This is a genomic window from Burkholderia sp. LMU1-1-1.1 (assembly GCF_040675865.1).
Taxonomy (GTDB): domain Bacteria; phylum Pseudomonadota; class Gammaproteobacteria; order Burkholderiales; family Burkholderiaceae_D; genus Rugamonas.
On sequence record NZ_JBEGHG010000086.1, the window covers coordinates 1 to 115,343 of the forward strand.

General features: G+C 64.9%; 92 protein-coding genes and 1 tRNA gene. 69 read left to right on the forward strand and 24 right to left on the reverse strand.

Features of this window, described 5'->3' with window-relative positions:
* Positions 1–130: 130 nt before the first annotated feature.
* The 4 genes from MRBLMU1_RS31330 to lptM form a co-directional block, all read right to left on the reverse strand.
* Entirely contained in the window at positions 131–1,699 is a 1,569-nt protein-coding gene (locus MRBLMU1_RS31330; RefSeq protein WP_363510274.1) for a GH39 family glycosyl hydrolase, read from the reverse strand.
* A 173-nt stretch (positions 1,700–1,872) separates the two neighbouring features.
* Positions 1,873–3,027, reverse strand: coding sequence for a helix-turn-helix domain-containing protein (locus MRBLMU1_RS31335; RefSeq protein ID WP_363510276.1), 1,155 nt, complete (start codon positions 3,025–3,027; stop codon positions 1,873–1,875).
* Between the two features lie 98 nt (positions 3,028–3,125).
* Complete coding sequence (gene lysA / locus MRBLMU1_RS31340; protein WP_363510278.1) at positions 3,126–4,403, reverse strand: diaminopimelate decarboxylase; 1,278 nt, start codon at positions 4,401–4,403, stop codon at positions 3,126–3,128.
* Positions 4,404–4,408: 5 nt separating this feature from the next.
* Positions 4,409–4,675, reverse strand: a complete 267-nt coding sequence (gene lptM / locus MRBLMU1_RS31345; RefSeq protein ID WP_363510280.1) for an LPS translocon maturation chaperone LptM — start codon at positions 4,673–4,675, stop codon at positions 4,409–4,411.
* 40 nt (positions 4,676–4,715) lie between these two features.
* Between lptM and cyaY the strand changes: the two genes are divergently transcribed.
* Complete coding sequence (gene cyaY / locus MRBLMU1_RS31350) at positions 4,716–5,054, forward strand: iron donor protein CyaY (protein WP_363510282.1); 339 nt, start codon at positions 4,716–4,718, stop codon at positions 5,052–5,054.
* A 19-nt stretch (positions 5,055–5,073) separates the two neighbouring features.
* Here cyaY and MRBLMU1_RS31355 read toward each other — a convergent pair whose 3' ends face one another.
* Positions 5,074–7,449 (reverse strand): penicillin-binding protein 1A, encoded by a 2,376-nt coding sequence (locus MRBLMU1_RS31355; RefSeq protein ID WP_414646140.1) that lies wholly within the window; start codon positions 7,447–7,449, stop codon positions 5,074–5,076.
* A 309-nt stretch (positions 7,450–7,758) separates the two neighbouring features.
* Here MRBLMU1_RS31355 and MRBLMU1_RS31360 point away from each other — a divergent pair, with 309 nt between their 5' ends.
* From MRBLMU1_RS31360 to MRBLMU1_RS31405, 10 genes are read left to right on the forward strand one after another with little or no spacing between them, the layout of a single operon-like run.
* A complete protein-coding gene (locus tag MRBLMU1_RS31360) occupies positions 7,759–8,835 on the forward strand; it encodes a pilus assembly protein PilM (protein ID WP_363510284.1) in 1,077 nt (358 codons plus the stop codon).
* Positions 8,835–9,527 (forward strand): PilN domain-containing protein, encoded by a 693-nt coding sequence (locus MRBLMU1_RS31365; protein WP_363510286.1) that lies wholly within the window; start codon positions 8,835–8,837, stop codon positions 9,525–9,527. The genes MRBLMU1_RS31360 and MRBLMU1_RS31365 overlap by 1 nt, the downstream gene beginning before the upstream one ends.
* A gap of 11 nt (positions 9,528–9,538) precedes the next feature.
* Entirely contained in the window at positions 9,539–10,222 is a 684-nt protein-coding gene (locus tag MRBLMU1_RS31370; protein WP_363510287.1) for a type 4a pilus biogenesis protein PilO, read from the forward strand.
* Complete coding sequence (locus tag MRBLMU1_RS31375; RefSeq protein WP_363510289.1) at positions 10,219–10,770, forward strand: pilus assembly protein PilP; 552 nt, start codon at positions 10,219–10,221, stop codon at positions 10,768–10,770. Before MRBLMU1_RS31370 ends, MRBLMU1_RS31375 begins: the two co-directional genes overlap by 4 nt.
* Positions 10,767–12,962, forward strand: coding sequence for a type IV pilus secretin PilQ (gene pilQ / locus MRBLMU1_RS31380; protein WP_363510291.1), 2,196 nt, complete (start codon positions 10,767–10,769; stop codon positions 12,960–12,962). Before MRBLMU1_RS31375 ends, pilQ begins: the two co-directional genes overlap by 4 nt.
* A gap of 58 nt (positions 12,963–13,020) precedes the next feature.
* Complete coding sequence (locus tag MRBLMU1_RS31385; RefSeq protein ID WP_363510293.1) at positions 13,021–15,201, forward strand: beta strand repeat-containing protein; 2,181 nt, start codon at positions 13,021–13,023, stop codon at positions 15,199–15,201.
* Positions 15,202–15,252: 51 nt separating this feature from the next.
* The gene (aroKB, locus tag MRBLMU1_RS31390) at positions 15,253–16,896 is read left to right on the forward strand and encodes a bifunctional shikimate kinase/3-dehydroquinate synthase AroKB (RefSeq protein ID WP_363510295.1); all 1,644 of its coding nucleotides are present in this window, start codon (positions 15,253–15,255) and stop codon (positions 16,894–16,896) included.
* A 10-nt stretch (positions 16,897–16,906) separates the two neighbouring features.
* On the forward strand, positions 16,907–18,043 hold the full coding sequence (locus tag MRBLMU1_RS31395; RefSeq protein ID WP_363510297.1) for a deoxyguanosinetriphosphate triphosphohydrolase: 1,137 nt from the start codon (positions 16,907–16,909) through the stop codon (positions 18,041–18,043).
* Positions 18,044–18,097: 54 nt separating this feature from the next.
* On the forward strand, positions 18,098–18,382 hold the full coding sequence (locus MRBLMU1_RS31400; protein ID WP_363510299.1) for a hypothetical protein: 285 nt from the start codon (positions 18,098–18,100) through the stop codon (positions 18,380–18,382).
* Positions 18,383–18,389: 7 nt separating this feature from the next.
* Positions 18,390–18,692 carry a hypothetical protein gene (locus MRBLMU1_RS31405; protein WP_363510301.1) on the forward strand — a complete coding sequence of 101 codons (303 nt, stop codon included), beginning with the start codon at positions 18,390–18,392 and terminating at the stop codon, positions 18,690–18,692.
* On the opposite strand, the gene mutY is transcribed toward MRBLMU1_RS31405, so the two are convergent.
* From mutY to mutM, 3 genes are read right to left on the reverse strand one after another with little or no spacing between them, the layout of a single operon-like run.
* Positions 18,689–19,819, reverse strand: a complete 1,131-nt coding sequence (gene mutY / locus MRBLMU1_RS31410; RefSeq protein ID WP_363510303.1) for an A/G-specific adenine glycosylase — start codon at positions 19,817–19,819, stop codon at positions 18,689–18,691. The two genes, MRBLMU1_RS31405 and mutY, sit on opposite strands and share 4 nt — an antisense overlap.
* A gap of 18 nt (positions 19,820–19,837) precedes the next feature.
* Complete coding sequence (locus MRBLMU1_RS31415) at positions 19,838–21,766, reverse strand: dynamin family protein (RefSeq protein WP_363510956.1); 1,929 nt, start codon at positions 21,764–21,766, stop codon at positions 19,838–19,840.
* Positions 21,767–21,792: 26 nt separating this feature from the next.
* On the reverse strand, positions 21,793–22,626 hold the full coding sequence (gene mutM / locus MRBLMU1_RS31420) for a bifunctional DNA-formamidopyrimidine glycosylase/DNA-(apurinic or apyrimidinic site) lyase (protein ID WP_363510305.1): 834 nt from the start codon (positions 22,624–22,626) through the stop codon (positions 21,793–21,795).
* 154 nt (positions 22,627–22,780) lie between these two features.
* Here mutM and MRBLMU1_RS31425 point away from each other — a divergent pair, with 154 nt between their 5' ends.
* The 8 genes from MRBLMU1_RS31425 to MRBLMU1_RS31460 all read left to right on the forward strand — a co-directional run bounded on the left by MRBLMU1_RS31425 (position 22,781) and on the right by MRBLMU1_RS31460 (position 30,221).
* Positions 22,781–24,559 carry a tetratricopeptide repeat protein gene (locus tag MRBLMU1_RS31425; protein WP_363510308.1) on the forward strand — a complete coding sequence of 593 codons (1,779 nt, stop codon included), beginning with the start codon at positions 22,781–22,783 and terminating at the stop codon, positions 24,557–24,559.
* A gap of 19 nt (positions 24,560–24,578) precedes the next feature.
* Positions 24,579–25,199 (forward strand): outer membrane lipoprotein LolB, encoded by a 621-nt coding sequence (locus tag MRBLMU1_RS31430; RefSeq protein WP_363510310.1) that lies wholly within the window; start codon positions 24,579–24,581, stop codon positions 25,197–25,199.
* A gap of 17 nt (positions 25,200–25,216) precedes the next feature.
* Complete coding sequence (gene ispE, locus MRBLMU1_RS31435) at positions 25,217–26,095, forward strand: 4-(cytidine 5'-diphospho)-2-C-methyl-D-erythritol kinase (protein ID WP_363510313.1); 879 nt, start codon at positions 25,217–25,219, stop codon at positions 26,093–26,095.
* A gap of 79 nt (positions 26,096–26,174) precedes the next feature.
* Positions 26,175–26,251 (forward strand) — tRNA-Gln (locus MRBLMU1_RS31440).
* A gap of 148 nt (positions 26,252–26,399) precedes the next feature.
* The gene (locus MRBLMU1_RS31445) at positions 26,400–27,350 is read left to right on the forward strand and encodes a ribose-phosphate pyrophosphokinase (RefSeq protein WP_090326037.1); all 951 of its coding nucleotides are present in this window, start codon (positions 26,400–26,402) and stop codon (positions 27,348–27,350) included.
* A 175-nt stretch (positions 27,351–27,525) separates the two neighbouring features.
* Positions 27,526–28,161 carry a 50S ribosomal protein L25/general stress protein Ctc gene (locus MRBLMU1_RS31450; RefSeq protein ID WP_090326040.1) on the forward strand — a complete coding sequence of 212 codons (636 nt, stop codon included), beginning with the start codon at positions 27,526–27,528 and terminating at the stop codon, positions 28,159–28,161.
* Positions 28,162–28,272: 111 nt separating this feature from the next.
* Entirely contained in the window at positions 28,273–28,854 is a 582-nt protein-coding gene (gene pth, locus MRBLMU1_RS31455; protein ID WP_363510317.1) for an aminoacyl-tRNA hydrolase, read from the forward strand.
* 59 nt (positions 28,855–28,913) lie between these two features.
* Positions 28,914–30,221 carry an amidohydrolase gene (locus tag MRBLMU1_RS31460; protein ID WP_363510320.1) on the forward strand — a complete coding sequence of 436 codons (1,308 nt, stop codon included), beginning with the start codon at positions 28,914–28,916 and terminating at the stop codon, positions 30,219–30,221.
* 16 nt (positions 30,222–30,237) lie between these two features.
* On the opposite strand, the gene MRBLMU1_RS31465 is transcribed toward MRBLMU1_RS31460, so the two are convergent.
* Entirely contained in the window at positions 30,238–32,067 is a 1,830-nt protein-coding gene (locus tag MRBLMU1_RS31465; protein ID WP_363510323.1) for a DUF885 domain-containing protein, read from the reverse strand.
* Between the two features lie 121 nt (positions 32,068–32,188).
* Positions 32,189–32,836: a glycine zipper 2TM domain-containing protein gene (locus MRBLMU1_RS31470; protein ID WP_363510326.1), complete on the reverse strand. Its 648-nt coding sequence runs from the start codon at positions 32,834–32,836 to the stop codon at positions 32,189–32,191.
* Between the two features lie 276 nt (positions 32,837–33,112).
* On the opposite strand from MRBLMU1_RS31470, the gene ychF reads away from it, so the two are divergent.
* Entirely contained in the window at positions 33,113–34,204 is a 1,092-nt protein-coding gene (gene ychF, locus MRBLMU1_RS31475; protein ID WP_363510329.1) for a redox-regulated ATPase YchF, read from the forward strand.
* Positions 34,205–34,497: 293 nt separating this feature from the next.
* Positions 34,498–43,296, forward strand: coding sequence for a DUF4214 domain-containing protein (locus tag MRBLMU1_RS31480; protein ID WP_363510332.1), 8,799 nt, complete (start codon positions 34,498–34,500; stop codon positions 43,294–43,296).
* A 181-nt stretch (positions 43,297–43,477) separates the two neighbouring features.
* Here MRBLMU1_RS31480 and MRBLMU1_RS31485 read toward each other — a convergent pair whose 3' ends face one another.
* On the reverse strand, positions 43,478–44,707 hold the full coding sequence (locus MRBLMU1_RS31485; protein WP_363510335.1) for a glycosyltransferase: 1,230 nt from the start codon (positions 44,705–44,707) through the stop codon (positions 43,478–43,480).
* Positions 44,708–44,913: 206 nt separating this feature from the next.
* On the opposite strand from MRBLMU1_RS31485, the gene MRBLMU1_RS31490 reads away from it, so the two are divergent.
* From MRBLMU1_RS31490 to MRBLMU1_RS31510, 5 genes are all read left to right on the forward strand, one after another.
* The gene (locus tag MRBLMU1_RS31490; protein ID WP_363510337.1) at positions 44,914–46,518 is read left to right on the forward strand and encodes an NYN domain-containing protein; all 1,605 of its coding nucleotides are present in this window, start codon (positions 44,914–44,916) and stop codon (positions 46,516–46,518) included.
* A 101-nt stretch (positions 46,519–46,619) separates the two neighbouring features.
* A complete protein-coding gene (locus MRBLMU1_RS31495) occupies positions 46,620–47,471 on the forward strand; it encodes an MOSC domain-containing protein (protein ID WP_363510340.1) in 852 nt (283 codons plus the stop codon).
* Between the two features lie 90 nt (positions 47,472–47,561).
* Positions 47,562–48,752, forward strand: coding sequence for a GGDEF domain-containing protein (locus MRBLMU1_RS31500; protein ID WP_363510343.1), 1,191 nt, complete (start codon positions 47,562–47,564; stop codon positions 48,750–48,752).
* A 134-nt stretch (positions 48,753–48,886) separates the two neighbouring features.
* A complete protein-coding gene (locus tag MRBLMU1_RS31505; RefSeq protein ID WP_363510346.1) occupies positions 48,887–50,758 on the forward strand; it encodes a DUF6055 domain-containing protein in 1,872 nt (623 codons plus the stop codon).
* A gap of 80 nt (positions 50,759–50,838) precedes the next feature.
* Positions 50,839–51,399: a hypothetical protein gene (locus tag MRBLMU1_RS31510; protein ID WP_363510348.1), complete on the forward strand. Its 561-nt coding sequence runs from the start codon at positions 50,839–50,841 to the stop codon at positions 51,397–51,399.
* A 28-nt stretch (positions 51,400–51,427) separates the two neighbouring features.
* On the opposite strand, the gene MRBLMU1_RS31515 is transcribed toward MRBLMU1_RS31510, so the two are convergent.
* The gene (locus MRBLMU1_RS31515; RefSeq protein WP_363510350.1) at positions 51,428–53,410 is read right to left on the reverse strand and encodes a cation:proton antiporter; all 1,983 of its coding nucleotides are present in this window, start codon (positions 53,408–53,410) and stop codon (positions 51,428–51,430) included.
* Positions 53,411–53,538: 128 nt separating this feature from the next.
* Between MRBLMU1_RS31515 and MRBLMU1_RS31520 the strand changes: the two genes are divergently transcribed.
* The 8 genes from MRBLMU1_RS31520 (at position 53,539) to MRBLMU1_RS31555 (ending at position 60,213) form a co-directional block, all read left to right on the forward strand.
* Positions 53,539–54,537 (forward strand): KpsF/GutQ family sugar-phosphate isomerase, encoded by a 999-nt coding sequence (locus tag MRBLMU1_RS31520; RefSeq protein WP_363510353.1) that lies wholly within the window; start codon positions 53,539–53,541, stop codon positions 54,535–54,537.
* On the forward strand, positions 54,537–55,067 hold the full coding sequence (locus tag MRBLMU1_RS31525) for a KdsC family phosphatase (protein ID WP_363510356.1): 531 nt from the start codon (positions 54,537–54,539) through the stop codon (positions 55,065–55,067). The genes MRBLMU1_RS31520 and MRBLMU1_RS31525 overlap by 1 nt, the downstream gene beginning before the upstream one ends.
* 12 nt (positions 55,068–55,079) lie before the next feature.
* On the forward strand, positions 55,080–55,673 hold the full coding sequence (gene lptC / locus MRBLMU1_RS31530; protein WP_363510359.1) for an LPS export ABC transporter periplasmic protein LptC: 594 nt from the start codon (positions 55,080–55,082) through the stop codon (positions 55,671–55,673).
* A 31-nt stretch (positions 55,674–55,704) separates the two neighbouring features.
* Positions 55,705–56,283, forward strand: a complete 579-nt coding sequence (lptA, locus tag MRBLMU1_RS31535) for a lipopolysaccharide transport periplasmic protein LptA (protein ID WP_363510959.1) — start codon at positions 55,705–55,707, stop codon at positions 56,281–56,283.
* A gap of 2 nt (positions 56,284–56,285) precedes the next feature.
* Entirely contained in the window at positions 56,286–57,038 is a 753-nt protein-coding gene (lptB, locus tag MRBLMU1_RS31540) for an LPS export ABC transporter ATP-binding protein (protein WP_315219209.1), read from the forward strand.
* A gap of 9 nt (positions 57,039–57,047) precedes the next feature.
* Positions 57,048–58,529, forward strand: a complete 1,482-nt coding sequence (locus tag MRBLMU1_RS31545; protein WP_363510362.1) for an RNA polymerase factor sigma-54 — start codon at positions 57,048–57,050, stop codon at positions 58,527–58,529.
* A 75-nt stretch (positions 58,530–58,604) separates the two neighbouring features.
* A complete protein-coding gene (hpf, locus tag MRBLMU1_RS31550; RefSeq protein ID WP_209723440.1) occupies positions 58,605–58,964 on the forward strand; it encodes a ribosome hibernation-promoting factor, HPF/YfiA family in 360 nt (119 codons plus the stop codon).
* Between the two features lie 166 nt (positions 58,965–59,130).
* On the forward strand, positions 59,131–60,213 hold the full coding sequence (locus tag MRBLMU1_RS31555) for an enoyl-CoA hydratase/isomerase family protein (protein ID WP_363510365.1): 1,083 nt from the start codon (positions 59,131–59,133) through the stop codon (positions 60,211–60,213).
* A 70-nt stretch (positions 60,214–60,283) separates the two neighbouring features.
* On the opposite strand, the gene rapZ is transcribed toward MRBLMU1_RS31555, so the two are convergent.
* The 5 genes from rapZ to ilvA form a co-directional block, all read right to left on the reverse strand.
* Positions 60,284–61,144: an RNase adapter RapZ gene (gene rapZ / locus MRBLMU1_RS31560; RefSeq protein WP_363510368.1), complete on the reverse strand. Its 861-nt coding sequence runs from the start codon at positions 61,142–61,144 to the stop codon at positions 60,284–60,286.
* Position 61,145: 1 nt separating this feature from the next.
* On the reverse strand, positions 61,146–62,081 hold the full coding sequence (gene hprK, locus MRBLMU1_RS31565; protein WP_090326229.1) for an HPr(Ser) kinase/phosphatase: 936 nt from the start codon (positions 62,079–62,081) through the stop codon (positions 61,146–61,148).
* 108 nt (positions 62,082–62,189) lie between these two features.
* Positions 62,190–62,672, reverse strand: coding sequence for a PTS sugar transporter subunit IIA (locus MRBLMU1_RS31570; protein WP_090326235.1), 483 nt, complete (start codon positions 62,670–62,672; stop codon positions 62,190–62,192).
* Positions 62,673–62,977: 305 nt separating this feature from the next.
* Positions 62,978–63,811, reverse strand: coding sequence for an NADPH-dependent 7-cyano-7-deazaguanine reductase QueF (gene queF / locus MRBLMU1_RS31575; protein WP_363510372.1), 834 nt, complete (start codon positions 63,809–63,811; stop codon positions 62,978–62,980).
* Between the two features lie 196 nt (positions 63,812–64,007).
* Positions 64,008–65,543 carry a threonine ammonia-lyase, biosynthetic gene (gene ilvA, locus MRBLMU1_RS31580; protein WP_363510962.1) on the reverse strand — a complete coding sequence of 512 codons (1,536 nt, stop codon included), beginning with the start codon at positions 65,541–65,543 and terminating at the stop codon, positions 64,008–64,010.
* Between the two features lie 291 nt (positions 65,544–65,834).
* Between ilvA and MRBLMU1_RS31585 the strand changes: the two genes are divergently transcribed.
* The 4 genes from MRBLMU1_RS31585 (at position 65,835) to MRBLMU1_RS31600 (ending at position 71,430) form a co-directional block, all read left to right on the forward strand.
* Positions 65,835–66,326, forward strand: coding sequence for a YqaA family protein (locus MRBLMU1_RS31585; RefSeq protein ID WP_363510375.1), 492 nt, complete (start codon positions 65,835–65,837; stop codon positions 66,324–66,326).
* A gap of 225 nt (positions 66,327–66,551) precedes the next feature.
* On the forward strand, positions 66,552–70,565 hold the full coding sequence (locus tag MRBLMU1_RS31590; RefSeq protein WP_363510378.1) for an FAD/FMN-binding oxidoreductase: 4,014 nt from the start codon (positions 66,552–66,554) through the stop codon (positions 70,563–70,565).
* The gene (locus MRBLMU1_RS31595) at positions 70,565–70,999 is read left to right on the forward strand and encodes an HIT family protein (protein ID WP_363510381.1); all 435 of its coding nucleotides are present in this window, start codon (positions 70,565–70,567) and stop codon (positions 70,997–70,999) included. The genes MRBLMU1_RS31590 and MRBLMU1_RS31595 overlap by 1 nt, the downstream gene beginning before the upstream one ends.
* Positions 71,000–71,001: 2 nt before the next feature.
* The gene (locus MRBLMU1_RS31600) at positions 71,002–71,430 is read left to right on the forward strand and encodes a DUF971 domain-containing protein (protein WP_363510383.1); all 429 of its coding nucleotides are present in this window, start codon (positions 71,002–71,004) and stop codon (positions 71,428–71,430) included.
* A 125-nt stretch (positions 71,431–71,555) separates the two neighbouring features.
* On the opposite strand, the gene MRBLMU1_RS31605 is transcribed toward MRBLMU1_RS31600, so the two are convergent.
* Together MRBLMU1_RS31605 and MRBLMU1_RS31610 are read right to left on the reverse strand one after the other, a co-directional pair.
* Positions 71,556–72,485 (reverse strand): sulfonate ABC transporter substrate-binding protein, encoded by a 930-nt coding sequence (locus MRBLMU1_RS31605; protein ID WP_363510386.1) that lies wholly within the window; start codon positions 72,483–72,485, stop codon positions 71,556–71,558.
* Between the two features lie 9 nt (positions 72,486–72,494).
* Entirely contained in the window at positions 72,495–73,550 is a 1,056-nt protein-coding gene (locus MRBLMU1_RS31610) for a LacI family DNA-binding transcriptional regulator (RefSeq protein ID WP_363510389.1), read from the reverse strand.
* 210 nt (positions 73,551–73,760) lie between these two features.
* Between MRBLMU1_RS31610 and MRBLMU1_RS31615 the strand changes: the two genes are divergently transcribed.
* The 25 genes from MRBLMU1_RS31615 to MRBLMU1_RS31735 all read left to right on the forward strand — a co-directional run bounded on the left by MRBLMU1_RS31615 (position 73,761) and on the right by MRBLMU1_RS31735 (position 99,493).
* A complete protein-coding gene (locus MRBLMU1_RS31615) occupies positions 73,761–76,004 on the forward strand; it encodes a TonB-dependent receptor (protein ID WP_363510391.1) in 2,244 nt (747 codons plus the stop codon).
* Positions 76,004–77,320 (forward strand): LLM class flavin-dependent oxidoreductase, encoded by a 1,317-nt coding sequence (locus tag MRBLMU1_RS31620; RefSeq protein ID WP_363510394.1) that lies wholly within the window; start codon positions 76,004–76,006, stop codon positions 77,318–77,320. Before MRBLMU1_RS31615 ends, MRBLMU1_RS31620 begins: the two co-directional genes overlap by 1 nt.
* A gap of 120 nt (positions 77,321–77,440) precedes the next feature.
* The gene (locus MRBLMU1_RS31625) at positions 77,441–78,724 is read left to right on the forward strand and encodes an alpha/beta hydrolase family protein (RefSeq protein ID WP_363510396.1); all 1,284 of its coding nucleotides are present in this window, start codon (positions 77,441–77,443) and stop codon (positions 78,722–78,724) included.
* Between the two features lie 83 nt (positions 78,725–78,807).
* The gene (ubiE, locus tag MRBLMU1_RS31630) at positions 78,808–79,542 is read left to right on the forward strand and encodes a bifunctional demethylmenaquinone methyltransferase/2-methoxy-6-polyprenyl-1,4-benzoquinol methylase UbiE (protein ID WP_363510399.1); all 735 of its coding nucleotides are present in this window, start codon (positions 78,808–78,810) and stop codon (positions 79,540–79,542) included.
* A gap of 17 nt (positions 79,543–79,559) precedes the next feature.
* Positions 79,560–80,522 (forward strand): Tim44 domain-containing protein, encoded by a 963-nt coding sequence (locus tag MRBLMU1_RS31635; RefSeq protein WP_363510402.1) that lies wholly within the window; start codon positions 79,560–79,562, stop codon positions 80,520–80,522.
* 102 nt (positions 80,523–80,624) lie between these two features.
* Positions 80,625–81,248: a ubiquinone biosynthesis accessory factor UbiJ gene (locus MRBLMU1_RS31640; RefSeq protein WP_363510405.1), complete on the forward strand. Its 624-nt coding sequence runs from the start codon at positions 80,625–80,627 to the stop codon at positions 81,246–81,248.
* On the forward strand, positions 81,245–82,813 hold the full coding sequence (gene ubiB, locus MRBLMU1_RS31645; RefSeq protein WP_363510408.1) for a ubiquinone biosynthesis regulatory protein kinase UbiB: 1,569 nt from the start codon (positions 81,245–81,247) through the stop codon (positions 82,811–82,813). The genes MRBLMU1_RS31640 and ubiB overlap by 4 nt, the downstream gene beginning before the upstream one ends.
* Positions 82,814–82,815: 2 nt before the next feature.
* Positions 82,816–83,412 carry an SAM-dependent methyltransferase gene (locus MRBLMU1_RS31650; protein WP_363510411.1) on the forward strand — a complete coding sequence of 199 codons (597 nt, stop codon included), beginning with the start codon at positions 82,816–82,818 and terminating at the stop codon, positions 83,410–83,412.
* A gap of 73 nt (positions 83,413–83,485) precedes the next feature.
* Positions 83,486–83,791 (forward strand): FmdB family zinc ribbon protein, encoded by a 306-nt coding sequence (locus tag MRBLMU1_RS31655; protein WP_315215700.1) that lies wholly within the window; start codon positions 83,486–83,488, stop codon positions 83,789–83,791.
* A gap of 69 nt (positions 83,792–83,860) precedes the next feature.
* Complete coding sequence (locus MRBLMU1_RS31660) at positions 83,861–84,481, forward strand: DUF502 domain-containing protein (protein WP_315215699.1); 621 nt, start codon at positions 83,861–83,863, stop codon at positions 84,479–84,481.
* A gap of 66 nt (positions 84,482–84,547) precedes the next feature.
* The gene (gene aspS / locus MRBLMU1_RS31665; RefSeq protein WP_363510965.1) at positions 84,548–86,347 is read left to right on the forward strand and encodes an aspartate--tRNA ligase; all 1,800 of its coding nucleotides are present in this window, start codon (positions 84,548–84,550) and stop codon (positions 86,345–86,347) included.
* A gap of 65 nt (positions 86,348–86,412) precedes the next feature.
* Positions 86,413–86,874: a dihydroneopterin triphosphate diphosphatase gene (gene nudB, locus MRBLMU1_RS31670; protein ID WP_363510415.1), complete on the forward strand. Its 462-nt coding sequence runs from the start codon at positions 86,413–86,415 to the stop codon at positions 86,872–86,874.
* 73 nt (positions 86,875–86,947) lie between these two features.
* Entirely contained in the window at positions 86,948–87,187 is a 240-nt protein-coding gene (locus MRBLMU1_RS31675) for a DUF4160 domain-containing protein (RefSeq protein ID WP_363510418.1), read from the forward strand.
* Entirely contained in the window at positions 87,165–87,443 is a 279-nt protein-coding gene (locus MRBLMU1_RS31680; RefSeq protein ID WP_363510421.1) for a DUF2442 domain-containing protein, read from the forward strand. Before MRBLMU1_RS31675 ends, MRBLMU1_RS31680 begins: the two co-directional genes overlap by 23 nt.
* 75 nt (positions 87,444–87,518) lie before the next feature.
* A complete protein-coding gene (locus MRBLMU1_RS31685; protein WP_363510424.1) occupies positions 87,519–87,764 on the forward strand; it encodes a DUF4160 domain-containing protein in 246 nt (81 codons plus the stop codon).
* On the forward strand, positions 87,757–88,026 hold the full coding sequence (locus MRBLMU1_RS31690; protein ID WP_363510427.1) for a DUF2442 domain-containing protein: 270 nt from the start codon (positions 87,757–87,759) through the stop codon (positions 88,024–88,026). The genes MRBLMU1_RS31685 and MRBLMU1_RS31690 overlap by 8 nt, the downstream gene beginning before the upstream one ends.
* 73 nt (positions 88,027–88,099) lie before the next feature.
* A complete protein-coding gene (locus MRBLMU1_RS31695) occupies positions 88,100–88,927 on the forward strand; it encodes an endonuclease/exonuclease/phosphatase family protein (RefSeq protein WP_363510430.1) in 828 nt (275 codons plus the stop codon).
* Between the two features lie 8 nt (positions 88,928–88,935).
* The gene (gene clsB / locus MRBLMU1_RS31700) at positions 88,936–90,099 is read left to right on the forward strand and encodes a cardiolipin synthase ClsB (protein ID WP_363510433.1); all 1,164 of its coding nucleotides are present in this window, start codon (positions 88,936–88,938) and stop codon (positions 90,097–90,099) included.
* The gene (locus MRBLMU1_RS31705; RefSeq protein WP_363510436.1) at positions 90,096–90,479 is read left to right on the forward strand and encodes an RNA-binding S4 domain-containing protein; all 384 of its coding nucleotides are present in this window, start codon (positions 90,096–90,098) and stop codon (positions 90,477–90,479) included. Before clsB ends, MRBLMU1_RS31705 begins: the two co-directional genes overlap by 4 nt.
* A 300-nt stretch (positions 90,480–90,779) precedes the next feature.
* On the forward strand, positions 90,780–91,382 hold the full coding sequence (locus MRBLMU1_RS31710; protein ID WP_363510439.1) for a TetR/AcrR family transcriptional regulator: 603 nt from the start codon (positions 90,780–90,782) through the stop codon (positions 91,380–91,382).
* A gap of 33 nt (positions 91,383–91,415) precedes the next feature.
* Positions 91,416–93,206, forward strand: coding sequence for an acyl-CoA dehydrogenase C-terminal domain-containing protein (locus tag MRBLMU1_RS31715; RefSeq protein WP_363510442.1), 1,791 nt, complete (start codon positions 91,416–91,418; stop codon positions 93,204–93,206).
* An 18-nt stretch (positions 93,207–93,224) separates the two neighbouring features.
* Positions 93,225–95,624, forward strand: a complete 2,400-nt coding sequence (locus MRBLMU1_RS31720; protein WP_363510445.1) for a 3-hydroxyacyl-CoA dehydrogenase/enoyl-CoA hydratase family protein — start codon at positions 93,225–93,227, stop codon at positions 95,622–95,624.
* 30 nt (positions 95,625–95,654) lie between these two features.
* Positions 95,655–96,851, forward strand: coding sequence for an acetyl-CoA C-acyltransferase (locus MRBLMU1_RS31725; protein WP_330922344.1), 1,197 nt, complete (start codon positions 95,655–95,657; stop codon positions 96,849–96,851).
* A 128-nt stretch (positions 96,852–96,979) separates the two neighbouring features.
* Positions 96,980–97,753 (forward strand): enoyl-CoA hydratase, encoded by a 774-nt coding sequence (locus MRBLMU1_RS31730; protein WP_363510449.1) that lies wholly within the window; start codon positions 96,980–96,982, stop codon positions 97,751–97,753.
* Between the two features lie 132 nt (positions 97,754–97,885).
* Entirely contained in the window at positions 97,886–99,493 is a 1,608-nt protein-coding gene (locus MRBLMU1_RS31735) for an alkaline phosphatase D family protein (RefSeq protein WP_363510452.1), read from the forward strand.
* A 41-nt stretch (positions 99,494–99,534) separates the two neighbouring features.
* Here the strand turns inward: MRBLMU1_RS31735 and MRBLMU1_RS31740 are convergent, their stop codons facing one another.
* Positions 99,535–100,419, reverse strand: coding sequence for an AraC family transcriptional regulator (locus MRBLMU1_RS31740; protein ID WP_363510455.1), 885 nt, complete (start codon positions 100,417–100,419; stop codon positions 99,535–99,537).
* A gap of 114 nt (positions 100,420–100,533) precedes the next feature.
* Here MRBLMU1_RS31740 and MRBLMU1_RS31745 point away from each other — a divergent pair, with 114 nt between their 5' ends.
* The 6 genes from MRBLMU1_RS31745 to MRBLMU1_RS31770 all read left to right on the forward strand — a co-directional run bounded on the left by MRBLMU1_RS31745 (position 100,534) and on the right by MRBLMU1_RS31770 (position 110,317).
* Complete coding sequence (locus tag MRBLMU1_RS31745; protein ID WP_363510458.1) at positions 100,534–101,271, forward strand: SDR family oxidoreductase; 738 nt, start codon at positions 100,534–100,536, stop codon at positions 101,269–101,271.
* A gap of 286 nt (positions 101,272–101,557) precedes the next feature.
* The gene (locus MRBLMU1_RS31750; RefSeq protein WP_363510461.1) at positions 101,558–104,914 is read left to right on the forward strand and encodes a DUF2126 domain-containing protein; all 3,357 of its coding nucleotides are present in this window, start codon (positions 101,558–101,560) and stop codon (positions 104,912–104,914) included.
* A 32-nt stretch (positions 104,915–104,946) separates the two neighbouring features.
* Positions 104,947–107,655, forward strand: a complete 2,709-nt coding sequence (locus tag MRBLMU1_RS31755) for a circularly permuted type 2 ATP-grasp protein (protein WP_363510464.1) — start codon at positions 104,947–104,949, stop codon at positions 107,653–107,655.
* Entirely contained in the window at positions 107,652–108,623 is a 972-nt protein-coding gene (locus tag MRBLMU1_RS31760) for a transglutaminase family protein (RefSeq protein WP_363510466.1), read from the forward strand. Before MRBLMU1_RS31755 ends, MRBLMU1_RS31760 begins: the two co-directional genes overlap by 4 nt.
* Before the next feature lie 37 nt (positions 108,624–108,660).
* Positions 108,661–109,017, forward strand: a complete 357-nt coding sequence (locus tag MRBLMU1_RS31765; protein ID WP_363510469.1) for a hypothetical protein — start codon at positions 108,661–108,663, stop codon at positions 109,015–109,017.
* Positions 109,018–109,153: 136 nt separating this feature from the next.
* On the forward strand, positions 109,154–110,317 hold the full coding sequence (locus MRBLMU1_RS31770; protein WP_363510472.1) for a zinc-binding metallopeptidase family protein: 1,164 nt from the start codon (positions 109,154–109,156) through the stop codon (positions 110,315–110,317).
* Positions 110,318–110,332: 15 nt separating this feature from the next.
* Here the strand turns inward: MRBLMU1_RS31770 and MRBLMU1_RS31775 are convergent, their stop codons facing one another.
* From MRBLMU1_RS31775 to MRBLMU1_RS31790, 4 genes are all read right to left on the reverse strand, one after another.
* Positions 110,333–111,067 carry a substrate-binding periplasmic protein gene (locus MRBLMU1_RS31775; RefSeq protein ID WP_363510475.1) on the reverse strand — a complete coding sequence of 245 codons (735 nt, stop codon included), beginning with the start codon at positions 111,065–111,067 and terminating at the stop codon, positions 110,333–110,335.
* A 206-nt stretch (positions 111,068–111,273) separates the two neighbouring features.
* A complete protein-coding gene (adhP, locus tag MRBLMU1_RS31780) occupies positions 111,274–112,302 on the reverse strand; it encodes an alcohol dehydrogenase AdhP (RefSeq protein WP_363510478.1) in 1,029 nt (342 codons plus the stop codon).
* 24 nt (positions 112,303–112,326) lie between these two features.
* Complete coding sequence (locus tag MRBLMU1_RS31785) at positions 112,327–113,718, reverse strand: NAD-dependent succinate-semialdehyde dehydrogenase (RefSeq protein ID WP_363510481.1); 1,392 nt, start codon at positions 113,716–113,718, stop codon at positions 112,327–112,329.
* A gap of 113 nt (positions 113,719–113,831) precedes the next feature.
* Entirely contained in the window at positions 113,832–115,187 is a 1,356-nt protein-coding gene (locus MRBLMU1_RS31790) for a S41 family peptidase (protein ID WP_363510483.1), read from the reverse strand.
* Positions 115,188–115,343: the final 156 nt, after the last annotated feature.

Here is a 115,343-nt window from a genome sequence, read left to right on the forward strand (position 1 = left end):
TGGAAGGTCTATAGCGAGGGAAATGGCATCTGATAGCATCGTGCCGGCAAGTTAACACTTCCGGCCGCCGTTTACAACAAAAATGCCGCTAAAAGCTTAAGTTAGCGGCATTAGGACCTGACCCCGGAGTTTATTTGCCGGCGGTTAGCTTGAGCAGGTAGACGTCGTTTTCGCGCAGCGGCAGCGACACGCTGGCGCGGCCGTCGGCGCCGACCCGCACCGTGCGCCGCTCCGATGGCTTGCCGGTGGCTTCGGACTTCAACGCTTCCACTTGCGGCCGGGTCAGCTGCTTGGGCGAACCCATGCCGATGAAGGCGGTGTAGGCGTCGTTTTTCCGGTAGCCGACTTGCGCGATGCTGACGTTGTAGACGCCTTTTTTCAAGCCTTGCAGTTTGACTTCGACTTTGCCCTTGTCCTTCGGCGGCAGGTCCTTGATGAAGTATTGCTGGTTGTTGATGTTGTCCGGCAGCGTGTGCGTGTAGTCCCACAGCAGCACCTGGACGCCGCCCTTGGCGTCGACCGTCGCCAGCGAGTGGGCGTCTTTGTTCTTCAGCTCGGTGTCGGCCAGTTGGTTGAGGAACTGGTAGGCGAAATACGCCGGCTTTTTGATGCCTTGCGTGTTCATCAAGCCGAAACCGCCGTGGAAGGCTTCGAAGCGCGGACCTGGCTCTTCGAAGATGTCGGTGAAGACCCAGTACGACATCGATTGCGCGGCGTTGCCGACCTGCTTGAGCTTTTGCAGGATGTAGGCGGCCTGGTGGTAGCTGTCGTGCGTCGGATCGGACGGCGTGTAGGAGGAGCTCCATTCGGTGTAGTGCAGTTCCAGCTTAGGCATCGCGGACGCGCCGATTTCCTTGCGGTTGCGCAGCACGTCGCCGCTGATCGCCGCCTCGTCCTTGCTGAGCACGGTGCCCTTGGTGCCGAATTCGTCCAGATAACCCTCGCCGACGCCGTAGGTGTGGGTGCTGACGAAGTCGAGCGGGACGTTGTTTTCTTTGCAGTAGGCGATCATTTCCGGGATCCAGGCCGCGCCGGCCGTGGCCGGACCGCCGACCTTGTAGCTCGGATCGACGCTTTTGACCCCGCGCGCGGCGTGGGCGTACAGCTTGAAATACTCGGCTTGCGTGCCGGCCCAGAAACCGTCGAGGTTGGGCTCGTTCCATACCTCGAAGTACCAGCTGGCCACCTCTGCGCGGCCGTAGCGTTCGGTCCAGTGTTTGGTCAGCGCCTGCACCAGCTTTTCCCAGCGCTCGTAGCTGCGCGGCGGCGTGACGTTGCCTTTCCACCAGAAGATGGTTTTGTCGCGGCTGGCCATGGCCGACGGCATGAAGCCCAGCTCGACAAACGGTTTGACGTCGATGCTCAGCAGATAATCGAACAGCGCGTCGATATATTGGAAGTTATATTCGTCATTGCCTTTGGCGTCGGTTTTATAGACGCCCATGTCGTCGGTCAGCAAACCGTGCATGCGGATATATTTAAAGCCGGCGTCGCGTTTTATTTCTGCCAGTTGTTGTTGCCAATCCGCCCGCAGACCCTCGTTGGCGCGGCCGGCGCCGATCGTGAAATTAAAGGTTTTATTTAGTTTCCCCTGGACCTGGGTGACATTCAGATCGACGGTGCGATCTTGCGCGTTTCCGTGCAGCGGCAATGTCAGGGCTGCGCTGAGCAGCATCGTGGCGAGTGGCTTAAAACTCATTCGTGTCGGCTTTCTAAAGGTGGACGGACACCGCGGCGTCGGCATCGCGGCAGGACTCCCCAGCGTAGCGCCGGCGCGCGCGACGCGCCAGCTCCCTTTGGTGAATTGGCTATGAGAATGCAGATTTTGCTACGAATTTCAGAGCTGGTGTTAGCGCTACCGGCGCTGGCCGGCTACTCCCCGGGCGGCCGGGCGCACACCGTCCTGAAGGCTTTCGGCGTGCATCCGTATTCCTCTTTGAACAGCTTGTTGAAATACGAAACGTTGCGATAGCCGACCGAATAGGCGATTTCGGCCACCGCCGCCGTTTCTTTTTCCGCCAGCAGGCGGGCCGCCTCGGTGAGCCGCAATTTATTTAAATAACCGCTGAAGGTGTGGCCGAATTCGGATTTGAGAATATCGTTGATTTTATTTCGATTAACACCGGTTTCGGTCACGATGTGTTCCAGATCGAGTTCCGCATTCGCGTAGCCGTTGGCGATATAACGCAGGATCGTCGCCTTTTCCTTGTCCCGGTGCGGTTCGATCGATAATTGTTGATACGCGACCAGCGGCAAATCCTTGCGCAGTTTTTCCTGGACGTCGGCGATCAGCGCGCGCGTGTGCCGGCGGAATGTCCACAGGCCGAAGCCGGCCCAGGAAACGCCCAGCAGCATCGCCAGCGCCGCCAGGTAGCGGTAGTCCCTGCCGGTGAGCACCAGACTGCCGATCTCGACCCGGGATTCGACGTTTTTCGGGCTCTGGAAGGTGCTGCCGATGGAGATCTTCGGCACCTGGTCGAGCTTGTACGCCTGGTGCGACAGGTCCAGCTTGAACATGTCGAACCACCATTGCGGTGTTTCCAGGCGCGTCAGGTCGAGTTCGACGGACGAGCTGGTTTGGCCGCAGGAGAAAAACGCCGACGGCGCGCGGTAGGTCAGCCAGTCGCCGCGCCGGGAGACTTTTTTCTCGAGGGTCGAGGCGGTCAGGCTCAAGGTGTTGGCCGGCGCGCACTTCGCCACCAGCGTCACCGACGTGTAGCGCGACAAATCCACGTGCGCCGGCGTGCCGTCGCGGTTGGTGAAGAACAGGCCGACGGCGGCGAACGGATAGGCGCTGCCCGGCGAGAGCTTGAAATTGAAGCCCAGCCGCTCACTGTCCGCGTCGACGCGGGCCAGCGACTGCGGCAGGTCGGAGTCGGGTTTGATGCGCCAGGGCAGGGCGCTGTCCCGCAGCGGCAGCAGCGGCGCGCTCAGATAGCTCAGGTTCAGGCAAACGTAGCCGGCCAGCGCGCTCGCCGCGAGCAGCGCGAGGAAACCGTACAGCGTCTTTTTATAGAATTCCTGCATCGATGGCCGGGCGCGGAGGTAAGGGCGGATTCTTTGGCGGATTCATCGGCAAGAAGCCGCCGGCCTCGCGGCGGGCGGCTTCCGCTGGGCACGTCGGCTTACTTGATCAGCGATTCAAGCGCGAACAGGTCGGCCGCTTGTTCGCGCCGGCGCACCTCGTGGCAGACGGTGCCGTCGACGATGATCTCGGCGGCCCGGCCGCGCGTGTTGTAGTTCGACGCCATCGTCATGCCGTAGGCGCCGGCCGTGTGCATCACCAGCAGGTCGCCGGCGGCCACCGCCAGCTCGCGGTCGCGCGCCAGCCAGTCGCCCGATTCGCAGATCGGGCCGACCACGTCGTAGGTCAGCGCGTCGGCGCCGCCGCGCGTGACCGGCTGCATGTCCATCCAGGCCTGGTACAGCGCCGGACGCGCCATGTCGTTCATGGCGGCGTCGACCACGCAGAAGTTCTTCTCTTCGCCGTGCTTGAGGAATTCGATCCGGGTCAGCAGCACGCCGGTGTCGCCGACGATGGAGCGGCCCGGTTCGAAGATCACTTTGATCGGCCGTCCGTCGTGGCGCGCGGCGCGCCAGGCGTCGATCTTGGCGAACAGGCGGCCCAGGTAGTCGCCCACCGGCACCGGCGCGGCCTCGCCCGCTTCGCGGTAGTCGATGCCGATGCCGCCGCCGATGTCGACGTGGTGCAGCACGATGCCCTCGTCGCCCAGTTGATCGATCAGCTCGATCAAGCGGTCGAGCGCCTCCAGCAGCGGCGCGTCGTCCAGCAGCTGCGAGCCGATGTGGCAGTCGATGCCGGCCACTTCCAGGTGCGGCAGGGTGGCGGCGGTGCGGTAGGTGGCCAGCGCGTCGTCGAAGGCGACGCCGAACTTGCTCGCCTTGAGGCCGGTGGCGATGTACGGATGGGTCTTGGCGTCGACGTTGGGGTTCACGCGCAGCGACACGCGCGCGGTCTTGCCCAGCGCGCCGGCCACCTCGTTGAGGCGGTGCAGCTCGGGAATCGATTCGACGTTGAAGCACAGGATGTCGTGCGACAGCGCCAGGCGCATCTCGGCGGCGCTCTTGCCCACGCCCGAGAAGATCACCTTGCGCGGGTCGCCGCCGGCGGCCAGCACGCGCAGCAGCTCGCCGCCGGAGACGATGTCGAAGCCGGCGCCCTGGCGCGCCAGCAGGTCCAGGATGGCCAGGTTGGAATTGGCTTTCATGGCGTAGCAGACCAGCGCGTCGCGGCCAGCGCAGGCGTCGGCATAGGAGGCGAAGTTGGCCAGCAGCGCGGCCTTCGAGTACACATAGGTCGGCGTGCCGAACTGTTCGGCGATGGCGCTGAGCGCGACGCCTTCGGCGTGCAACACGCCGTCTTGATACGTAAATTGCGACATAGTAATTATTGTTGGGGTGCTGGGAGGGTGGACGGAACCGGGGACGGCGTCACGGGAACCGGCGTGGCGGGCGCGCCGGGCGTAGGGTCGGCCGGCGCGGCCGGAGTGACTGCCGCCGGGGTGCCGGCGGGCGTTACCTTGGCGTCGCCGCTCTTGGCTGGCTTGGCGGTCGGTTTGGGCAGGTACAGCGGGCCGGTTTGGCCGCAGCCGCTCAATAACACGGTTAGCGCCAGGGTAATGGTGCCGATAAACAAACGAAAAGAGGACTTCACGATAAAATCATGGATTGACTATAGATTATTGGAGTGTAGCATGGGCGAATCAGAATTCCTGGCGCAGGCCGAAGCCACCCTCGACGCGATCGAGGCGGCCTTGGACCAATTGAACGACGACGACATGGTCGACGTCGAATGCAGCCGCAGTGGCAATGTGCTGGAAATCGAGTTCATCGACAACGGTTCCAAGGTCATCGTCAACAGCCAGGCGGCGATGCAGGAGTTGTGGGTGGCGGCCCGCTCGGGCGGTTTCCACTACCGCCAGAAGGACGGCAAGTGGCTCAACACCCGCGACAGCTCCGAGCTGTTCGCGGCGCTGTCGGAAATCGTCACCGCCCAGGGCGGCGCCCCGGTGGTGGTGGCGCCGAAGGCGTAAGCGCCCGCCGCCAGCGCCGTCAGAACAACTCGTTCTTGACGGCGTCCTTGGCCTTTTCCTCGGCCGGCGTGCCCTGCGCCGCGCCGTCGATGTTGTGCACGCCTGTCCCCGGCGGATTCTCCGCGTAGTAGTACTCGTCGCCCACCAGCATCACCCCTTCCGGCACGGCCCGTTCCTCGATCGGGATGTTCTTCAGCGCCTTCTGCATGAAATTGATCCAGATCGGCAGCGCCAGGCCGCCGCCGGTTTCGCGGTTGCCCAGGTTTTTCGGCTGGTCGTAGCCGATCCAGGCGATGCCTACCAGCTTGGGCTGGTAGCCGGCGAACCAGGCGTCGATCGAGTCGTTGGTGGTGCCGGTCTTGCCGGAGATGTCGGGCCGCTTGAGCGACAGCGCCTTGGCCGCCGTGCCGTAGCGCACCACGTCCTTGAGCATGCTGTCCATCAGGAAGGCGTTGCGCTCGTCGATGACGCGGTTCTTCTCGTCGCCGGCCTTGTCCGGATTGGCCTGCGACAGGATCTTGCCGTCGGCGTCGGTCACCTTGGAGATCAAATACGGGCTGACCTTGTAGCCGCCGTTGGCGAACACCGAGTAGGCGCCGGCCATCTGCAGCGGCGTGACGTTGCCCGCGCCCAGCGCCAGGGTCAGATACGGCGGGTTCTTGTCGGCGTCGAAGCCGAAGCGGGTGGTGTATTCCTGGCCATACTTGGCGCCGATCTTGTGCAGGATGCGGATCGAGATCATGTTCTTGGACTTGGTCAGGCCGCGGCGCATCGTCATCGGGCCCTCGTACTTGCCGTCGTAGTTCTTCGGCTCCCAGGCCTGGCCGCCGGTCTGGCCGGCGTCGAACGAGATCGGCGCGTCGTTGATGATGGTCGACGGCGACAGGCCGCGCTCGAGCGAGGCCGAGTAGATGAACGGTTTGAACGACGAGCCCGGCTGGCGCCACGCCTGGGTGACGTGGTTGAATTTGTTGCGGTTGTAGTCGAAGCCGCCGACCATGGCCTTGATGGCGCCGTCCTCGGTGCTGGCGGCAACGAACGCCGACTCGATCTGCGGCATCTGCGTCACTTCCCAGTCCTTGCCTTCTTGCATGACGCGGATCACCGCGCCACGGCGGATGCGCTTGTTCGGCGGCGCCTTCTCGGACAGCCACGAGCGGCCCATCTCCAGGCCGGCGCCGGCGATCTTGATCTCCTCGCCGGAGGCGGTGACGGCGACGATCTGCTGCGGCGTCGCCTTGAGCACCATGGCGGCGACGATGTCGTCGCTGTCCGGGTGGTCGGCCAGCTCGGTCTCGATGACGTCGTCGGCCTCCTCCTTGTTGGCCGGGATGTCGACGTACGCCTCCGGGCCGCGGTAGGCGTGGCGGCGCTCGTAGTCCATGACGCCCTTGCGCAGCGCCAGGTAGGCGGCGTCCTGGTCGGCCTTGGTGATGGTGGTGAACACGTTCAGGCCGCGCGTGTAGGTGTCCTCCTTGAACTGTTCGTAGACCAGTTGGCGTGCCATTTCGGCAACGTATTCGGCGTGCACGCCGAACTCGCTGCTGTCGGTCTTGACCTTCAGCGGCTCGGCCTTGGCGGTCTCGAACTGCGTGTCCGTGATGTAGCCCAGCGCGTGCATGCGCTGCAGGATGTACTGCTGGCGGGTTTTGGCGCGCTTCGGGTTGACCACCGGGTTGTAGGCCGACGGCGCCTTCGGCAGGCCGGCCAGCATCGCGGCCTCGGCTACGGTGATGTCGCGCAGGTTCTTGCCGAAATAGATCTGCGCGGCCGACGAGAAGCCGTAGGCGCGCTGGCCCAGGTAGATCTGGTTCATATAGACCTCGAGGATCTGGTCCTTGGTCAGGTTCTTTTCGATCTTCCACGCCAGCAGCACCTCGTAGGCCTTGCGCTTGAGCGTCTGCTCGCTCGACAGGAAGAAGTTGCGGGCCACCTGCTGCGTGATGGTCGAGGCGCCCTGCTTGGCGCCGCCGGTGGCGTTGTGCACGGCCGCGCGCAGGATGCCGGTGTAGTCGATGCCGCCGTGCTGGTAGAAGCGGTCGTCCTCGATCGCCAGCACGGCCTTTTTCATCACGTCCGGGATGTCCTTGATGCGCACCAGGTTGCGGCGCTCCTCGCCGAACTCGCCGATCAGCACGTTGTCGGCCGAGAAGATGCGCAGCGGCATTTTGGGGCGGTAATCGGTCAGCGTGTCCAGTTCCGGCAGGTTGGGGTAGGCCATCGCCAGGCCGAACACGACCAGCAGCACGGCCCCCACGCCCAGGCCGAGCACCGACAGGCCGGCCATCAGCAGGAAGCGCGATGGCGACTTGCCGGTTTTTTTCGCGGCGTTTTTACCCGAGCCTTTGGCGGACTTGTCGGAGGAGGGGGGCGGTGCCGAATTGGAGGAAGCCATGCGGTTCGATCTTTCTGGTAATAAGTGCGAAGCATTATAAGCGAGCGCCCACCCCGGCGGCGCGCCGTGCCTGGCGACAGAAATACTTTCCGATGATCAACAAAACAACGGAGTTGTTTTTGCTGCCACGCGGTCAATAATAAGTGTGGCGAAACCCTCACACTGTAACAATCGTGCACAGTAGAAATATCTTTACACTTATATAGGCACGATTTAAGGTGGGAGCTCGCTTGAGCCGGACTTAGGCGTGATTCAGCTTTTAGCTCAGCCATGTAGCGCAGCCGATATCCTGGCGCCGGAGACACTCGCATGATCGATTTCAAGATGCTGTTGGGGCAGGGCAGTCCGCCGCTGATGGGCCTGGACATCAGCACCTCCAGCGTGCGCGTGGTGGAGCTGGCCCTGGGCGCCAAGGGCGAGGTCCGGCTCGAGCGCTACGCCGCCGAGCCGCTGCCGCGCGGCGCCGTCGTCGACGGCAACATCGAGAACATGGACCAGGTGGTCGAGGTGGTGCGGCGCGTCTGGAAGAAAAGCGGCAGCCGCGCCAAGCTGGCCGCGCTGGGCATGCCGCCGGCGTCGGTCATCACCAAGAAGATCATCTTGCCGGCCGGCCTGTCGGAGGACCAGCTCGAGGTGCAGGTCGAATCCGAGGCCAGCCAGTACATCCCGTTCGCGCTCGACGAGGTCAGCCTGGACTTCGACGTCATCGGCGCGGCCGCCAACTCGCCCGAGGACATCGAGGTCATGCTGGCCGCCTCGCGCCGCGAAAAGGTCGAGGACCGGGTCGCCATCGCCGAGGCCTCCGGCCTGAAGGCGACCGTGATGGACATCGAATCGTACGCCGCCCGCGCCGCGCTCGACCGCATCACCGCGCAACTGCCCGAGGCCGGCGCGGGCCAGGTGGTGGCGCTGTTCCAGATCGGCGCCCAGGTCACCCATATCTCCGTCATGCTCGACGGCGCCACCGTCTACGAGCGCGAGCAGCCCTTCGGCGGCAACTCGCTGACCCAGGACATCGTGCGCGCCTACGGCATGGCTTTCGACGAGGCCGAGGCGCGCAAGAAAAGCGGCGACCTGCCCGACAACTACGTGCCCGAGCTGCTCACGCCCTTCCTCGAGAGCGCGGCGATGGAGGTCACGCGCGCGATCCAGTTCTTCTACACGTCCACCCCCTACACCCGGGTCGACCAGCTGTTCCTGGCCGGCGGCTGCGCCGTCATCCCCGGCCTGCTCGAGCTGGTCGCCGGCCGCACCCGGATCGCCAGCGCCGTGATCTCGCCGTTCAAGGGCATGCAGCTGGGGGCGTCGGTGCGCGAGGCGCAGCTGCGCGCCGACGCGCCGGCCTACCTGGTCGCCTGCGGCCTGGCGCTGCGGAGGTTCGGCTGATGATACGCATCAACCTGCTGCCCCACCGCGAGGAAAAGCGCAAGCAGAAGAAGTCCGCCTTCTTCGCGCTGCTGGCGCTGGGCGGTGTCATCGGCGTCGGCGTGGTGCTGCTGGTGGGCGGCTACAACGCCCGCGCGATCTCCATCCAGGGCGAGCGCAACGAGGTGTTGAAGACCGCCATTAGCGGACTCGACAAGAAAATCGCCGAGATCGCCACGCTGAAGCAGGAGATCGAGGCGCTCAAGGCGCGCCAGCAGGCGGTCGAGGATTTGCAGGGCGACCGCAACCAGCCGGTCTACCTGCTCGACGAGCTGGTCAGGCAGACCCCGCCCGGCGTCTATCTGAAGAGTTTCAAGCAGGAGGGGCAGAAGGTGTCGGTGCTGGGCTACGCGCAGTCGCAGGAGCGCGTGTCCGAACTGCTGCGCAACCTGGCGGGCGTGTCGCCGTGGCTGGAGCGCCCGGATTTGATCGAAGTCAAATCGACCGCCCTTGGCCAGGGCAAGACCAGCAAGAAAGTGGTGGAATTCAACTTGATGGTCTTTATCAAGCGTCCGCGCGACAAGGACGGGCCGTCCGGCGACAAGGGCGGCGCCAAGCCCGCCGGCCCGTCCGCCGGCGCGACCGCCACGACGGCGGCCTTGTCCGTTGCGCCGGCCAGTCCAACCGTCGGCCTGCCGCCGGCCCGGCCCTAGGAGCGATGGCGATGCCGACAGCGATGACGACGAACCTCGACCTGAGCCAGCTGGGCGCGCGGCTGGCCGGCCAGTTCCGCAATCTCAACGACCGCCATCCCGGCCAGTGGCCGCTGGCGCCGCGCCTGCTGTGCGCGGCCGGCGTGGCGGCGGCGGTGATGGCGGCCGGCTACTTCGGCTACTGGAGCTCGCAGTTCGAGGAGCAGGAGGCGGGCGCCCAGGCCGAGCTCAAGCTGCGCGACGAATACCGCTTCAAGACCGGCCAGGCGATCAACCTCGAGGCGCTGCGGGCCCAGAAGGTGCAGGTCGACCAGTATGTCGAACGGCTGCAGAAGCAGCTGCCCAGCAAGGCCGAGATGGCCGCGCTGCTGACCGACATCAACCAGGCCGGCTCCGGCCGGGGCCTGCAGTTCGAGCTGTTCAAGCCGGCCCAGGTGGTGGTCAAGGATTACTACGCCGAGTTGCCGATCGATATCAAGGTCACCGGCAGCTACCACGACATCGGCGCCTTCGCCGGCGACATGGCCAATCTGTCGCGCATCGTCACGCTCAACAACATGGCGCTGAGCACCGGCAAGGACGGCGTGCTGACCTTGGAGGCGGTGGCCAAGACCTTCCGCTACCTCGATCCGGAAGAGGTGCAGGCGCAGCGCAAGGCGGCGGCCGACAAGAAAAAGGCGGCGAAAAAATCATGAGCACGTTGAAATCGCTCCCATTCTGGCTGATGACGGCGGCGCTGCCGCTGCTGTCGGCCTGCGGCGACGACGACGCCCAGCAGGTGCGCGCGTGGATGCGCGAGGTCGACGCCCAGACCCGGGTGAAAGTGCCGCCGCTGGCCGAGCCGAAGACGTTCATCCCGTTCGCCTACGCCCAGAAGGACGCGGTCGACCCGTTCAATCCGAACAAGTTGCTGGCCGAGCTGGCCAAGCTGGACGCGCGCGCCGGCGGCGGCCTGCGCCCGGACGTCGAGCGGCGCAAGGAGTTGCTGGAGAGCTATCCGCTCGACACCGTCAAAATGGTCGGCACCATCGAGAAGAACGGCGTGATCCACGCGGTGCTGCAGATCGACCGTTCGGTGCACCAGGTCGTCAAGGGCCAGCACATCGGACAGAACTATGGCCGGATCACCGGCATCACCGAGGACGCGGTCAGCATCAGGGAAATCGTCCAGGACGCGACCGGCGACTGGGTCGAACGCATGTCGAAGCTGGAACTGCAGGAAAGCAAGGAGAATATCAAATGACCGCTCGAACCACGGCCCGCCCCGCGCCGGCCGCCTGCCGGGCGCCGCTATGGGCCCTGCTGCTCACCCTGACCCTGGCATTGGCGCCGCAGCCGCAAGGCGCCAGCGCCCAGCCCGCAGCCACCGCCGCCGCCAACGCCAACGCCATCGAATCGATCAGCGCCAACCAGCAGGGCGCCAACGTCATCGTCAAGATCGCGCTGAAAAACCCGCCCGACAAGCTCCCCATCGGCTTCGCCATCACCAATCCGCCGCGCATCGCGCTCGATCTGGGCGCCACCGTCAACGGCACCGGCCAGACCACGCAGGAATTCAACGTGGGCGACCTGCGCAGCGTCAACGTGGTGCAGGCGGGCGAGCGTTCGCGCCTGGTGTTCAACCTCAAACGCAGCCTGAACTACGCCACCGCCATCGACGGCAAGGCCATCATCCTGACCATCGACGGTTCCGGCGGCGTGGCCACGGCGGTCGACGCCCGCGGCCTGCCGGTCGCCGCGGCGGCCGCGCCGCCGGCCCGTCAAATGCTGCGCGACCTCGATTTCCGCCGCGGCGCCAACGGCGAGGGTCGGGTGGTGGTCGACCTGCCCAACAACCAGGTGGCCGTCGACGTGCGCCAGACGCCGACCGGGGTGGTGGTCGACTTCCTCAAGACGGGGCTGCCGGAGACGCTGCGCCGCCGGCTCGACGTCGGCGACTTCGGCACGCCGGTGGCGCTGGTCACCAGCGTGCCCTATGGCGACAACACGCGCCTGACGGTCGAGGCGCGCGGGCTGTGGGAGCAGACCGTGTACCAGAGCGACACCCAGCTGGTGATCGACATCAAGCCGATCAAGGAGGACCCGAACAAGCTGACCCAGGGCTCGCAGGGCTACCGCGGCGAGAAGCTCTCGTTCAACTTCCAGAACGTCGAGGTGCGCGCGGCGCTGCAGGCGATCGCCGACATCTCCGGCCTGAACATCATCACCAGCGACAGCGTCAGCGGCAACCTGACGTTGCGCCTGAAGGAGGTGCCGTGGGACCAGGCGCTCGACGTGGTGCTGCAGGCCAAGGGCCTGGACATGCGCAAGAACGGCAACGTGCTGTGGATCGCGCCCAAGGAGGAGTTGCTGACCAAGGAGAAGCTGGAACTGGAGCAACGGGCCCAGATCGCCGACCTCGAGCCGCTCAAGTCGGAGATCTTCCAGCTCAACTACCAGAAGGCCGAGGCCTTCAAGACCGTCTTCGGGCTCGAGGGCGGCGACGCCAAGAACCGCATCCTGTCCAAGCGCGGCAGCGCCATCATCGAGCCGCGCACCAACCAGCTGTTCGTCACCGACATCGCCTCCAAGCTCGAGGACGTGCGCCGCCTGATCGCCAAGACCGACATCGCCACCAAGCAGGTGCTGATCGAGGCGCGCATCGTCGAGGCCAGCGACACCTTCACGCGCAACCTCGGCGCCAAGCTCGGCTTCGCCGACATGCGCACCATCCGCGGCGGCGACGCCGGCTACCAGATCGGCAACGGCAACACCCGCATCGGCATCGGCGGCAACATGAACGGCGTCGGCCAGACCACCGGCCAGGTGTCGATCACCGAGGGCACGTTCGACAACACCCAGTTCGTCAACCTGCCGGCGGGCAACATCAACGGCGTGCCGGCCGGCAGCCTGGCGATCAGCCTGTTCTCGTCGGCGGCCAACCGCTTCCTCAACCTGGAACTGTCGGCGCTGGAGGCCGACGGCACCGGCAAGATCATCTCCAGCCCGCGCGTGATCACCGCCGACAAGGCCATCGCGCTGATCGAGCAGGGCATCGAGCTGCCCTACCAGGTCGCCACCAGCAGCGGCGCGACCTCGATCCAGTTCCGCAAGGCCAATTTACGGCTGGAGGTGACGCCGCAGATCACGCCGGACGGCAACGTCGTCATCGACGTCGACGTCAACAAGGACAGCGTGGGCCAGGAGACGCGCGCCGGCTTCGCCATCGACACCAAGCACGTCAAGACGCAGGTGATGGTCGAGAACGGCGGCACCGTGGTGCTGGGCGGCATTTACCAGCAAACCGAGCGCAACACCACCAGCAAGGTGCCGCTGCTGGGCGACGTGCCGGTGCTCGGCTATTTGTTCCGCACCAATTCGCGCACCAACGACAAGACGGAGTTGCTGGTGTTTATCACGCCGAAGATCGTCGCCGAGCGGCTGTCGACGCGCTGACGGCTTGGCCCGCAGGTAACGATTCATTCAATTCAGGTAAACGATAGGAAGCACGTTCATGAAAAAATTCACGGGATGGCTGGTGATGGTGGTGTGTGCCGGGGTGCTGTCGGCCTGCGGCGGCGGTGGCGGCTCGCCGGGCGCCAACAGCAACGGCGTGGCGCCGTCGAAGGCGGCCAGCGTGGTGCTTACCGCCAGCGCGGCGACCATCGCCTCGTCCGGCCTGGACGGCACCGAGGTGACCTTGACGGCCATCGTCAAGGACGGCGGCGGCAACGCGCTGGCCGGCGAAACCGTCAGTTTTTCCACCAGCTCGGGCACGGTGACGAGCACCAACCGCTTGAGCAACGCCGCCGGCGAGGTGGTCGAAAAGCTCAGCGTCAAGGGCGATAGCTCGCTGCGCAAGATCACCGTGACGGCCAGCGCCGGCGGCCGGACCTCGAGCCCGGTCACGATCGATGTCGTCAACGCCGTGCCGTCCCTGTCGCTGACCACGGACTCCGGCACCTTGGCGTCGGCCGGTACCGCCGGCAACGAGGTCAACATCGTGGCCCTGGTGCGTGACTCCAACAATACCGTCATGCCGGGCGTGGCGGTCGACCTGAAGGCCGATTCGGGCAGCCTGACCTTGACCACCCGTACCACCAACGCCCAAGGCGTGGTCACCGAAAAACTCGGCACCGGCGGCGACCCGACCTCGCGCACCATCAAGGTCACCGCCACGGTGGCCGGGGCAGCCCCGGTCACGGCGCAGGTCGACGTCACCGGCAACCGCCTGACCATCAACGCCGCGCCGACCATCAACGTCGGCGCCGGCGCCGACGTCAACGTCAAGCTGGTGGACTCGGCCGGCAACGCGCTGGTCGGCAAGCCGGTGTTGTTCGGCTCGAACGCCAACGCGCTCACCGTCAAGGGCGGCGGCGCGGCCGTCACCAACTCGGCCGGCCAGTTGATCCTGAGCTACGCGGCCAGCGGCGGCGGCGCCGACGTCATCACGGTGCGCTCGATGGGCGAGATCGCCTCCACCGGCATCGTCGTCAATTCGTCGGCCTTCGCCGTGCGCGTGCTCGACGCCGCCGGCAACCTGGCCAGCGTGGTGGCCATCGGCGGCTGCCAGCGGGTCGCCGTCACCGGCGGGCCGGCCGGCGGCAGCGTCATCATCGGCACCTCGCGCGGCACCGTTTACAGCGACGCCGGCTGCGCCACGCCGTTGGCCGCGGCGCTGCCGTTGTCGGGCGGCGCCGCCACCGCCTATGTCAACGCCAGCGGCCCCGGCCTGGCGACGCTGACGGCCAAGGCGGGCGAACTGACCACCCAGACCGCGCTGGAGTTCATCGCGCCGCTCACCAGCGGCTCGACCATCCTGCTGCAGGCCGACCCCGCCGTGATCGGCGTCAACACGCCCGGCAGCACCACCCAGCAGGCCACCTTGCGCGCGGTGGTGCTCGACGGTCCGGCGCAGAACAATCCGGTCAAAAACGCCGTTGTGTCGTTCTCCATCCTGTCCGACGTCAGCGGCGGCAGCCTGACCCAGCCGGTCGATGTCAGCACCGGCGCCGACGGCTCGGCCACCACCAGCTTCATCGCCGGCACCACGGCCACGCCGACCAACGGCGTAGTGATCCAGGCCCGGCTCAACGGCGGCTCGGGCGCCACCGCCCAGGTGCGGCTGACCGTGGCGCAAAAGTCCCTGTTCATCAGCGCCGGCACCGGCAACCGCGTGGCCGTGCCGAACTCGTCGCTCTACCAGCAGGACTTCGCCGTCATCGTCACCGACGCCGCCGGCAACGCCGTGCCGGGCGTCCGGCTGACCGCGTCGGTCCTGCCGACCAAGTACTTCAAGGGCTTCCTGACCTACGCGCCGCCGCAGGGGCCGTGGCGGCCGCAGGTGCGGGTCGAATGCGCCAACGAGGACGTCAACAACAACGGCATCCTCGAGGCCGGCGAAGATATCAACGGCAACAACCGGCTCGATCCGGGCATCCCGGTCACCGTCACGCCCTCCACCGTCACCGACGCCGGCGGCCGCGCCACCGTGTCGCTGGTGTATCCGCAGGACCGGGTGTTTTGGCTCGATGTCAACCTGACCCTGCGCGGGCAGGCGCAAGGCACCGAGTCCATCTACACCTCTCTGGTACACTTACTGGGCTTGTCCACCGATTATGGTGATCAAACCGTCTCGCCACCGGGCGAGTTCAGCCCTTACGGGGTGGCGACATCGTGCAGTGACCGCAACTAGGCAAGGTGCGGGCCGGCCGGTGCCGGCGCCCGCAATTTAGTTGGATCGTGCATGCAAAATGTGTTTCTAGTCGGCCTGATGGGGGCGGGGAAAACCACCATCGGCCGCATTCTGGCCCGCAAACTGGGTCTGCGGTTCATGGATTCGGACCACGAGATCGAGGCCCGCACCGGCGCCTCCATCCCGTGGATCTTCGAAATCGAGGGTGAACCGAGTTTTCGCCGGCGCGAGGCGGAGGTCATCCGCGAGCTCAGCGGCCAGCAGGACCTGGTGCTGGCCACCGGCGGCGGCGCCGTGCTCGATCCGGACAGCCGCGCCTTCCTCAAGGCGCGCGGCACCGTCATCTACCTGCGCACGACCGTGCACAGCATCCTGCAGCGCACCGCGCACGACAAGAACCGGCCGCTGCTGCAGACGGCCGACCCGCGCAAAAAGCTCGAGGAATTGATGGCCGTGCGCGATCCGCTGTACATGGAGATCGCCGACATGGTGATCGATACCGGCCGACCTAACGTACAATCGATGGTCCAATCCATTTTGACCCAGTTGGAGAGGCTGGCCTGCGAGGCCGCGCCCAACTGCGTCACCCAAGCGGAACCATCGATGAACGAAGAATCCACCATCCTGTTGAATGTCGAGCTGGGCGAGCGCAGCTACCCGATCTCGATCGGCCCGGCGCTGCTCGCCGACGGCGCGCTGCTGGCGCGCCACGTCCACGGCGGCAAGGTCGCCATCGTCACCAATACCACCGTCGCGCCGCTGTACCTGGAGCGCGTCGAGGCCGGTCTGCGTAGTGCCGGCAAGCAAGTCATGACCGTCGTGCTGCCCGACGGCGAGGAGTACAAGACCTGGGACAGCCTGATGCGGATCTTCGATGCGCTGCTGGCCAACAAGGCCGACCGCAAGACCACCCTGATCGCCCTCGGCGGCGGCGTCATCGGCGACCTGACCGGCTACGCGGCCGCCAGCTACATGCGCGGCGTCGACTTCATCCAGGTGCCGACCACCCTGCTGTCGCAGGTCGACTCGTCGGTCGGCGGCAAGACCGGCATCAACCATCCGCTGGGCAAGAACATGATCGGCGCGTTCTACCAGCCGCGCGCGGTGATCGCCGACACCTCGACCCTGGAAACCTTGCCGGCGCGCGAGCTGTCGGCCGGCCTGGCCGAGGTCATCAAGCACGGCGCCATCATCGACGCCGCCTTCTTCGACTGGATCGAGGCCAACATCGGCAAGCTGATGGCGCGCGACAAGGGCGCGCTGGCCTACGCCATCGCCCGCTCGTGCGAGATCAAGGCCGACGTGGTGCGCCAGGACGAGCGCGAGGGCGGCCTGCGCGCCATCCTCAACTTCGGCCACACCTTCGGCCACGCGATCGAAAACGGCCTGGGCTACGGCCAATGGCTGCACGGCGAGGCGGTCGGCTGCGGCATGGTGATGGCGGCCGACCTGTCGCACCGCATGGGGCTGGTCGACGAGGCCACCGTGGCACGGGTGCGCGCGCTGGTGGCGGCGGCCGGCCTTCCGGTCAAGGCGCCGGACCTGGGCGCCGGGCGCTGGCTGGAGTTGATGGAGGTCGACAAGAAGAACGAGGGCGGCGCCATCAAGTTCATCCTGCTCAAGCCGCTGGGCGCGCCGAGCATCACCAACGCGCCGCGCGAGCTGCTGCTGGCCACCCTGGCCGCCTGCGTTTAAGGTGCGCCCGATGCTGCCCGAAGAGTACCTGGCCCCGTACGCCGCCCATTCGGCCGGCGGCGCCGGCCGCCGCTATCCGGAGGCGGCGCATTCGTCGCGCAGCCAGTTCCAGCGCGACCGCGACCGCATCATCCATTCGTCGGCGTTCCGCCGGCTGGAATACAAGACCCAGGTCTTCCTCAACCACGAGGGCGACCTGTTCCGCACCCGGCTGACGCACAGCCTGGAGGTGGCGCAGGTGGGCCGCTCGCTGGCGCGCAACCTGCGGCTGAACGAGGACCTGGTCGAGGCGATCTCGCTGGCGCACGACCTCGGCCACACGCCGTTCGGCCACGTCGGCCAGGACGTGCTCAACGAGTGCATGAAGGCGCACGGCGGCTTCGAGCACAACCTGCAAAGCCTGCGCGTGGTCGACGAGCTGGAGGAGCATTACGGCGCCTACGACGGCCTGAACCTGATGTTCGAGACGCGCGAGGGCATCCTCAAGCACTGCTCGCTGACCAACGCCCGCCTGCTCGGGCCGGTGGCGGTGCGTTTCATCGACCGCACGCAGCCGTCCTTGGAGGCGCAGCTGACCAACCTGGCCGACGAGATCGCCTACAACAGCCACGACATCGACGACGGCCTGCGTTCCGGCCTGATCACCATCGAGCAGCTGGAGCAGGTCGATTTCTTCGCGCGGCTGTGGCGCGACGTGCAGCACACCTTCCCGGGCCTGTCGGGCCGGCGCGCGATCTATGAAACGTTGCGGCGGCTGATCACGGCGCTGGCCGACGACCTGATCGTCACCTCCGGCGCCTTGCTGGCCGACGCCGCGCCCAAGCACATCGACGACGTGCGCGCGGCGCCGCCGCTGATCCGCTTCTCCGATCCGATGCGCAAGGACGCGACCGAGCTCAAGCGCTTCCTGCGCGAGAACCTGTACCGGCACTACAAGGTCAACCGCATGCGCGTGAAGGCCAGCCGCATCGTGCGCGAACTGTATCAATCGTTCATGGCCGAGCCCGTCTTGCTGCCGCCGGATTACCAGGACAAATCGGGCGACCCCGGCAAGCAGGCGCGCAAGATCGCCGACTACATCGCAGGCATGACCGACCGCTACGCCATCCGCGAACACCGCCGTCTTTTCTCGCTCGACGAGCTTTGAGGCGGCTCAAACGTGCACCCTTGATCGTCCGCGCCGTTGGTATGATCATGGGGGATGGACGAGCAAATCAAACAACTCGATACACGCCTGAGCTCGGTGGAGAGGGACTTGGCCGTGTTGACTGCGCAGGCCGAACATGTGCAGCTGCACTACGCGACGAAAGAAGTCGTGGCGGAGTTGCGCACAGAAATTGTCGCATCCGAGCTAAGGCTGAGTAAGCAAATAGCCTCTTTGGAAGAAAAAATTCTCGACCTGGAAAACCGGCATTTGCGCTGGACCGTCGGAGCCATAGTCGCCGTCGCAGGCATCGTGCTAGCCATCGTTCGAACATTCCCGTGAGGTGGCTATGGATGAGCAAATCGTTGAAATCGATAAGCGGCTGACCGCCGTGGAAAAAGACGTTGCCACGTTGAAGGCCGAGGCGGCTTTTGCGCGAGAGCACTTTGTGACTAATCAAGACTTTGCCAGACTCGAAGAACGCGTCGCATCCATCCAGGCCAACTACGCGACAAAAGATGCCCTGACGGCGTTGGAAGCCAACATACTGTGCAAACTTTCGCAAAGCGAAACCCGCATGGTGCGCTGGTGTGTCGGCAGCATGATCACGCTGACCGGCGTGTTCATGGCCTTCGTCAGGTTCGCCCTTTAAAACATCCGCGCCTGCGCGTCACGCGCGTCGCCCATCAACTCCATTAATAGCTTCTTGATCGGCGCCGGCAGCGCCGCGTCGGCGAGTTTGGCCGCGTCGTACCAGACGTGGCCGGCCTCGGCCGCCATCGGCACGCGCCGCGCCAACGTCACGCGGTACGGCGCGATGTGCAGCTTGTAGTGCGTGAAAACGTGCGTGACCGTCGACAGCCGCTCGTGCGATTCCATTTCGCCGAACCTGCCGACCGCCAGTATCAGCGCGTCGTCGCCGGCCGCCGGGATGTCGTCGTCCTCGGCCAGCACATGGCCGTCGAGCTCCGGCAGCGACAGCAAGCCGCCCCAGATGCCGGTGGGCGGCCGCTGCTCCAGCAGCACCTGGCCGTTGTCGATGATCGCCAGCATCACCGAATGCTTCTCCGGCGACGTCTTCTTCGGCTTGCGCACCGGCAGGTCCTTGGTGCGGTTGGTGGCGAAGGCCACGCAGCGCGGCCGCATCGGGCAGCGCTCGCACGACGGGCTGCTGCGCGTGCACAGGGTCGCACCCATGTCCATCAAGCCCTGCGTGTACGACTCGATGCCGTGCTCCGGCAACAGCGCCTCGGCGCGGCGCCACATCATCTCCTCGGTCCGGCGCTCGCCCGGATAGGCGTCGATGCCGAACACGCGCGCGAACACCCGCTTGACGTTGCCGTCCATGATGGCCGCGCGCGTGCCGCTGGAAAACGCCGAGATCGCCGCCGCCGTCGAACGGCCGATGCCGGGCAGCTCGGCCAGCAGCGCCGGGTCGGACGGGAACACGCCGTCGTACTCGGCCACCACGCGCTGCGCGCACTTGTGCAGGTTGCGCGCGCGGGTGTAGTAGCCCAGGCCGCTCCACTGCGCCATGACGTCCTCGACCGGCGCCGCCGCCAGGTCGCGCAAGGTCGGAAAGCGTTCCAGGAAGCGCGCGTAATAGCCCAGCACCGCCGACACCTGCGTCTGCTGCAGCATGATTTCGGACAGCCAGATCAGGTACGCGTCGGTGGTGTTCTGCCAGGGCAGCGCGTGGCGCCCGTGCTGTTTCTGCCAGTCGATCAGGTCCGATGAAAAACTCGGATCGGCGAAATTCTCTACAACTTCAACCTTCATTCTTTTCCCAAAATATACTTATGCGGCGGCGTCGAGCGCCTCGAATTCCGCGTTGATGGCGGTGCCGATGGCGGCCGCCAGTTCCGTCAGACGCAGCTTCTGCGCCTCCAGCTGCTGCTGGCTGCTTTCGAACGCGTCGATCTTCTGCTCCAGGCTGTCGGTGGCGTCGTGGATGCGCTGGATCGACGCCAGACGGTGCTTGAGCTGGTCCTTGTGCTGGCGGATCTGCGCCTCCAGCGGCGCCATGATCACCTTCAGCCACGCCTCGGCGTCGTTGTTGGCCGATTTGAAGCAGCCGCGCACGCGCGAGGCGATGGTGTCGAAAAACTTCTCCATCAACACCACGCGGCTGGTCGTGATCAGCGTCGCGGTGCCGAACTGTTTGTAGTAGATCGCCTCGATCGACGCGATCTCGTCGCGGTATGGTCCCAGCGAAAACGGCATCGGCAGCGCCAAGGTCAAGCCGTGCTCGCTGGCGAAGCGGCGGTACATCACGCCCATCATCTCGCTGATCTCGACGGTCTTGCGCTCGGAGGCGTCGAGGTTGGCGCGGATGCGTTCGAAATAATTGCGCACCGCCTCGCGCACGCCGGTGAAGAAGCGGCTGCGCTGCATCTGCTCGCGCACCAGGTCGATGTCGTCGCGCACGATGTCCATGCCGATGCTTGTGTAGAGCTCGGTCGACAGCCGCGTGAACACCGCGCGCGTGGCCTGCAGCTTGAACAGGCTGGCGTCGAATTCCTTCTTCTCGACATCGATGCGGCGCATCATGTGGGCGATCACCGTCTGGTTCTTGCCGCGCAGGCTCTTGAGTTCGTGCAATTGCTCGACGATGCCGCGCGAGCGCGCGTTGACCAGGGCCATCTGCGCCACGCTCAGCGCCCGCAGTTCCTCGCTCAGCTGCTTGCGCACGATGTCCTTCTTGGCCGGGATCAGCTCGTCGAACAGCGCCCCCTCGAGCGCCTGCAGGCGGCTGCGGGCGAGCAGGGCCTTGTCCTGCGTGATCTTGCCCACCAGCGCCTTTTGCGCCGACACCGGAAACACCTGGCGCGGTTCGAGCGCCAGCACATGGGCGACGTTGGCCTGCTGGCGCTCGATCTCGACGTCGACCTCGGCCTCGCTGCGCAGCTCGTCCCACATGCTGTCGATCTTGTTGAGCACGACGAGGCGGCCGGCGCCGGCGCCGATGTGGTTGCGCCAGACCTCGATATCGCTCTTGGTCACGCCGGTGTCGGCGGCCAGGATGAACAGCACCGCGTGCGCGTTCGGGATCAGGTTCAACGTCAGCTCCGGCTCGGTGCCGATGGCGTTCAGGCCGGGCGTGTCCAGGATCACCAGCCCCTGCTTGAGCAGCGGGTGCGGGAAGTTGATGATGGCGTGGCGCCACAGCGAAATCTCGACCTTGCCGTCCTCGCTCAAGGTGACCGGCATGTCGGGATCGTCCTCGTCGTACAGGCCGTAGCGCTTGGCCTCCTCGACCGGCACGTGGCGCGTCATGCTGACCTGTTTGAAGACCTCGTGCATGTCGGCGCCGACCTCGAGGTTCAGCGGCAGCACGGTCCAGGCCGATGGCTGCTCGCGGTAGTCGCTGGTCGACAGGTTGTCGGCCCGCGTCTCGATCGGCAGCAGGCGGATCGATGGCGCGAAGCTGGGGTCGTACATCAGCTCGGTCGGACACATGGTGGTGCGGCCGGCGGCCGACGGCAGGATGCGCTGGCCGTAGTCGGCGAAGAAGATGGCGTTGATCAGTTCCGATTTGCCGCGCGAGAACTCGGCGACGAAGGCCACCGACAGTTTATCGTCGGCCAGCCGCGCCAGGGTGCGGGCGATGCGCTGGTCGGTGGCTGCGTCGGTCAGCGACGCGGCCGCCACCCAGGACTGGTAGTTTTTCAGCGCCGTCACCACGCCTTGCCGCCAGGCGCTGTAATGCTCGAAATCCCTGGCCATCATGCTTTCCGCCCTTGTTTTAAAGTTCACTTCTGACAATTCACACAGTAAAAAGTGGACCGCTGCCCTTGCTTGATCTGCCGCACCGGCGCCGCGCACACCTTGCAGGGCACGCCAGCACGATCATAGACGAAATACGTCTGCTGGAAATAACCCGACTGGCCGTTGACGCTAATAAAATCGCGCAAGGTGCTGCCGCCCTGGACGATGGCCTCGGCCAGGATCTCGCGGATCGCCTGCGCCAGTTTCTCGTAGCGCGCCAGGCTGATGCGCTTGGCCGGCGTCTTCGGATTGATGCCCGCGCGGAATAAACTTTCCGAGGCGTAAATATTGCCGACGCCGACCACGATATCGCCGGCCAGCAGCACCTGCTTGACGGGTGCGCTGCGCTGGCGGGTCTGATCGTACAACAATTTGCCGGTAAAGCCCGTTTCCAGCGGCTCCACGCCCAGTTCGCGCAGCAGCACGTGGTGTTCCAGCAGGCCGTCGGCGTCGTCATGCCACAGCACGGCGCCGAAGCGGCGCGGATCCTTCATGCGCAGCACCTGTCTGCCTTGCGGACCCTCGACCACCAGATCGAAATGGTCGTGCTTTTCCGGCTCGATGCCCGGCGCCATCACCCGCAGGTGGCCCGACATGCCCAGGTGGATGATCAGGGTGCCGTGCTCGAAGTGGACCAGCAGGTATTTTCCGCGCCGCCCGGTGCGCACCACCAGGCGTCCGGCCAGCAGTTGTTGCAGCTGGGCGGGAAACGGCCAGCGCAGGCCTGCGCGGCGCAGCACCACGTCGTGCACGGTGCGGCCTTCGATATGGGGCGCGACACCGCGCCGCGTCACTTCAACTTCTGGTAATTCTGGCATGTGGATGGCAAATGAGGGCTAATCGTCGGATATCGGGGCGCTGGAAGCCGTCGCAACCTGGCCGGGGCAAAATATTTGGTTACACTAGTCAAAACACACAACCGATGCGTTGCGCGTAAAATCACCGCGTACCTCGCCGACCCAGGATCTTCCCTTGAAAAACGCTTTCGCCATTGTAACCCTCTCCGCCTTGCTGTCGGCGTGCGCCCTGGCGCCGCAAAAACAGGCCGAGTCCACCCCCGCGCCGGAGCCTGCCGCCCCCGACAGCGCCACCGCCGTGGTGGAGGCGCCAGCGCCCGTGCCGGAAGTGCTGCCCAATAATGCCCTGACCGGCGACATGCTGTTCCGCATCACCAAGGCCGAGCTCGAATTCAAGCAGGGGCAGTGGCAGGGCGCCTACATCACGATGCTGGCGCTGGCCCAGCAGACCCGCGATCCGCGCCTGGCCCGCCGCGCCGCCGAGATGGCGCTGGCCGCCAAGCAGGGCCAGGAGGCGCTGGCGGCGATCCGCCTGTGGCGCGAACTGGCGCCCGATTCGGACGAGGCGACCCAGTATTTCCTCGGCTTTGCCGTCGTCAACGAAGACTTGAGCGAGGCGGAGGCGATTTTCGCCCAGCGCCTGAAGGCGGCCCCGGCGGCCCAGCGCGGCATGGCGATGATGCAGATGCAGCAATTCATGCTGCGGGCCAAGGATAAGGCGGCCGCGTTCGCGCTGCAGGAGCGCGTGCTGGCGCCCTACGACGACATGCTCGAAAGCCACCTGATCCTGGCGCAGGGCGCCTTCGCCGTCAACGACGCCGAGCGCGCCCGCGCCGAGGCGCAAAAAGCCCAGGCCATCAAGCCAGATTCCGAGCTGGCGGTGCTGACCATGGCGCAGGTCTCCGGCGACATCGACGCCGCCGGCAAGGTGCTGACCGATTTCCTGGAGAAATATCCGAAGGCGCGCGAGGTGCGCGCCGCCTACGCCCGCATCCTGGTCGATTCCAAGCAGCTCGAACCGGCCCGCCAGCAATTCCTGACCTTGCTGAAGGACCAGCCCGACAACATCGCCACCTTGTACGCGTTGGGCGTGATGGCGATGCAGACCAACGATTTGCCCGAGGCGGAGAAATATTTCACGCGTTTCATCACCGTCATGGACGACCATCCGGACGACGAGCGCGACCCGTCCAAGGTGCTGATGATCCTGTCGCAGATCGCAGAGCAGCGCGGCGACGTCGACGGCGCCTACAAGTGGCTGGAGAAAATCGAAGGCGACGACCCCAAGCTGTACCTGGCCGCGCGCATGAAAATGGCGACGCTGACGGCGCGCAAGGGCGATGTCGACGGCGCGCGCAAGCAGCTGGCCACCTTGACGCCGGCCGACCCCGCCGACCAGGCGCAGATCTTCCAGACCGACGCCCAGTTGCTGCGCGACGCCGGCGACACCCGCGCCGCCTACACGGTGCTGGAGAACGCCATCAAGCGCTATCCGGACAATCCAGACCTGCTGTACGACTTCGCGCTGGTGGCGGAAAAACTGGGCAACGTGGAGCTGATGGAAAAAGCGCTGCGCCAGGTGATGATCGCCGCGCCCGACAACCAGCACGCCTACAACGCGCTGGGCTACTCGCTGGCCGAGCGCAACGAGCGCCTGCCGGAAGCCTACGCGCTGATCGACCAGGCGATGAAGATGGCGCCGGGCGATCCGTTCATCATGGACAGCATGGGCTGGGTACAATTCCGCATGGGGAACCTGGACGAGGCGGAATCGCTGCTGCGCCGCGCCTACGCGCTGCGCGCCGATCCGGAGATCGCCGTGCATCTGGGCGAGGTGTTGTTCGTCAAGGGCGACGTCACCGGCGCGCAAAAGATGTGGCAGGAAGCCAAAAGCAAAGATCCCAAGAACGACGCGCTCAAGAATACGCTGGCGCGCCTGAATCAAAACCTGTAACCGATAGCAATCACCACTGATGACGATTTCCATTTCCCGCCGCGCGGCAAGCACGCTGGCGCTGGCCGGCGCGCTTGCGGTGCTGGCCGGCTGCGCCACCACCTCCGCGCCACGCTCGACCACCGCCGTCGCGCCGTACCGCGACACACTCGACCTGGCCGGACGCATCGCCATCAATTACAGCCGGGACGGCAAGCAGGAGTCGCTGAGCGGCAAATTCACCTGGCGGCAAACGGCGGCCAACACCGACGTCACCTTGATCTCGCCGACCGGGCAGACGGTCGCCATCATCAATGTCACGCCGACTGCGGCCACGTTGAAGCGCAGCGGCGAGCCGACCCGCACCGCGTCCGACCTGGATAGCCTGACCCGCCAGACCCTGGGCTGGACCTTGCCGGTCTCCGGCCTGCGCGACTGGCTGCAGGGGTACGCGGTGGCCGCCGACGGCGGCCGCTTCAGCGCCTCGCCGGCCAGCGACACCGTGGTCACCCGCGACGGCTGGAAGCTCGACTACGTGTCGTGGCAGGATGAGTCGGCGGCCGCGCCGCAACCGAAACGCATCGACGTCACCCGCATCGCGCTGGGCCAGCAAGTCGACGACATGTCGATCCGCATCGTGATCGACCCCGCCGCACAATAAAACCATCCTTCACTTCGATGACCAGCCTGAAGAATTGCCCGGCCCCGGCCAAACTGAACCTTTTCCTGCACGTCAACGGCCGCCGTGCCGACGGCTACCACCTGCTGCAAACCGTCTTCCAACTGGTCGACCACGGCGACACCTTGCATTTCACCTTGCGTGACGACGACGCGCTGCGCCGCGTGACGGCGATCGAAGGGGTGCCGGAGGAGGGCGACCTGATCATCCGCGCCGCCAGGCTGTTGCAGGCCGAGGTGCTGCGCCGTACCGGCGCTTTGCCGCGCGGCGTCGATATCGCCATCGACAAGATCCTGCCGATGGGCGGCGGCCTGGGCGGCGGCTCGTCGGACGCGGCCACCACCTTGATGGTATTGAACCATTTGTGGCGCGCCGGTCTAACGAAGGAGGAGTTGATGGCGCTGGGCCTGCCACTGGGCGCGGACATCCCGTTCTTCATCTTCGGCGAAACCGCGTTCGCCGAGGGCGTGGGCGAGGCGCTGCAAGCGGTGAAAGCGCCCGATTGTTGGTATGTCGTCATCGAACCCGGGGTGGCGGTGCCGACTGCGGCAATTTTTTGCTCGGAACATTTGACAAGGAACACACCGCCCGTCATAATAACGGACTTTTCCAGCTACCACGAAAATCAAACTGATTTGAAGGGGTACGGAAGGAACGATTTACAGCAAGTGGCAACGAGTTTGTTCCCGCCGGTAGCAGAGGCGATAGAATGGCTCGGTGCTCACGGTGATGCCAGGATGACTGGTTCCGGTGCTTGTGTATTTTGTGCAGTGGCAACCCAGGCCGACGCCGACGCGGTACTTCAACAAGTGCCGGCCAGGTGGAAAGCATGGAAAGCCCAGGCGCTGACACGGCATCCGCTCACTAAAATGTTGTAGACGGGTAAAAAAAGATTTGGCTTGGCGTGAAATTGGCGATAAAATACTCGCCGTTGTAGCGACAAGCAGTCAGTTGCGTAGGGGAATCGCCAAGCTGGTTAAGGCACTGGATTTTGATTCCAGCATACCAAGGTTCGAATCCTTGTTCCCCTGCCATTCGTTTTCCTTGTGTCACCGTCGAGGCATTAGTCTCCGGCCAAGGCAAGCATCAATGTCCGCGCCCGGCGCGGATCATTCTGAGTACAGCGCCACGCGGCTTCCGCTGGCGACATCAAAAATTTCATCGACTATCTCTGGGACTCCCATGGCTTACGAAAACCTGATGGTTTTTACCGGCAACGCTAATCCTGCGTTGGCAGAAGGAGTCGCAAAAAATCTCGGCATTCCACTCGGCAAGGCAAACGTTTCGAAATTCTCGGACGGCGAAGTGATGGTCGAGATTAACGAGAACGTTCGCGGTAAAGACGTTTTCGTTCTGCAATCGACTTGCGCACCAACCAACGACAGCCTGATGGAGTTGATCCTGATGGTCGACGCGTTGAAACGCGCCTCGGCCGGCCGCATCACCGCCGCCATCCCTTACTTCGGTTACGCCCGCCAGGACCGCCGCCCGCGCTCGGCGCGTGTCGCGATCTCGGCCAAAGTCGTGGCCAACATGCTGGAAAGCGCCGGCGTCGAGCGCGTCCTGATCATGGACCTGCACGCGGACCAGATCCAGGGCTTCTTCGATATCCCGGTCGATAATATTTATGCTTCGCCAATTCTGCTGAGCGATCTGCAGAAGAAGAACTACCAGGACCTGCTGGTGGTGTCGCCGGACGTCGGCGGTGTGGTACGCGCGCGCGCCCTGGCCAAACGCCTGGGCTGCGACCTGGCCATCATCGACAAGCGCCGTCCGAAAGCCAACGTCTCCGAAGTGATGAACATCATCGGCGAAGTCGAAGGCCGCAACTGCGTCATCATGGATGACATGGTCGATACCGCCGGTACCTTGGTCAAGGCGGCGGAAGTGCTGAAAGAGCGCGGCGCCACCAAGGTCGTCGCGTATTGCACCCACGCGGTTCTGTCGGGTCCTGCGATCGAGCGCATCGCCAATTCGTCGCTGGACGAGCTGGTCGTGACCGACACGATTCCGCTGTCCGACGCGGCCCGTGCCTGCGGCAAGATCCGCCAGCTGACCTGCGCGCCGCTGTTGGCCGAGACGTTCAAACGCATCATCAAGGGCGATTCCGTGATCTCCCTGTTTATCGACTGATCGATAAGTAAGCGATAAACGACGCTACTGTTTTTTAGCGGCGCGCGTGGCAAATTTGCCCCGCGCGCCGTTGTACTTCCCGGTTTCATGAGCGCAGTCAGCTCATTTTCGAAGCACCCTGGTCGCGGGGGCTTCATAACACGAGGCGCGAGCCTTGTTATTTTTGGAGTTACACATGAAAGTTGTTGCATTCAAACGCGAATTGCAAGGTTCCGGAGCGAGCCGCCGCCTGCGCAATTCGGGCCAAACCCCAGGCATCATCTACGGCGGTACCGAAGCGCCAGTGACCATCTCGCTGGACCACAACGCGCTGTACCACGCGCTGAAAAAAGAAGCCTTCCACTCGTCGATCCTGGATCTGGAAATCGACGGCAAGACCCAGCAAGTGCTGCTGCGCGACTTCCAAGTCCACGCGTTCAAGCAACTGGTTCTGCACGCTGACTTCCAGCGTGTCGACGCCGGCAAGAAAGTGCACATGAAAGTCGCTCTGCACTTCGCCAACGCCGAAGTGTCGCCAGCGGTCAAGCTGCACGGCGCCACCATCAGCCACGTCGCCAACGAAATCGAAGTGTCGTGCCTGCCGAAAGACCTGCCAGAGTTCATCACCGTCGACCTGACCAACATCGACGTCGGCAACTCGCTGCACATCGACGAACTGACCTTGCCAGCTGGTGTTACCGCTGTTGCCGCCGGCACCAACCTGACCATCGCCACCGCTTCGGTGCCGCCAGGCCACGTGTCGGCCGAAGCCGACGCCGCTGAAGCCGCTCCAGCAGCCGATGCCAAGCCAGCCGCTAAAGCCAAGAAGTAATATTGAACGCCGCAGCGATGCGGCGGCAATGAAGGACCCCCGCTAGCCCAAGGCCGTCGGGGGTTTTTTTTCGTTTGACCGATAATATCGTTTTCCTTGATTGAGCATCCCATGCCCATACGCCTCATCGTCGGCCTCGGCAATCCCGGCGCCGAATACGAACAAACCCGCCACAATGCCGGCTTCTGGCTGGTCGACAACCTCGCCAACGACGTCGGCGCGCGCCTGCAGCGCGAGACCAAATACAACGCGCTGGCCGCCAAGAGCCAGATCGCCGGCCAGGAAGTGTGGCTGCTGGAACCGCAGACGTATATGAACCGCTCCGGACAATCGGTCGGCGGCCTGTGCCGTTTCTTCAAGATCAACCCGGACGAGGTGCTGGTGGTGCACGACGAGCTCGATTTGATGCCGGGTGTCGCGCGCCTGAAGAAGGGCGGCTCGTCGGGGGGCCACAACGGCCTCAAGGACATCACCGCCGCGCTCGGCACGCAGGACTACTGGCGGCTGCGCCTGGGCATCGGCCATCCGCGCACGCTCAGCCTGCAACAGCAGGTGGCCGACTTCGTGCTGCACCGGCCGCGCCGCGAAGACCAGGACCTGATCGAGCAGGCCATCGAAAAATCGCTGCAGGTCATGCCGCTGATCGTCGACGGCAAGTTCGAGGCGGCGACGATGAAACTGCACACAGTCTAAAGCCGGCGCGACGATGGTATGCTGAGGGAATTCTTTCCCTCAGACTAAGGACACCATCAATGAAGCGCTTGCCGATCGCCGCACTCGTAACATCTTTATTGTTGGCCGCCTCCGCGCACGCGCAGGCCCCGGATAGCGGCGCCGTCGCCAAACAGATCGACGGCATGTATCCCAAGCTCGACGTCATCTACAAGGATTTGCACGCGCATCCGGAAGTCGCCTTCCAGGAAGTGCGCACGGCCGCCAAGCTGGCCGCCGAGATGCGCGCCATCGGCTTCGACGTCACCGAGAAAGTCGGCAAGACCGGCATCGTCGCCATCTACAAGAACGGCGCCGGCCCGACGGTGCTGGTGCGCACCGAGATGGACGGCCTGCCGATGGAGGAAAAATCCGGCTTCGCCTATTCCAGCAAGGCCCACGCCACGCTCGACGGCAAGGACACGATGGTCGCCCACAGCTGCGGCCACGACGTCCACATGACGGCCTGGCTGGGCGCCGCGCGCACCCTGGTGGCGATGAAATCGCAATGGAAGGGCACGTTGATGTTCATCGGCCAGCCGGCCGAGGAAATCGTCGCCGGCGCCAAGGCCATGCTCGACGACGGCCTGTTCAAGCGCTTCCCGAAACCGGACTACGCGTTCGCGCTGCACTCGTGGCCGCTGGCCTACGGCACCATCGGCTACAACAGCGGCCCGGTGTCGTCGAACTCGGACGCGATCGAAATCACCTTCAAGGGGCGCGGCGGCCACGGCTCGGCGCCGGACAAGGCGCTCGACCCGATCACCATCGCCGCCCGCTTCGTGGTCGACGTGCAAACGGTCATCAGCCGCGAAAAGGATCCGAAGGAATTCGGCGTGGTGACGATAGGCGCGATCAACGGCGGCAGCGTCGGCAACATCATCCCGGACTCGGTCAAGGTGCGCGGCACCATCCGCACCTACAACCCGCAAGTGCGCGCGAAGATCCTGGCCGGCGTGCGGCGCGTCGCCAACGCCTCGGCCGCGATGGCCGATGCGCCGGCGCCGGACGTGGAGCTGATCACCGGCGGCGCGGCCATCGTCAACAACGATGCGCTGGTCACGCGCACCGAGGGCGTGCTCAAGCAAGCCTTCGGCGACGCCAACGTCGCGCGCATGCCGGCCATGACGGCCAGCGAGGACTTCTCGGTCTACGCCAACGAAGGCATCCCGTCGATGTTCTTCTTCACCGGCGTCTACGATCCGAAGGCGGTGGCCGAGGCGGACAAGCCGGGCGGCAAGCCGATCGCCTTCAACCACTCGCCGTACTACGCGCCGGTGCCGGAGCCGTCGATCAAGACGGCGGCGCAGGCGATGACGTTGGCGGTGCTGAACGTGATGTCCAAATAAATCCTAACCCGCGTGTTTATTTGCTGGCGGCGATCCATTTGTCCACGCGCGCCTCCAGGATCGGCAACGGCAGCGTGCCGTCGCCGATCACCACCTGGTGGAATTTCTGGTAGCTGAATTTGTCGCCCAGCGCCTCCCGCGCCCGCGCGCGCAGCTCCAGGATTTTCAGCGAGCCGATCTTGTAGCTCAGCGCCTGCGCCGGCCACACCATATAGCGCTCGATCTGGTTCCTGGCGCGCGCCTCGCTCCAGCCCAGCGTGTCGGCCAGATAGGCGATCGCCTGCTCGCGGCTCCAGCCCTTGGCGTGCATGCCGGTGTCGACCACCAGGCGCGCCGCGCGCAGCATCTCCGCGTTCAGATGGCCGTAGTAGGCCACCGGATCGTCGTACAGGCCCAGCTCGCGGCCCAGCGTCTCCGAATACAAGGCCCAGCCCTCGGTGTAGGCCGCGCTGTTCGGATTTTCGGTGCTGAACTTGCGGAAGTCCGGCAGGTCCAACTCCTTGAGCAGCGCGCCGTGCAGGTGGTGGCCCGGCACGCCCTCGTGCAGGAACAGGCTGACCATGTCGACCCGGCTGTACTGTTTCGGATCGTTGACCACCGGCCAGAACACGCCGGGGTGCGAGCCGTCCGCCGCCGGCGGCGTGTAGTGGTCGGAGGCGGTCGCGCGCGTCAGCTCCGGTTCCAGATGCAGCTCCATCTGCGCCTTCGGGATCAGGCTGAAGTAGGTCGGCAGCTTGGCCTGCACCGTCGCGTAGAGCGCCCGGTAGGCGTCGAGCACCTGCTCGTCGGTGGTGAAGATCTTGAACTTCTGCTGCGCGGCCATCCACTGCGGCAGCTGCTTTTCCGGGCCGTCGTAGCCCAGCTTGGGCCCCAGCGCCGTCAACTGCTGCTGGATGCGCGCCACTTCCTTCAGGCCCAGCGCGTGCACCGCGTCCGGCGCCAGCGGCAGGTTGGTGCTGTCCTTGATGCGGGCGGCGTACCAGGCGGCGCCGTTCGGCAGCGCGCTCCAGCCGGTGCTGGCGCGGCTGGCCGGCAGGTATTCGTTTTGCAGGAAGTCCACCAGGCGGGTCAGCGCCGGGGCGATCTTGGTGTCGACCGTGTTCAGGTAGGCCGCCGCCAGCCTTTGCTTGTCGGCGGCGGAGAACTGCGCCGGCATGCGCGTGATCGGCGAATAGTAGACGCTCGTCTCCGGCGTGGCCGCGCGCAGGTTCTGGAACTGCGGCAGCATCGCCACCGTGATCGCCTTCGGTTGCACGACGCCGGCGCGGATGCCTTGCTTCATGTTGGCGATGGCCTGGTCTATCCAGGCCGGCAACTGCTTCAGCCGGCCCAGGTAGGCCTGATATTGCGCGACGGTGCCCAGCGGCTGCGAGCCGGTGCCGTCGGCGTAATTGGCCAGGGTGCTGGGGACGTTGTCGAACTGGTTGAGCGGCAGCAGATGCTCCGGGAAGGACTCCAGCTGCATCGCGTTATTGAGTTCGTAGGACAGCAGATCGTAGGTCAACTGGTCTTGCTCGCCGAGCTGGTCGCGCCGCACGGCCATCAACTGCTTTTGCATCTGGCGGTACTGCGTGAACTGGGCGGCGCGCACCGAAGGGGAGATGCTCAGACCGATTTGATCGTTGTAGCGGCTGTCGCCGTTGGCGGTGGCAAACAGCAGCGGATCGAATTTGCAGCGCGCCGCGTGGAACGCCGCCGCCAGTTTCGCCAGTTGCTTCTGGGCCTGGCTGGCCTGGGCGGTCGACGTTTGCGCGGCCTGGGCAGGCAACATGCCGATGCCGGCAAACAGGAGACTGGTGATCAGTACGGAAGTCCGCAACGGGGCGCGGCAGCGAGTGTGGGGCATGGACATTTCCTGGTAAGCAGATAAGCCGCCCATCGGGCGGCTTATCTTGACGTGGTCAATTGTTCGCCAGGAAGTCTAGCACTAAACAATTCACCGGGAAATCGCCCGCCGGCGCGGACGGTCAGTTCGAACGCAGGCCGCCGTCGACCACGCGTACGTCGTCGCCCTGGTGCCACGATGGCTGCTCGGTCTGATGGAACTTGCGCACCGAACCGTCGTTCATGCGCACCACGATGTCATAGCTCTTGCTGGCCTTGACCTTGCCTTCGATCTGGTTGCCGGCGACCGCGCCGCCGATGGCGCCGGCCACGGTGGCCAGTTTGCGGCCGTTGCCGCCGCCAACCTGGTTGCCCAGCAGGCCGCCGACCAGCGCGCCGCCGACCGCGCCGACGCCGCTGCCTTCGGCACGGGTCTCGATTTCGTTGACGGCTTCGATCACGCCGCAGTTGTTGCACACGGCCGGCGCGCTCTTGACCGGGGTGTGCTTGACGACCGGCTTGTCGCGCACGGCTTCACGGACCGGCTCGCGGACTGGTTCGCGGACTTGTTCACGGACCGGTTCGCGCACCTGGTCGCGGTTCGGCGCGGCCGGCGCGGTTTGCTCGACCAGCGGCTGGCCGTTGGGCGCCAGCGACGGGTCCTGATTCTGCGAGTTCGAAGAAGGCAGCCAGCCCATGATGGCGGCGACGCCCACGCCACTGACCAGCACAACGGCGGCCGCGGCGGCCATGATCATCGGATGCAGCTTGGAATTGGATGTGTTATTCATTTTTCTACCTTTTATGTGTTGAGTGGCTTGTTTGACTACAAGCAACTAACGCGCGGCGCGGCGATCCGACTGACGCAGATTTCGTATCAAATGTAAGCAATTGTTCCGAATGGCATGACGACGCCAGGTGTAGACCCCGGTTTTTTTGAAGACTGGGGGCGGGGGAGGTACAATTGATCCTTGAACGCTTTAAATAGCAGGAATATTCAAAAACGCCCGAGTCGGCCGTTTTTCACCAGCCGCTTGCCGGCAACATTTGATTATTAAAGGTTTTCCATGAGTCTCCAATGCGGCATCGTCGGCCTGCCCAACGTCGGCAAGTCCACCCTTTTCAACGCCCTGACCAAAGCCGGCATCCCGGCTGAAAACTATCCGTTCTGCACCATCGAGCCCAACGTCGGCGTGGTCGAGGTGCCGGACCCGCGCATGGCTGCGCTGGCCGCGATCGTCAAGCCCGAGCGCATGGTCAACGCCATCGTCGAATTCGTCGACATCGCGGGCCTGGTCGCCGGCGCGTCGCAGGGCGAGGGCCTGGGCAACCAGTTCCTGTCGCACATCCGCGAAACCGACGCCATCGTCAACGTCGTGCGCTGCTTCGAGGACGACAACGTGATCCACGTGGCCGGCAAGGTCAGCCCGCTGGACGACATCGAAGTCATCCAGACCGAGCTGGCGCTGGCCGACCTGGGCACCGTGGAAAAAGCCATCCACCGCGAAAACAAGAAAGCCCGCTCCGGCGACAAGGACGCGGCCAAGCTGCTGGCCATCATGGAGCGCATCGTGCCGCACCTGAACGAAGCCAAGCCGGTGCGCGCCATGGGCCTGGACGCCGACGAGATGGCCCTGATCAAGCCGCTGTGCCTGATTACCGCCAAGCCGGCCATGTACGTCGCCAACGTCTCCGACACCGGCTTCACGAACAATCCGCTCCTCGACCAGCTGACCGCCTATGCCGCCACCCAGAACGCGCCGATCGTCGCCATCTGCGCCTCGATCGAAGCCGAGATCGCCGACCTGGAAGACGCCGACAAGACCGAGTTCCTGAACGACATGGGCATGGAAGAGCCGGGCCTGGACCGCCTGATCCGCGCCGCCTACAAGCTGCTCGGCCTGCAGACCTACTTCACCGCCGGCGTCAAGGAAGTGCGCGCCTGGACCATCCATATCGGCGATACCGCGCCGCAGGCCGCCGGGGTCATCCACACCGACTTCGAACGCGGCTTCATCCGCGCGCAAACGATCGCCTACGACGATTTCATCCAGTACAAGGGCGAGGCTGGCGCCAAGGAAGTGGGCAAGATGCGCGCCGAGGGCAAGGAATACGTGGTCAAGGATGGCGACGTGCTGAACTTCCTGTTCAACGTCTAACGCTGCCTCGCCACGAAAACAGCCCCGCAAGCTCAGCTTGCGGGGCTGTTTTCGTTTCCGAGATTAATTATTGCTTGCCAAGCTGGTAATTTTTATTGGTAATTTCTCAAAGGAAATGATAGTATTGTTAACAACATCCTTCGGGAGTCCACCAACCATTACGGAAGCTGGCATCAGCTTTTTCGGGAGAAGCAGTTATGGCAGGCAGTAGCAACGTACACGACATTCAAAAACTCTACGTTGCATACCTCGGCCGCCCCGCCGATCCTGTGAGCCTTGCCTACTGGGCAGGCATGGTTGAACAAAACCGCGACGCCATGCTGGCGGCGTTAAAGACCGCCCTGTCCACTTCTGCGGAATTCACGTCGGCATCCGATGGGTTATCCAACGAGGTGGTTGTCGACCAGCTCTACGTGAATTTATATGGCCGTCATGCAGAGAGTGCCAGTCTGTTCTTCTGGACTGGTTTGTTGCAAAGTGGCAAGATGACCCTTGCCGATCTCATTCTCACAGTGGCCGACGGGGCGCAAAACGGCGACTTAATCGCTTTCAATAGCAAGATAGCGGCGGCCGAAGCGTTCACTGCCGAGCTGGATGCGGTAGCTGAAATCAGCGGTTACGCCAACCCGGCCGCCGCCGCATTGGCCAGGGCATACATCACGGCAGTCACGGACCTCGCGTCGCTCGCTGTTGCGCTGGCCGCGTTGCCTGAAGCCGTAGCGCGGGTGACCGGCGCCCCGCTTAACAACGCGGCCACGGGCGCCGTCATCGCCAGCGGCACGGCCATCGAAGGCCAGACTTTGACCGCTTTCCATACCCTTGCCGACGCCGACGGCCTCGGGGCGGTCAGTTACCAATGGAAGGCCGCTGGCGTGGCCATCAATGGGGCGACGTCGGACACCTTCACGCTGACGGCGGCGCAGGTCGGCAAGCCGATCACCGTCACCGCGATCTACACCGATGGACTTGGCACGCGCGAATCGGTCACCAGCAACGTGATCGTGTCGGGCAACGACACGCTGAAGGGCAGCGCCGGAGCCGACCTGCTCGCCGGTGGCGTGGGCGATGACACCTACGTGGTCAACGTCGCCGGCGACGTTGTTGTCGAGAACGCCGGAGAGGGGACCGACCAGGTCAATGTCGCCTATACCGCGGCGGGCACCCACACGCTGGCGGCCAACGTCGAGAACGCGACGGTGACGAGCGCCACGATCGCGGTGAACTTGGTGGGCAACGCGCTCGATAACGTCTTGACCGGCAACGCGGCCGCCAATACGCTGACCGGCAACGCCGGCAATGACACGCTCGATGGCGGCGCAGGCGCCGACAAGCTGGCTGGCGGCAGCGGCAATGATACCTATGTCGTCGATGTGGCCGGCGATGCTGTCACCGAGTTGGCGGGCGAGGGCACGGACAGCGTGCGGACGTCGTTGGCGACCTACACGCTGACGGCCAACGTCGAGAACCTGGCCTACACCGGCGGGGCCGCCTTCACCGGTACCGGCAACGCGCTCGACAACGTTATCACCGGTGGCAATGCCGGCAACAAGCTCGATGGCGGCGCCGGCAACGACAAACTCATCGGCGGCAATGGCGCCGACAATCTGATCGGCGGCCTGGGCGACGACACCTTCATCGGCGCGACCGGCAAGGACATCGTCGACGGCGGCGCCGGCGCCGATCTGCTGCAAGGCCTGGGCAAGTTCAGCGACTATACCGTCACACGGCCGACCGCGACCGACACGGTGCTGACCGACGGCGCGGGCAACGTGATCACCGCGCGCGGCGTGGAAAATTTCGCCTTCGCCGACGGCGACCGGACCTTGGCGCAGGTGCAGGACAACGTTCCCAGCGCCTTGAACGACAGGCTGCATGGCACCGACGGCAACGACGTGCTCAACGGCGGCCTCGGCGTCGACACCTTGAGCGGCGGCCTGGGCGACGACACCTACGTGCTCCTCAACGCGGCAGACGTGGTGCTGGAAAACGCCGGGGAAGGCCTCGACCTGGTGCAGGTGGCGCTGACGGCGGCCGGCACCTACGTGCTGGCGGCCAACGTGGAGGACGCCATCGTGACGGCGGCCGCGGCGGTGGCGGTCAATCTCACCGGCAATGAGCTCAACAACGCCCTGACCGGCAACGCGGCGGCCAATACGCTGACCGGCGGCGCCGGCAACGACACGCTCGATGGCGGCGCCGGCACCGACAAGCTCACCGGTGGCAGCGGCAATGATAGCTATGTTGTCGACGTGGCCGGCGACGTGGTCACCGAGCTGGCCGGCGAGGGCGCGGACAGCGTGCGGACCACGCTGGCGACCTACGCGTTGACAGCCAACGTCGAGAACCTGGCCTACACCGGCGTGGCCGCCTTCACCGGCACCGGCAACGCGTTCGACAACATCATCACCGGCGGCAACGGGAACAACAAGCTCGACGGCGGGGCCGGCAACGACACGCTGACCGGCGGCGCCGGTGCCGACAGCCTGCTGGGTGGCGCCGGCGATGACAGCCTTGACGGCGGGACGGGCAAGGACACCATCGACGGCGGCGACGGCGTCGACGTGCTGCGCGTGGCCGGCAACTGGCGCGAGCTCGGCCGCGCGGGCGACTATACCGTGGGCCGCCCGAACGCGACCGACACCACGCTGACCGACAAGGCTGGCAATGTCATCACCGTGCGCAATGTGGAGAATTTCCTGTTTGACGACCATCTCGTCACGCGCGACGCGCTGATCTACAACATCGCCAGCGTCGGCGACGACAAGTTGTATCCGGACCCGGCCGTCGAGAACGCTGTGCTCGACGGCGGCCCCGGCGCCGACACCATGGAGGGCGGCGGCGACCATAACACCTACATCATCGACAACGTCGGCGACACCATCGTCGAAACCTGGGGCGGCGGCATCGACACCGCGCGTGTCGGCCTGGCGGGGGCGGGCGTGGTCTACACGCTGGGCGACAACGTCGAAAACGGCATCATCACCTCGACGGCGGCGGTCGGCCTGACCGGCAACGCGGTGGGCAACACGCTGACCGGCAATGCCGCGGCCAACACCCTGACCGGCCTCGACGGCGACGACACGCTCGACGGCGGCGCCGGCGCCGATAAGCTGATCGGCGGCCTGGGCGATGATGTCTACATCGTCGCCGACGCCGGCGATACGGTCACCGAGGCGCTGAACGATGGAGTGGACAGCGTGTACGCGTCGGTGGCGACCTATACCATGACGGCCAATGTCGAAAATCTGAGCTATACCGGCAGCGCCGCTTTCAAAGGCACCGGCAATGCGATGTCGAACACGCTCACCGGCGGCGACGGCAACGATACGCTCGACGGCGGCGCCGACGGCGACCGGCTTATCGGCGGCCTGGGCGCCGACAGCTTGCTGGGCGGCGAAGGCGACGACATTTTTATCGCCGGCCCCGGCAGGGACACGGTCGATGGCGGCGACGGCATCGACGAGCTGCGGATCGACGGCTACGCGCGCGACTATGTCGCCACGCGCCCGAACGCGGTCGACACCGTGCTCACCGACAAGACCGGCCACGTGATCGTCGTGCGCAACGTCGAGCAATTCAGCTTTGACGACATGAACCGCTCACTGGATGATGTGCAGTACAACATCGTCAGCCCCGGCGACGACAAGCTGGCTGGCGGCGACGGCAACGACACCATCGACGGCGGGCTCGGCGCCGACACCATGAGCGGCGGCGAGGGCGACGATACCTACATGGTCGACAACGCCGGCGACGTCATCTTCGAGCGCATCAGCGCCGGGATCGACACGGCGCTCGTCGCGCTGACCACACCGGGCGGCCACGTGCTGGCCGAAAATGTCGAAAACGGCACCATCACCTCCAAGGCCGCCATCAACCTGACCGGCAACGACCTCGACAACCTGCTGACCGGCAATGCCGCCGTCAATACGTTGACCGGCGGCGCGGGCGCCGATACGCTCGACGGCGGCGCCGGCGCCGACAAGCTGATCGGCGGCATCGGCGACGACGTCTACCTCGTCGCCGATGCCGGCGACACGGTCACCGAAAACGCCGACGAGGGCTGGGACCACGTGCGCGTGTCGGTGGCGACGTACACGCTGAGCGCCAACGTCGACGTGCTGACCTACACCGGCACCGGCGCCTTCACCGGCACCGGCAATGGATTGAACAACACCATGGTCGGCGGCAACGGCGGCAACAAGCTCGACGGCGCTGGCGGCGACGATCTGCTGCGCGGCGGCACCGGCAACGACAGCCTGAGCGGCGGTCTCGGCGAGGACCAGTTCCAGGGCTTCTTCGGCAAGGACACCATCGACGGCGGCGACGGCGTCGACACGCTGGTGCTCTACGGCGCCATGGACGAATACACGGTCTCGCGCCCGCAAGGGACCGATGTCGTCTTCACCGACCGCAACGGCCACAGCGCCACCGTGCGCAATGTCGAGAACGTGTCGACCTTCTCCGGCGACTTTACGATGGCGCAGGTGCTGTTCAATGTCGCCAGCCCCGGCGCCGACGTGCTCGGCGGCACCGACGGCGACGACACGATCGACGGCGTCGCCGGCGCCGACACGATGTCCGGCGGCGCCGGCAACGACACCTACATCATCGTCGACAAGGCCAGCCAGATCGTCGAGCAACAGTTCATGGGCATCGACACCGCGCGCGTGGCGCTGACGACGGCCGGCGCCGTCTATACGCTGGCTGACAACGTGGAGGCCGGCATCATCACGTCCACGGCGGCCCTCAACCTGACCGGCAACGCACTCCACAACGCACTGACCGGCAACGCCGCCGCCAACACGCTGACCGGCGGCGCCGGCAACGACACCTTGGCCGGCGGCGCCGGCAACGACAAGCTGATCGGCGGCGCCGACGACGACACCTACGTGGTGACCGAGGCGGGCGACGTCGTCACCGAGCTGGCCGGCGAAGGCGACGACATTGTCGACACCACCTTGGCGACCTATACCCTGGCCGCCAACGTCGAGACGCTGAACTACACCGGCAAGGTGGCCTTCAGCGGCACCGGCAACGCGCTGGACAACGCCATCACCGGCGGCGCCGGCAACGACAAGCTCGACGGCGGCGCCGGCAACGACACGCTCACCGGCGGCGCCGGCCACGACAGCCTGCTCGGCGGCGCCGGCAACGACCAGTTCGACGCCGGCACCGGCAAGGACACCATCGACGGCGGCCTCGGCATCGATACCGTGGCGGTGGGCGGCTACTCGTTCGACTACACCGTCACCCGCCCGAACGCCACCGACACCGTGCTGACCGACGCCGGCGGCACCGCGCTGGTACTGCGCAACGTCGAGGCGGTGAGCTTCTGGGACACGTCCTTCAGCATCGCGGAACTGCAGTACAACATCGCCACCGTCGGCAACGACCACTTGTACGGCCACGTCTACGACTACGCCGACCTGATCGATGGCGGCGCCGGCGTCGACACGCTCGAGGGCTACGGCGGCGACGACACGTATGTGATCGCCGACGCCGCCAGCGTGGTGCTGGAGGAGGCCGGCGCCGGACAAGACCTGGTGCGGGTGGCGCTGACCAAGGCCGGCACCTACACCCTGGCCGACAACGTCGAGGACGCCACGGTGACGGCGGCCGCGTCGATTGCCGTCAATCTGACCGGCAACGCGCTTGACAACTGGTTGACCGGCAACGCCGCCGCCAACACGCTGCTCGGCGGCGCCGGCAACGACACCCTCGACGGCGGTCTCGGCAACGACATGCTGCGGGGCGGCGCGGGCGATGACCTGTACCACGTGGGCCAAGGCGGCGACACCGTCACCGAACTGGCGAACGAGGGCGTGGACACGGTTGTCACCACCCTGGCCAGCTACACCCTCGGCGCCCAGCTGGAGATCCTGGAATACGACGGCACGGCGGCGTTTTCCGGCACCGGCAACGCGCAGGCCAACCTGATCCTGGCCGGCGACGGCGGCTCCAGACTGGACGGCGGCGCCGGCGACGACGTGCTCGCCGGCGGCCGCGGCAACGACAATCTGCTGGGCGGCGCCGGCAACGACGCCTTCTTCAGCGGCGCCGGCAAGGACAGCGTCGACGGCGGCGCCGGCAGCGACCGCTTGAGCGCGCTGGATTACTTCGGCAACTACACGGTGACCCGTCCAAACGCCACCGACGTGCTGCTGACGCATCGTTCGGGGGCGACGGTCATCGTGCACGACGTCGAGTTCTTCGATTTCGCCGACGCCACGCTGACCCTGGAGGAGCTGCGCGAAAACATCGCCAGTCCAGGTGACGACCTGATGCATGGCAGCTTGGCGGCCGACACGCTTGACGGCGGCCTGGGCAACGATACCCTGACCGGCGGCGATGGCGATGACAGCTATCTGTTGTCGGCGCCCGGCGACGTCATTGTCGAAATGGCGGGCGAAGGCCTCGATCTGGCGGTGCTGGACTTCGCGGCGGCCGGTACCTATACGATGGCCGACAATGTCGAGCAGGTCGTCATGACCACGACGGCCGGCGTGGCGATCAATGTCGTCGGCAACGCGCTGGACAACTACATCGGCGGCAACGCCGGGGCGAACAACCTGGCCGGCGGCGCCGGCAACGACGTGCTGGCCGGCGGCGCCGGGATCGACACGCTCGCCGGCGGCAGCGGCGACGACGAGTACCAGGTGGCCGAGACCGGCGACGTGATCGTCGAGCAGGCCGGCGACGGCATCGACCACGTCTTCAGCAAGGCGGCCGTCTATACGCTGAGCGCCAATGTCGAGCGCTTGATCTTCGACGGCACCGGCGCCTTCACCGGCACCGGCAACGCCGACGCCAACCAGTTGTTCTCCGGCAGCAGCAACGCGGCCAAACTGGACGGCGGTGCCGGCAACGACACCCTGGTCGGCGGCGCCGGCAACGACAGCCTGACCGGCGGCCTGGGCGACGATCAATTGCAGGCCAGCGGCGGACGCGACACGCTCGACGGCGGCGCCGGCTTCGACATCGCCTACGGCCTGGGCGCGTTCTCCGGCTACAAGGTCACGCGCCCGACCGCCACCGACACCGTGTTGACCGACGCCAGCGGCGTGGCGGTCACGGTGCGCGGCATCGAGCACTTCTACTTCGACGGCGTCGGCATGACCCTGGCGCAGGTGCAGAATAATTCCGGCGGGGTCGGCAACGACATCATCACCGGCACCGACGCCGACGACGTGCTCGACGGCGGTGTCGGCGCCGATTTCATGTTCGGCGGCGGCGGCGACGATATCTACATGGTCGACAACGTCGGCGACGTGGTGGCCGAAATTGCCGGCGAGGGCCTGGACCAGGCCCGGGTCACGCTGGCTGCGGGCACTTACGTGCTGGGGGCGAACGTCGAGCAAGCCAGCATCATGTCGACCGGGGCGGTGAACCTGACCGGCAACGCGTCGAACAACCTGCTGGTCGGCAACGCGGCCAGCAACCGCCTGACCGGCGGCGAAGGCAACGACACGCTCGACGGCGGCGCCGGCAACGACGTCCTGGCCGGCGGCCTCGACGGCGATCTGTACCTGGTCGGCGAGACCGGCGATGTGATCACCGAGCTGGCCGACGGCGGGTACGACGTGGTGCTGACCACGGCCGCCGCCTACACGCTGGGGGCCAACGTCGAAGCGATGACCTATGTGGGCGCGGGCGCCTTCACCGGCATCGGCAACGCGCTGGAGAACCGCATCGACGGCGGCGACTTCGGTAACAAGCTCGACGGTGGGGCCGGCAACGATATCCTCGATGGCGGGCGCGGCAACGACAGCCTGGCCGGCGGCGCGGGCCACGACCAGTTGTTCGCGTCGGAGGGCGCGGACACCCTCGATGGCGGCGCCGGCGACGACGTCGCGCAAATGTCGGGCGACTTTTCCGATTACATGGTCTCGCGGCCGACCGCCACCGATGTCGTGCTGACCGATCGCGCCGGCAACGCCACCACCTTGCGCAACATCGAAACAGTGGTGTTCATCGCCACCCCGATGACGGTGGAACTGCTTAAAGTGAGCGGCAATGTGGCCACCACCGGCAACGACAACCTGTACGGCCCTGGCGGCGACAACATCATCGACGGCCTGGCCGGCAACGACACCATGGCCGGCGGCGCCGGCAACGACATCTATGTCGTCAGCGCGCCGGGCGACGTCATCGTCGAGTCCTGGCTCGACGGCACCGACCAGGTCAACGTGGGCTTCACCGCCGCCGGCACCTACGTGCTGTCCGAGAACGTCGAGAACGCCACCGTGACGGCGGCGGCCGGCATCGCCGTCAACGTGACCGGCAACGCCGAATACAATGTGCTGATCGGCAACGCGGCGGCCAACACCCTGATCGGCGGCGCCGGCAACGACACGCTCAACGGCGGCGCCGGGGCCGACAGCCTGGTCGGCGGCGACGGCGACGATTACTACGTGGTCGACGCCGCCGGCGACAAGGTGGTCGAAGCGCTCGACGGCGGCACCGACCGCGTCGACACTTCGCTGGCCAGCCACACGCTGGCGGCCAACGTCGAGAACCTGCGCTACACCGGCGCGGCGGCCTTCACCGGCACCGGCAACGCGCTGGGCAACACCATCCAGTCCGGCGCCGGCAACGACGTGCTCAACGGTGGAGCGGGCGACGATGTGCTGACCGGCGGCGCCGGCGACGACAAACTGACCGGCGGCGCCGGGGCCGATACCTTCGTGCTCAACAGCCTGGCCGGCACCGACACGATCGCCGACTTCGTCTCCGGCACCGACCATCTCGCGCCGAACCTGGCCGCGCTGGCGGTGGGCAATGGCGACCTGACGCTCGACGGCGCCGACACGCGCGACGCGCCGGGCGGGTTCGCGCGCGGGTCCGAGCTGGTGCTGTTCAGCCAGGGCGCGGCCGGCGCCGGCGCCGCCAACGCGGCGGCGGCGATCGGCTCGGCGAGCGCCGCCTACGCGGTCGGCGAGACGGCGCTGTTCGCGGTCTCGACCGGTACCGCCACCACCTTGTATCTGTTCAAGTCGGGCGACGAGGACGCGATCGTGTCGGCCACGGAACTGACGCAGGTGGCGGTGTTGACCGGCACGCCGACGATGACGCTGGCCGATTTCCTGATCTAAGGGGCCGGGATACGGAAAGCTGGCGTGGTCTGAAACACTTGGGGTGGATTAGCGGGCGAGGCCCGCCAATCCGCCGGGGGGCCATCGAAAGAGCGTCCTCCTGCCGGAGGACTTAAGAGCGCAGCTTAAGCGGCCAATGCACGAGTCGTCGAGACGCGTGCATTGGCCGGTGAGAGGTCGCTCAAGCCCGCACGAAATCCAGCAGTGCCGGCAGGCACCGCCGCTGCAGGTCGTAGCGCTCGACGACTGTTTGCCGCGCCGCGTCGCGCAGCCCTTGCAGGCTGTCGCGCCGCTCCAGCGCGTCGGCCACGGTGGCCGCCAGCGCCTCGTGGTCGAAGAAGTCGACCAGCAGGCCATTGCGGCCGTGTTCGATCATTTCGCGCACCGGCGCCGTGTCCGAGGCGACGATCAGGCAGCCGCAGCTCATCGCCTCCATCAGCGACCACGACAGCACGAACGGATAGGTCAGATAGGTGTACACCGCCGCCACCTGCATCAATTGCGTCAGCACCGCGTGCGGCACCTTGCCGACGAAATGCACGCGGTCGCCATCGATGTGGTCGGCCACCTCGTCGCGGAAAATCTGCTTCCAGGTCTGGCCCGTGGGCGGGCGGGCGCCGTAGCTGACGCCGTCGCCGCCGACGATGACCACGCGCGCGTTGGGCCGGCGCCTGAGCAGTTCCGGCAGCGCGCGCATGAAGATGTGATAGCCCCGATACGGTTCCAACTGGCGCGCCACGAACACCACCACCTCGTCGCCGGCCCGCAAGGTCAGGCCGGCCGAGCGCAGTTGCACCGAAGCGCGGGCATCGGGCCGGAAGCGCCCGGTGTCGATGCCGTCGTGGATCACCGTGATGCGCTCGCGGAACCAGTCCGGATGGCGGTCGCGCTGGAACGTGGTCGGCGACAAGGCGCCGTCGGCCGCCGACATCGCGTGCAGCAGATGGGTGTTGCGCAGCCTGAGCCGCTGCGCCGCCGCAGCGCCCGGCCGCGAGAACTCGGGATCGAAGAACGAGTCGCCGCCCTCGGCCTGGTAGTAGTATTCGGCGTAGATCAGCAGTTTGGCCTCGGGGAACACGTCCTTGACGAACAAGGCCTCGCCCCAGCCCGGATGGACGAAGACCACGTCCGGCGCGAAACCCTGGTCCTTGAGCGTTTGCAGCGCGGCGGCGGCCGACTCGCCGCGCAGCACCTTGCCGTGCAAGTCCTGCCATTGCGGCGGCGCCGCCGCGCGGTCGGCCGGCCCGTCGACCGCATGGCGCACGTAGCGCACGCCGGGTGTGGCGACCGCCGGCTCGCACATGCCGAGGCCGACCACCTCGTGTCCCTGCGCCGCCAGCGCCGGCGCCAGATGCCGGAACTGGCCGGGGAAATTCTGGTGGATGAACAGATATTTGTGGCGTGCTTGCAAGACGTGACCTCTATGTGGGAACAGCCGGCTGTCGATATGATTGCCAGTATACATTGCCGCCAATCACTGTGACCCGTCCGGTCGCCCGCGCGGTTCGCCGTGCGCCGCCCGTTGTTGGGTATAATCGTTGCATTATCCGCTCGCCGGGCCGCCGCGTTTGCGTTCCGCACCCGCCTCATTCCCTCACTAGAAAAAAATTACTCTTCATGGCTTCTTCCAACGATAACGTCAGCATGGCGCTGTTCTGCGATTTTGAAAACGTGGCGCTCGGTGTGCGCGACGCCAATTACGACAAGTTCGACATCAAGCCGGTGCTGGAGCGTTTGCTGCTCAAGGGCAGCATCGTGGTCAAGAAGGCGTATTGCGACTGGGACCGCTACAAGGCGTTCAAGGCGCCTATGCACGAGGCCAACTTCGAGCTGATCGAGATCCCGCACGTGCGCCAGTCGGGCAAGAATTCGGCCGACATCCGCATGGTCGTCGACGCGCTCGACTTGTGCTACACCAAGTCGCACGTCGACACCTTCGTCATCATCTCGGGCGATTCCGATTTTTCGCCGCTGGTGTCGAAGCTGCGCGAAAACGCCAAGAAGGTGATCGGCGTCGGCGTCAAGCAGTCGACCTCCGACCTGCTGGTGGCCAACTGCGATGAATTCATTTTCTACGACGACCTGGTGCGCGAGAGCCGCCGCGCCAAGCGCGACGCCGGCGAGGCCAACAAGCCGGCCGTCAAGCGTTCGCCGGAAGAGGAGCGCGGCCGCCGCGAAGAGATGGACAAGCGCCGCAACCAGGCGGTGGAAATCGCCGTCAACACCTTCGAGGCGCTGGTGCTCGAACGCGGCGACAGCGGCAAGATCTGGGCCTCCGTGCTGAAGGAGGCGATCAAGCGCCGCAAGCCGGACTTCAGCGAATCCTATTATGGCTTCCGCACCTTCGGCAACCTGATCGAGGAATGCAAGGCGCGCGGCCTGCTCGAGTTCGGCCGCGATGAGAAATCCGGCGCCTACGTCTACCGCAGCAGCGGCTCGTCCAACGGCGCGATGCAGGGCGCGGGCGAAACGCAGGCGTCCGACAACGCCGGGGCCGAGGCGCAGGAAGGCGGCAAGCAGGAATCGCGCCGCAGCCGCGGCCGCGGCCGCACCGCCGCCGAACGCTTCGCCGAACGCCAGGCCGAGCGGCTGGCGCAGCAGGCGCGCGCGGGACAGGACGCCGACGACCAGAACGCCGACGACGCGGACGAGGCCGCGCCGGTGGTGGAGGCCTATGCCGCGTGGCAGACCGCGCCGGAACCAGCGTCCGACCAGTCCGACGAGCCGGAAGCGCAGCCATCGGCCCAGCCGGAATCGGACCGCGGTCGCGGCCGTGGACGCGGCAATCGTGGCGGCCGCAAGCAGGGCGAGCGCCAGGGCCAGGGCGGCGTGGCCGCCGCCGAGGCGCCTGTTGTTACGGAAATGACCGAGATGGCGGCCGGCCTGCCGGCTTCATCGTCGGTTGCCGAGGCGTACGATGAAGTGGTCCAGGCCGCGCCGGCGGAAGCGGTCGCGCCGGTCCCGGTGAAAAAGAAAAGCGGCGCCAAGCCGCCGGCGCGCAAGGTCAAGGCCGCGGCCAAGCCGCAGCCCGAGGAGGGCAAGCCGGCCAAGGGCGGCAAAGGCGGCAAGGGGCGCGCCGCCACCGCTGCCGAGCCGGTCGCGATCGCCGTGGAAGCGGCGCCGGTGGCGGCCGAGGCCGAAGCCGCCCCGGCCAAGCCCGCCAAGCCGCGCGCGCCGCGCAAGCCACGCGCGCCCAAGGCCGTCGCCGAGTCCAACGAGTAAACGAGTAGGACCGGGCAAGGGGCGGCTGCGGATCGTATAATGACAACGTTACGATCTTATTAACCAGCGCGGCGGATGCCGCCCATAAAGGTAGCCGCCTCATGCCCATCCTTTCCGCCCTCACGCTGTATCCGATCAAATCCTGCGCCGGCGTGGCCTTGCAGGACGCCACGCTGACCACGGCGGGGTTGATGACCGAGCAGATCTACGACCGCGAATGGATGGTCGTCGACGAGGACGGCGTGTGCATGACGCAACGCGAGCACCCGCGCATGGCGCTCATCACTCCTACGCTGAAAGCCAACACGCTGGAGCTGCGCGCGCCCGGCATGCTGCGCCTGGAAATTCCGCTCGGCCTGCCCGATCCCGACCTGGCGCCGACCCTGTCCACGCAAATCTGGGACCACACCATCCTCGCTTACGACTGCGACGACCTGACGGCCGAATGGTTCACCAAGGCAATCGGCGTGCCGTGCCGCCTGGCGCGCTTCCACGCCAACGCCACCCGCGCCGTCAGCGAGACCTGGACCAAGGGCGTGCCGGCCACCACCTTGTTCTCGGACGGCTATCCGATCCTGGTCGTGGGCCAGTCGTCGCTGGACGACCTCAACGACAAGCTGTGCCGCGCCGGCCGCGAGGCGATCCCGATGAACCGCTTCCGGCCCAACCTCGTCATCGGCGGCATCGAAGCCTTCGAGGAGGATTACGCCGAGTCGTTCCAGATGGGCGACGCGCTGCTCAAACCGGTCAAACCGTGCCCGCGCTGCCCGATGCCGTCGATCGACCAGGCCACCGGCGTGTTCGGCCCCAACCCGCTCGATATCATGCAGGGCTACCGCGCCAAGCCCGAGCTCGACGGCGCGGTGTGCTTCGGCATGAACAGCATCCTGATCACCGGCGACGGCCAACGCGTGCGCGTCGGCCAGGAAATCGTCGTTACACTGGCGTTTTAATGCACTTGGACGGCCCGGGGGCATTCCCAAGCGGCACAACTTGGCGTAATGTTGCAATGACATGAAACCGGGTGAACAGTAAGGGCAACTATGACGCAAACCGCAACTGGCAAAGTAACGACGCCGACCGACCACGCCGCGCGCGCGAACGATCTGGCGGCCGAAAACCAGGCTTTGCGGGCACGCATGGCTTACCTGCTGGAACAGGCCGAACGCAACCACTCGATCATGACGCGCCACCAGGCGTTCGACCTGAACATCGTCGGCGCGGCCAATTTCCCCGAGCTAGTCGGCACCATCTTCAGCGTGCTGCCGGTGATCTCCGAGCTCGACAGCGTGACCCTGACCCTGGTCGACGAGGGCGCCGACATCCGCGAGGTCATGCTCAAGCTCGACGTGGTGTTCGCCGATTTTCCCGACCTGATCTTCGTCGAGGAGCTCGACGGCCTCGGTTTCGACCTGGGCCAGCGCGGCCCGGGCGCGCCGCCGCCCAAGCCGCTGTTGGGCATGTACGACGCGCGGCGCCACGCGCGGCCGTTCCCGAACGCGCCGGCCGGGCTGCAAAGTGTGGCGCTGGTGCCGCTGCTGCGTAACAAAAGGGTCATCGGCAGCCTGAACCTGGGCAGCCGCGATCCGACCCGTTTCACCCCCAGCCTGGGCACCGACTTCATCGAGCACATGGCGTCGATCATCGCCATCTGCCTGGAAAACGTCATCAGCAACGAGATGCTCAAGTACATCGGCCTGACCGACTCGCTGACCGGCGTCTACAACCGCCGCTACATCGACCGCCGGCTGCTCGAGGAGATCGCCCGCGCGCGGCGCCAGTCGTATCCGATCTCGTTCATGTACATCGACATCGACCACTTCAAGCGCGTCAACGACACCGTCGGTCACGGCGGCGGCGACGAGGTGCTGCGCGAGGTGGCCACCCGCATCAAGAACGAGTTGCGCGCCTCGGACGCGCTGGCCCGCTTCGGCGGCGAGGAGTTCGTGGTGCTGCTGATCGACGCCAACCTGGAGAGCGCCGCCTTCGTGGCCGAGCGCATCCGGTCGAGCGTGGCCGGCACGATGATCGCGCTGTCGCCGGCGCTGCAACTGTCGGTGACGGTGTCGATCGGCGTCGCCTGCCTCAATCCCGGCGACGCCGAGGGCGACCCGGCCGCCGTGGCGCGCGACTGGATCGCCCAGGCCGACACCTTGCTGTACGTGGCCAAGGAGGCGGGCCGCAACCGCGTGGTCAGCGTGCCGCCGGCCACCCCCGAGCGCCTTTCCGAATGATAGTTGTGGCAATATTGCAATTCCCTTAAAGTTTACTTGCGGAAACCTCCTGGTGTAACTAGTATTGGGTTGCCAAATGACTATTGGTAGCTCAATCGCTGGTGATGCATACACTCACAACAGGAGATGAACCCATGACGATCCGCCCAACAGGTGCCGGCGCCCCGCCCGCGCCGTTGTCCACATTGCTGCAACGTTTAGTGCTGGTCGCCGCGTTCGGCGCTGTCGTGCCGTTGACGACGGCATCGGCCCAGGTCGTCGACCAGGGCACGACCGCCACCGCCTGGGGGCCGGCGACGGTGCGGGGACCTGCCGTCACGCCCGGCACATGGCGCGCCGGCGGACCCAATCCCGAGCAATCCAGCTTCAGGCTGGTCAAGGAATCGGCCCACTTCGCCTTCTACTCGGACGAGACGCTGTCCGCCGCCGACCTCAACCTGGCCGCCGACACGCTGGAGAACACCGTCTGGCAGAACCTGTTCAACGCCAACCTGTTCATGCCCGAACCATTCTTCAACCGGGCCGACAAGATCAAGCCGGCGATCCACATCCATTCCGGCTGGGGGCTGACCGGCGGCGCCTGGGTGGACAACCAGGGGGCGCTGCACATGGGCATGTGGATCGCGCCGGCGGCGCTCAAGGACCGCTGGGGCCTGACCCACGAGTTCACGCACGGCTGGCAGTCGTGGAGCAACTACAACGGCGGCATGGCCTGCAACCAGTCCAACACCTGCGGCTGGATCTTCGAGAGCCATGCGAACTTCACGCCGCACCAGCTGCCCGAGTATCAGAACGAGGTGCATTGCTCCGAGATGCTGCCCAACGCGCCGCATCTGTACCTCGGTTCGTCGCGTGACCGCTACTGCAACTGGCAGTTCATGGAATACTTGAAGGACAAGCACGGCGCCGAGGCGGTCACGCAGATTTGGACCACCCGGGGTGCCGACCCCTTCACCAACATCCAGAGCTCGCGCGGCTGGAGCGTCGCCCAGCTTAACGACTTCATCGGCGACTGGGCCACGCACAACGTGGTGTGGGACTACAAGGCGACGCCGGCCGCCTTCCGCAACAATTACGGCAACATCACTTCGGCCGACAAGGCCGAGCGCATGCGCAGGTTGATGCCGCTGGAGGCGCTGGACGGCAACTGGGCGGCCAACCGCCGCTTCGCTGCGCCGTTTTACGGCGCGCCGCAGCGCTTCGGCTACAACGTCGTGCGGCTGTACCCCGTCGCCGGCGCGACGACGGTGACGGTCAAGTTCCGTGGCGTCAACCAGTCGGGCTCGGACGCGGACTTCCGCTGGGCGCTGGTGGCGACCAACACGCAGTTCACGTCGGCGCGCCGCAGCGCGTTGCAGAAGGGCTTGAGCGCCGACCTGACGTTCGCCGTCAATCCCGGCGAGCCCCTGTTCATGGTGGTGGCGGCCACGCCGTCGGCCTTCAAGACCATCGTCTGGGACCAGGACTACAACACGATCTGGCGTTATCCGTACATGATCGAGCTGGCCAACGCCTGGCCCCAGGGTTTCCAGAACGGCCAGCGCGACGCCTGCCCGGCGGGCACCGCGCGCCACGCCAACGGCGCCGGCTGCGCGCCGTCCGGCACACCGTCCACCGTGTATGTCGGCCCCTACGCCACCATCCTGCCCGGCGGCCGGGCCAGCGGCACGGCGCGCATCGAGGACCAGGCCGTCATCGCCAATGGCGCCGTCACGGGCGGCACGGTGGGCGGCCTGAGCGTGGTCGGCGTGACCGGCAGCGACTGGGGCAACAACAGCTTCAATGTGTCGGGCTCGGCCCAGGTGCGCACCAGCTTCTATCCGCTCGGCTTCTTCGAGCCGAACCAGGGCGCCTCGGGCACGGTGAACCTGTACGGCGACGTCGAGTACCGTGGCGCCGGCTTGAACCTGGGCGCGGGCAACCGCTCCGGTTTCGTGGACGCCGGCTCGACCGTGGGTTCGGCCACCGACATCAACCCCAGGGCCACCCTGATCTGGCGGCCCTGACCCGGGGCCGCACGATACTGTTGTTGCCACATAGAAATAAATGATATGCTTGTTGGCAACTCTTTCACAACAGGCATGTCATGAAAAAATCTTCCCGCGCACTCTTCCTCGGCGCCGCGCTGTGTTGCGCGCTGCCGTGGTCGTCCAACGCCGCCGCCCAGGCGGTGAGCGTGCCGTTCCCGCCGGACAGCGCGTCCATCGTCTACAAATCGGACGGCGCCGGCATGATCGTCCAGTTCGCCACGAGCACGGAGTCCGAATCGTGCAAGGGGTTGGAGCCGATCGGCAAGGTGTTCGCGGCCGACCTGCTGCGCCAGAAGCTGTTGGGATTCGTCTACAAGACGGTGGAGCGCAGCAACCGCCTGCTGGGCGCTTATCCGCAGATCGACACGGTGGTGAAGGCGGAAAAGCCGCTGCAGATCCGCGGTTATTCGAGCTGGAGCGATTCGAGCCCCGGCTTCCGCAGCCACGGCTCGTGCGGGCCGCTGACCGCCCGGTTCACGCCGCAGCCGCTGCACAAGTATCTGGTGATGTTCAATTTCGCCAACGGCACCTGCACCCAGGACGTCTACGACGTGACCGAGCCGGATCAAAAGGCACCGGTGGAAACGACCGCCATCGCCAGCTGCGAAAAGCCGTGACGGCGGGCCGGGACCGGGCCGTTCCGCGCTAGCGCAGCAGGCGGTTTTCCGCGCGCGTGACGGCGTCGGCTCCGCCGCGCACCACCACCACGTCGCCGGCCTCGAGCACCGTGTCCGGCCCGGCGTCGAGCCGCGCCTTGCCGCGCCGGATGGTGGTCACCTCGGCGCCGGATCCGGCCATGTCGATCTCGCGCAGCGGGCGGCCGACGGCGGTGGCGCCGCCGTCCAGGGTGACCGAGTGCAGCCGCTCCAGGTCGGCGTCCTCGCCGGCGTCGCTGACGCCGCGGAAGTAGCCGCGCAGCGACGCGTAGCGTTCCTCGCGCGCGGCCTGCACCCGGTGCACCACGCGCCGCAACGGCACGCCCAGCATCACCAGCGCGTGCGAGGCCAGCATCAGGCTGCCCTCCATCAGTTCCGGCACCACCTCGGCGGCGCCGGCCGCCTTCAGCCGGTCCAGGTCGGTGTCGTCGTACGAACGCACGATCACCGGCAAGGTTGGCGCCAGTTCATGCACCAGGTGCAGCACCTTGAGCGCCGACGGCGTGCTGGCGTAGGTGATCACCACCGCGCTGGCGCGGTAGATGCCGGCCGCGACCAGGCTCTCGCGGCGCGCGGCGTCCCCGTACGACACTTGCCGTCCTGCCGCCTGCGCCTCCTGCACCCGCTCCGGGTCGAGGTCGAGCGCGTGGTATTCGATGTTTTCCTCGCTCAGCAGGGTCGCCAGGCTCTGGCCGCTGCGCCCGAACCCGGCGACGATCACGTGCTTGCTGGTGGACATGGTGCGGCTGGCGATCTTGGTCAGCGCCAACGATTGCATCATCCACTCGTTGCTCGACACCTTCATGACGATCTGGTCCGATTTGGCGATGATGAACGGCGCCACCAGCATCGACAGCACCATCGACGCCAGCACCACCTGGATGATGAACGGGTCCATCAGCTTGCTGCCGCCGGCCAGGTTCAGGAGCACGAAGCCGAACTCGCCGGCCTGCGCCAGCGCCAGGCCGGTGCGGATCGAGACGCCGTCGGACGAGCCGAACAGCTTGGCCAGGCCGGCGATCAGCGCGAACTTGAGCAGCACCGGGCCGCCCAGCAACACCAGCACCAGCCACCAGTTCTCCAGCACCAGGCGGACGTTGAGCAGCATGCCGATGGTGATGAAGAACAGCCCCAGCAGCACGTCGCGGAAGGGCTTGATGTCCTCCTCCACCTGGTGCTTGTATTCGGTCTCGGAAATGAGCATGCCGGCCACGAAGGCGCCCAGCGCGAGCGACAGGCCGGCGCGCTCGGTGATCCAGGCCGCGCCCAAGGTGATCAGCAGCAGGTTGAGCATGAACAGCTCCTGCGAGCGGCGCTTGACGACGATGGTGAACCAGCCGCGCATCAGCCGGTGGCCGACGAACAGCAGCAGCGCCAGCACGATGACGGCCTTGAGGCCGGCCCAGGCCAAGGTCTCGACCAGCGCGTCGGGGCGCTGGCCCAGCGACGGGATCAGGATCAGCAGCGGCACCACGGCCAGATCCTGGAACAGCAGGATACCGATGATCTTGCGACCGTGTTCGCTTTCGAGCTCGAGCCGCTCGGTCAGCATCTTGACCACGATGGCGGTCGACGACATCGCCAGCGCGCCGCCCAGCGCGAACGAGGCCTGCCAGCTGATCTGGATGGAGGGGGGCAGCTGGGTGGCGATGGCCCAGCCGAACAGCATGGTGGCGGCGATGGTGAACACCACCTGCGCCATGCCGAGGCCGAAGACGATGCCGCGCATGGCCATCAGCTTGGGTAGCGAGAATTCGAGGCCGATGGAGAACATCAGGAACACGACGCCGAACTCGGCCAGTCCGTGGGTCGCCTCGCTTTGCTCGGCCAGGCCCAGCGCGTGGGGGCCGATCAGGATGCCGACGACCAGGTAGCCGAGCATGGGCGGCAGGTGCATCATGCGGAACGCCACCACGCCCAACACGGCGCTGCCGAGCAGTATCAGGGTTAATTCCAGGGGTGAAAACGTCATTTCAACATAGCCAGTAGAATAATATTTAGTTGTTTGTCGCCGGGGCCGGGCGTTATGTTTTGACTGGCAAGTTTTTTGCTTTCTCAATTCGGCTATACTTGGGTATGAGTGTAACCCATGAAAAAACAATGCTGAAAGCTTTCGACGCAAAAATGGCCGCGCACGCCTTGCGGCTGGCTCGTGAAACGTTGCAAAACGAGGCCGACGCCATCGCCGCGCTCAACGCCCGCCTGGGCGACGACGACAGCGTGGTGCGCGCCATCGCACTGTTGCTAAATTGCAAGGGCAGGGTGGTGGTGTCCGGCATCGGCAAGTCCGGCCACATCGCCCGCAAGATCGCCGCGACCCTGGCCTCGACCGGCACGCCGGCGCTGTTCGTGCACCCGGCCGAGGCGGCCCACGGCGACCTCGGCATGGTCACCGCCGACGACGCCTTCATCGCCATTTCGTATTCGGGCGAGAGCGCCGAACTGATGACGATTTTGCCGGTGGTCAAGCGCATGGGCAGCAAGGTCATCGCGATGACCGGCAAGCCCGGCTCGAGCCTGGCCGTGATCGCCGACGTCCACCTGAACGTGGCCGTGGCCAAGGAAGCCTGCCCGATGAACCTGGCGCCGACGACGTCGACCACGGTCACCCTGGCGCTGGGCGACGCGCTGGCCGTGGCGCTGCTGGACCTGCGCGGCTTCCGCGAGGAGGATTTCGCGCGTTCCCATCCGGGCGGCGCGTTGGGCCGGCGCCTGTTGACGCACGTGCGCGACGTCATGCGCAGCGGCGACGATGTACCGAAAGTCGGCGCCGACGTGAAACTGACGGACGCGCTGCTGGAGATCACGCAAAAAGGCATGGGCATGACCGCCATCGTCGACGCCGACGGCAAGCCGATCGGCGTGTTCACCGACGGCGACCTGCGCCGCATGATCGAGAAGGTCCAGGACTTCACCAAGGTGGTGATCCGCGACGTCATGCACCCGAATCCGCGCAGCATTTCGCCGGAGAAACTGGCGGTCGACGCCGTGGCCGTGATGGAGCAGTACCGCATCAACCAGATGCTGGTGACCGACGCCGAGGGCAAGCTGGTCGGCGCGCTGCACATCCACGACCTGACCCGCGCAAAGGTGATTTGATGACCGAGCTGACTTATGTGGAACGCGCCGCGCGCGTCAAGCTGATGATCTTCGACGTCGACGGCGTGCTGACCGACGGCAGCCTGCATTACGGCGCCGACGGCGAGGCCCTGAAGACCTTCAACGTGTACGACGGCCTGGGCATCAAGCTGCTGCAGGAATCCGGCGTGCAGACGGCCATCATCAGCGCGCGCGTGTCGCCGCAGGTGGTCAAGCGCGCCGCCGACCTCGGCATCGGCTTCCTGCACCAGGGCGGCCACGACAAGCTGACGCCGTTCAACGCGCTGCTGGAAAAGACCGGGCTGACGGCCGAGCAGGTCGGCTTCATCGGCGACGACATCGTCGACCTGCCGATCTTGACGCGGGTCGGCTTCGCGGTGGCGGTGCCGGGCGGACGCAAGGAGGTGCTCGAGCGCGCGCACCACACCACGGTGGCGCAGGGCGGACGCGGCGCCGTGCGCGAAGTGTGCGAACTGCTGTTGCACGCGCAGGGCACGTACGAGCGCGTGCTGGCGCAGTTCATGGTGTGATGGAGTGTAATCATGCGTAAAAGAACAGCACATCGCTGGCAGCTGACCTTGACGATGATCATCGGCGTGTTTGTCGCCGTCGGCAGCTTTTGGCTGGTGCAAGTGGTCAACCAGTCCGGCCAGGAGCAGCAGGCGGACCAGTTCCTCAACGAGCCGGACTACATCATCGACCGCTTCAGCCTGGTGCGCATGACCAAGGAGGGCAGGCCGGCGTATATCGTTTCCGGCGACAAGCTGACCCACCGGCCGATCGACGACTCGTCCGATATCGACAAGCCGTTCCTCAACAGCCTGTCGGGCCAGCAGCCGCCGATGACGATCCACGCCGATACCGCGCGGGTCGACCAGAACAACACGCGTGTCACGCTCAACGGCAACGTCGACGTGGTGCGGCCGGCCTCGCCGAAGGCCGAGGCGATGCACCTGCAGACCAGCACCCTGACCGTGTTCCCGGACGAGGAACGGATGGAAACCAAGGCGCCGGTGCAGATGAAGCTGGGTAACATGACTTCCAGCGGCACCGGCATGAAAACCAATAACGCGACGCGCCAGCTGCAGCTGGGCGGACGCGGAACGATCACGATGCCGCCGAAGGCGCCGCGCTAATACAAGAGACACCGATATGAAGGACACGATGATGAAGAAACTGATACTGTCGGCCGCGCTGCTACTGGCCGCCATGGGCGCGGCCCACGCCGAAAAAGCCGACTCCAACAAGCCGACCGAGATTTCCTTCGACAACCTCGACGCCGACGACGTCAAGCAGATCAAGACCTTCACCGGCAACGTCGTGCTGACCCGCGGCACTTTGCTGATGAAGTCGCCGAAGGCGGTGGTCACCGAAGATCCGGAAGGCTACCAGCTCGTGGTGCTGACCGGCGCGCCGGGCGTGCAGGCGACGTTCCGCCAAAAGCTCGACGGCGCCGGCGACCAGTGGGTCGAGGGCCGCGCCGACCGCATCGAATACGACGGCAAGACCGAGCTGGTCAAGCTGTTCTCGAAGGCGCAGATCAAGAAGCTGGAGGGCAGCAAGAACGCCAGCCAGGTCGACGGCGAGTTCATCTCCTATGACAGCCGGCGCGAATTCTTCGCCGTGAAAAACACCGCCACCGGCGAAAGCAAACCGGGCGGCGGCCGCAGCACCATGGTGATCCAGCCGTCGAACAAGCAGGCGCCCGCGCCCGCTCCCGCCACCAATCCAGCGGCGGGGAAATAAGCATGGAGCCAACATGCGGTAGCACCCTGATCGTGCGCGGCCTGCAAAAGACCTACGGCAAGCGCCAGGTCGTGCATGACGTCTCGCTGCAGGTCGAATGCGGCGAAGTGGTCGGCCTGCTCGGCCCCAACGGCGCCGGCAAGACCACCTCGTTCTACATGATCGTCGGCCTGGTGCCGTCGGACGCCGGCACCATCGACATCAGCGGCGTCGACATCTCCTCGCTGCCGATCCACCGCCGGGCCTCGCTCGGCCTGTCCTACCTGCCACAGGAGGCTTCGGTGTTCCGCAAGCTGACCGTGGAAGAGAATATCCGCGCCGTCCTCGAAATCCAGAAAGTGGACGGCAAGCCTTTATCCAAGGCTGCCATTGATGAACGGCTCAATACCCTGCTGGCCGATTTGCAAATCGAAAAGCTGCGCGAAAACCAGGCGCTGTCGCTGTCCGGCGGCGAACGCCGCCGCGTGGAGATCGCCCGCGCGCTGGCCACCAACCCGCGCTTCGTGCTGCTTGACGAACCTTTCGCCGGGGTCGACCCGATTGCCGTCATTGAGATCCAGCGCATCGTGCGCTTCCTCAAGGAACGCAATATCGGCGTCCTCATTACCGATCACAATGTGCGCGAGACGCTGGGCATTTGCGACCGCGCATATATCATCAACCAGGGCTCGGTTCTGGCTTCAGGCCGGCCGGACGACATCATCGCCGACGAGTCGGTCCGCCGCGTGTACCTGGGTGAACACTTCCGGATGTAAATAGGCCCCATGAAACAGTCATTGCAACTGCGCACGTCGCAGCACCTCGCGCTGACACCCCAGCTGCAGCAGTCGATCCGTCTGCTGCAGCTGTCCACGCTGGAGCTGCACCAGGAGCTCGAGCAACTGCTCACCGACAACCCCCTGCTCGAGCGTCTGGACGACCCGCTCGACCGATCGCTGCGGCTGTTGTCCGACGGCGCCATCAGCCAGCAGGCGCCGTCCGGCGAGGCGCCGCCCGAAGGCCCGCCGGGCCAGCAGGACGCGCCGGCCGCCGCCGACGCCGACCCCTACGACGGCCCCGCCGCCGATACCGAAAGTACCAGCAGCGAGGCCGACGTCGACTGGAGCGACGCCGGCCGCAGCAAGGCCCCCGACGACGAGGACGCGCGTCCCCAACTGGAGGCCAACCACTGCACGCTGCGCGAGCATCTGATGGAGCAGATGCGGGTGACCGTGCTGGAGACGCGCGACCGCGCGCTGGTCGAGCTGATCATCGACGCGCTCGACGAGAACGGCTACCTGGAGGAGCCGCTGGAGGAGATCCACGCGCGCCTGCCGGAGGAACTGGAAGTCGACATCGACGAACTGCGCACCGCCTTGTCGATGCTGCAAAGCTTCGACCCGATGGGCGTGGGCGCGCGCAACGCCTCCGAATGCCTGGCGCTGCAGATCAAGCGCCTGCCGGGCATCGCGCTGGTGACGCGGCGCATGGCGCTGACCATCGTCGAGAACCATCTGACCTGGTTCGCCCAGCGCGATTTCAACAAGCTGAAAAAGGCGCTGGTGTGCGACGACGAGGACTTGCGCGAGGCGCAGGCCGTCATCCGCCTGTGCAATCCGCATCCGGGTTCGGCCTTCGCCTCGGACGTGTCCGACTACGTGGTGCCGGACGTGATCGTCAAGAAGGCGCGCAACGGCTGGCAGGTCAGCCTCAACAACGACGTCATGCCGCGCCTGCGGGTCAACGCCATGTACGCCAACCTGCTCAAGCAGGGCAAGGGCGAGGGCGCGATGGGCGCCCAGTTGCAGGAAGCCAAGTGGCTGATCAAGAATATGCGCCAGCGCTTCGACACCATCCTGCGCGTGGCGCAGGCGATAGTAGAAAGGCAAAAGAACTTTTTCTCGCACGGCGCGGTTGCCATGCGCCCCCTTGTGCTTCGCGAAATTGCTGATACACTGGGTTTACACGAGAGCACTATTTCTCGGGTGACGACTCAAAAGTACATGCTGACGCCGCACGGCATGTTTGAGTTGAAATATTTCTTTGGTAGCCACGTCGCCACCGAAGCGGGCGGTGAAGCAAGTTCGACGGCGATACGGGCACTCATCGTGCAATTGACAGGAGCTGAAGACCCTAAAAATCCTTTATCCGACAGTAAGATTGCGGACATGCTGGGGGAACAAGGCATGGTGATTGCGCGACGGACTGTTGCCAAATATCGCGAAGCGTTGAAAATCCCTCCCGTTAGTCTCCGCAAGTCTTTGTAGTTACTTGGTCACTGTGCGCCCGGCCGCAATGGGCGCGGCACTGACCGTAAGCGACATTTATCTTTAGGAGCGTGTATGAATCTGACCATCAGTGGACATCATCTCGAAGTGACCGCGGCCATCCGCGAATACGTACAGAGCAAACTGGAACGTGTCACTCGTCACTTCGATCAAGTTATTGATATTGCTGTCATCCTGACTGTAGATAACCTTAAAGAGAAATCCAAACGCCAGAAGGCTGAAATCAATCTGCGCATGTCGGGTAAAACCGTGTACGTGGAAAGCCTGTCGCAAGACCTGTACGCCGCGATCGACACCCTGGTCGACAAGCTCGACCGTCAGGTCATGAAATACAAATCCAAAGTTCAGCAGCACGGCCACGATGCGATCAAGCATCTCCCGGATAGCTACGAACCCGCTGCCGCCGCCCTATAACAACGGCCTCCGGCACCATCCAACAAAGGGCGCAAGGGCGCCCTTTTTTGTGTCCGCGTTTTATGTCCACCTCGATTCGATGAAAATAATTTATCCCGTTTCGGCGGCGACGCCGCGCGCGCGGAAGTGGCGGTAGAATAGGTTTTTCATCACGGGTCGCGACATCATGAGTGAATGGGTCCACACCAGCATCGTCAACGGCACCGGCTTCATCACCCTCGACCGGCCCCGGGCGTTGAACTCGCTGTCGTTGGAGATGCTGCGCGCCATCACGGCGGCGCTGCTGGCGTGGCGCGACGACTCCGATGTCGCCGCCGTCGTCATCCGTGGCAGCAGCGAAAAGGCTTTCTGCGCCGGCGGCGACATCCGTTTCTTCTACGACGCCGGCCGCGCCACGCCACAAACGGGCAGCGCGCCGATCGAGGATTTCTTCACCGAGGAGTACTCGCTCAACCATCTGGTGCACAGCTACCCCAAGCCCTACATCGCGCTGATGGATGGGGTGGTCATGGGCGGCGGCATGGGCATCGCGCAGAGCGGGCCGGACGGCCGGGTGCGCATCGTCACCGAGCGCACCAAGATGGCGATGCCGGAGGTGAACATCGGCCTGTTCCCGGATGTCGGCGGCAGCTATTTCCTGTCGCGCGCGCCGGGCGGCCTGGGCCGCTATCTCGGCGTGACCGGCGCGACGATAGGCGCGGCCGACGCGCTGTATGCCGGCCTGGCCGATCATTATGTGCCCGCGGACGAGCTGGAGCTGCTGTATGCGATCCTGGAGTCGACGCCCGGCGCGGAGTTGGTCGAGGCGATCGCGGCTTTTGCGGAGCCGTTCAGGGACGCGGTCGGGGTGGGCAAGCTGGAGGCGGAGCGTGGGGCCATCGACCGCCACTTCGGCGCCGGGTCGGTGCCGGCCATTGTCGCTTCGCTGGAGTCGGATACCAGCCCGTTCGCGCGGGCCACCGTGCGGACGATGGCGAGCCGGTCGCCGTTGATGATGAGCGTGACGCACGAGTTGATCGAGCGCGGGGCGGCGCTGGACATGGGCGGCTGCCTGCGCATGGAGCGCGCGCTGGTCAGGCGTGTGTTTGAACACGGCGAGGTCATCGAAGGCGTGCGCGCGCTCGTCATCGACAAGGACGGTGCGCCGAAATGGAATCCGCCGTCGTTGGAGCAGGTGACCGAGGAAATGGTGCGGCGCCTGTTCGAGCCCGTGTGGCCGGAATACGCCCACCCGCTGCGGCATCTTTGACCGCAAACCGGCAACGGTTTTGCGGCCCGCGCCGAAAAAAAACATCTCCGTGGTCGGCGGACGTTCTTGGCTACTGCTCCCTGTGCCGTAACACCACCCGCTCGTTCGGATGGAAATACGCGGCTAACTTTTCCGCCATATACACCGACCGGTGTTGTCCGCCGGTGCACCCCAGCGCCACCGTCAAATAACTGCGGTTATCGGTCTTGAAGAACGGCAGCCATTTCTCGATGAAGGCACGGATATCGCCCATCATCTCGATGGCGCTCGGCTGCGCGTCGAGGAAATCGATCACCGGCGCGTCGCGCCCGGTCAGCGGCCGCAACGTCAAATCGTAATACGGATTCGGCAGCGCGCGCACGTCGAACACGAAGTCCGCGTCCATCGGCACGCCCAGCTTGAAGGCGAACGATTCGAAGAACAAGGTCAGCGGCGCCCCCTCGCTGGCGACCAGATCCTTGACCCAGGCGCGCAGCTTGTTGGCGCTCAGTTCCGACGTGTCGACCACGTGGCCCAGCTGTTCGATGGCCGACAGCCGCTCGCGCTCTTCCATGATGCATTCGATCAAGGTGCGGCGCGCGGCCGGATTCTGCCCCGGACGCAACTCGTGCGACAGCGGGTGGCTGCGGCGCGTCTCCGAGAAGCGCGCCACCAGCGAGTGCGTGTTAGCGGTGAGGAACATGACCTTGACGTCGTGCCCCTCTTCGCGCAGCCGCTTGACGTCGGCCGGCAGCGAGGCCAGCGATTCGGCGCTGCGGGCGTCGACGGCCACCGCCAGCGCCTGCAAGCCTTCCTCGGCCAAGGTCGAAACCAGGTTCGACAGCAACGCCGGCGGCAGGTTGTCGACGCAATAGTGGCCGGTGTCTTCCAGCACGTTCAGGGCCACCGATTTGCCGGAGCCGGATATGCCTGTGATGAGGACGATGCGCATGTCAATCTCCGCTCATGGCTTGCCGCTGGCGCTCCATGAACTCCTGTAGTGTGTCGATGCCGCGCAATTGCAGTATCGTGTTGCGGACGGCGGCCTCCAGCAGCACCGCGATGTTGCGGCCGGCCGCCACGGGAATGACGACCTTGCGGATCGGCAGGCCCAGCACGTCCTCGGTCGGGAACTGGAACGGCAGCCGTTCCACTTCCTCCTCCAGCGCGCCGCGCCGCACCAGATGCACGATCAGTTTCAGGCGCATCTTGCGGCGCACCGCCGTCTCGCCGAAGATCGCCTTGATGTCCAGCAGGCCCAGCCCGCGCACTTCCAGCAGATTCTGCAGCAGGGCGGGGCAGCGGCCCTCGATCATGTTCGGCGCGATGCGCGAAAACTCCACCGCGTCGTCGGCCACCAGGCCGTGCGAGCGCGAAATCAGTTCCAGGCCCAGCTCGCTTTTGCCGAGGCCGGAGTCGCCGGTGATCAGCACGCCCACGCCGAGCACGTCCATGAAGACGCCGTGCATGATGATGCGTTGCGCCAGCTTCTTGGAAAGATACACGCGCAGGAAGTCGATCACCTGTGCGGCAGGTAACGGAGTGGAGAACAGCGGGATGTTTTTTTCGTCGCAGATGGCGAGGATGTCGGGCGGCGTTTCCAGGCCCTGGGCGATGATCAGCGCCGGCGGGCCGCCAGCGATCAGCTCGCCGATGACGTGGGCGCGCGTGAGCGCCTTCAGGCGCTGGTAGTAATTGATTTCCTGGTGCCCGAAGACCTGGATGCGGCCGGGGTGGATGGTGTTCAGGTGGCCGACCTGGTCGGCGGCGGAGGCCACGTCGCCGGAGATGAGGCGCTCGCCGCCGGGAAAGCCGGCGAACCAGCCGAGCTGCAAACTCTCGCGATTGTCGTCGTAAAGCCTTTGTATCGTCAGCGGCGTTTGCAGCATGGGGCGTCTTTATCTCAAGGTTGAACGGGGCCTGCGCCCTAAGTTTAACCTATTGTCCCGCCCCTCATGCTTGCAAGCCACTGATTGGCCACCTCGCGACGCGGTTTTTTAGCCGGCCGCCTGCAGGCTCGGCATCCAGTTGATGATGCGCGAGTGTACCGATTTCGGGTCCGGATCGGTGCTCAGCGCGGTGCGGAAGGCGTCGTCCGAGAACATCTCGGCGATCTCGGACAGGATCTCCAGGTGCTGCTGGGTGACGTGGTCCGGGATCAACAGGAAGAACAGCAGGTTGACCGGCTTGCCGTCGGGCGACTCGAACGGAATCGGCTCGGCCAGGCGGACGAAGGCCGCCAGCGGCGATTTCAGGCTCTTCATGCCCTTGATGCGGCCGTGCGGCACGGCCACGCCATGACCGAGCCCGGTGGAACCGAGGCGCTCGCGCGCGAACAGGTTGTCCGAGACGGTGGAGCGGGCGATACCGCAGTTGTTTTCGAAGATCAGGCCGGCTTGCTCGAATGCCCGCTTCTTGCTGGAGACTTCCAGGTCAAGCAGGACATTTTCGAGTGAGAGTATTTTGCTCAGGTTATTCATAAGACGATAAGAATGTTACGACGCACAAGGCGTGCCGCCGAATTATAGGCTTGTTTGTGCGCCATGTAACATGAATTCGCTCGCGCAGGCGTTGCTTTGATGTCAGGCCGCCGGCGCGCCGGGCCGCCAAAGGTGTTATCGAAAATGCACCGCAGAAAGCATTTGCTATTTATGCGCAAAAAAGTGTGAAAACGCCGGTTTTTCGCCGCAAACCGGCAAGGTTTTCCGATTTTTCGCGTTTTTCGGCGGATGCGCTCATTTCTTACGAAAGTCGCATCATTGGTCACATCATACGCCTGATTTTGCTATTGGCGTGCGCCCCGCAGGTTGGGCGGCTTCTGTGCCGTGCTGAAATTGCTGCGCCATGGATTGATGTCGAGTCCGCCGCGCCGGGTGTAGCGCGCGTACACCGCCAGCTGCTGCGGCGCGCATTGGCGCAGGATGTCGACGAAGATGCGCTCGACGCATTGTTCGTGGAATTCGTTGTGCTCGCGGAAACCGATCAGGTATTTCAATAAACTTTCCTGGTCGATTTGCGGGCCGGCGTAGTGGATCTGCACACTGGCCCAGTCGGGCTGGCCGGTGACCAGGCAGTTCGACTTGAGCAGGTGCGACACCAGCTTCTCCTCGACCGGCTCCTCGTCGTGCGCGGCCTTGAGGATCTCCGGCGACGGGCTGTAGTTGTCGACCTCGATGTCGAGGCGGTCCAGCAGCAGGCCGTCGAGTTCGCCCATCGAGATCATGCCGAATTCCTCCGGCTGGGTCAGCGAGATGTGGACGTTGGCGCCGGCCGCCTCGGTCAGGTCCTGTTGCAGCAGCGATTTGAGCGCCACCACGTTTTCCAGGCGGGTCTGGTTGAACGAATTGAGGTAGAGCTTGAACGATTTCGATTCGATGATGTTGGGCGAATCGGCCGGGAAGGTCACGCGCGCGATGGCCACCTGCGGCTTGCCGCGCTGGTTCAGCCAGGAGATCTCGTAGGCGTTCCAGATGTCGACGCCGAAGAAGGGCAGGGTGCCGTTCAGGCCCAGCTCGTCGCGCTTGCCCTGGCGCGGAATGGGGAACAGCAGCTCCGGCGCGTAATCGGTGCGGTAGGCGGAGGTTTTTCCCAGCGGGGACAGGTCGACGGAGTTGGTCATGGCGGGCTTTGAATCGGTAAAGGTGAAATGGTAGCGTACTTCGCCGCAAAGTGTCTCGGCCTCGATGATCCCGGCTGATCACGTAGGGCGGATTAGGCGGCACGCGTAATCCGCCAATGCGTGCGCCGTCGAAACGCAAACATGGCCGATTACGCTGCGCTAATCCGCCCTACGTGGTTCAGAAGACGCTTACTCTTCAGCCCAGGAACAGCTTGTAGACCGGATTGGCGCTCTCGTCCCAGTAACGGTAGCCGAGCGTGGTGAGGAATTGCGCGAACGCGCCCATCTCCTCGGACGGCACCTGCAGCCCGATCAGGATGCGGCCGACGTCGCCGCCCTGGCTGCGGTAGTGGCACAGCGAGATGTTCCAGTTCGGCGCCATGCTGTCGAGGAAGCGCATCAGCGCGCCCGGGCGCTCCGGGAACTCGAAGCGGTACAGCAGTTCGTCCTTGGCCAGCCCGCTCTTGCCGCCGACCAGGTGGCGGATGTGGGCCTTGGCCAGCTCGTCGTGGGTCAGGTCCAGCGTCCGGAAATCGTGCTCCTCGAACTTGCGCGCCAGCGCGCCGGACTCGCCGCGGTCGGCGATCTGCACGCCGACGAACACGTGCGCCTCGTCCTTGTCGCTGATGCGGTAGTTGAATTCGGTCACGTTGCGCGGCCCCACCAGCGAGCAGAAGCGCTTGAAGCTGCCGCGCTGCTCGGGCAAGGTGACGGCGAACACGGCCTCGCGCGCCTCGCCCAGTTCGGCGCGCTCGGCGACGAAGCGCAGACGGTCGAAGTTCATGTTGGCGCCGCAGGCGATGGTGATCAGGGTCTCGTTCTTGATCGGGTCCTTGGTCATGGCCGCGCGCTCGATGTAGGCCTTGGCGCCGGCGATGGCCAGCGCGCCGGCCGGCTCCAGGATGCTGCGGGTGTCGGTGAACACGTCTTTGATGGCGGCGCTGATGGCGTCGGTGTCGACGATGATGATGTCGTCGACCAGTTCGCGCGCGATGCGGAAGGTTTCCTCGCCGACCAGGCGCACGGCGGTGCCGTCGGAGAACAGGCCGACATCGGCCAGGGTGACGCGCTCGCCGGCCTTGATGCTGCGCGCCATCGCGTCCGAATCGATGGTCTGCACGCCGATGATCTTGATGTCCGGGCGGATCGCCTTGACGTACGACGCCACGCCCGCGATCAGGCCGCCGCCGCCGATGGCGACGAAGATGGCGTGGATGGGGCCGGAATGCTGGCGCAGGATCTCCATGCCGATGGTGCCCTGGCCGGCGATGACGTCGGGATCGTCGAACGGATGGACGAAGGTCAGCTTCTGTTCCTGTTCCAAGGTCAGCGCGTGGTTATAGGCATCGGTGTAGGACTCGCCGTGCAGCACCACCTCCACATCCGAGCCGCCGCGCGCCTTGACGGCGTCGATCTTCACTTGCGGCGTGGTGGTCGGCATGACGATCAGCGCGCGGCAGCCCAGCTTGGCCGCCGACAGCGCCACGCCCTGGGCGTGGTTGCCGGCCGAGGCGCAAATGACGCCGCGCTTGCGCTGGGCGTCGCTCAGGTGGGCCATCTTGTTGTAGGCGCCGCGAATCTTGAAGCTGAACACGCTCTGCATGTCCTCGCGCTTGAAATAAATTCGGTTCTCGTAGCGCTGCGACAGGGTCGGCGCGAGTTCCAGCGGGGTTTCATCAGCGACGTCATAGACGCGCGCGGTCAGGATTTTCTTCAGATAGTCGATAGTCATAGTCTGCAAACAGTGATTCCAGAGGGCCGGAGCCAAAAAACCCTCGGGGGTCAAGTCTGACATTCGGACACGAGCTGTGCCGTAATAGCGGCTACGGCACAGCTCGTGTCCGAATGTCAGACTTGACCCCGCTGGGGCGGGGGCTCCGCAGTTGTTCGATGCTAACTATCCGGCGGGTGACCGGGTCGGGCAGGGGCGCGGGTCGGATGCCGGTGGGCAAGGACCGGGCTGTTCAATCGTGCGGTGTGCGGATCATTATAATGGACACCTTTCGTCCCGCTAAAGAAACCGATGATCGAATCTGCAATCGCCTGGCTGCTCAATGTGCTCGCGGCGCCGGAAGTGGGCCTGACATCAGTGTTCATCATCAGTTTCGTCTCCGCCACCCTGGTGCCGCTGGGCTCGGAGCCGGCGGTGTTTGCCGTCATTAAGGCCAACCCGGAGCTGTTCTGGAGCGCCATCGGCGTGGCCACCGTCGGCAATACGCTGGGCGGGGCGGTCGATTACTGGATCGGCTACCAGGCCAAGACCACCTTTGCCAAGGAGCGCAAGAGCCGCTGGTTCCATTGGCTGGAGCGCTACGGCGCCAAGACCATGCTGCTGGCCTGGCTGCCCGGCATCGGCGATCCGCTGTGCACCCTGGGCGGCTGGCTCAAGCTGCCTTTCTGGCCCAGCCTGGCCTATATGGCCGTCGGCAAACTGCTGCGCTACCTGACCATGACCACCTTGTTGTTGTATGTGCCGGACGGCGTCTGGCACCGGATCGGGCAAATGCTGGGCTAATCTGGTGCAATTGATCGTATTGCCGGATGCGCAGGATTCGGAATTTCGTTCAGTTTCCGGCGGAAAAGTTGAATTTTAACGCCGGTAATCAAGCTCATCCGCAAATTAATAGCGCGTGGCGGGGTGCGCGAGAGTCCCCCTGCCGTCTAAGGCTGTTCCGACATGGTGCGTCGCAATACGCTAGAATGGCCCTCCCGGGTTCCAGTTTACAAGTCCAATCGCATAATGAATGCCCCTGCACAAATCCAAGCTCTGCTGGCGGAAACGCCCCACGGACCGGAGACCCAGCGTCTTCGCGAAATTCCTTACAACTACACGTCGTTTTCCGATCGCGAGATCGTCATCCGGCTGCTGGGCGAGGAATCGTGGAGCTTGCTCGACGCGCTGCGCGGCGCCCGCCAGACCGGCCGCTCGGCCCGCATGCTGTACGAGGTGCTCGGCGATATCTGGGCCGTCCGCCGCAATCCGTACCTGCAGGACGACATGCTCGACAATCCGAAGCGCCGCCAGGAGCTGATCAACGCGCTGCACCACCGTCTGGCCGAGGTCGACAAGCGACGCCTGACCATCGACGACGACGGCAGTGAATCGGAAGCCGCCAAGCAGCGCAGCGCCAACGTGGTCAAGCTGCTGCGCGCCGCCGGCAAGGCCGTGGCCGACTTCGGCGAGGAATTCAAACAGGTCTACGACCTGCGCAAGCGCACCTACAAGGTGCTGGGCCGCTACACCGACAAGCACAACATCTGCTTCGACGGCATGAAGCGCATCTCGCACGTGACCGACGCCACCGACTGGCGCGTCGAGTATCCGTTCGTGGTGCTCACGCCCGACAACGAAGAGGAGATGGCCGGCCTGGTCAAGGGCTGCATCGAACTGGGGCTGACCATCATCCCGCGCGGCGGCGGCACCGGCTACACCGGCGGCGCCATTCCGCTGACGCCGATGTCGGCCGTCATCAACACCGAGAAGCTGCTCAACATGGGCGCGGTCGAGATGAAGGTGCTGCCCGGCCTCGACAAGGAATACGCCACCATCTACACCGGCGCCGGCGTGATCACCAACAAGGTGTCCGAGGCGGCCGAGAAGGCCGGCTTCGTGTTCGCGGTCGATCCGACCTCGGCGCACGCGTCCTGCATCGGCGGCAATATCGCCATGAACGCGGGCGGCAAGAAGGCCGTGTTGTGGGGCACCGCGCTCGACAACCTGGCCTCGTGGCGCATGGTCGATCCGAACGGCGACTGGCTCGAAGTCACGCGCCTGGACCACAACCTGTCGAAGATCCACGACACGCCATTGGCCCGCTTCAAGCTGGAGTGGACCCATCCGACCGCGCGCGGCGAGTCGAAAGGCGCGCCGTTCAAGACCGAGATCCTGGAGATCGCCGGCCGCACCTTCCGCAAGGAAGGCCTGGGCAAGGACGTGACCGACAAGTTCCTGTCCGGCCTGCCCGGCATCCAGAAGGAGGGCACCGACGGCCTGATCACCTCGGGCCGCTGGATCCTGCACAAGATGCCGAAGTTCGCCCGCACCGTCTGCCTGGAGTTCTTCGGCCAGGCGCGCGATGCGATCCCATCGATCGTCGAGATCAAGGATTACCTCGACGGCTTGCCGGCCAAGGGCGAGCAGTTCGCCACCCTGCGCCTGGCCGGTCTGGAGCACCTGGACGAGCGCTACCTGCGCGCGGTCGGCTACGCGACCAAATCGAAGCGCGGCGTGCTGCCGAAGATGGCGCTGTTCGGCGACATCGTCGGCGACGACGAGAACGCCGTGGCCATGGCCGCGTCGGAGGTGGTGCGCATCGCCAACACCCGCGTCGGCGAGGGCTTTGTCGCCGTCAGCCCGGAGGCGCGCAAGAAGTTCTGGCTCGACCGCGCCCGCACGGCCGCCATCGCCAAGCACACCAACGCCTTCAAGATCAATGAAGACGTCGTGATTCCACTCAACCGCATGGGCGAGTACACCGACGGCATCGAGCGCATCAACATCGAGCTGTCGATCAAGAACAAGCTGCAACTGGTCGACGAGCTGCGCGCCTTCTTCGCCGCCGGCAATCTGCCGATCGGCAAGAGCGACGACGCCGACGACGGCGTGGGCGACGAGGAAATGCTGGGCGACCGCGTGCAGCAGGCCGAAGCATTGCTGTCGCAAGTACACGCCCGCTGGACCTTCCTGCTGGCCGAGCTCGACAAGCCATTGAACGCCGTCACCGGCGAGCTGGCCGCGCTGGGCCTGGAGCGCCTGCTGGCGGTGTTCGACGAGCGCCTGAAGATACAGCCGGACGCGACCCTGTTCGACATCGTCCAGGACCGCACCATCCGCGTGACGTGGAAGCAGGAAATCCGCGCGCAGCTGCGCCAGATCTTCAGCGGCGCCGCCTACAAGCTGATCCTCGACGAGGCGACCGCGATCCATAAGCGCGTGCTGCGCGGCCGGGTGTTCGTGGCGCTGCACATGCACGCCGGCGACGGCAACGTCCACACCAATCTGCCGGTCAACTCGGACCATTACGAGATGCTGCAACTGGCGCATTCCGCCGTCGCCCGCATCATGGTGCTGGCCCGTTCGCTCAACGGCGTCATCTCGGGCGAGCACGGCATCGGCATCACCAAGCTGGAGTTCCTGACCGAGGAGGAAATCGGCCCGTTCCGCGATTACAAGCTGCGCGTCGATCCGGAAGGCCGCTTCAACAAAGGCAAGCTGCTCAACCTGCCGGGCATGGAAGCGGACCTGTCGAACGCCTACACGCCGTCGTTCGGCCTGATGGGCCACGAATCGCTGATCATGCAGCAGAGCGATATCGGCGAGATCGCCAACAGCATCAAGGACTGCCTGCGCTGCGGCAAATGCAAGCCGGTGTGCTCGACCCACGTGCCGCGCGCGAACCTGCTGTACTCGCCGCGCGACAAGATCCTGGCGACATCGTCGCTGATCGAGGCCTTCCTGTACGAAGAGCAAACCCGCCGTGGCATCTCGATCAAGCATTGGGAAGAGTTCGAGGACGTGGCCGATCACTGCACCATTTGCCACAAGTGCGTGACGCCGTGCCCGGTCAACATCGACTTCGGCGACGTGTCGATGAACATGCGTAATTTGCTGCGCAAGATGGACAAGAAGTCGTTCAACCCGGGCAAATCGGCGGCGATGTTCTTCCTCAACGCCACCGATCCGGCCACCATCAACGCCACCCGCGCGGCGATGGTCGGGATCGGCTACAAGGCCCAGCGCATGGGCAACGACCTGCTGAAGAAATTCGCCCGCAAGCAGACCAAGGCGCCGCCGCCGACCGTCGGCAAGCCGCCGGTGCGCGAGCAGGTGATCCACTTCATCAACAAGAAGATGCCGGGCGGCTTGCCGAAGAAGACCGCGCGCGCCCTGCTCGACATCGAGGACGACAAGGTCATCCCGATCATCCGCAATCCGAAGAAGACCACGGCCGATACCGAGGCGGTGTTCTACTTCCCGGGCTGCGGCTCGGAGCGGCTGTTCTCGCAGGTCGGCCTGGCGACCCAGGCGATGCTGTGGGAAGTGGGCGTGCAGACCGTGCTGCCGCCGGGCTACCTGTGCTGCGGCTATCCGCAGCGCGGCTCCGGCGAGTACGACAAGGCCGAGAAGATGATGACCGATAACCGCGTGCTGTTCCATCGCATGGCCAACACGCTCAACTATCTGGACATCAAGACGGTGCTGGTGTCGTGCGGCACCTGCTACGACCAGCTGGCGACCTACGAGTTCGAGAAGATCTTCCCGGGCTGCCGCATCATGGACATCCACGAATATCTGCTGGAGAAGCAGGTGCGCCTCGAAGGCGTGACCGGTACGCGCTATATGTACCACGAGCCGTGCCACACGCCGATGAAGTTGCAGGAGGCGACCAAGACCGTCAACGGCCTGATCGCCACCCACGACAACGTCAAGATCGAGAAGAACGACCGCTGCTGCGGCGACTCGGGCACGTTGATGATCGCCCGTCCGGACATTTCGACGCAGGTGCGCTTCCGCAAGGAAGAGGAAGTCATCAAGGGCGCGGACAAGCTGCGCGCCGACGGCTTCGAGGGCGAGGTCAAGATCCTGACCAGCTGCCCGGCCTGCCTGGGCGGCGTGTCGCGCTACGGCGAGGACGCCGGCACGACGGCCGACTACATCGTCGTCGAGATCGCCAAGCATCTGCTGGGCGAGAACTGGATGGCCGACTACGTCAAGCGCGCCAACGACGGCGGCATCGAGCGGGTGCTGGTGTGATGGCGGGCTGTGATCTGTGCAAGCTGCTGGCGGCGCCTGCCGAAGGCGTCGTCATCTGGAGCGACCACCAACTGTCCGTGATCGCCGTCGAGGATGCCGAGTATCCAGGCTTCACCCGCGTGGTGTGGAACGCGCACGTCAAGGAGATGACGGATCTGGATGCCGCCGAGCGCGGCCGCGTGATGGATTTGGTGTTCTCGGTCGAGTCGGCGCAGCGCGCCGTGATGGCGCCGGAGAAGATCAATCTGGCCAGCTTCGGCAACATGACGCCACACGTGCATTGGCATGTGATTCCGCGTTATCTGGATGACGCGCATTTTCCCAACTCGAGCTTCGCCACGGCGGCACGCTCCGGCGCGCCGGAGGTGCTGACCGCGCGCCGCGCGCTGGTGCCGGCGCTGCACGCCGCGATTATCGAACGTTTGAAAGCATAACCATGAGCACCAAGAATCCAACCGCCATCACCGTCCACAACAAGTCCAAGGTGCTCGACATCGCCTTCGACGACGGCGCCTCGTTCACGATTCCGTTCGAGTTGATGCGGGTGTACTCGCCGTCGGCCGAGGTCATGGGCCACGGCCCGGGCCAGGAAGTGCTGCAAGTCGGCAAGCGCGAAGTGGGCATCGCCGCGATGGACCCGGTCGGTAACTACGCGGTGCAACCGACTTTTACCGATGGCCATAACACGGGCTTGTTCACGTGGGACTACCTATACAAGCTGGGCAACGAGAAGGACAAGCTGTGGCAGGACTACATGGACCGCCTGCATGCCTCCGGACTCGAAGGCGACAGCGGCCGCGACCCGGCCAACACCCCGACGCCGGCGCCGCACGTGCACGGCCCATCCTGCGGCCACAAACACTAGCGCCACGAGGAAACACGTAGGGCGGATTAGCGAAGCGTAATCCGCCAATGCATGCTCCGTCGGCGGCTCAAAGATGGCGGATTACGGCGTTCCGCCTAATCCGCCCTACGTGTCTCCGCTGGATTTCATCTGGCGCTGGCCGGTTGCCATGGCCAGACACTCCCTCCCACATTGATCGCCTTCGGTATCAATTTCTGCTGATAGAACACGTCGGCCACCCGCTGCTGGCTGGCGGCGATGGCGCCGCTGACCGGCACCGCGCCGTTTCGCGTGCGGCGCTGCCAGGTCTCCACGATATCCACCGGCAGCCCCATTTGCGGCGCCAGCATGGCGCTCACTTCCTTCGTGTGCGCGTTGGCCCACTGGCCGGTCAGCGCCACCTGGTCCAATAGCGCCGACAACACCTTCGGCGACTGCGTAGCGAACTTGCGCGACGCCAGATAAAAACCATTCGCCTGCGGCAGGCCGGTATAGTCGCTCAGCACCCGCACCTGATACGACTTTTGCGCCGACGCGAAATACGGGTCCCACACCACCCACGCATCGATGCCGCCGCTGACGAACGCCGCCCGCGCATCCGATGGCGACAGGTACACCGGCTTGATGTCGCTGAGCTTCAAGCCAGCTTTCTGCAACGCCGACACCAGCAGAAAGTGCGAGCCCGATCCCTTCTGGAACGCCACCTTTTTACCCTTCAAATCCGCCACCGTGCGCGCCGCCGAATCCTTGGGCACGAAGATCGCCTCGCTGTTGACCGGCGCCGGCTCCGCCGCGACGTACAGCAGGTCGATGCCGGCCGCCTGGCCGAACACCGGCGGCGGCGCGCCCGTGCTGCCGAAATCGATGCTGCCGGCGTTGAGCGCCTCCAGCATCTGCGGGCCGGCCGGGAATTCGATCCACTTGATCTGCTGCCCGGCGAAGGCCTTCTCCAGCGTTCCCTGATTCTTCAATATGCCCAGCAGACCGCTGCTTTTCTGGAAGCCGATGGTGATGGCCGGCGCGCCGTGCGCCAGCAGGGGGAGGGCCAGCAGCAAGCCGGCGGCGATATTTTTCATGGTTTTCCTTTATGCGCTTTCGCGCTCGATAAGTTCGCAGGCCAGCAGGTTGAGGCGCGAGTCCTGGCCGGACGCCGGCAGCACGCCCAACTGCTCCAGGATGCGCAGCGCGGCGATCTCGCCGATCTCGCGCCCCGGCGGCCGGATGGTGGTCAGACTGGGAAGCAGCAGCGGCGAGAACGGGTAGTCGCCAAAGCCGACGATGGCGCATTGTTTCGGTATTTCGAGCCCCGCGCGCTGCCCTGCCAACAGGGCGCCCGCCGCCAGATTGTCGTTGGCGAAGATGATCGCCTCGGCGTGCTGGCCGCCGCGCCTTGCGGGCTTCAGCGCCAGCGCCTCGATGGCCTGTTTGCCGGCGTCGAACGGCGCCTCCGCCGTCGGCACATAGATGTTCGGTTGCAGTCCATGCTCGCGCATCACCGCCGCGTAACCGTCGCTGCGGTCTACCGCGCTCAAGTCACCGGCCAGGCTGTTTTGCACGAAGGCGATGCGGCGATAGCCTTTGGCGTACAGATAGCGCGCCGCCTGCTCGCCGACGGCGATGTTTGAATAGCCGACCTGTATCGGTTTGCGGCGCGGCTCGTAATCCCATGTCTCGACCACCGGAATGCCGGCGCCGGAGATCAACTTCTCCGTGGCGCGATTGTGGAACCGCCCCGTCACCACCAGCGCCGCCGGCTTCCAGCCGAGGAAGGCGCGCACCGCGTTCTCTTCCTGTTTGGCCGAAAAGTAGCTCGACGCCAGCAGCAGCTGGTAGCCGTGGCGGCTCAGCGTATCGCTGAAACTCTGGATCGTGCTGGCGAAGATCGGCCCCGAAATATTGGGGATCACCATACCGATGATGCGGCTGTGCGAAGACGCCAGGCTGCCCGCCATCAGGTTCGGCACATAGCCCAATTGCTTGACGGCGGCGGCGATGCGCGCGCTGCGCGTGGCCGCCACGCGGCCCGGCTCCGTGAAGTAGCGCGACACGGTGATCGAGCCGACTTCCGCCAGCCGCGCCACATCGTGGATGGTGGCGCGGCCCGAGCCACGGCGTTTGCGTGTGTTTTCCGGCTCGCTCATTTGCTTGTTTCACGCATATTTAGAAAAGACATATCGATGAGTTTTTTAATTCTTTGACTTCAAATCGGCCCGCGCCGACACTAAAAAAAGGGTATCGGTACCATTCAAAGTCTAGCAAACGTCAGGCGGGGAACTAAGTTGGTTCTTCGATGATGAAAGTGGATTTTCCGCATATGGCGCAAAGGGCGCTTTCAAATCAAGGGATCGGCAATGAAGAACAATAGTAAAAAAATCGGTGCGCTGACGTTGGGCGCTTTGCTTGTCAGCTCGGCCTGGGCGGGTGGGGTGGATGCGGCGGATGCGGCCAGCGCGCCCATTCTGGAGCGCGCCGACAGCGCCGCCGTTCCCAGCGTGACGGTGAGCGCGACGCGACGCAACGCCTCGCTGCAATCGGTGCCGGTGGCCGTGTCGGTGCTGAACGGCGACGACCTGGCGCAGGCCAACCGCACCAGCATCGACACCATCGTTCAGGAAGTGCCGAGCGTGACGTTCCGCCAGCAGGGCGGCAACAAGGACTCGACGATCTTCGTGCGCGGTATCGGTACCATCTCGACTTCTCCAGGCGTGGAACCCACTGTCTCGACGGTGATAGATGGCGTGGTGTATGCGCGTCCGGGCCAGGCCACGCTGGATCTGCTGGACATCGAGCACATCGAGATTCTGCGCGGCCCGCAAGGCACCTTGTTCGGCAAGAACGCATCATCCGGCGTGCTCAATGTGATCGGCCGCAAACCTTCGGAACAGACCAGCGGCTTTATCGACGCCTCCTGGTACGAGGGGAGCGAGAAGCGCGTGCGCGCCGGCCTGTCCGGCACGATCCAGCCGGGCGTGGTCACCGCGGCCGTCACCGCGCTGTATGCCGACTACGACGGCAATGTCGACAACATCCACGCCGGCGGCGGCAAGGTCAATGGCTACGACCGCAAGGGCGTGCGCGCCCGCGTCGACATCACGCCGAACAAGGATCTGGATGTGAGCCTGATCGCCGATTATCTGCGTTCGAACGCGTCGCCGTCCTTCGTCGCGTACAAGTCCACCAGCGCGCCGTTCTCGCAGGCGATCGCACCGGTGGTGGCATCGACCGAAAACCGCAGCATCAACACCGATATCCCAAGCGATATCCGCGACACCAACAAGGGCTTGTCGGCGCAGGTCGACTGGCGTAACAGCGGCTACACGCTGACCTCGATCACGGCGGTGCGGGACTGGGACAATGAGCAGTACACCAGCACCTCGGCCATCGGCAACGCTGCGGAGGCGGCGCGCATCACGGCCGCGTATCCCGCCACGCGCGACATCGGCACCGTCGATTTTCGTCAGGTGTCGCAGGAGCTGCGGCTGGCATCGCCGAAGGATCAGTTCCTCGAATACGTCATCGGCGCCTTCTATCTGCATGGCAAGGACCGCGAAACGTACCAGCGCATCGTCACCACCACCACGGCGCCCAACTCCGGCCGCGCCGACTATGGGGTCAAGAACGACAGCTACTCGCTGTTCGGCGAGAGCACGCTCAATCTGACGCCGGAGTGGCGCGCCATCGCCGGCGCGCGCTGGACCAAGGACGAACTGTCCTACGACCATGTCCGCACTTCGACGTCGACCGTCGCCTTCCCCGGCGTGCAGCCCGGCGTGAGCAACAGCGGCTCGACCAGCGAGGACGGCTACTCCGGCCGTGTGGGCCTGCAGTACCAGCTGTCGCGCGACGTGAACGCTTACGCGACCTACTCGCGCGGTTACAAAGGCCCCGCCTATAATGTCTTCTTCAACATGCTTGGTCGCGACACGCTGGCACTCAAACCGGAAACCTCCGATTCGTTCGAGCTGGGATTAAAGGCCAGCGCCTTCGATCGCCGCCTGACCGCCAATGTCGCGGTCTTCAACACCAAATATTCGAACTACCAGGCCAACTTCTTCGACACCGTCGCCGGCACGGTCATCACGCGGCTGATCAACGCTGGCGATGTATCGACCAAGGGCGTCGAACTGGATATCAATGCCCGTCCGACCCGTGAGCTGACCTTGACCGCGTCGCTGGCCTACACCGATGCGAGTATCGACAACTTCAATTGCCCGCCGGCGGCCACCGCCTCGTGCAACCTGAATGGACAGCCGTTGCCGTTTTCGCCGAAGTGGAAGTCCTTCACCCGCGCCAACTACGCGCTGCCGCTGCAAAACGGCTTGATCGTCGACTTCTCGGCCGACTATACCTATCAGGCCAAGACCCAGTTCGACCTGTTCCAGTCGCCGGACGCGATCCAGGGCGCCTATGGTGTCATCAACGCGGGTATCTCCTTGTCGTCGACGCCGGGCGGCTGGCGCGTCGCGCTGGTGGGTAAGAACCTGGCGAACAAATCCTATGCGACCAATCTGGTCACTTCGACCGGCTACGTCACCCGTGCGGTGCCGCGCGACGACGAGCGCTATTTCGGCATCACCGCGCGCAAGGAGTTCTGATGGCGGGCGCATCGAGTAAGCAACTGAGCATCGCCGCCTTCATGATGCGGCACGGGCACCACGTGGCCGCGTGGCGGCATCCGCAAACGGACCTGGAGTCGAATCCGTTCAAGGTATTCCGGCAGCAGGTGCAAAGCGCGGAACGGGCCTGCCTGGATGCGGTGTTCTTTGCCGACAGCCTGGCGCTGACCGGCGGGGTGCCGGCGCTGGAGCCGTTGACGTTGTTGTCGGCGCTGGCCGCGTCGACCGACAAGATCGGCTTGATCGGCACCGCCACCACCACTTACAACGAGCCGTACACGGTGGCGCGCCAGTTCGCGTCGCTCGACCAGATATCGGAGGGCAGGGCGGGCTGGAACCTGGTCACGTCCGACAACGCGGCGGAGGCGGCCAATTTCGGCCGCGACCAGCACGTGGCGCACGCGGCGCGCTATGAGCGGGCGCGCGAATTTCATCAGGTTGTCACGGGATTGTGGGATAGTTGGGAAGATGGCGCGCTTATTAACGACAAGGATGGCGGCCGGTTGATCGATCCGGCCAGGCTGCGCAAGCTGAATCATCGGGGTCCGCATTTCGCCGTCGCCGGACCGCTGAACGTGTCGCGCAGCCCGCAGGGGCGGCCGGTTGTCGTGCAGGCCGGCGGTTCCGAGGCGGGGCGCGATCTGGCCGCCGCCACGGCGGAGGTGGTGTTCACCGCGCAGCCCTCCCTGGCGAAGGCGCAGGATTTTTACCGGGACATGAAGCGCCGCGTGGTGGCGCATGGCCGTTCGCCGGAGTCGTTAAAGGTGATGCCAGGTTTGTTCGCCGTGGTGGGGAGTTCGCAGGGCGAGGCGGACGACAAGTTCGGCGAGTTGCAGCGGTTGATCGAGCCGAAGGCCGGTCTGGCGCTGTTGGGCCGCATGATCGGCAACTTCGATTTGTCGGGCTATCCGCTGGACGGCCCGTTGCCGGATCTGCCGCAGACGCAGGACGGCCAGCGCAGCCGCCAGCAATTGCTGACCGATCTGGCGCAGGGCGAGAATTTGACGATACGCCAGCTGTACGAGCGCATCGCCGGCGGGCGCGGGCACTTTACGGTGGTCGGCACGGCGCGGGCGGTGGCGGACCAGATGCAGGCGTGGTTCGAGCAGGAGGCGGCGGACGGCTTCAATTTCATGGCGCCGTCGCTGCCGGGCGGGCTGGATGATTTTCTGTCGCTGGTGGTGCCGGAATTGCAGCGGCGCGGATTGTTCCGTACCGAGTACAAAGGCACGACGTTGCGGGAGCATCTGGGGCTGAAGCCTCGGATAATTCTGGTAACACGTAGGGCGGATTAGGCGGAACGCCGTAATCCGCCAATGCATGCGCCGTCGAAACGCAAGCATTGGCGGATTGCGCTTCGCTAATCCGCCCTACGTGTCTCCGTGGTTAAGCTTTGTTTAGAATAGGATGTGAGCATGAAGCTAGCTGGTAGGATAATGATCGCGGCGTTGGCCGTGTCGGCGTTAATCGCGCCATTGCACGCGCAGGAGTATTTCGGCGACTTCCGTCCCGACGCGCCGGAACTGGCCGCGCGCGGTTCGCTGCCGGTCGGCGTGCGCACGCTGGTCGCCGAGCACGCGGACCAACCAGACGTGCTGCGTTACAGCGAAACAAATCAAAATCCCCGCTACACCCGCAAGCTCACGCTCGAAGTCTGGTACCCGGCCACCCTTGCGGCGGGACAAAAGGAGCATACGGTTTACAACGACGTTCTAGGTTCCGGTCCCAACGATCCCGCCCGCCCCAACACGCCGTTCCAGTTCAACGGCCGCGCGGCGCGCGACGCGGCGCCCGCGACCGGCCGCTATCCGCTGGTGATCGTCTCGCACGGGTATCCGGGTTCACGCTTGCAAATGAGCTACCTGACCGAGAACCTGGCCTCGAAGGGCTACGTGGTGGTAGCGATCGACCACCCCGAATCGACGCGCGCCGACAAGGCCGGCTTCGCCAGCACCCTGCTGAACCGCCGCCTGGACGACCTGTTTGTGCTCGACAGCGTCGCGGCCTGGGCCAAGCAGGGCAGCGGCAACTTCCTCGCCGGGGTGGCCGACGCCGGCAACACCGCCTTGATCGGCTATTCGATGGGCGCCTATGGCGCGCTCAACACCGTCGGCGCGGGCGTGAGCGCGGCCGCCGCCGCGTACGTCCCGGGCGGCAAACTGGCCGTGAACCAGCAGGGCAACACGGAATACGAATCGCGCCGCGATGCCCGCATCAAGGCGGTGGTGGCGTTCGCGCCATGGGGCGGCGCGCACAAGGTGTGGGACGCCGAAGGACTGGCCGGCGTGCGCACACCGACCTTGTTCATCACCGGCGACCAGGACGACGTGGCCGGCTACAAGGATGGCGTGGTGCGCATCTTCGAGGGCGCCGTCAATGCCGACCGCTACCTGCTGACCTACCAGGGCGGCCGCCACAACTCGGCGCCGAACCCGCCGTCGCCGGCGATGTGGTCCAACTTCGACGACTTCATGTCTTATGCCGAGCCGGTGTGGGACAGCCGCCGCATCAACAACATCAACCAGCATTTCGTGACGGCCTTCCTCGGCATCCACCTCAAGGCGCAGCCGCTGCAGCCGTATCTGGAGCTGCCGCCGCTGGACGCCGACGGCACCATCAAGCCCGATCCGGGCCTGTGGAAGGGCTTCCGCAAGCGCGCCGCGCTCGGGCTGGAGTGGCGCCACCTGCCCGCCCGGTAGGCACAATACGCGTCCAAGGGCGCGCGGGAGGGAAAAATGCCCGTGCGCTTGTATAATGCAGGCAAACTAACAGGCCTGCCACCATGACAAATACCACTCATTTCGGTTACAAAACCGTCGCGGAAGACGACAAAGTCCGCGAAGTTGCCAAGGTTTTCCATTCCGTCGCCGCCAAGTACGACATCATGAACGACGTCATGTCGGGTGGCCTGCACCGCCTGTGGAAGACGTTCACCATCGCCAACGCGGCCGTGCGCCCCGGATTCAAGTGCCTCGACATCGCCGGCGGCACGGGCGACCTGGCCAAGGTGTTCGCCAAGCAGGCCGGCCCGACCGGCGAGGTCTGGCTGACCGACATCAACGAGTCGATGTTGCGCGTCGGCCGCGACCGCCTCTTGAATCGCGGCCTGTTGACCCCCACCTTATTGTGTGACGCCGAGAAATTGCCCTTCCCGGACAACTATTTCGACCGCGTCAGCGTCGCTTTCGGGCTGCGCAACATGACCCACAAGGACCAGGCGCTGGCGGAAATGCGCCGCGTATTGAAGCCCGGCGGCAAGTTGCTGGTGCTGGAGTTTTCGAAAGTGTCGGCGCCGCTGCAGAAGCCTTACGATATTTATTCATTCAAGGTGCTGCCTTGGATGGGCCAGAAGATTGCCGGCGACGCCGAAAGCTATCGCTATCTGGCCGAGTCGATCCGCATGCACCCGGACCAGGACACGCTCAAAACCATGATGGAAGAGGCCGGTCTGGAGCGGGTAACGTATTACAACTTGACGGCAGGTGTGGCCGCTTTACACACCGGTATCAAACTGTAAATACTGTAGGAATGACCATGAATATGAAAAAACTGATGATCAGCGCGGTTGTCGCGCTGTCCGCCTTCACGATGCTGGCCGAGGCGACCGCGCGTCCCGCCGGCGGCAACCGTTCGATCGGCCGCCAGTCGCAAAACGTCAACCGCATGCCGCCGGCCGCCGCGCCGACGCCGGCACCGCGCCAGGCCGCCCCGGCGCCAGCGCCGAACGCGCCGAACGCCATGCCGGCCAAGCGCCCGAGCATGTGGAAAGGTATCCTCGGCGGCGCGCTGCTGGGCCTGGGCCTTGGCGCCCTGTTCTCGCACCTGGGCATCGGCGGCGCGATGGCTTCCATCCTGAGCACGATGCTGATGCTGGCGCTGCTGGCCGGCGCGGCGTACTTCATTTTCCGCATGTTCCGCCGCAAGTCGCAGCCGACCGTGGCGCCGGCCGCTGGCGGTGGTAATTTCGGCGGCAGCTTCAACGGCAACGGCAATGCGTACAACAACGCCAACGCCTACACGGCGCCGGCGGTCGGCGGCACGCCGGAAATCGGTTCGCGCCTGCAGCCTGAACAGCAATACCAGCCGGTGCCAGCCGCGCCGGTGCCGCATACCCCATGGGGCGTGCCGGGCGACTTCGATGCCGTGTCCTTCCTGCGCGTGGCCAAGAGCAACTTCATCCGCCTGCAAGCGGCCTGGGACAAGGGCGACACGGCCGACATCCGCGAGTTCACCACGCCTGAAGTGTTCGCTGAAATGAAAATGCAGATCAACGAGCGCGGCGCGCAGAAGGATTACACCGATGTCGTCAGCATCGACGCCGAACTGCTGGGCATCGAGACCAGCGAGACCGAGTACTTGGCCAGCGTCAAGTTCACCGGCATGATCAAGCCCGCGCCCGACGCGCTGGCCGAGCCGTTCAACGAGGTGTGGAACCTGACCAAGCCCGTATCCGGCGCTTCGGGCTGGTTGCTTGCTGGTATTCAACAGTTGGCGTAATCACCGGGAAATCCCGGCGAACTGGTAAGATCAAGACCGCCCGCTTTCCGGGCGGTTTTGTTTTTCTGGCGTAAAGAACTTGTTTTGAGCGACGACCTACCGATGACCCCACCGAATTTCAGCCACTTGTCCGCCCTGTTATCCGCCGCCGCGCCGGCCAGCGCGGCCGTCAACCATCTGCTGGCGCAGGAGCCGTGGGCGCGCGAGCAGTTGCGGCGCCACGCCGGCAAGGTCGCCTGCATCGACGCCAGCACCGTCGCGCTGCGCCTGCGCGTGACGGCCGAGGGTATGTTCGAGCCCGCACCGGCGGATGAGCCTGCCCGGGTTACCATCAAGGTGAAACTGTCGGACCTGCCGCTGATCGCGCAAAACCGCGAGCGCGCGTTTTCGTACGTGCGCATCGAGGGCGACGCCGATTTCGCCAACGCCATCTCCAGCCTGAGCACGTCGCTGCGCTGGGAAGCGGAGTCCGACCTGGAAAAAGTGGTCGGCCCGGTGGCGGCGGTGCGCATGGTGTCGGGCGCCAGGGCCGCCTTCGAAGCGGTCAGGACGGGTCATCAGAAGCTGGCCGAAAACGTCGCCGAGTTCCTGCTCGATGAAAAACAGGTGCTGATACGCCCGCAGGCGGTGGAGGAATTCTCGGCCGACGTGGTGCGCCTGCGCGATGACGTGGAACGGGCCGCCAAGCGCCTGGCCAAATTGGAACAGAAACTGGGAACCCAATGATTTTGAAATTTTTACGCCTGCTGAAAATTCTGCGGGTCGCCATTCGTTACGGTCTCGACGAAATCGCCATCTCCGGCCTTAAAGTGCCGCGCACCGCCAAACTCATCGACACGATCATTTTTTGGCGCGACATCTCGGCCCCGCGCGGCGTGCGCCTGCGCATGGCGCTGGAGGACCTGGGGCCGATCTTCGTCAAGTTCGGCCAGGTGCTGTCGACCCGCAGCGACCTGATACCGGCCGATCTGGTGATCGAGTTGTCGCGCCTGCAGGACCGGGTGCCGCCGTTCGATTCCGACCTGGCCATCGCGCAGATCCGCAAATCGCTGGGCGCCCATCCGGACCAGCTGTTCGCCTCGTTCGAGCGCACGCCGGTGGCGTCGGCGTCGATCGCGCAGGTGCACTTCGCCACCTTGAAGGACGGCAAGCAGGTCGCGGTCAAGGTGCTGCGTCCGGGCATGAAGAAATCCATCGACGAGGATGTCGCGCTGATGCACATCGCCGCCGAGTGGGTCGGCCGCGTGTGGGCCGACAGCAAGCGCCTGAAGCCGAAGGAAGTCGTCGCCGAGTTCGACAAGTACCTGCACGACGAGCTGGACCTGATGCGCGAGGCGGCCAACGCCAGCCAGCTGCGCCGCAATTTCGCCGACTCCAAGCTGCTGATGGTGCCGGAAATGTACTGGGACTATTGTTCCAACAGCGTGATCGTCATGGAGCGCATGCACGGCCTGCCGGTGTCGCAGATCGACAAGCTGGAAGCGGCCGGCGTCGACCTGAAAAAACTGTCCAGCGACGGCGTCGAGATCTTCTTCACGCAAGTGTTCCGCGACGGCTTCTTCCACGCCGACATGCACCCCGGGAATATCCTGGTGTCGATCGAGCCGGAAACCTTGGGCCGCTACATCGCGCTCGACTTCGGCATCGTCGGCACGCTCAACGACTACGACAAGGATTACCTGTCGCAGAACTTCCTGGCCTTCTTCCGCCGCGACTACAAGCGCGTGGCCGAGGCCCACATCGAATCGGGCTGGGCGCCGAAGGAAACCCGCGTCGACGAGCTCGAGTCCGCCGTGCGTGCCTGCTGCGAGCCGATCTTCGACCGGCCGTTGAAGGACATCTCGTTCGGCCAGATCCTGCTGCGGCTGTTCCAGACCTCGCGCCGCTTCAATGTCGAAGTGCAGCCGCAACTGGTGCTGCTGCAAAAGACGCTGCTCAACATCGAAGGCCTGGGCCGCCAGCTCGACCCCGACCTCGACCTGTGGAAGACCGCCAAGCCGTATCTGGAAAACTGGATGGCCGAGCAGGTCGGCTGGCAGGGCTTGTTGCAGCGCCTGAAGGCCGAGGCGCCGCGCTACACGCAGATCCTGCCGCAGCTGCCGCGCCTGGTTTACCGGGCGCTGGAGCAGCAGGGCGAAAAGCCCGCCGATAACGGCGAGCTGATCAAAGTGCTGATCCACGAACAGCAGCGCACCAACCGTTTGCTCAGCCTGGTGATCTATTTCGCCGGCGCGTTCGGGCTGGGCGTGGCCGGCTTCCAGCTGTATCTGCGCTGGCACCATCTGCTCTGACCATGGCCGATTTCCAGCAGCGCGATCCGATGTCGCCGGCGTTCTGGGATGAACGCTTCGCGCGCAACTTCACGCCGTGGGACCGGGGCGGCGTGCCGCTGGCGCTGCGCGACTTTGTCGCCGCCAACGCGCCGATGGTCAGCTTGATACCCGGTTGCGGCTCGGCCTACGAACTGGCGTTTTTGGCCGGGGCGGGGTGGGATGCGACGGCGATCGATTTTTCGCCGCAGGCGGTGCAGGCCGGCAAGCTAGCCGTGGGCGGGCATGCGGATAGGGTGGTGGAGGCGGATTTCTTCGCCTGGCAGCCGGCGCGGCCGTTGCAGCTGATTTACGAGCGCGCCTTCCTGTGCGCCATGCCGCGCGCGATGTGGCCCAAGGTTGCGGCGCGCTGGGCGGAATTGTTGCCCGCCGGGGCGCTGCTGGCCGGCTACTTCTTCTTCGACGATGCGCTCAAGGGGCCGCCGTTCGGCATCGCCCGCGAGCAACTGGAGGCTTTGTTGCAGCAAGATTTCGACCGCGTCGCCGACGACCCGGTCAGCGATTCCATCCCCGTATTCGAAGGCAAGGAGCGCTGGATGATCTGGCGCCGGCGGACTTGATCGCAGGAAACAGGCTGGGGCCGGGTAAAAAGCTTTATAATTCAGGGTTTTGATGATTTTTGCGGAGTAATAGATGCCGATCTACGCTTACCGCTGCGAGGCATGTGGTTTTGCCAAGGATGTCTTGCAGAAGATTTCCGACCCGCAGCTGACTGTTTGCCTGTCGTGCGGCAAGGAGTCGTTTAAGAAACAATTGACCGCCGCTGGCTTCCAGCTGAAGGGTACCGGCTGGTACGCGACCGATTTCCGTGGCGGCACGCCGCCGGCGACGGGCGTGTCCACCGGTCCGGTGGACGGTGCGGCCAAGGCCGACGCGCCCAAGGCGGACGCGGCCGCGAGCACGCCCGCCAAGCCGGCGAGCGGCACGGGAACGGCCTGAACGACGGCAGCGGCCCGGCCGCTGCCGCCCGTCACTCCACCCACATGAGCACCCATATAAGAGTCTTCGATGCGTAAATATTTCATTACCGGTCTGCTGATCCTGGTGCCGCTGGCGATTACCGCCTGGGTGCTGAGCCTGGTCATCAACACGATGGACCAGTCGCTGCTGTTCGTGCCGGAGCGCTGGCAGCCGCACACGCTGATCGGCTTCGACATCCCCGGCCTGGGTACCCTGCTGACGATCGTGATCGTGTTCCTGACCGGCTTGCTGACCAATAACCTGGTCGGCAACTACGTGGTGCGCATGTGGGAAAAGCTGCTCAAGCGCATCCCGCTGGTGAACTCCCTCTATTCGAGCGTCAAGCAAGTGTCGGACACCTTGTTCTCGTCGTCGGGCAACGCCTTCCGCAAGGCGGTGCTGATCCCGTATCCGCACCAGAACTCGTACACCATCGCCTTCCTGACCGGCACGCCCGGCGGCGACGTCAAGAACCATCTGGTCGGCGACTACGTCAGCGTCTACGTGCCGACCACGCCGAATCCGACGTCGGGCTTTTTCCTGATGCTGGCGCGCAAGGATGTGGTCGAACTCGACATGTCGGTCGACGCGGCCCTGAAGTACATCGTCTCGATGGGCGTGGTGGCGCCGGAAAGCGTGCCCCAAGCCATCGAAGTCGTCAGCAAATAACGCAGCATCAGCAACACACTGAATTCACGAGCAATCTAACCTGAACCGAGAAATAACATGTCCTCAATGCGTACTCACTACTGCGGCCTCACCACTGAAGCGCTGCTTGGCCAAACCGTCAGCCTGTGCGGCTGGGTACATCGTCGCCGCGACCACGGCGGCGTGATCTTCATCGACCTGCGCGACCGCGAGGGCCTGGTGCAGATCGTTTGCAATCCGGAACAGGCTGAAGTCTTCAAGGCCGCCGAGCACGTCCGCAACGAGTTCTGCCTGCGCGTCACCGGCGTGGTCAAGGACCGCCTGGCCGGCACCGTCAACGCCAACCTGAAGTCGGGCAAGATCGAAGTCGTGTGCTCGCAACTGGAAGTGCTGAACCCTTCCGTTGCCGTGCCGTTCCAGCTGGACGACGACAACCTGTCCGAAACCACCCGCCTGACCCACCGCGTGCTGGACCTGCGCCGTCCGCAGATGCAGAACAACCTGCGCCTGCGCTACAAGGTGACCATGGAAGTGCGCAAGTATCTGGACAACCTGGGCTTCATCGATATCGAAACGCCGATGCTGACCAAGTCGACCCCGGAAGGCGCGCGCGACTACCTGGTGCCGTCGCGCGTGAACGCCGGCAGCTTCTTCGCGCTGCCGCAGTCGCCCCAGCTGTTCAAGCAACTGCTGATGGTGGCCAACTTCGACCGCTACTACCAGATCACCAAGTGCTTCCGCGACGAGGACCTGCGCGCCGACCGCCAGCCTGAATTCACCCAGATCGACTGCGAAACCTCGTTCCTGACCGAACAGGAAATCCGCGACCTGTTCGAGGACATGATCCGCATCGTGTTCAAGAACACGATGGACGTCGAGCTGCCCAACCCGTTCCCGGTGATGGACTTCGCCGAGGCGATGGGCAAATACGGTTCGGACAAGCCTGACATGCGCGTCAAGCTGTCGTTCACCGACCTGACCGAAGTGATGAAGGACGTCGACTTCAAGGTCTTCTCGGGCGCGGCCAACATGCCTAACGGCCGCGTGGTCGGCCTGCGCGTGCCGAAGGGCGGCGAGATGCCACGCTCGGAGATCGATGCCTACACCCAGTTCGTCGCCATCTACGGCGCGCGCGGCCTGGCCTACATCAAGGTCAACGAGAAGGCCAAGGGCCGCGACGGCCTGCAATCGCCGATCGTCAAGAACCTGCACGACGCCGCGCTGGCCAAGGTGATCGAGATGACCGGCGCCGAAGACGGCGACCTGATCTTCTTCGGCGCCGACAAGGCCAAGATCGTCAACGACGCCATCGGCGCGCTGCGCGTGAAGATCGGCCACAGCGAGTTCGGCAAGAACGCCGGCCTGTTCGACGACGTCTGGTCGCCGCTGTGGGTGGTGGACTTCCCGATGTTCGAACATGACGAGGAAAACGATCGCTGGACCGCGACCCACCATCCGTTCACCGCGCCGAAGGACGGCCACGAGGACATGCTGGAAACCAATCCGGGCGCCTGCATCGCCAAGGCCTACGACATGGTCCTGAACGGCTGGGAACTGGGCGGCGGTTCGATCCGTATCCACCGCGAGGAAGTGCAGTCGAAGGTATTCCGCGCGTTGAAGATCGACGCCGACGAGGCGCGCCTGAAGTTCGGCTTCCTGCTCGACGCGCTGCAATACGGCGCGCCGCCGCACGGTGGCCTGGCCTTCGGCCTGGACCGCATCGTGACCTTGATGACCAAGTCCGATTCGATCCGCGACGTGATCGCCTTCCCGAAAACCCAGCGCGCGCAGGATCTGCTGACCCAGGCGCCGTCGGAAGTGGACGAGAAACAGTTGAAGGAACTGCACATCCGCCTGCGCGCCGTCGAGCCGAAGGTCGCCAGTTAATTAGTCTGGCATAATGAAAAGGCGCCAACGTTCACACGTGGCGCCTTTTCTTTTGCCTGAAACTTATGCCATACAAGATACCCGAATCCGTGCTGGTGGTGATCCACACCGCCGACCTGCATGTGCTGCTGATCGAACGCGCCGACAAGCCCGGTTACTGGCAATCGGTGACCGGTTCGCTCGACGCCGTCGACGAGCCGCTGCTGGAGACGGCCGCGCGTGAACTGTTCGAGGAAACCGGCATCGTCGCCGACGGCGAGCGCATCGTGCTGCGCGACTGGCACTTGTCCAACATCTACACCATCTACCCGGTCTGGCGCCACCGCTACGCGCCGGGCGTGACGGAAAACACCGAGCACGTTTTCAGCGTCGAGGTGCCGCGCGATATCCCCATCACGCTCAGCCCGCGCGAGCATCTGAACCACGCGTGGCTGCCGCACCTGGAGGCGGCCGATAAATGTTTTTCTTTCTCCAATGCGGAAGCGATTCTGCAACTTCCCCAACAGCTTCTGAAGCAACTTGGCTAAATTGTGCCGCATCAAATAGCGGCGGACTGTGCCGCGCATACTTTGGAATTCGGAGCAAGTTCCGGGGGATGTTGTGGCGACGCTGTTGCGGCTCAGAGGTTACCGTTTCTATTTTCACAGCCAGGTCACGGGCGAGCCGCCGCACCTGCATGTGGACAAAGAGCGCAAGTCCGCCAAGTTCTGGATCGAGAGCACGACGGTGGTGCGCAACGTAGGCTTCAGCCCGCTTGAAGTGCGCGAGATCACCCGCATCATCGTCGAGTACCGGCTGGACTTTCTAAGGATCTGGAATGACTACTTCGAAGATGCCTGACGAGCGTATCAAGACCGTGGTGTTCGAGGACCGCGCGCTGGTGATTGGCTTGATGGACGGCCGGCGCATCAGCACGCCGTTGGCATGGTATCCCCGTCTGGCGAGCGCCACCTCCGCGCAGCTGGGCGATTGGGAAATCGTCGGCGCCGGCGACGCGCTGCACTGGGCGCAGTTCGATGAGGATCTCAGCGTCAGCGCGATGTTGCGCGGCTTCTCTTCAGCAGCTCCATCATCTCCTGAAGCCGATACCTATTGAGGTTTTGTGTCGGCTCAAGCGTAGGCCTGCGATCCCGTTCTAGTATCATGGATCGCTATCCACCTGCCGCTTGCCATGCCAGCCATCTTGCGCTACAAAGGGTATAAGTTCTTCTTTTTCTCGAACGAAGGATTGCCCCGCGAGCCTGTTCACGTCCACGTGCAAGGACAACGAGGCCTCGCCAAGATTTGGATCGAACCGGAGGTGATGGCCGCCCACTCCTCTGGGATTCCCGCCAAGACCTTGCGTGAACTCGTGCGTTTCGTGGCTGAACATCGAGACTATTTCATCGATATCTGGAAGGAGTATTTTGATGATTGAGGCGCGTGCAAAAAAACTGTCTTTTGATCAGGATAATATGTGGGTGCACCTAGTCGACGGTCGTACGTTGGGCGTGCCGCTCAACTTTTTTCCGCGACTTTCTCAAGCCACTCCGGTACAACGCGAAGATTATGTATTGAGCGGTGGTGGACAAGGTCTGCACTGGGAAGCGCTCGACGAAGATATCAGCGTTGAGCATTTGTTGAAGGGACATGGCGATACCACGATTCGTCGACCGACATCTAATACCAAGTTTGGTTGACCGCCTCTTGCTCGAATCGCTGTGTGCGTAGGCGAACACACGCGGAGGCGCACTCGGGGTTAGAATGTTCTGTATGAAAATCCGAGTTGCCACCTACAATATTCACAAGGGAGTGTCCTGCATCCGCGCCGAGCCGCGTGTGCTGGCGCTAAAACAGGCGATCGGCCTGTTCAATGCCGATGTGGTTTTTTTGCAAGAGGTACAAGGCAAGCATGACCTCAAGGCCGCCAAGTACGGCGCCGAACAGTTGGGCCAGAAGCATTGGCCCGCTGCGGCGCAGCATGAATATTTCGCGGGCGAGTCGCGCCACCTGCACGCCGCCTACGGCATGAACGCCGTCTACGACCACGGCCACCACGGCAACGCCTTGCTGAGCGCTTTCCCCATCGCCAACATGGCCAACCACGACGTTTCGGACCACGCCTACGAGCAGCGCGGCATCCTGCATTGCGTGCTCAACACCGAACACGGCCTGGTGCATTGCTACGTGGTCCACCTGGGCCTGTTCGAGGCGGGCCGCCGCCGGCAGACGCAGGCGTTGATCTCGGCCGTGCGCGAGTCGGCGCCGGACGGCGAACCGGTCATCATCGCCGGCGATTTCAACGACTGGCGCAACACCCTCAGCGGCGAGCTGCGCAACGCGCTGGGCGTGGTCGAGGCGTTCGACGAGCTCGGCACGAACGCGTCGCTGGACGGCATCATGCGCACGCTGCGCCGCAAGGCCAGCATGAAGCCCAACATCAGCCCGGCGCGCACCTTCCCGTCGGCGCTGCCGTTCTTCCGGCTGGACCGCATCTACGTGCGCGGCTTCAAGGTCGAGTCGGCCGAGGTCATGCATGGCAGCCTGTGGGCCAAGCTGTCCGACCACGCGCCCATCGTGGCGTCGTTGTCGCTGGGGTAAGGGACGCCATGGGCTCCGTCAAACTGCTTGCCGATAACGAAGTCACGCTGCTGTACACCGGCACCGAGTATTTCCCGGCGTTGATAGGGGCCATCGACGCGGCCCGGTACGAAGTCTATTTCGAGACCTATATCTTCGCCGACGACGAGACCGGCCAGAAAGTCTTGGCCGCGTTGTCCGCCGCCGCCAAGCGCGGCGTCGACGTGCGCATGATCACCGACTGGTGGGGCACCGGCCGCCGCAAGGTCAACTGCATGCACGAGAAGCTCGAGGCCGCCGGCGTCCACCACCGCATCTTCAATCCGTGGTTCAAACGCGGCATCACGCGCACGCACCGCAAGATTTGCGTGGTCGACCGCGAGGTCGCCCTGGTCGGCGGCATCAACATCAACGACGACATGTTCTGCGACTACAACCACGCGATCAGCCTGTCGGCGCCGCGCTGGGATTTCGCCGTGCAGGTGCGCGGGCCGCTGGTGGCGTCCATCCACCTGGAGGCGCAGACGCAGTGGCTGCGTCTGGGCAAGTTGGGCCTGATGAAGCGCATCGGCCTGTACCGCGACGCGCGCAAGGTCAACAAGACCGCCGCCGCCAACATGGTGCATGCCGGCTTCGTGGTGCGCGACAACCTGCGCAACCGCCGCACCATACAGCGCGCCTACCTGCAGGCGCTGGGGCGCGCGCGCAAGACCGTGCTGCTGGCCAATCCGTATTTCGCGCCGGGGCGCAAGTTCCGCCACGCGCTGGCCGCCGCCGCCGAGCGCGGCGTCGAGGTGGTGTTGCTGATCGGCGTGGGCGAGATCTGGCTGCAGGATGCGGTGGCGCACTCGTTCTATCCGAAGCTGCTTGCGGCCGGCGTCAAAGTGGTGGAATATCACAAAACCCAGTTGCACGCCAAGGTGGCCGTCATCGACGACGACTGGGCGACCGTGGGTTCGAGCAATGTCGACGGCTTGAGCCTGTTTTTGAATCAGGAAGCGAACGTGATCATCAAGGATGCGGCTTTCGCGCAGAACCTGCGCCAGCACATCGAGGCGGCCGTCGCCGACGGCGTGGTCATCAGCTATGCCGACTTCGAGCACGTCGGGCGCTTCCGCCGCATCGGTTACGAGATCGCGTTCGTGTTTTACCGGACCGTGATGCGGTTGTTCTCCGTGGGGAAATACGCTTGAGCGAAAGTGTCAGACTGGATAAATGGCTGTGGGCGGCGCGCTTTTTCAAGACGCGCTCGCTGGCCACGGACGCGGTGGATGCGGGCAAGGTCAAGGTCAACGGCGACAAGGTCAAGCCGGCGCGCACGGTGCGCATCGGCGACAAGCTCGACATCGACAACGGGTCAGACCGTTGGGAGATCGACGTGATGAACCTGTCCGACGTGCGGCAGGCGGCCCCGATCGCCCGCAATCTGTACGAGGAAACCGACGAGAGCGTCGAGCGGCGCGCTAATGTGGCCGAGAACCGCAAGATGTTCCGCGAGCCCAGCGCCGATTTCAAAGGGCGGCCGACCAAGCGCGACCGCCGGCAGATGGGCAAGTTTGGCGGCGCCGATTAGGTTTTGTCGTATCGTATCGCCGGCGTTTAACCCGGTACCGCACGAGGGGTCGTACCCCATGGGGTACGACCCCGCGACGGATCGCCGTGCGGGTTTGGCGTGAACGTCCCATATCCTCATTGCTGCGTCGCAGCAATAGACCCCCACCTCTAAATGTACTGTTTGACTTTTATCCCCCGGTGGATAATAGTACGAGCGTTCGCAATTTTTTCACACGGAGTAAACGAAGTGGAGCAAAATGTTCTTTTCTCCATGTAACTACACCTTGGGATGCAAGTTATTAATACCTCAACTAAATTTATGCGCAAGGGCGAGCTGACTCGCGCGGCGATCCTGGACGTGGCGCTGGACCTGGCCAGCCGGGACGGCCTCGAAGGCCTGACCATTGGATTGCTCGCGGATAAGATGAACATGAGCAAATCCGGCGTGTTCGCGCACTTCGGATCGCGTGAAGATTTGCAGTTGGAAGTGCTGAAGCTGTATCACCACCGTTTTGAGCAGGAAGTGTTTTTCCCCAGCGTCAAGGAACCGCGCGGTTTGCCGCGTCTCCGTTCGATGTTCGCGCGCTGGGTCAAGCGTGTCAGCGTGGAAGTGGCTTCGGGCTGCATCTACATCAGCGGCGCCGTGGAATATGACGACCGTCCGGGTCCGATCCGCGAAGAGCTGATGGCGATGGTCGGCGCCTGGCAGGGCGCGTTGCTGCGCTGCGTGAAGCAAGCCATCGACTGCGGCGACCTGCAAGCGGACACCGATCCGCAGCAGCTGGTCTACGAGATGTACGGCCTGATCCTGGCATTGCACCACGATGCGCGCTTCCTGCGCATCCCGGGCAGCTTGGAGCGCGCCAGCGTCGGCTTCGAACGCTTGATCGAATCCTACCGTAACGCAGAATTACCTCATTAAACCAACACTTAAGTAGTCATCAGGAGAATAAACATGGGTCAATACGTCGCGCCAATCCGGGATATGCAATTCGTGCTGCACGAGCTGCTCAATGTGCAAGAGGAGTTGAAGGCACTGCCGGACTACGCCGAAATCGATGCCGACATCATCAACCAGGTGCTGGAAGAAGGTGGCAAGTTCACGTCGGAAGTGCTGTTCCCGCTGAACCATTCGGGCGACCGCGAAGGCTGCAAGCACGACGCCGCGACCCACTCCGTGACGACGCCGAAAGGTTTCAAGGAAGCGTACAAGCAATACGTCGACGGCGGCTGGGCCGCGCTGGCGTGCGATCCGGAATACGGCGGCCAGGGCCTGCCGGTGCTGCTGAACAATTCGTTCTACGAAATGCTGAACTCGGCCAACCAGGCCTGGACCATGTATCCGGGCCTGTCGCACGGCGCCTACGAGTGCCTGAAGGAACACGGCACCGACGAACAAAAGAAAACCTACCTGCCGAAGCTGGTCTCGGGCGAGTGGACCGGCACCATGTGCCTGACCGAGCCGCACTGCGGCACCGACCTCGGCATGCTGCGCTCGAAGGCGCTGCCGCAGGCCGACGGCTCGTGGCTGATCACCGGCAACAAGATCTTCATCTCGGCCGGCGAGCACGACATGGCTGAAAACATCCTGCACCTGGTGCTGGCCCGCGTGCCGGACGCGCCGGAAGGCTCGAAGGGCATCTCGCTGTTCCTGGTGCCGAAGTTCCTGCCGAAGGAAGACGGCTCGGTCGGCGAACGCAACCCGATCACCTGCGGCGCCATCGAAGAAAAAATGGGCATCCACGGCAACTCGACCTGCCAGATGAACCTGGACGGCGCCAAGGGCTGGATCATCGGCCAGCCGAACAAGGGCCTCAACGCCATGTTCGTGTTCATGAACGCGGCCCGCCTGGGCGTCGGCATGCAGTCGCTGGGCCTGACCGAAGTGGCTTACCAGAACGCGCTGATCTACGCCAAGGACCGCATCCAGATGCGCTCGCTGTCGGGCGTGAAGGCGCCGGACAAGCCAGCCGATCCGATCATCGTGCACCCTGACGTGCGCCGCATGCTGCTGACCGCCAAGGCCTACGCCGAGGGCGCGCGCGCCTTCACGTCGTACGTGGCGCTGCAGATCGACCGCGAACTGCACCACCCGGACGAGGACGTGCGCAAGGAGGCGGCCGACGAGGTCGCGCTGTTGACGCCTATCGTCAAGGCCTTCATCACCGACAACGGCTGGATCGCCACCTCGGAAGCGATGCAAGTGTTCGGCGGCCACGGCTACATTGCCGAATGGGGCATGGAGCAGTACGTGCGCGACGCCCGCATCAACCTGATCTACGAAGGCACCAACACCATCCAGTCGCTCGACCTGCTGGGTCGCAAGATCCTGGGCGACAACGGCGCCAAGCTGCGCAAGTTCGGCGAGAAGATCAAGGCCTTTGTCGAAGACAACGGCACCGACGAGGCGATGAGCGAGTTCATCACCCCGCTGGGCGACCTGGGCGACAAAGTCACCAAGCTGACCATGGAAATCGGCATGAAAGCCTTCCAGAATCCGGACGAAGTGGGCGCCGCCTGCGTACCGTACCTGCGTGTTGTCGGCCATATGGTATACAGCTATTTCTTCGCGCAGATGGCGAAGATCGCGCTGGCCAAAGAGGACAGCGGCGACAATTTCTACAAGGCCAAGCTGGCGACCGCGCGCTTCTACTTCGCCCGCCTGCAGCCTGAAACCGCAACCTTGATCCGCCAGGCACGTTCGGGCTCCGCCAACCTGATGGCACTCGACGCCGACCTGTTCTAAGAGACTAGAGGAAACGACATGACCAATTTCATCGTTAAAAAAGTAGCCGTGCTGGGCGCCGGCGTGATGGGCGCGCAAATCGCCGCCCACTGCGTCAACGCCAAAGTGCCCGTCGTCCTGTTCGACCTGCCGGCCAAGGAAGGCCCGAAGAACGGTATCGTTCTGAAAGCCATCGAGAACCTGAAGAAACTGTCGCCTGCGCCGCTGGGCAACAAGGACCACGCCGCGCTGATCGAGGTGGCCAACTACGAGGACGACCTGGCCAAGCTGGCCGAGTGCGACCTGATCATCGAAGCCATCGCCGAGCGCATGGACTGGAAGCACGACCTGTACAAAAAGGTCGCTCCACATATCGGCGCCAACGCCATCTTCGCCTCTAACACCTCGGGCCTGTCGATCACCAAGCTGTCCGAAGGCTTCGACGCCGACCTGAAATCGCGCTACTGCGGCGTGCACTTCTTCAACCCGCCACGCTATATGCACCTGGTCGAGATCATCCCGACCGAGGCGACCAAGCCGGAAATCGCCGACCAGCTCGAAGGCTTCCTGACCACCACCCTGGGCAAGGGCGTCGTGCGTGCCAAAGACACGCCTAACTTCATCGCCAACCGCGTCGGCGTGTTCGGCATCCTGGCGATCGTGCATGAAGCGGAAAAATTCGGCCTGTCCGTGGACGTGGTCGACGACCTGACCGGCGCCAAGCTGGGGCGCGCCAAATCGGGCACCTTCCGCACCGCCGACGTGGTCGGCCTGGACACGATGGGCCATGTGATCAAAACGATGCAGGACAACCTGCCGAACGACCCCTTCGCCGCCGTCTACAAGACGCCGGAAGTACTGGCGAAACTGGTTGAAAAAGGCGCCCTGGGCCAAAAGTCCGGCGCCGGTTTCTATAAAAAGGTCGGCAAGGACATCCAGCGGCTGGATTTCGCCACCGGTGAGTACGTCGCCGGCGGCGGCAAGGCCGCCGACATCATCGCCCGCATCCTGAAGGAAAAAGATCCGGTCAAGAAAATGAAAGCGCTGCGCGAATCGACCAATCCACAGGGCCAGTTCCTGTGGGCGATCTTCCGCGACGCCTTCCACTACATCGCCGTGCACCTCGACACCGTCGCCGACAACGCCCGCGACATCGACTTCGCCATGCGCTGGGGCTTCGGCTGGACCACCGGTCCGTTCGAGACCTGGCAGGCGGCCGGCTGGACGCAAGTCGCCCAGTGGGTCAAGGAAGACATCGACGCCGGCCAGGCGCTGTGCTCCGCACCGCTGCCGGCCTGGGTGTTCGAAGGCCCGGTCGCCGAAAAAGGCGGCGTGCACACGCCGGAAGGTTCGTACTCGGCCGTGTCGAAATCGTTCGTGCCGCGCTCGACCCTGTCGGTCTACGACCGCCAGGTGTTCCGCGCGCCGGTGTTCGGCAGCGGCGAGATCGACGGCAAGAAAGCCGGCACCACCGTGCATGAAGACGACGACGTGCGCCTGTGGCACACCGGCGACGACGTGCTGATCATCTCGCTCAAAACCAAGATGCACGTGATCAGCCCTGGCGTCATCGCCGGCTACCGCAAGGCATTGGCCGAAGCCGAGAAGAACTTCAAGGGCCTGGTCATCTGGAACTCGGACGCGGCCGAAGGCGGCGCGTTCTCGGCCGGCGCCGACCTGCAATCGGCATTGCCTGCGTTCATGCAGGGCGGCGCCAAGGCGGTCGACCCGATCATCAGCGAACTGCAAGACACCTTCATGGCGATGAAGTACTCGAACGTGCCGGTGGTCGCGGCGGTTGCCGGGCTGGCGCTGGGCGGCGGCTGCGAAATGGCGCTGCACGCCTCCAAGCGCGTGGCCTCGATCGAGTCGTACATCGGCCTGGTCGAAGTGGGCGTCGGCCTGATCCCTGCCGGCGGCGGCCTGAAGGAAGCGGCACTGCGCGCCTTCAAGGAAGCCAAGGGCAACGACATCCTGCAATTCCTGAAAACCGGCTTCACCAACGCTGCCACGGCCAACGTGTCGAAGTCGGCGCTGGAAGCGCAGGCGATGGGCTACCTGAAGGAAGACGACGTCATCGTGTTCAACCCGTACGAGCTGCTGCACGTGGCCAAGGTGGAAGCGCGCGCCATGTTCGACAAGGGTTATCGTCCGCCGTTGAAGACGCCGATCCAGGTCACCGGCCGCTACGGCTGGGGCACCATCAAGGCGCAACTGGTCAACATGCGCGACGGCGGCTTCATCTCCGCGCACGACTTCAAGCTGGGCGACATGATCGCCGAGATCGTCTCGGGCGGCGACATCGACCAGGGTTCGTTCGTCAGCGAGCAGTGGATCCTCGACATGGAGCGTAAAGCCTTCCTGGAACTGCTGAACCATCCGAAGACGCAAGAACGGATCATGGGCATGATGCAAACCGGCAAGCCGGTCCGCAACTAAGCCGATCCGACACTGAACAGGAAGAACATAATGAGCAAACAAATTCAAGACGCATACATCGTCTCCGCCACCCGCACCCCGATCGGCAAGGCGCCGCGCGGCATGTTCAACAAGACCCGCCCGGACGACCTGCTGGTGCGCGTGCTGCAATCGGCGCTGGCACAGGCGCCTGGCCTGGACCCGGCGCTGATCACCGACGCCATCATCGGCTGCTCGTTCCCGGAAGCGGAGCAGGGCTTCAACATCGCCCGTCAATCGGTGCTGCTGGCCGGCCTGCCGAAGACCGTCGGCGGCGTCACCATCAACCGCTACTGCGCCTCGGGCATCACGGCGCTGGCCATGGCCGCCGACCGCATCCGCGTCGGTGAGGCCGACGCCATGATCGCCGGCGGCGTCGAATCGATGTCGATGGTGCCGATGATGGGCCACCACCCATCGATGAACCTGAACATGTTCACCGACGAAAACGTCGGCATGGCCTACGGCATGGGCTTGACCGCCGAGAAAGTCGCCACGCAATGGAAAGTGTCGCGCGAAGCGCAGGACGCGTTCGCCGTCGAATCGCACCGCCGCGCCATCGCCGCGCAGCAGGCCGGTTTCTTCAAGGACGAGACCACGCCGGTCGAGATCATCACCCGCACGCCTGACCTGAGCACCGGCGAGATCAAGGTCAAGACCCGCACCGTCGACACCGACGAAGGCGCGCGCGCCGACTCGACGATGGAATCGCTGGCCAAGCTGAAGCCGGTCTTCGCCGCCAAGGGTTCGGTCACGGCCGCCAACAGCTCGCAGATGTCCGACGGCGCCGGCGCGCTGCTGGTCGTGTCGGAGAAATTCCTGCGCGAGCACAACCTGACACCGCTGGCGAAGTTCTCGTCGTTCGCCGTCAAGGGCGTGCCGCCGGAAATCATGGGCATCGGTCCGAAGTTCGCGATTCCGGACGCCTGCAAGGCCGCCGGCATCACCCAGGACCAGCTGGACTGGATCGAGCTGAACGAAGCGTTCGCCGCGCAGGCGCTGGCCGTCATCGGCGACCTGGGCCTGGACCCGGCGAAAGTGAACCCGATGGGCGGCGCGATCGCCCTGGGCCACCCGCTGGGCGCCACCGGCGCCATCCGCGCCGCGACCGTCGTGCACGCGCTGCGCCGTAACAACCTGAAGTACGGCATGGTGACGATGTGCGTCGGCGCCGGCATGGGCGCGGCAGGCATCATCGAACGCGTATAAAACCCAGCATCCTTAAGCGATACGCAAGCGCCACCGCTTAGGGGTCGTACCCTGTACGGGGTACGACCCCGCATGGAACTGCGGGTTCAAAATGGGCGCTACGGCGCCCTAACTTATTTGGAGACAAAATGGACATCGTAAGCAGCAAGGAAAACGGCATCCTCACCCTGGAATTCAACCGTCCGGAACGCAAGAACGCGATCACCGCCGCGATGTACCAGACCATGGCCGACGCCATCAACGCAGCCGAGCAGGACACCGCCGTGCGCGCCATCCTGATTGTCGGCAAGCCCGAGATCTTCACCGCCGGCAACGACCTGGAAGACTTCATGAAAACCGCGCCATCGACCGGCGCCATCGAAGACCGCTCGGTGTACAAGTTCATGATGGCGCTGAGCGGCACCAGCAAGCCGGTGGTCGCCGCCGTGGCCGGCGCGGCCGTCGGCATCGGCACGACGTTGCTGATGCACTGCGACCTGGTCTATGCCGCCGACAGTGCCAAGTTCTCGATGCCGTTCTCGCAGCTGGGCCTGTGCCCGGAGTTCGCCTCCAGCGTGCTGCTGCCGCAAATCGCCGGCTACCCGCGCGCCGCCGAAAAGCTGATGCTCGGCGAGGCGTTCCTGGCGCAAGAAGCGCTGGAAATGGGCTTGGTGTCGCGCGTGCTGCCGGCCGCCGAGCTGCTGGCGTTCGCGCAAGGGCAGGCGGCCAAGCTGGTGGCCTTGCCGGCCAGCTCGATCCGCGCCACCAAACAGTTGATGAAAGCCAGTCGCAACGCGCTGGTCGGCGAAACCATCACCGCCGAGAACAAGCTGTTCAGCGCGATGCTGACCGCGCCGGAGGCCAAGGAGGCGTTCACGGCGTTCTTCCAGAAGCGCAAGCCGGATTTTAGCCAATTCACCTGATCCCATTCAGCGGAGGGCCGGAACGGCCCGGCCTTCCATTTAACCCTCCATACCCCCCGTTCCGTTGACGATTTCATCGTCATGTCATATTAAAAAACTAAGCTTGTCCGCTCTCAAATGATCGGAGCAAGCATGACTTCAACGATTTCGCGTCGCAGTTTCCTGGCCCAGGGTGGGGTATTGGTAGGCAGTTCTGCGTTGGGCGGCCCCCTGTTGCTTGGGGGCTGCGGCGGCGGCACCACCCCTATCGCAATCGGTGTCAGTGAGAGCGAACGGCCCAAGATGCCGTCGGGAATACAGTTCGGCGACATTACGGATAATCGGGCGATCATCTGGAGCCGGAGCGACCGCAACGCGCAGATGATTATCGAATACGATACCAGCGACCGTTTCAACAACGCTAGCCGCATCGTTGGCCCCACTGCCAGCGACGCCACCGATTTCACGACTCGTGTCGACCTGAGCGGCCTGCCCACAGGCCAAACGGTATTCGTGCGTGTGCGCTATGTGGATCCCAACAATTCGAAAATCGAAAGCGAAACCATCTCGGGTCAATTCAGGACCACGCCGGCTGCCGATGGAACCCGGGCCGTGCGTTTTCACTGGAGCGGCGACCAGTGCGGCCAGGGCTGGGGCATCAACACCGAGTTTGGCGGCATGAAAATCTATGAAGCGATGCGTTTGCGCGACCCGGATTTTTTCATCCACAACGGCGACACGATTTATGCCGACGGCCCGATTCTGGCCCAGGTAACGGCGGAAAACGGCAAGGTTTGGCGTAATCTGGTCACGGAAGAAGTCAGCAAGGTCGCGGAAACGCTGAAGGAATACCGGGGCCGCCATGCCTACAATATGATGGATGCAAACTTCCGCAAGTTCGCCGCCCAGGTGCCGCAGGTGTGGCAATGGGACGATCACGAAGTGACGAATAACTACAGCGCTTCCAAGGATTTATCGGCCGATGCGCGTTACACCGAAAAAAGCATTGCGACCCTTACCACCCGTGGCCGTCGCGCCTTCCTCGAATATGCGCCCATGCGCTATTACAAGCAAAGCGAACCGCAGCGCATTTATCGCACCATCTCGCACGGTCCGCTGCTGGACGTATTCGTCGTGGACATGCGCACCTACCGTGGTCCGAACAGCACCAACCTGCAAACCGCGGAAGACGCCAGTTCGGCATTTCTGGGTCGTGAACAGGTGGAATGGCTGATCGCCGGGCTGAAGGCCTCGACCGCGACCTGGAAAGTCATCTCCGCCGACATGCCCATCGGCCTGAACGTCGGAGACGGCAAGAACGCCCAGGGTGAAGCCTTGTGGGAAGCACTCGCCAACGGCAACGACGGCCTTCCACTCGGCCGCGAACTGGAAATGGCCCGCCTGCTCAGCAGTATCAAGGCGGTCCCCAACGTGGTCTGGATCACCACCGACGTCCACTACTGCGCCGCCCACTATTACGATCCCGCCCAGGCCCGGTTCACGAACTTTTCCCCATTCTGGGAATTCGTGGCCGGCCCGATGAATGCCGGCACCTTCGGCCCCGGCGTGCTCGACAAAACCTTCGGCCCTACGGCGGTATTCTCGAAAAGCCCGCTGATCCAGAACTCCTCGCCGTTTGCCGGCTACCAGTTCTTTGGTGAAGTCAATATCGATCCGCAGACCAAGGCGATGAAGGTCGAGCTGTTCAACCTCGACGGTGTTTCGCAGTTTGCGCAGACGCTGCCGGCGGTGGGTGTTTAAAGCGTAGACAGGTTGCGCAGCCAGGTCCGCTGCGGGCGATATTAACAGCGTGCAGGCGGGTAGCCGTAATGCCTTTTGAACACGTGACGGAAAGCGCTTTCCGACGAATATCCGACTGCGAACGCGGCGGCCGCTACCGACGAGCCGCGTCGTAAGAGGTCGCGCGCCAGCCGCATCCGCCAGCGCAGTAGATAGGTCAGCGGCGCCTGGCCGACGAGCGAAGTGAAACGCTTGGCGAACGCGGAGCGTGACATCGCTACCTCCGCACCTAGTTCCTCCAGCGTCCAGCGGTGCGCCGGTTTGTTGTGCATCAGTCTGAGCGCCTTGCCGATCCGTGTATCGGTCAGGGCGCCTATCCATCCGAAATCGTTGTTGTCGTCCTGATCCAGGGCCGCGCGCAGCACCAGCACCAGCAGGACGTCAACCAACCGGTCCGTCACGAGCGCCGCGCCGATCTGCGGCCCCTTGACCTCCGGCGTGATCATCCGCAACGTGGTGCCGATAACTGCTGCCGATGGGTGCTCTCCAGGTATCCGCAAAAAGCGCGGCAGCGCCTCCAGCAGCAGGCCGGCATCCGAGCTGTCGAAGCTGAAACTGCCGGCGACGAGGACCGTGTCGTCGCCGTTGTGCCGGCCCGTGTCCGAATGCTCCCAGTCGAAGTTTGCCATGCCGTCGGCTGGCACCGCGTGCTCGTCGCCGGCGAGCACGTAGCCGGGCGCGTTCGCCAGCAGGAAAGTGTCGCCCGCGCTCAACTGGCAGCGCGGTCCGCCGTCCACGTCGAGCCAGCATTCGCCTCGCACTACGGCGCCGATCTTGAGGGCCGACTTGGCCGGAAAACGATACGACCAGCTTTCGCTCGCCTCGAAACGTGTGCAACGCGCCGTGCGGACATTCAGTAGTGAAAATACTTGGGATAGGGGATCCATCAGCAACGCCCATTAAACGATACGATCCAGCCGGTTTTTCGGACGAACCAGCATAGATCGTCCTCGGTGGAGGCGCTAAGCTTACCCCCTCATCTCATTTAAAGGAAGTCGGCCATGATTGGAATACAAGGCAAGGTAGTTGTTATCACTGGCGCGAGCAGCGGCATTGGCGCGGCCACGGCGCGCCATTTGGCGTCGCTCGGCGCTCGCGTGGTAGTGGGCGCGAGGCGGCCTGAAAAGCTGGCGGCGCTGTGCGAAGAGATCGCGGCGGCTGGCGGCCAGGCTTGCTATCGCGTCACGGACGTCAAACAGCGCGAGGATCTGGCGCAGTTGGTTCAACTGGCCATCGAGCGGTATGGAAAACTGGATGTCTTGATCAGCAATGCCGGTGTCGCGCCGGTGTCACCGCTTGACGAGTTGAGGGTCGAGGACTGGGAAAACATGCTCGACGTGAATGTAAAAGGCGTGCTGTACGGCATTGCGGCGGCTTTGCCGGTGTTTCGGAGGCAGGATAGCGGCCACTTCATTCACACGCTGTCGACCTCGGTGCTGAGGGTAGTGCCGATGATGGGGGTGTATGCCGGATCGAAACTGGCGGTCAAGGCGATTTCCGAAGGCCTGCGCCAGGAAGCTGGCAGCACGTTGCGCGTGACCACCATCACGCCGGGCTACGTGGATACCGAACTGCCCGTTTCGATGCCGGATCCCGCCACGCGCGACCAGCATTTCACCGCCATGAAGCAGATGGCCATACCTGCGCACGCGATCGCCGAAGCCATCGCCTTCGCCATCAACCAGCCGGACAATGTTGACGTGGGCGATATCGTCGTCCGGCCGACCGCCCAAGCGTAGGACCAATTATTCCGCGTTATCCCCATTTGGATAAAGTTATCCTTTCCGAGATAAAGGTCGATAAAAGCCCGTTTCATGTCGGGTGCCGGGATTTCAAGCGTTTTCAGCTACTATGGCTAACCTTACGCAAGTGAACTCCTTGCCAACATCTCCCGGACCAATCCGCTGAACCCATGGGCTGCGGGTACGGATCCTGCTTTATCATCAAGACAATAGAAATATCTCCGGCGCCTCGGCAGTGTTGCTGCCTTCGTCCCGTGCAATACTTACCGAAAGGCACTATCGAATGGCCATCCGCGTTGCCCTGCACCATAAAACCAGCTACAAGTTCGACCGTTTGGTCACGCTTTCACCGCATGAAGTGCGCTTGCGCCCGGCGCCGCACGCGCGCACGCCGATCCTGTCGTATTCGTTGAGCATCACGCCGGCGCAACACTTCCTCAACTGGCAGCAAGATCCATACGGCAACTACATCGGCCGCGCGGTGTTCCCCGAGGCCACCAAGGAGCTCGACTTCACGGTCGACCTGATCGCCGACATGACGGTCATCAACCCGTTCGACTTCTTCCTTGAGGATTACGCCCAGCATTTCCCGTTCGACTATCCGGAAGCCCTCAAGCTTGAGTTGGGCAGCTATCTGCATTTCGAGGAAGATCCCGAGGTCGTCGCGTGGATCGCCATGGCACGCCGCGACATCCTGAAAAAAGACCTGATGACCAATGATTTCCTGGTGGCCATCAACCAGCGCCTGCAGGGCGACATCGGCTATCTGGTACGCATGGAACCCGGCGTGCAAACGCCCGCCGAAACGCTGGAAAAACGCTCCGGCTCGTGCCGCGACAGCGGCTGGCTGCTGGTGCAGATACTGCGCGGCATGGGACTGGCCGCGCGTTTCGTGTCCGGCTACCTGATTCAATTGAAGGCCGACCAGGAGGCGCTCGACGGCCCCAGCGGCACCGACGTCGACTTCACCGACCTGCACGCCTGGGCCGAGGTCTACATCCCCGGCGCCGGCTGGATCGGCCTCGATCCGACCTCCGGCATGCTGGCCGGCGAGGGCCACATCCCGCTGGCCTGCACCGCGATCCCGTCGTCGGCCGCGCCGGTCAGCGGCTTCACCGACGTCGCCGAGGTCGAATTCCACCACGTGATGACCGTGACGCGCATCCACGAAGACCCGCGCGTGACCAAACCCTACGCCGACGCCGACTGGCACAAGATCGACGCCCTCGGCCAGCAGGTCGACTACGACCTGCAAGCGATGGACGTGCGCCTGACCCAGGGCGGCGAGCCGACCTTCGTCTCGATCGACGACATGGACGGCGCCGAATGGAACACACTGGCGCACGGCGACAAGAAGCGCGAATTGGCCGGCGAATTGATGCTGCGCCTGAAAAACCACTTCGCCCCCGGCGGCATGCTGCACTACGGCCAGGGCAAATGGTATCCGGGCGAGCCGCTGCCGCGCTGGGCGCTGAACATCTTCTGGCGCACCGACGGCCAGCCGATCTGGCGCAACAAGGCGCTGTTCTCCGACGAGAAGAAGGCCGACGGCTACGGCGCCGACCACGCCAAGCGCTTCACCGAGGCGCTGGTCAGCACGCTCGGCCTGCCGTCCGACAGCCTGATTCCGGCCTACGAGGACGTGTTGCTGCAAGCCCGCCGCGAGGAGAACCTGCCGGTCAACCTCGATCCGCTGAAGGCCGACCTGAAGGCGCCGGAGGAACGCCGCCGCCTGGCACGCCTGCTGGAGAACGGCCTGGGCGCGGTGGCCGGCTACGTCGTGCCGCTGAAACCCGAGGAACTGGCCGACGACGCGCGCGCGCGCCTGTCGATCGCCGTGCCGACCACCTGGCGCACGTCGGCCTGGCCGCTCAAGCGCGAACACCTGTACCTGATCGAAGGCGAATCGCCGCTCGGCCTGCGCCTGCCGCTCAACGCGCTGCCGTGGGTGCAGCCGGAGGACGAGGAGCCGGAATTCGACCGCGATCCGTTCGAACCGCGTGGACCGCTGGCGCCGGTGGCGAAAGGCGATGGCGTCCCTTCCCACGCCGAGATCGACCTGGCCGCCCGCAAGTCGGCCGCCAAGAAGGTCGATCCGGCCCCCGCGCCGCGCGAGGTGATCCACACCGCGCTGTGCGTCGAGGTGCGAGGCGGCCGTCTGCACGTGTTCATGCCGCCGCTCAAACGCATCGAGGACTACCTGGCGCTGGTGACGGCGGTCGAAACCACCGCCGCCCACCTGAACATGAAGCTGTGGCTCGAAGGCTACCAGCCGCCGCGCGACCCGAGGGTCAAGCTGCTCAGCGTGACCCCCGACCCCGGCGTCATCGAAGTCAACGTACAGCCGGCCGCCAGCTGGAAAGAGCTGGTGCACAACATGACCACCTTGTACGAGGAGGCGCGCAAGACCCGCCTGGGCACCGAAAAATTCATGAACGACGGCCGCCACACCGGCACCGGCGGCGGCAACCACGCCACCCTGGGCGGCGCCACGGTCGCCGACAGCCCGATGCTGCGCCGTCCGGACCTGCTCAAAAGCCTGATCACCTACTGGCAGAACCACCCGGCGCTGTCGTATCTGTTCTCCGGCACCTTCATCGGCCCGACCAGCCAGGCGCCGCGCGTGGACGAGGCGCGCGACGACAACCTGTACGAGCTGGCGATCGCCTTCCAGCAAATGGACAAGGTGCTGCCGACCCTGCACGAGGGCGATAAACCCTGGATGGTCGACCGCCTGCTGCGCAACCTGCTGGTCGATTTGACCGGCAACACGCACCGTTCCGAGTTCTCGATCGACAAGCTGTATTCCCCCGACGGACCGACCGGCCGTCTCGGTCTGGTAGAATTCCGTGCCTTCGAGATGCCGCCGCACGAGCGTATGAGCCTGTTGCAGATGTTGCTGCTGCGGGCACTGGTCGCACGTTTCTGGCGCCAGCCCTACCAGGCCAAGCTGGTCCACTGGGGCACGGCACTGCACGACCGCTGGATGCTGCCGCACTTCGTGGCGCAGGATATCCGCGACGTCGCGCGCGATTTGCGCGCCGCCGGCTACCAGTTCGAGGAGCACTGGTTCGATCCGTTCATCGAATTCCGCTTCCCGCGCTTCGGCACCGTGGTGTACGAGGGCGTGGAGATGGAGCTGCGCCAGGCGATCGAGCCGTGGAACGTCCTGGGCGAGGAAATGACCGGCGGCGGCACCGCCCGCTACGTCGATTCGTCGGTCGAGCGCATGCAGCTGCTGGTGCGCGGCCTGACGGACGGGCGCCACGTGGTCGCCTGCAACGGCCGCATGCTGCCGCTGCACCCGACCGGCGTGCCGGGCGAATACGTGGCCGGCGTGCGCTTCCGCGCGTGGAGCCCGTGGTCGGCGCTGCACCCGAGCATCAAGGTGCAAGCGCCGCTGGTGTTCGACCTGGTCGACACGTGGAGCGGGCGCGCCATCGGCGGCTGCACCTACCACGTGGTGCACCCGGGTGGCCGCAGTGAGGACAGTTCGCCGATCAACGCCAACGCCGCCGAGGCGCGCCGCTTCGCCCGTTTCTGGGCGCACGGCCACACGCCGGGGCAGATGTATGTGTACAAGGAAGCACTCAATCCGAGCCTGCCGATGACGCTCGATTTGCGCTGGCAGCCGGATTGAGCGCACTATAGAAGAAAAACCGACCGACAGCGATGCCTAAGCAACTACTATCCAAATATCTGGCGGCACCGGATAGTTTCGACGAAATGCTGGACGCCTCGAAAGAGCCGCGTCCGCATTGGCGCGCCATGTTGGACGGCCTGCGCGCCGAACCGCCCGATTTGATGCGCCAACGCCTCGAAACGGTGCAGCGCGAGGTGCGCCAGAACGGCGTCACCTATACCGTCTACGGCGACACCAAGGGCACGCACCGGCCGTGGGACCTGAACCTGCTGCCGCTGATCCTGCCGCGCCAGGAGTGGGAGGGCATCGAGGCGGCCGTGATCCAGCGCGCCACCTTGCTGAACCGCCTGCTCGGCGACGTCTACGGCCCGCAGAACATGCTCAAGGAGGGCTTGCTGCCGCCGGCGCTGATCCACGGCCACGCCGGCTTCCTGCGCGCCGCCCACGGCATGGGCCACCCGGACGGCGTCGCGCTGCATTTCTACGCGGTCGACCTGGCGCGCGCGCCCAACGGCCGCTGGTGGGTCACCGCCGACCGCACGCAATCGCCGTCGGGCGCCGGCTACGCGCTGGAGAACCGCGCCATCATCGGGCGCAGCTTCCCGGCGCTGCTGCGCGACATGAAGATACGTCCGCTCGAAGGCTTCTTCGGCACCATGCGCGACAGCCTGGCGCACTGGGGCCGCCGTTGCGCCGCCAACGGAAACGCCCATCCGCTGCGCGCCGGCGAGGCGCCGCTGATCGTGCTGCTCACGCCCGGTCCCTACAACGAAACGTATTACGAACAAGCCTACCTGTCGCGCTATCTCGGCCTGCCGCTGGTGGAAGCGGGCGATCTGACGGTGCGCGGCGGCATCGTGTTCATGAAGACCCTGTCCGGGCTGCGGCGGGTGCACGTCATCATGCGCCGCGTCGACGACGACTTTTGCGATCCGCTGGAATTGCGCTCCGACTCCGCGCTGGGCGTGGCCGGCCTGACCGAGGCGGCGCGGCGCGGCAACGTCCTGGTCACCAACAGCCTGGGCTCGAACCTGCTCGAATCGGGCGCCTTGCTCGGCTTCCTGCCGGCGCTCAGCGAGCGCTTGCTGGGCCAGCCGCTGCGCATGCCGTCGGTGGCCACCTGGTGGTGCGGCGAGCCGGCCGCGCTGGAGGAGGCGATCGAAAAGCTGGACCAACTGGTGATCATGCCGGCCTTCCCGCAGCTGCGCCAGGCGCCGGTGTACGGGCGAGACCTGAAGGACGCCGCCCGCGCCGCGCTGATCGCGCAGATGCGCGCCAATCCGAGCAATTATGTCGCGCACGAGCTGGTGCGGCTGTCGCAGGGGCCGGTGTACCAGCCCGCCACCGGACGCCTGAGCGCGCACTCGATCGGCCTGCGCGTGTTCGCCTGCGCCACGCCGGAAGGTTACGTCGTCATGCCGGGCGGGTTGACCCGCGTGGCCACCGGGCCGGACGCGCGCGTCATCACCATGCAGCACGGCGGCGGCAGCAAGGACACCTGGGTGCAGGCCAGTTCGCAGGCGCGCCATCACCAGCCCGTCCCGCGCAGCATGACGGCGCAGGACCTGGTGCGCGACGACACGCAGCTGTCGAGCCGCATGGCGGAGAACCTGTTCTGGCTGGGCCGCCACACCGAGCGCTGCGACGATATCGCGCGTCTGCTGCGGGTGGCGCTCAACATCGTCTTCAACGTGCGCGCCGGCTATCCGGGCGCCGAATGGCCGACCGTCGAATCGCTGTGCGCCTGGTTCCAGCTGACCCCCATGCTCGAGCCGGAGCCGGCGCAGCGACAGAGCCAGCAAAGCCAAAGTCAGGATCAGCAGGCCCAGAGCCAGGACCAGCAAACCCAAACCCAAAGCCAGGATCAAAGCCAAAGCCAAAGCCAAAGCCAAAGCCAAAGCCAAAGCCAAAGCCAGGGCGGTGCGCCGGAGCCCGAGGCGCCGGCGCCCGCGCCAGCGCGTATCGCGCACGACGCCCAGATCGAAGCGGCGTTGCTGTTGGCGGTGGTCTCGCCGGAGGTGCCGGGGCTGGCGCGCCAGCAGCAGCAGCTTTACAACACCGCCAGCCAGTTGCGCGAGCGGCTGTCGGTCGACAACTGGCGCGCGCTGAACCGGCTGGTCGAACGCGCCGGCGGCGCCACGCTGCCGTCGCAATCGGAGGCGATGACCATCCTCGACGACGCCGCCGCATCCCTGATGACCTTGACCGGTTTCGGCCTGGACGGCATGACGCGCGACATGGGCTGGCGCTTCCTGTCGCTGGGGCGGCGCCTGGAGCGCCTGCAATTCCAGAGCATGGTGCTACGGGCGGCGCTGGGCATGGACCCGGAGGGCAACCTGGACTGGGTGCTGGAGCTATCCGACAGCATCGTCACCTACCGCGCGCGCTACCGCACCCAGCCCGAGTGGCTACCGGTGCTCGACCTGCTGATCCTCGACGACAGCAATCCGCGCTCGATCAGCCACCAGCTGCACGGGGTGCTCTCGGGCTTGCGCAAGATCGCCACGGTGTATGGCCCGTGCGGCGAGCACAATCTCGCCCCCCTGCACGCCGAGCTGTTGTCGTTGTCGCCGGAAGCGGACCTGTACGGCGCCAATCCAAGGCTGATCGACTTGCTGTCGCGCGTGCAGAATGCCAGCGAGGTCATGGCCGAGCAGATCGGACTGCAGTTCTTCAGCTACACGGGCAGCCTGCAAAACAAGTTCGAAACGCCGTGCGCGCCGGGGTATGCGCGATGACGCCATCCCAAACCCAGCAAACCGCCAGTCCGCTGCCGAACACCGCCAGCGACACTGCGCCACCGCAAACCATGGCCGCGTGCGCGCGCTACTTGGTGGTGCACCAGACCCGCTACAGCTACCAGAGCGCGGTGTCGCTGTCGCAGCAGTATTTGCACATGACGCCGCGTTCGTTCGACTACCAGCGCACCGAGTCGCACCGGATCGTCACCGACCCGCCGGCCGAGGACATCACCGACGGCGCCGATTACTTCGGCAACCTGACGCGCCATTTCAGCATCACCGCGCCGCACAGCGCGCTGCTGGTGCACGTCGAGTCGACGCTCGCGCTGTACCCGCGCCGCACGCTGGAGCAGATCGCCGACAGCGCGCCGTGGGAACTGGTGCGCGACCTGATGCTGACCGACCGCAGCGACGCCACCCTGGAGGCGTGCCGGTACCTGTACGCGTCGCCGCACGTGGGCCTGAGCGCCGAACTGTCCGACTACGCGCGCGACAGCTTCAGCGCAGGCCGCCCGCTGCTCGACGCCGCGCTCGACCTGACGCAACGGATTTTCGACGACTTCGAATTCGACAGCACCGCCACCGACATCTCGACGCCGCTCGAGCAGGTGCTGAGCGGGCGGCGCGGCGTGTGCCAGGACTTCGCGCAACTGATGATCGGCGGCCTGCGCGGGCTGGGCCTGCCGGCGCGCTACATGAGCGGCTATTTGCTCACCCATCCGCCGGAAGGGCAGCCGCGCATGATCGGCGCCGACGCCTCGCACGCCTGGGTATCGGTGTACGACCCGGCGCTGGGCTGGATCGACTTCGACCCGACCAACCGCTGCCTCGTGCAGCACGAGCACATCGTCACCGGCTGGGGACGCGACTTCAGCGACGTCACGCCGATGCGCGGCATCGTGCTCGGCGGCGGCGAGCAGGCGTTGCAAGTCAACGTCACGGTCACGCCGCTGGAGCTCGGTTAAGTCAGCCTCAATCCCCATCCTTGATATCCACGGACATATGCCAAGAAGAGTCCTTGCCGCACTCATCATTTCACTGCTCGCGCAGTCCGCGTATTCAGCAGGCCAGCCCAATACTTATACCCTCACGTGGGCGGAGAAATCAGAACAGCTGACTTATCGTTCTTGCGGTTGTGCCGACGGCTGCTGGATCGCCGAACTGCGCGAACGCAAATCGAAGCGGCTCAAGGCAAGTTTGCGGTGCGATTGCTCTAATCTGCTTGGGCGCTACCCGGCGAAGTACCCGGAAAGAGAGTTGCAAAAAAGCTGCTCAGAGATAAACGACCGGGAAGACAAGATGGACGCCATTTCTCAAACGATGAAGAGCCTGGTCGATCGAGATGCAAGCAAAAAGTAGCACCTCCGCAACCCCGCAGTTGCCGCCGTAATTGAGTGGCCTATGCGCGCTGTCTAACTGAACAAGACGCGCCGGGTGGATATGATGGTGGCCAGCGTCCCGCTCCGGGGACTACACCAACCCATTCCCAGGCAAAATGAAAACCTTTCACTGCGACAAGTGTTCACAACAAGTCTTCTTTGAAAACACGCTGTGCTTCAGCTGCGACAGCATGCTCGGCTACCAACCGGCGCAACGCGTCGTCAGCAGCTTCGAACCGGCAGAGGAGGGCACCTGGCGCAGCCTGAACAAGAACGACGCGGGCCGCCTCTACAAGCAATGCAGTAACTACGTCAACCATCAAGTTTGCAATTGGATGCTCGACGCCGACGACCCGAACGAGCTGTGCGCGTCTTGCCAACTGACCGTCGTCATCCCCACCCTCAGCACCGAGAAGAACCACCTGTTTTGGCAGCGGCTGGAATCGGCCAAGCGCCGCCTGCTCTATTCGCTGTATTCGCTGCACCTGACCCCGGTGTCGAAGGAGGAGGACGAGGAAGCCGGCCTGGCTTTCCAGTTCCTCGAGGACGGTCCGGGCGACGACGAGAAGGTGATGACCGGCCACGACAACGGCCTGATCACGCTCAACATCGCCGAGGCCGACCCCGCCCAGCGCGAGCGCACCCGCGAGCAGATGCATGAACACTACCGCACGCTGCTGGGCCATTTCCGCCACGAGAGCGGACACTATTATTTCGATCGCCTGATCGCCGACAGCGAGTGGATCGACGGCTATCGCGAACTGTTCGGCGACGAGCGCCAGGATTACAGCGAGAGCCTCAAGCGGCACTATGAAAACGGCGCGCCGGCCGACTGGGAACAGCACTTCATCAGCACCTACGCCAGCTCGCACCCGTGGGAGGACTGGGCCGAAACGTGGGCGCACTACCTGCACATGATCGATACGCTGGAGACGGCGCACGCCTGCGGCCTGTCGCTCAAGCCGCGTAAGAAGGAGGAGCCGGAGATGGTGATCACCGCGCCGCCGCTGAAGATCGATTCCTTCGACGAGATCATCTCGGACTGGTTCGCGCTGACCTATGTGCTCAACAGCTTGAACCGCAGCGTCGGCACGCCCGACTCGTATCCGTTCAAGCTGCCGACGCCGGTGCAGGAGAAGCTGCACTTCATCCACAAGGTGGTGCTGGCGCAGGTGGAAAAGACCAAGGCTAAGCCGGCCGCCAAGGCCGCCGCCGCGCGCACAACCCCGCCGGCGGTGACGCCAGCAAAGGCACAGGCACAGGCGGCTGCGGCGGCGTAACGCCGGCCGGACCGCTCACGGCGCGGTCGGCCGCGCGTTCACGTCCTGGATGTCGCGCCAGTAGTCGCGCTCCAGCCTGGACAGGTCCACGTCGCGCGCGGCCAGGTCGAACGCTTGCTGCTGTTGCAGACCCTCGCGCGTATGCTGGAAGCACACGTGCACGTTGCGCGTGGGGAACAGGTGGTCGGTGACGCCCACGCGCGCGCGGTCGGCCGGCGTGTAGCGCTCGGCGGCCAGCAGGTAGCGCAGCATGCGTTTTTCGATGACGATGGCGGTGAAGCGGCGCGCCAGCAGCTTGCGCAGGTTGATCTCGTCGCTGATGGCCGGTTCGACCGTCAGCACGCCGGTGCGCGCCATTTCGTCGAACTGCTCGCCGTACGAGTAACCGCCCACGGTGCCGATGCGCACCGCCTTCAGTTCCGCCAGCGCGGCGGGCGTGACCGGCTTGTCCTTCAGGTAGGCGAGCACCGTCTGCCGGCTGCCGACCGCGCTGGAGAAGTAGCATAGCTTCTCGCGCTCGGCGTTGCGCACCAGCGCCGCCACGCCAGCGTAGTCGTGGTCGCGTAGCCCGATTTCCATCGCGCGCTTCCACGGGAAATAATCGATCCGCGCGGCGTAGCCCATGCGTGTGGCCACCGCGCCGATCAGCGTGCCGGTCAAGCCGTTGCCCGGCAGCGAACGGCTGAAAAACGGCGGCCATTCCTCGGTGGCGAAACGCAACACGGGAGGCTCGGCGGCGGACGCCGGCATGCACAGCAATAAACCTGTGCAAAATTTCAACAGCCGTAACAGCTTCAAGCAGCCCCCAATTACACCGCGACGGCGGCGATCCTGTCGACTATGCTCCCACAGATTATCGGCCGCCGCAAAAGTTTGTTGCCAGAAGGCGATTTACTTCGGCGGGCCCGGCATGCATCGTGCAAGTGACGCGGGCCGGCGCCGGCGAGGGACGGCCGTCAGTGCTCGAAGTCGAGCACGACGCGGCCCTCGATGTCGCCCTTGCGCATGCGCGCGAACACCTCGTTGATGTGTTCGAGCCGGTCGGTCTGGACTGTCGCGCGGACCTTGCCGAGGGCGGCGAAGTCGAGCGCCTCCTGCAGGTCGAGCCGGGTGCCGACGATCGAGCCGCGCACGGTGATGCCGTTCAGTACCGTGTCGAAGATCGACAGCGGGAAGTCCCCCGGCGGCAGGCCGTTGAGCGAGACCGTGCCGCCGCGCCGCACCATGCCCAGCGCCTGCTGGAAGGCCTTGGGCGAGACGGCCGTCACCAGCACGCCCTGGGTGCCGCCCAGCTCCTTCTGGATGAGGGCGGCCGGGTCGGTGGTGAGCGCGTTGACCGTCACCGCCGCGCCCAGCCGCTTGGCCAGCGCCAGCTTGGCGTCGTCGATGTCGACCGCCACCACGTTTAAGCCCATCGCCGTGGCGTATTGCACGGCCATGTGGCCCAGCCCGCCGATGCCGGAGATCGTGACCCAATCGCCGGGCTTGGTGTCGGTGACCTTCAAACCCTTGTAGACGGTGACGCCGGCGCACAGCACCGGCGAGATGTCGACGAAGCCGACGTTGGCCGGCAGGTGCCCGACGAAGTTCGGATCGGCCAGCACGTATTCGGCGAAGCTGCCGTTGACCGAATAGCCGGTGTTTTGCTGTTCGCCGCACAAGGTCTCCCAGCCGCCCAGGCAATGCGGGCAATGGCCGCAGGCCGTGTACAGCCACGGCACGCCGACCCGGTCGCCTTCCTTGACGTGGCGCACGCCCGCGCCGGCCGCGACCACATAGCCGACGCCCTCGTGGCCGGGGATGAACGGCGGGTTCGGCTTGACCGGCCAGTCGCCCTGCGCCGCGTGCAGGTCGGTGTGGCAGACGCCGGTGGCGGCGACCTTGACCAGGATCTGGCCGGGGCCGACCTGCGGCACGGCCACCTCCTCGATCACCAGGGGTTGGCCGAACTCGCGGACGACCGCCGCCTTCATGGTTTTTTGCATGGTGTTGCTCCTCGGTGGGTGGGGTCAGAACGGCGCGTCGATGTCGACCACGTCGATCAGCTTGTGATTGACGAATTCCTTGATGCCCAGCCCGATCAGTTCGCGGCCGTAGCCGGAGCGGCCGATGCCGCCGAACGGCAGGTCGGCCTTGACCATGGTCGGGTGGTTGATGAACACCATGCCGGTGGCGATTTGTTTGGCGACCTCGACGCCGCGCGCGGTATCGGCGGTGAACACCGAGCCGCCCAGGCCGAAGGGCGTGTCGTTGGCGATGCGCACCGCGTCGGTCTCGTCGGCGGCGCGGAACAGCATCGAGACGGGGCCGAAGAATTCCCAATGGCGGGCCGGATTGTCCGCGCCCAGGTTCGACAGGATGGTCGGCTGCACGAAGGCGCCGCCGGTCGGCACCGGCGGCCCGACCTCGGTCGCGGTGGCGCCGAACACGACGGCCTGGCGGATCTTGTCGCGGATCTCGTCGGCGGCGGCGCGCGACGACAACGGCGCCAGCGTGGTGGCGGCGTCGAACGGGTCGCCGGCGCGCAGCGCCGCCACGCCGGTGGCGTAGCGCTCGGCGAAGGCGTCGTAGACGGCGTCGACGACGATCATGCGCTTGGACGACACGCACACCTGGCCGCCGTTCCAGTGGCGGCCGAATACCGCCCACTTGACCGTCTTGTCGAGGTCGGCGTCAGCCAGCACCACGAAGGCGTCGGCGCCGCCCAGTTCCATGGTCGACTTCTTGAGCGCCTTGCCGGCCTGCGCGGCGATGATCGCGCCGGCCGCCTCCGAGCCGGTCAGCGCCACGCCGTGCACGCGCGGGTCGTTGAGGATGGTCTCGATCTGCGCGCGCGTGGCGTACAGGTTCTGGAAGGCGCCGGCGGGCAGGCCGGCGTCGCGCATCAGCCGCTCGAACGCGGCCGCGCTTTGCGGCACGTTGGACGCGTGCTTGAGCAGCATGGTGTTGCCGGCCGACAGTTGCGGCGCGATGATGCGGGCGATCTGGTAATAGGGGAAGTTCCATGGCTCGATCGCCAGCAGCACGCCGAGCGGCTCGTGCACCAGCGTGGCGCTGCCCTCGTCGGGGCTGGCCACCGGCAATGGCTGCGGCGCCAGCAACGACTCGGCGTGCAGCGCGTAGTAGTCGAAGATGTCGGCCGCCAGCGCCACCTCGGCGCGGGCCTCGGAGAACAGCTTGCCCATTTCCATGGTCAGCAGGCGGGCGTAGTCGTCGCACTGGCGGCGCAGCAGCTCGGCCGCCGCCCGCATCACCGTGGCGCGCGCGGCGAAACCGGTGTGCTTCCAGGTCTGGAACGCGGCGTGGGCCCGGTCGATGGCGGTGGCCACCTCGGCGTCGGTGGCGTCGGGAAAGGATTTCACCAGCTCGCTGGTGTATGGATTGATGCTGGCGTACGGCATTGGGACTCCCTCATGTGTGACAGTGCATGGGGACCAGTCTCCGCCCTACTACATGGAAAAACTATGATCTAGATCAAAATACGCCGAAACCGCACATATCCCATGGTCACCCGTCAAAGCGACTTCAACAACGCATCGATCAATTCCCGGCTGTCGTACGGGCTGTCCGGCAACAGCAGGTCCGGCGACACCAGCGCCGCGGCGGCCGCGCCGGACGGCCGCTGGAAGATCAGGCGCGGCACGCTGAGCGCCAGGCCGCTGGCGGGCAGCACGAAGTTTTGCGTGCCGCCGCTTTGCCGCGCGCGCGCCGAACCGGCCGCGCCGGCCACCTTGGCGAAGCCGAAGTCTTGCACCACGTTGCTGAACAGGATGGCCGACGAATACGTGTTGCGTCCGACCAGCACGTACGTGGCGCCGCTAAAATGCAGCGGATCGTCCGGTTGCGGCGGTATCCATTTCTCTATCGTGCCGTCGATCACCTGGCCCAGCTTTTCGGTGGCGCTCTCGCGGCCCTTGATGACCTTTTTCTTGTACGTCGAGGCCCAGCGGTAGGGCTTGTCGGCGATGTAGCGCAGAATGCCGTCCATCCACATATCGTCGTTGCCGCCGCCGTTGGCGCGCACGTCGATCAGCAATGTCTTGACCCTGGCGTCGCGCAGTTGGGTGAAGGCGCGCTCGGTGAAGTCGGTGAATTGCTTTTTGTCGGGCCAGTAGAAGGTGTTGACGGTCAGCAGCGCGGCGTCGCCGGGCAGCAGCTCGAACCGGAACTGGCGGTCGAACTCCGCCCGTCCGCTCAGGTAGGCCGGCAGTTTGGCGCCGGCGGCCGCGCGCAGCCGCCGGCCATCGGCGGTCAGCACGTCGAAGGCCGCCACGTCGCCGTACATCTTCCAGTACAGGAAGGGCCAGCGCGTCGACAGCAGGTCGGCGCGGAACGTGGCCGTGTCGCCGTGGCAGCGTTCCAGCAGCTCGGCGACGAGGCGGCGCGCCGGCACGCCGTTGATCTGCTCGATGCGCGCGCCGGCCAGCGGCGAGGCCGCGCCGCCCAGTTCGGCGCGAATGGCCAGGCCGCCTTGCGGGTCCACCACCACCTCGTAGGGAAAGAATCCGCCGCCGGCGGCGAGCAGGGCCTCGCTCTGGGCGCCGGCGTCCGGTGGCGTCAACGCCATGTGGGCGTCGGCATACACCGGGTTGAGCGTTGCCATCAGCCGCCAGGCCTGGTCGCGCGTCATCGGCGTGTCCAGCTGCGCGTCGATGCGCCGGTAAGTTTGCCGCAGCTGTTCGACGTCGGCCGAGAAGCCGGGGTCGGGATGGGTGGCGGCGACGGCGTCCTGGATGAAGCGCAGGTCCGCGCGCAACTGCTCCGGCGTGGACAGGGGCGCCGTTTGCGCCCGGGAGCAAGGCGCTGCCAGCAGCGCGGTGGCGATCAATGCCAGCAGGGCCGGCCGGAGGTGGCGGGAAATGGGCGTCATTTGTTTCCGTCGAAGAAGATCATGGCGTGACTGTAGTGCTTGCCGGCGGCGGGGGCCAGCGGCGCGCGACGAACGGCGGTTTTGACGTAGTGGAATGCATTATTGCCGCCGTGGCACAGTTGTTAGGTGTGTCACGCCACAGACACGTGGTGCCGA

Coding starts and splice junctions, on each gene's coding strand:
- MRBLMU1_RS31330 (WP_363510274.1), bottom strand. CDS start 1,699: ATGAGTTTTAAGCCACTCGCCACGATGCTGCTCAGCGCAGCCCTGACA.
- MRBLMU1_RS31335 (WP_363510276.1), bottom strand. CDS start 3,027: ATGCAGGAATTCTATAAAAAGACGCTGTACGGTTTCCTCGCGCTGCTC.
- lysA (WP_363510278.1), bottom strand. CDS start 4,403: ATGTCGCAATTTACGTATCAAGACGGCGTGTTGCACGCCGAAGGCGTC.
- cyaY (WP_363510282.1), top strand. CDS start 4,716: ATGGGCGAATCAGAATTCCTGGCGCAGGCCGAAGCCACCCTCGACGCG.
- MRBLMU1_RS31355 (WP_414646140.1), bottom strand. CDS start 7,449: ATGGCTTCCTCCAATTCGGCACCGCCCCCCTCCTCCGACAAGTCCGCC.
- MRBLMU1_RS31360 (WP_363510284.1), top strand. CDS start 7,759: ATGATCGATTTCAAGATGCTGTTGGGGCAGGGCAGTCCGCCGCTGATG.
- MRBLMU1_RS31365 (WP_363510286.1), top strand. CDS start 8,835: ATGATACGCATCAACCTGCTGCCCCACCGCGAGGAAAAGCGCAAGCAG.
- MRBLMU1_RS31370 (WP_363510287.1), top strand. CDS start 9,539: ATGCCGACAGCGATGACGACGAACCTCGACCTGAGCCAGCTGGGCGCG.
- MRBLMU1_RS31375 (WP_363510289.1), top strand. CDS start 10,219: ATGAGCACGTTGAAATCGCTCCCATTCTGGCTGATGACGGCGGCGCTG.
- pilQ (WP_363510291.1), top strand. CDS start 10,767: ATGACCGCTCGAACCACGGCCCGCCCCGCGCCGGCCGCCTGCCGGGCG.
- MRBLMU1_RS31385 (WP_363510293.1), top strand. CDS start 13,021: ATGAAAAAATTCACGGGATGGCTGGTGATGGTGGTGTGTGCCGGGGTG.
- aroKB (WP_363510295.1), top strand. CDS start 15,253: ATGCAAAATGTGTTTCTAGTCGGCCTGATGGGGGCGGGGAAAACCACC.
- MRBLMU1_RS31395 (WP_363510297.1), top strand. CDS start 16,907: ATGCTGCCCGAAGAGTACCTGGCCCCGTACGCCGCCCATTCGGCCGGC.
- MRBLMU1_RS31400 (WP_363510299.1), top strand. CDS start 18,098: ATGGACGAGCAAATCAAACAACTCGATACACGCCTGAGCTCGGTGGAG.
- MRBLMU1_RS31405 (WP_363510301.1), top strand. CDS start 18,390: ATGGATGAGCAAATCGTTGAAATCGATAAGCGGCTGACCGCCGTGGAA.
- mutY (WP_363510303.1), bottom strand. CDS start 19,819: ATGAAGGTTGAAGTTGTAGAGAATTTCGCCGATCCGAGTTTTTCATCG.
- MRBLMU1_RS31415 (WP_363510956.1), bottom strand. CDS start 21,766: ATGGCCAGGGATTTCGAGCATTACAGCGCCTGGCGGCAAGGCGTGGTG.
- mutM (WP_363510305.1), bottom strand. CDS start 22,626: ATGCCAGAATTACCAGAAGTTGAAGTGACGCGGCGCGGTGTCGCGCCC.
- MRBLMU1_RS31430 (WP_363510310.1), top strand. CDS start 24,579: ATGACGATTTCCATTTCCCGCCGCGCGGCAAGCACGCTGGCGCTGGCC.
- ispE (WP_363510313.1), top strand. CDS start 25,217: ATGACCAGCCTGAAGAATTGCCCGGCCCCGGCCAAACTGAACCTTTTC.
- MRBLMU1_RS31445 (WP_090326037.1), top strand. CDS start 26,400: ATGGCTTACGAAAACCTGATGGTTTTTACCGGCAACGCTAATCCTGCG.
- MRBLMU1_RS31450 (WP_090326040.1), top strand. CDS start 27,526: ATGAAAGTTGTTGCATTCAAACGCGAATTGCAAGGTTCCGGAGCGAGC.
- pth (WP_363510317.1), top strand. CDS start 28,273: ATGCCCATACGCCTCATCGTCGGCCTCGGCAATCCCGGCGCCGAATAC.
- MRBLMU1_RS31460 (WP_363510320.1), top strand. CDS start 28,914: ATGAAGCGCTTGCCGATCGCCGCACTCGTAACATCTTTATTGTTGGCC.
- MRBLMU1_RS31465 (WP_363510323.1), bottom strand. CDS start 32,067: ATGCCCCACACTCGCTGCCGCGCCCCGTTGCGGACTTCCGTACTGATC.
- MRBLMU1_RS31470 (WP_363510326.1), bottom strand. CDS start 32,836: ATGAATAACACATCCAATTCCAAGCTGCATCCGATGATCATGGCCGCC.
- ychF (WP_363510329.1), top strand. CDS start 33,113: ATGAGTCTCCAATGCGGCATCGTCGGCCTGCCCAACGTCGGCAAGTCC.
- MRBLMU1_RS31480 (WP_363510332.1), top strand. CDS start 34,498: ATGGTTGAACAAAACCGCGACGCCATGCTGGCGGCGTTAAAGACCGCC.
- MRBLMU1_RS31490 (WP_363510337.1), top strand. CDS start 44,914: ATGGCTTCTTCCAACGATAACGTCAGCATGGCGCTGTTCTGCGATTTT.
- MRBLMU1_RS31495 (WP_363510340.1), top strand. CDS start 46,620: ATGCCCATCCTTTCCGCCCTCACGCTGTATCCGATCAAATCCTGCGCC.
- MRBLMU1_RS31500 (WP_363510343.1), top strand. CDS start 47,562: ATGACGCAAACCGCAACTGGCAAAGTAACGACGCCGACCGACCACGCC.
- MRBLMU1_RS31505 (WP_363510346.1), top strand. CDS start 48,887: ATGACGATCCGCCCAACAGGTGCCGGCGCCCCGCCCGCGCCGTTGTCC.
- MRBLMU1_RS31510 (WP_363510348.1), top strand. CDS start 50,839: ATGAAAAAATCTTCCCGCGCACTCTTCCTCGGCGCCGCGCTGTGTTGC.
- MRBLMU1_RS31515 (WP_363510350.1), bottom strand. CDS start 53,410: ATGACGTTTTCACCCCTGGAATTAACCCTGATACTGCTCGGCAGCGCC.
- MRBLMU1_RS31520 (WP_363510353.1), top strand. CDS start 53,539: ATGCTGAAAGCTTTCGACGCAAAAATGGCCGCGCACGCCTTGCGGCTG.
- MRBLMU1_RS31525 (WP_363510356.1), top strand. CDS start 54,537: ATGACCGAGCTGACTTATGTGGAACGCGCCGCGCGCGTCAAGCTGATG.
- lptC (WP_363510359.1), top strand. CDS start 55,080: ATGCGTAAAAGAACAGCACATCGCTGGCAGCTGACCTTGACGATGATC.
- lptA (WP_363510959.1), top strand. CDS start 55,705: ATGAAGAAACTGATACTGTCGGCCGCGCTGCTACTGGCCGCCATGGGC.
- lptB (WP_315219209.1), top strand. CDS start 56,286: ATGGAGCCAACATGCGGTAGCACCCTGATCGTGCGCGGCCTGCAAAAG.
- MRBLMU1_RS31545 (WP_363510362.1), top strand. CDS start 57,048: ATGAAACAGTCATTGCAACTGCGCACGTCGCAGCACCTCGCGCTGACA.
- hpf (WP_209723440.1), top strand. CDS start 58,605: ATGAATCTGACCATCAGTGGACATCATCTCGAAGTGACCGCGGCCATC.
- MRBLMU1_RS31555 (WP_363510365.1), top strand. CDS start 59,131: ATGAGTGAATGGGTCCACACCAGCATCGTCAACGGCACCGGCTTCATC.
- rapZ (WP_363510368.1), bottom strand. CDS start 61,144: ATGCGCATCGTCCTCATCACAGGCATATCCGGCTCCGGCAAATCGGTG.
- hprK (WP_090326229.1), bottom strand. CDS start 62,081: ATGCTGCAAACGCCGCTGACGATACAAAGGCTTTACGACGACAATCGC.
- MRBLMU1_RS31570 (WP_090326235.1), bottom strand. CDS start 62,672: ATGAATAACCTGAGCAAAATACTCTCACTCGAAAATGTCCTGCTTGAC.
- queF (WP_363510372.1), bottom strand. CDS start 63,811: ATGACCAACTCCGTCGACCTGTCCCCGCTGGGAAAAACCTCCGCCTAC.
- ilvA (WP_363510962.1), bottom strand. CDS start 65,543: ATGACTATCGACTATCTGAAGAAAATCCTGACCGCGCGCGTCTATGAC.
- MRBLMU1_RS31585 (WP_363510375.1), top strand. CDS start 65,835: ATGATCGAATCTGCAATCGCCTGGCTGCTCAATGTGCTCGCGGCGCCG.
- MRBLMU1_RS31590 (WP_363510378.1), top strand. CDS start 66,552: ATGAATGCCCCTGCACAAATCCAAGCTCTGCTGGCGGAAACGCCCCAC.
- MRBLMU1_RS31595 (WP_363510381.1), top strand. CDS start 70,565: ATGGCGGGCTGTGATCTGTGCAAGCTGCTGGCGGCGCCTGCCGAAGGC.
- MRBLMU1_RS31600 (WP_363510383.1), top strand. CDS start 71,002: ATGAGCACCAAGAATCCAACCGCCATCACCGTCCACAACAAGTCCAAG.
- MRBLMU1_RS31605 (WP_363510386.1), bottom strand. CDS start 72,485: ATGAAAAATATCGCCGCCGGCTTGCTGCTGGCCCTCCCCCTGCTGGCG.
- MRBLMU1_RS31610 (WP_363510389.1), bottom strand. CDS start 73,550: ATGAGCGAGCCGGAAAACACACGCAAACGCCGTGGCTCGGGCCGCGCC.
- MRBLMU1_RS31615 (WP_363510391.1), top strand. CDS start 73,761: ATGAAGAACAATAGTAAAAAAATCGGTGCGCTGACGTTGGGCGCTTTG.
- MRBLMU1_RS31620 (WP_363510394.1), top strand. CDS start 76,004: ATGGCGGGCGCATCGAGTAAGCAACTGAGCATCGCCGCCTTCATGATG.
- MRBLMU1_RS31625 (WP_363510396.1), top strand. CDS start 77,441: ATGAAGCTAGCTGGTAGGATAATGATCGCGGCGTTGGCCGTGTCGGCG.
- ubiE (WP_363510399.1), top strand. CDS start 78,808: ATGACAAATACCACTCATTTCGGTTACAAAACCGTCGCGGAAGACGAC.
- MRBLMU1_RS31635 (WP_363510402.1), top strand. CDS start 79,560: ATGAATATGAAAAAACTGATGATCAGCGCGGTTGTCGCGCTGTCCGCC.
- MRBLMU1_RS31640 (WP_363510405.1), top strand. CDS start 80,625: ATGACCCCACCGAATTTCAGCCACTTGTCCGCCCTGTTATCCGCCGCC.
- ubiB (WP_363510408.1), top strand. CDS start 81,245: ATGATTTTGAAATTTTTACGCCTGCTGAAAATTCTGCGGGTCGCCATT.
- MRBLMU1_RS31650 (WP_363510411.1), top strand. CDS start 82,816: ATGGCCGATTTCCAGCAGCGCGATCCGATGTCGCCGGCGTTCTGGGAT.
- MRBLMU1_RS31655 (WP_315215700.1), top strand. CDS start 83,486: ATGCCGATCTACGCTTACCGCTGCGAGGCATGTGGTTTTGCCAAGGAT.
- MRBLMU1_RS31660 (WP_315215699.1), top strand. CDS start 83,861: ATGCGTAAATATTTCATTACCGGTCTGCTGATCCTGGTGCCGCTGGCG.
- aspS (WP_363510965.1), top strand. CDS start 84,548: ATGCGTACTCACTACTGCGGCCTCACCACTGAAGCGCTGCTTGGCCAA.
- nudB (WP_363510415.1), top strand. CDS start 86,413: ATGCCATACAAGATACCCGAATCCGTGCTGGTGGTGATCCACACCGCC.
- MRBLMU1_RS31680 (WP_363510421.1), top strand. CDS start 87,165: ATGACTACTTCGAAGATGCCTGACGAGCGTATCAAGACCGTGGTGTTC.
- MRBLMU1_RS31685 (WP_363510424.1), top strand. CDS start 87,519: ATGCCAGCCATCTTGCGCTACAAAGGGTATAAGTTCTTCTTTTTCTCG.
- MRBLMU1_RS31690 (WP_363510427.1), top strand. CDS start 87,757: ATGATTGAGGCGCGTGCAAAAAAACTGTCTTTTGATCAGGATAATATG.
- MRBLMU1_RS31695 (WP_363510430.1), top strand. CDS start 88,100: ATGAAAATCCGAGTTGCCACCTACAATATTCACAAGGGAGTGTCCTGC.
- clsB (WP_363510433.1), top strand. CDS start 88,936: ATGGGCTCCGTCAAACTGCTTGCCGATAACGAAGTCACGCTGCTGTAC.
- MRBLMU1_RS31710 (WP_363510439.1), top strand. CDS start 90,780: ATGCGCAAGGGCGAGCTGACTCGCGCGGCGATCCTGGACGTGGCGCTG.
- MRBLMU1_RS31715 (WP_363510442.1), top strand. CDS start 91,416: ATGGGTCAATACGTCGCGCCAATCCGGGATATGCAATTCGTGCTGCAC.
- MRBLMU1_RS31720 (WP_363510445.1), top strand. CDS start 93,225: ATGACCAATTTCATCGTTAAAAAAGTAGCCGTGCTGGGCGCCGGCGTG.
- MRBLMU1_RS31725 (WP_330922344.1), top strand. CDS start 95,655: ATGAGCAAACAAATTCAAGACGCATACATCGTCTCCGCCACCCGCACC.
- MRBLMU1_RS31730 (WP_363510449.1), top strand. CDS start 96,980: ATGGACATCGTAAGCAGCAAGGAAAACGGCATCCTCACCCTGGAATTC.
- MRBLMU1_RS31735 (WP_363510452.1), top strand. CDS start 97,886: ATGACTTCAACGATTTCGCGTCGCAGTTTCCTGGCCCAGGGTGGGGTA.
- MRBLMU1_RS31740 (WP_363510455.1), bottom strand. CDS start 100,419: ATGGATCCCCTATCCCAAGTATTTTCACTACTGAATGTCCGCACGGCG.
- MRBLMU1_RS31745 (WP_363510458.1), top strand. CDS start 100,534: ATGATTGGAATACAAGGCAAGGTAGTTGTTATCACTGGCGCGAGCAGC.
- MRBLMU1_RS31750 (WP_363510461.1), top strand. CDS start 101,558: ATGGCCATCCGCGTTGCCCTGCACCATAAAACCAGCTACAAGTTCGAC.
- MRBLMU1_RS31755 (WP_363510464.1), top strand. CDS start 104,947: ATGCCTAAGCAACTACTATCCAAATATCTGGCGGCACCGGATAGTTTC.
- MRBLMU1_RS31760 (WP_363510466.1), top strand. CDS start 107,652: ATGACGCCATCCCAAACCCAGCAAACCGCCAGTCCGCTGCCGAACACC.
- MRBLMU1_RS31765 (WP_363510469.1), top strand. CDS start 108,661: ATGCCAAGAAGAGTCCTTGCCGCACTCATCATTTCACTGCTCGCGCAG.
- MRBLMU1_RS31770 (WP_363510472.1), top strand. CDS start 109,154: ATGAAAACCTTTCACTGCGACAAGTGTTCACAACAAGTCTTCTTTGAA.
- MRBLMU1_RS31775 (WP_363510475.1), bottom strand. CDS start 111,067: ATGCCGGCGTCCGCCGCCGAGCCTCCCGTGTTGCGTTTCGCCACCGAG.
- adhP (WP_363510478.1), bottom strand. CDS start 112,302: ATGCAAAAAACCATGAAGGCGGCGGTCGTCCGCGAGTTCGGCCAACCC.
- MRBLMU1_RS31785 (WP_363510481.1), bottom strand. CDS start 113,718: ATGCCGTACGCCAGCATCAATCCATACACCAGCGAGCTGGTGAAATCC.
- MRBLMU1_RS31790 (WP_363510483.1), bottom strand. CDS start 115,187: ATGACGCCCATTTCCCGCCACCTCCGGCCGGCCCTGCTGGCATTGATC.